Here is a 115343-nt window from a genome sequence, read left to right as displayed (position 1 = left end):
TTCGTCATCGTTGCCGCGCTGGATATCGAGTTCGACTCCGGCTTCACGGTTTTTTCGGGTGAAACCGGCGCAGGCAAATCCATCTTGATCGACGCCCTTGCGCTCACGCTCGGCGCCCGCGCCGACGCGAGCGTCGTGCGCACGAGCGAAGCGCGCGCCGACATCACCGCTGAATTCACCACGCACGCGCAAGTGGCGCGCTGGCTGGACGAGCACGCGCTCTCGCAAGACAGCGACACCGTCATGCTGCGCCGCGTGATCGATTCCGGCGGCCGCTCGCGCGCGTTCATCAACGGCACGCCGGCCACGCTCACGCAACTGCGCGAAGTGGGCGAAATGCTCGTCGACATCCACGGCCAGCACGCGCATCAATTGCTGATGCGCCCCGACGCGCAACGCGAACTGTTCGACACGCACGCCGGTCTCGTCGACACAGCGAGCACCGTGAATCGCGCGTGGCGTGCGTATCGCGAGGCCCAGCAGGCCGTAGAAGCCGCGCAAAGCCGCGACCGCGAACTGCAACTGGAACGCGAGCGTCTCGCATGGCAGTTGAGCGAGTTCGATAAGCTCGCGCCGCAGCCGGGCGAATGGGAGGAAGTGAGCGCGGAGCATCATCGGCTCTCGCACTCGGCAAGTCTCATCGACGGCGTGCAAAGCGCGCTGTCCGCATTGTCCGAATCCGACGAAGCCATGATTTCCCAACTCGCAGCCATCATCACGAAGCTGCGCGATCTGGCCGATATCGATCCCGCGTTGAGCGACGTGCTCGCCTCGCTCGAACCCGCCGAGATTCAGTTGCAGGAAGCGTCGTACTCACTTTCGCACTACGCGCAGCGCCTCGAACTCGATCCTGACCGGCTCGCGCAGGTCGAGCGTCGCATGGATCAGCTTCACTCGACGGCGCGCAAGTTCCGCCTTCAGCCCGAAGCGCTGCCCGAGGAACATGAAGCGCGCCGCAGCCAGCTAGCGGAACTCGATGCCGCCGCGGACCTCGACGCGCTCAACGCCGTCGCCGAGAAAGCGAAGGACGCTTATCTCGCGGATGCAAAAGCGCTGTCGAAGGCGCGCGCGAAAGCGGCCAAGACTTTGTCGAAGGCAGTCACCGAAGGCATGCAGGAATTGTCGATGGCGGGCGGCAGCTTCGAAGTCGCGCTCGTGCCGCTCGCGGAAGGCGGCGCAAACGGGCTGGAACAGATCGAGTTTCGCGTAGCGGGCCACGCTGGCGTCGCGTTACGGCCGCTCGCGAAGGTCGCATCGGGCGGCGAACTCGCGCGCATCAGCCTCGCGCTCGCCGTGATCGCGAGCACCGCGAGCCCGACGCCCACGCTGATCTTCGACGAAGTGGATACGGGCATTGGCGGCGGCGTGGCGGAAGTGGTCGGACGGCTCTTGCATCAACTCGGACGCGACCGGCAAGTGCTGTGCGTCACGCACTTGCCGCAAGTCGCGGCGCGCGGCGATCAGCATTTCCAGGTGGCGAAAACTTCCGACGATGCCGGCGGCACGGTCAGCACGGTGACGCCGCTTGACAAGTCGAAACGCATCGAAGAAGTGGCGCGGATGCTTGGAGGAATCGAAATCACGGCGACGACACGCAAGCATGCAAAGGAGATGCTCGCGGCTTGAGGCGCGGGCGAACGAGGCGGCGCAAAAACGCTGCGCCGCCTTCCACCTTACTCGGCAATCGAAAACACGCGTCTCCACAACGCCGTCACCGCTTCCCTTTCGCCCTTTACCGCATCCGGCGCGACGCGCGCCTTCTCCATTCCATCGAGCCGCAGCGTGTGCTGCAGCTTGCGGTAGTGCCGGTACACCGCGCCAATCGTTTCCGCTTCGTCCGCGCTGATCAACCCGCTCTGCGCCGCGATCTTGAGCAAGGTGATATTGCCCGCATTGCGCACGAACTCGCGATGCTCGCGCGAGTGCAGCAACACCCAGTACTGCACGATGAACTCGATATCCACCATCCCGCCGCGATCGTGCTTCAGATCGAACAATTCGCTGCGATTGGGATGCCCCGCCGCCACACGCTCGCGCATCGCGACGATCTCGCGGGCAAGCAATGCCGCATCGCGCTCCATCACCAGCACGTCCGCGCGAATGGCTTCGAATTGCGCGCCGATCTCGGCGTCGGCGGCGCTGTAGCGAGCGCGCGAAAGCGCCTGATGCTCCCAGACCCACGCGGTATTCGCGGCATCGCCTTCACGAATCTGATAGCGGCGAAACGACTCCAGACTCGTCACCAGCAAACCCGATTCGCCGTTCGGCCGTAGACGCAAGTCCACATCGAACAGCGTGCCCGCGCCGGTCGCCGCCGTGAGCCACGTGATGAGACGGCGCGCGAACATCGCGTAAATGTCGGCGGCGCTGTCGTTCGAATCGTCGGGATCGTCGTAGAGAAAGATCAGATCGAGATCGGACGCATAACCCAGTTCCTTGCCGCCGAGCTTTCCATACGCGATGACGGAGAAGCGCGGCGTATCGCGATGCCGCTTCGGAAACTGCCGCCAAACCGTCTGCACGGTTACGTCGAGCACGGCATCGGCGAGTTCGGACAGACGGTCGCTCACATGTTCCACCGACAGATGTCCCGCCAGATCGATCAGCAGGATGCGGAACACTTCGGCCTGATGCGCGTGACGCAGCAAGTCCATCTGATGCTCCGCGTCCTCCGCTGCCGCAAGCCGGGCGAGCAGCGAACGCTTGAACCCGTCCCAGTCGAAGGGGCTGGCAATGGCTTCGTCATCGAGCAATTCGTCCAGCAATTGCGGATGGCGAATGAGATAACCCGCCGCCCAGCGCGAGCCGGACAACACGGACAGCACGCGTTCGAGCGCCGCCGGATATTCAGTCAGAAGCGCGAGATACGCGCCGCGTTTGCCGATGGCTTCGAGCAAGTCGAAAAGCCGCGCGATCACATCGCCGCGACGCGCGGCATCGATCGACTGCACGACTTCGAGCGCGCGCTGCGCGACCACGTCGAAGCGCTCGCGGCTGTGCTCGTTCAGGCTCGCGTAACGCGTGGAGTTCCACACGCCCGTTAGACGCGCGAGCACCGGCGCCGGGTCCGCGAAGCCGAGTTCGGACAGACGGCCGGCGAGTTCTTCCTGCGCGGAATCGTCGGCGAGCGCGCTGCTCCAGATCCACGATGCAGCCGAATCGTCCGACACGCCGCAGCCGTTTTCACCGCCGATCTTGTCGGCGAAGATGGCATCGAACTGTTGTTCGACGAATTCGCGATGTGCATCGAGCTTGTCCATCAACGCGGCGTAGTTCGCAAATCCGAGCGATGACGCGAGCAACGCGCGCTCGTCGTCGGCAACCGGCATGGCATGCGTCTGCGCGTCGTTGCGATACTGCAGCCGATGCTCCACCGTGCGCAGAAACAGATACGCGTCGGTGAGCGAGTCGCACACGTTCTGCGCGATCAGCCCGTGCGCGGCGGCGCGTTCGAGCACCTTGAGCGTCGGACGAATGCGAAAATCCGCCGCCTGTCCGCCGCGAATCAACTGGAAAACCTGCGCGCTGAACTCGATCTCGCGGATACCGCCGCGTCCGAGCTTGATGTCGTCGGCCTTGTCGGGGCGCATGGACGCGCGCCGCCGCGCTTCCTGCCGAATCTGCAGATGCAGCGAGCGAATCGCGGCGATCACGCCGTAGTCGAGGTATCGCCGATAGATGAACGGCGTCGCAATGGCTTCGAGTTGTTTGACGAGACGGCGCGCGGCATCGCTCTTCGTCTCCGAGACGACGCGCCCCTTGATCCACGCGTAGCGTTCCCATTCCCGCCCTTGCACATAGAAATACTCTTCGAGCATGCCGAGACTGCACACGAGCGGACCCGAATCGCCGTTGGGACGCAACCGCATGTCGACGCGAAACACGTAGCCGTCTTGCGTCATCTCCGCGAGCGCGCCGATCACGCGCCGCCCGAGCCGTGTGAAGAATTCCTGCACCGAGAGCGGCGAGCGCTTGCCGCCGGCGGTTTCGCCATCGTCTTCATAAACGAAGATCAGATCGATATCCGACGACGCGTTCAGTTCGCGCCCGCCAAGCTTGCCCATGCCGACGACGCCGAGCGTAAGCCGTTCGCCTTCGGGTGAGCGCGGCTCGCCGAAGAGCGCTTCGAGGTCGGCCGCGAGTACCGCGATGGCGCGCTGGATCGTTACTTCCGCGAGATCCGTCATTGCGCCGGTGACTTCGGCGACATCCGCCGTGCCCGCTAGATCGCGCTCCATCGCCGTGCAGAAAACCTCCATGCGCAAGCGGCGCAACGCCGTCTTGAGCGCGGCTTCATCGAGCGTGCCGGTCTCGACGCACGGCACGCAATGAGCATCGAGGCGCGCTTCGATCCATTGCCGCGTGATCGGCGTCCTTGCCCATTGGGCGACATCGGAGGCTAGTTCCGGACGCGCCGAATAAGCGCGCGACGCGTAGTTGGAATAGCTGGAACTGAGGAGTGTCGCGTCGGTCATGAAAGGGTAGGCTCGCTCGTTGCTTGGTACAGATGCTGATCGTACACGGGCAGCGAAGCGGTTTGAACCGATGGTCCGCGAGGCTTGTCCGAAGCGGCTCCGAGAGACTTTTCCAGAGCGGCGCGGCCAAGCCTTGCCCGCTTTTCCCTGTGTTACATTGCAGCGTCAAACACGCAAAACTACCATATCGCCGACTAGCCGCAGCATGTCCGACAGCAGACGATCCGTCGACCCGACCGAAGTTGGACAAGCCCAGCCCAGCGGCAACGCCGAGCGCGTGCTTTCACGCGTCTTCAAAATCGTTCTCGTGTTCGCGGCCGTGGTGTACTTCGCGGTTGCGGGCATCTATCTCGCGTTGCGCTATATCGTGTTGCCGCAGGTCGATTCGTTCCGGCCGCGCATCGAGCAACTCGTCTCCTCGCGCATTCACGCGCAGCTACATATCGGCCGGATCACGGCGGTCATGGCGGGTTCGCAACCCACCTTTCTGATCGACAATCTGCGTATCGACGCCGCCGACGGATCGCCCGGCGTGGCGGTGCCGCATGCGCGCGCGAGCATTGCGTGGGGCTCGCTGCTGCATCTTCGGCCGAAGCTTGCCGATCTCACCGTCGATGGTCCCGATGTCATCGTCGCGCGCAATGCCAAGGGTGAACTGACCGTGGCGGGCGTGCCTGTTCCCACGCATCGCACGGGTTCTGGCGCGTTCACGAACTGGCTGCTCGGACAAGACCGCATTCGTCTGCGCGACGGCACGCTGCGTTGGCGCGATGCCGAACGCGACGCGCCCGAGGTGGCGTTCAAGCGCCTGCAACTGACCATCCTCAACGACGGCTTGAGGCATCGGCTCGCACTCGATGCACCCGCCGACGGCGACGTGCTGCACGGCCCGCTCGATGTGCGCGCGGACTTTCGCCACGAGCCGTTCACCGCGATGGGCGCGCCCGCGAACTGGACCGGACGTCTCTACGTTTCCACCGGGCCGCTCGACCTGCCGACGCTCGGCCGCTACGTGAAGCTGCCTTTTCAGATCTACGATGGCCGCGTCGAAAACCGTATCTGGGTGGACTTCGCGCGCGGCCAGTTGCAAAAGGCAGGCGGCGATCTGAACGGCGGCAACGTCGCGCTGCGCGTGCGCGCCACCCAGCCGCGCCTCGAATTGCCGATTGCGCGCTTCGACTGGACCATCGACAAGAACGACACGGCCTACACGCTGAATCTGTCCGACATCCATGCCGAACTCGGTCAGCCCGCGCTCTCGGACGGCACGCCGGTCGCGCGTCTTCTGGCGGCGCATACGCTCACGGGCACGTACCGGCCGGCATCGGTTGGCAAGGGATTGATGTTTCGCGTCGCGGGCGATCACGTCGATCTCGGCATCCTCGCGGACTTCGTGCGGGCGCTGCCCGTGCCGCCGCGCGTGCTCAACGAACTCGTGCGCTTCAATCCGCGCGGGCAGATTGCGAACTACTCGATCTACACGGAGCGCGCGGCGCCGCGCAATGAAGAAGAGGTAAAGCAGCAGCACGAAAAAGGCGACGCCAAGCTCTTGCACTTCACGCTCAAGGCCGACTTGCAGGGCATCAGCGTGCAGGCGCAGGAACCGCCGCCGGGACTTACCGTGAACAACCATCCGCGTGCGGGCATTCCGGGCATCGAAAACCTGTGGGGTCATGTCGATGCCAACGAGGCGCAAGGCGCTATCGACATCGATACGAAAAATGCGGCCATCACCATTCCCGGCGCGTTCGATGATCCGCGTCTGACCTTCGATACGCTGCAAGGCCACGCAACCTGGACCGTCGCCGATGAAATCGCGCCCGGCGAATTGCGCCGCGCATTCACCATTCACCTCGACACGCTGCGTGTGAAGAACGCCGATGCCGAAGGCGACGTCACCGCTTCATATTGGAATCAAGGCCACGGGCGCGGCAATCTCGATCTCAAGGCGAAAATCGCGCACATGCAGGTCACAAGGCTCGTGCGCTATCTGCCGACGAGTCTCAACGAACGCGTGCGCGTCTATCTCGGGCATGCGCTGCAAGCGGGCGTGGCGCGCAACAGCGTGCTCGAAGTGCATGGCGACCTCACCAAGTTCCCGTATGCAAAGGCGCCGGACGCGGGCGTGTTTCGCATCGAGGCGCCGTTCACCGGCGGCCGTTTCGATCCGACGCCGTTCCCGCCGCGCAAACTCGCCAACGGCATGCCGAGCATCTGGCCGGGTTTTGACGGGATCGACGGCACGTTCAAGCTCGCGCAAAACAAACTGCGCTTCGATGTCGAGCGCGGACATTATCGTGGCGTGAAGGTATCGAATCTGAGCGGGCGAATCGACGATACCGGCGACCGCGAATCGAAACTGTGGATTGACGGGCAAGCACGCGGACCGCTCTCGGACATGCTTCAGTATGTCGACGACAGTTCGCTCGGCCTGATGGCCAAGCACGCCACGCGCAAGCTGCAAGCTAAAGGCGATGCCGCGCTCGCGCTTACGCTCGGCATTCCGCGATTCCGGCCGCCGCCGCCCGCGCCGCCGCTTCGCACCGAATACAAAGGCTCGCTCACGTTCGCGGACAACGAAGTCGCTTATGGCAATCTGCCGCCGCTCGAACATCTTCGCGGCAAGGCGAATTTCGCGGCGAAGACCGTGACGCTCGACGGACTGAACGCGCAACTGCTCGGCGGCGACGTGCGCGCGAAAGGCGGCGTGCAACCGGACGGCAGCTACACGTTCGATGTGAACGGGCGCATCGGCGCGGACGCGGCACAGCGTCTGAACACGCGCATCACGCCGCAGGTCGCGCAGTTCCTGAAGCGCATCGACGGTTCCGCGCCGTATCAGGCGCACGTGCATGGCGTGAAGAACGCGTTGCCCGTCGTGCAGGCGAGTTCGGATCTGACGGGCATCGGCTTCGATCTGCCCGCGCCGTTCGGCAAGGCAAAGGGCACGCCCATGCCGTTCGCGTTCACCTTTCAGCCCGCGCCTGGCGGGCCTTCGGATCTGCATGACGCGCAACTCACGTTCGGGCCCGTGCAGGCGCATTACTCGCTGCAGCAAATCGGCCGCGCGCAGGTCACGGTCGATCCGCAGAACCCCGCCGAGCCGATGAACATGCGCGCCCGGCTGAAGGTTGCGCGCGGCGCCATCGCCGTGAACAAGCCGGCGGCGTTGCCCGCCGAAGGCGTGTCGGCATCCGTCGATATGGACACGCTCGATGCCGACGCGTGGCGCAAATTCATCGCCGATATCAACGCATCCGCGAGCGCTTTACCCGTGGACGATACAGCCGCGCCCGCCTCGCCACCGATGAACGATATGGTCAGGCAGTTCATCCCGACGCGTGCCGACATCCACTTCACCACGCTCAAGCTGCTCGACCGCCGCTGGGACAACGTGCGGATCGGCGCGAACGAAGAGCCGGCGAATCGCAAATGGCAGGCGAACGTGGCGTCGAATCAGGTGACGGGCACGCTCGCGTTCACGCCGGGCGCGCTCAAGGGAAATCCGGGCGCATTGCAGGCGCGCCTCGACAAAGTGGTCATTCCCGAGAAGATAGCGGCGACGAACGCGCCGGACGAACGCATCGTGAGCAAGCCGCCGCGCAACATGCCCGCGATCGATCTCATCGTGAACGAGCTCGTATATCGCGAGCACGATCTCGGCCGGCTTCAGGTCGATGCGCATAACGAAGTCGTCGCCGATCAACCCGTCTGGACGCTCGACAAGCTCGAACTCGCGAACCCCGACGCCACGCTCACCGCAAACGCGACGTGGCGCACGCTGCCGGGCGGCGTGGTCTCGACCGCTGTGAAACCCGCGAACGACGACACCCTTCCGCGCCGCACGGCACTCGACTTCAAGCTCGACGTGGACGACGCCGGTCAGTTGATCGACCGCTTCGGTCTGCCGCGCACGGTCAATCACGGCGCGGGCACGGTGTCCGGTCACGCGGCGTGGAACGGCGGCCCGACGACAGTCGATCCAAATTCGCTCGATGGCAACGTCGCTGTCGATTTGCGTCACGGCCAAATTCTGCGCGCGCCCGGCGCCGCGAAATGGCTCGGCATCTTCAGCTTGCGCAGCCTTGCGAATCTGCTCACGCTGCATTTTCAGGATGTCGTCGGCAAGGGACTGCCGTTCGAGAAAGTCACGGGCGACGCGCATATCGAACAGGGCATCGCGAGGACGGACGATCTGGTGATGATCACATCGCCCGCGCGCGTGCAGATGCAAGGGCTCGTCGACCTGCCGCAACGCACGCAGGATTTGCACGTTAAGGTCATACCGACCGTCGGCGCGGGCGCGGTCGCAATCGGCGCGGCGGTCATCAATCCGCTGCTCGGTCTGGGCGCGCTGGCCGCCGATCTCGCATTGTCGAAGTCCATTCAGAAGGCGTTCGAACTCGACTATTCGATCACCGGTCCCTGGTCCAAACCCGTCGTTCAGCGCCTGCGGGGCGATCAGGGTAAGATCGAAACACCTGCCGCCGCCGCTGTCCCTGCTGCCGTACCAGCAGTCGCTCCGTGAAGGCGGCACGGTTCCGCCCTATTTTCGTCACCTTTTTTGGCAAACGCGCACAAAAATATGAACGATAAATCGAGCGAAAGCGCGACTTTCCGCGTCGCCGCGCTGCAGATGGTCAGCGCGCCGGACCGCGATCGCAACCTGACCGAGGCCGGCCGGCTGATCGCGGAAGCCGCGCGTGAAGGCGCCCAACTCGTGCTCCTGCCCGAATACTTCTGCTACATGGGCTTCAAGGACACCGACAAACTCGCCATTCGCGAGACGCCGGGCGCGGGTCCGATCCAGCAATTCTTGTCCGATGCAGCGCGCGAGCATCGCGTGTGGGTGATCGGCGGGACTTTGCCGTTGCAGTCGGCGGAGCCGGATCGCGTGCTGAACACCACGCTCGTGTTCGACCCCGCCGGCAAGCAGGTTGGGCGCTACGACAAGATTCACCTCTTCAATTTCGAGAAAGGCGAGGAATCGTTCGACGAAGCGCGCACCATCTGCCCCGGCAGTGAAGTGCGGACTTTTGACGCGCCATTCGGACGAGTCGGCCTTTCGGTGTGCTACGACCTGCGATTCCCGGAGCTGTATCGAAAAATGGGCGACTGCGCGTTGATGGTCGTCCCCTCCGCGTTCACCTACACGACCGGCAAGGCACATTGGGAAATCTTGCTACGCGCCCGCGCCATTGAAAACCAGTGCTACGTCCTCGCCGCGGCACAAGGCGGCAAACATGAAAACGGCCGGCGCACTTTCGGCCACAGCATCCTGATCGACCCTTGGGGCGAAATCATCGACGTGCGCGACGAAGGCGCGGGCGTCGTGGCCGGCCAGATCGATCCGGCGCGCATCGCGTCAGTGCGACAGAGCTTGCCGGCGTATCGGCATCGCGTGATCGGCTGAGACGCGCGCGCCAAGTATCTTGAAAATAGGTTTTCCGACGGTCTTGAAAGCGCGATTTTTTCTCCGCACATGACCGAACCCCGTCAGCCATTAGAATGGTCTGAAATATCACCGAACTCGCAACAGGCACCGCATGAACATCATCGAACCCGGCATTAGGAATCTGGTCACGGCGAAGGACGTTTTGCTTACGCCGTATGGCCTCGACGAGGGGCTTATCACGCGTACGCTTGCGGAAATTTTCACGCATCGCGTCGATTACGCCGACCTCTATTTCCAGTCCACGCGCAGCGAAGCGTGGAGTCTGGAAGAAGGCATCGTCAAATCGGGCAGCTTCAGCATCGATCAGGGCGTCGGCGTGCGCGCCGTTTCGGGCGAGCGCACGGCTTTCGCCTATTCCGACGATCTCTCGCCCGAATCGATTCGCCAGGCGGCGCACGCAACACGCGCGATCGCCAAGGCGGGCGGCGGCAAGCACAAAATCAAGTCGGCGAGCACGCTCACGGGCGTGTCGGGGCGCGATCTGTATTTGCCCGCCGATCCGCTGCATTCGCTCGATTCTGACGCGAAGGTGAAGCTGCTGGAGCGCGTCGAGCAGATGGCGCGCGGCCGCGATCCGCGCATCACGCAAGTCATGGCCGGGCTCGCCGGTGAATACGACGTCGTGCTGGTGGCGCGCAGCGACGGCGCGCTCGCCGCCGACGTGCGACCGCTCGTGCGCGTATCGGTCACGGTGATCGCCGAGCAAAACGGACGCCGCGAGATCGGCACGGGCGGCGGTGGCGGACGCTTCGACTACGGCTATTTCACCGACGACATCCTGAACCGCTACGTCGACGACGCGGTGCACGCGGCGCTGGTGAACCTGGAAGCGCGTCCGGCTCCCGCAGGCGCCATGACCGTCGTGCTCGGGCCGGGCTGGCCGGGCGTGCTCTTGCACGAAGCGATCGGGCACGGGCTGGAAGGCGACTTCAACCGTAAGGGATCGTCGGCGTTCGCGGGTCGTATCGGCGAACAGGTCGCGGCGAAGGGCGTGACCGTGGTCGATGACGGCACGCTGCCGAATCGGCGCGGCTCGCTCAACATCGACGACGAAGGCAATCCGACGCAGTGCACGACGCTGATCGAGGACGGCATTCTCAAGGGCTACATTCAGGATTCGCTCAACGCGCGTTTGATGAAGATGCCCGTAACGGGCAACGCGCGCCGCGAATCCTACGCCGCCCTGCCGATGCCGCGCATGACCAACACGTACATGCTCAACGGCGACAAGGACCCGAAGGAGATTCTGGCTTCGGTGAAGAAAGGCTTGTACGCGGTGAATTTCGGCGGCGGTCAGGTAGATATCACCAACGGCAAGTTCGTGTTTTCGGCGTCCGAGGCGTACATGATCGAGGACGGCAAGATCACGTATCCGGTGAAGGGCGCGACCTTGATCGGCAGCGGACCGGAATCGCTCAAATACGTGACGATGATCGGTAACGACATGTCGCTGGATACGGGCGTCGGCGTGTGCGGCAAGGAAGGCCAGAGCGTGCCGGTGGGCGTTGGGCAACCGACGTTGCGCATCGAAAAAATGACGGTGGGCGGCACGGTTTAATGTTTTCGATGCGGGCTTTCCGCGTCGCTTCGGGCTGGGTTTGCGATTGCACGGGCCGGCGATGCGGGAATCCCGCGTTCTTCGATTGGAAGGCTTGCCAGCGCCGCGTGTTTGCGGTTATAAAAGCAGCTACCTGATTTTTTGCGACAGACTTTTCTCTCTTAAGCCATGACCGCCAAGTTTTATTTTTATTTCTTTTGGCATCTCAAGCCGCTGGCGGATGGAGAGGGGTCGTTGCAAGTACGGTAAGTACGCAAAACCAAATTCCCGAAAAACCGCCAGCGAGTCTGGCGGTTTTTTTTCGCCCTTCACACGTTGGTTTTGATTGAAAGAGACGCAGGAGAAAAGAAATGCCCCCGCACAATACCGACGATGTCCGCATTCGTGAGCTGAAAGAACTGACGCCTCCCGCGCATCTAATCCGCGAATTCCCTTGCGCCGAACCCGTGTCGGAACTGATCTACAACGCGCGCAAGTCGATGCATCGCATACTGCACGGAATGGATGATCGCTTGATCGTGATCGTCGGACCGTGCTCCATTCACGATCCCAAGGCGGCGATGGAATATGCGGGACGACTGATCGAGCAGCGTAAGCGCTTCGCGGGCGAATTGGAAATCGTGATGCGCGTGTACTTCGAAAAGCCGCGTACCACGGTGGGCTGGAAGGGGCTGATCAACGATCCGTACATGGATAACAGCTTCAAGATCAATGATGGATTGCGGGCTGCGCGAGAATTGCTCATGCATATCAACGAGCTTGGTTTGCCGGCCGGCACCGAGTATCTGGATATGATTAGTCCGCAGTACATTGCGGACCTGATTTCGTGGGGCGCGATTGGGGCGCGGACTACCGAATCTCAGGTTCACCGTGAGCTTGCATCGGGATTGTCTTGTCCGGTGGGCTTTAAAAATGGCACGGATGGAAACGTCAAGATTGCCGTCGATGCTATCAAGGCCGCTTCGCAGCCGCATCATTTCCTGTCGGTCACGAAGGGCGGACATTCGGCGATCGTTTCCACCGCCGGCAACGAGGATTGCCATATCATTTTACGCGGCGGTAAATCGCCGAATTTCGATGCCGCTAGTGTCGATGCGGCTTGCAGCGATATCGGCAAGGCGGGATTAGCGGCGCGCTTGATGATCGATGCCAGTCACGCGAATAGCTCGAAGAAACACGAGAATCAGATTCCGGTTTGCGAGGATATTGGCAAGCAACTCGCTTCCGGCGATGAGCGAATTATCGGCGTGATGATTGAATCGCATCTGGTTGGCGGCCGGCAAGACCTCAAGCCGGGATGCGAGCTGACTTACGGACAAAGCGTGACGGATGCTTGCATCGGCTGGGATGAGAGCGTGACTGTACTCGAAGGATTGGCAGCGTCGGTTAAGCAGCGGCGCATTGCGCGAGGCGGCGGTAATTAAGATATAGACAGCGGCCGCTAATTCAGCGGCCGCTGTCTATTCGTTCACGGTTAATCAGTTGCCGCGTCGCGCTGATGCTTCCACAAAATATCGTTCTGGCCATCCGCGCGATTCAAAACCCGCGCCAGTACAAAAAGCAAATCCGACAGCCGATTGACATACCGCCTCGGCGCTTCATTTACTCCGGCTTCATCGATTTTCCCCAGCGCCACGATCGACCGCTCCGCTCTTCGGCATACCGTCCGCGCCACATGCGCCACTGCCGCCGCTCTCGATCCGCCAGGCAGAATGAATTCAGCCAACGGCGGCAACGTCCCGTTGTATTCCGCGAGCCAGTCATCGAGCTGCGCCAAATGCGATTCCTCGATCATCGAATGCCCGGGAATCGATAACTCGCCGCCTAAATCGAAGAGATCGTGCTGAATCGTCGTCAACGCATCGCGCACGTCCGTTGGCAGCGGTTCGCATAGCAATACGCCCAAAGTCGAATTCAATTCATCGACATCGCCGATTGCGGCAATCCGCGCATCGTCCTTGGAAACGCGACGGCCGTCGCCGAGCCCAGTGGTGCCATCGTCGCCGGTACGGGTGGCGATCTTGCTCAGACGGTTGCCCATCGTTTTCTCCTTGCTCGTTGATTCATCGCTCGAAACGCGCGTTCACGCTTTGAACCGCGCCGAAACTCCGACCCATTATAGGCACGCGGTCCCACGGTTTTACCCGCCTGCCGCCCTCCATCTCATCGGCGTAAAATGAGATGGAAGTCGTGAAGCAAGCACTCGACCACGCCGAGCGCGGCAGCCCAACGAGCGCGACGATTAAGCACCGGCGCGCAAAACGCAACGTGCTCGATCCGTCGCCTGAAGCGTTTAGTGGCACGAGTAAGCAACACGCGACGAATCCGCCGCGAAAATCGACCGAACAATCGCAGCGCCCAAGCTGCCCCGGAGACACCGTGAACCACCCCGCCGAAGCCGCACGAACCGCCTTCCGCCGCCCGTTCCCCGCCGCCCTGCTCGATGCGCTGCGCTCAAGATTCGCGGAGCGTGTCTCCACCGCCCAGGCGGTGCGCGAGCACCACGGCCGCGACGAATCCCCGTTCGACCCGCAACTGCCCGACGCCGTCGTCTTCGCGCGCAGCACAGATGACGTGCAGGCCATCGTCAGACTTTGCGCCGAACACGACACGCCGATCATCCCTTACGGCAACGGCTCGTCGCTCGAAGGGCATCTGCTGGCAGTGCAAGGCGGCGTTTCCATCGACTTGTCGGAGATGAAAAACGTCATCTCGATCAACGCCGAAGACCTCACGGTCACCGTCGAACCCGGCATTTCGCGCAAGCAACTGAACGAAGCGCTGAAAGACACCGGCCTCTTCTTCCCGATCGATCCCGGCGCGGACGCGAGCATCGGCGGCATGTCGGCAACGCGCGCTTCCGGCACCAACGCCGTGCGCTACGGCACGATGCGCGAAAACGTGCTCGGCCTCACGGTGGTTACCGCCGATGGCCGAGTCATCAAAACCGGCACGCGCGCGCGCAAATCGTCGGCGGGATACGACCTGACGCGTCTTTTCGTCGGCTCGGAAGGCACGCTCGGCGTCATCACCGAAATCACCGTGCGGCTTTATCCGCAGCCCGAAGCCATTTCCGCCGCCATCTGCGCTTTCCCGTCGATGGGCGATGCGGTACGCGCCGTCATCGAAACCATTCAGATGGGCGTGCCGATTGCGCGCGTCGAATTCGTCGATTCGCTCGCCGTGCGCGCAATCAATCGTCATTCGAATCTGACGCTCGCCGAATCGCCGACGCTGTTCTTCGAATTTCACGGCACGGAAGCGGGCGTCAAGGAGCAAGCACAAACGGTGCAGGACATCGCCGCCGAGAACGCCGGCACCGGTTTCGAATGGGCGACCCGTCCCGAAGACCGCAGCCGTCTTTGGAACGCGCGCCACAACGCCTACTTCGCGATGCTGCAACTGAAACCCGGCTGCCGCGCCGTCACCACGGATGTCTGCGTGCCGATCTCGCGTCTCGCGGAATGCGTCGAGGAAACGGAAAAAGACCTGGTGGATTCGCCGCTTCCCTGCCCAATCGTCGGCCATGTCGGCGACGGCAACTTCCACGTCGCCATGCTGCTCGATCCGGCCAAGCCCGAGGAACTAGCGGAAGCCGAACGGCTGAATCACCGCATCGTCGAACGCGCGCTGATGGTCGGCGGCACCTGCACGGGCGAACACGGCGTCGGCTTGCACAAGATGGGCTTCATGATCGAGGAGCACGGCGAGGACGCCATCGCCGTGATGCGCTCGATCAAACACGCGCTCGACCCGAAAAACCTCATGAATCCGGGCAAGATCTTCGCGTTCGAGCAGTAATCGCGCGGTTTGCGCTTCATTTTGCGCACACGGCGACGGCAATGGACGCTGTCGCCGCAAGCGGGCAAGATGGACCGCGGTAACCCAATCATTCGTCGACGAAGAGCATCTGCGTCGATCAAACCGAACGAAGCGCCGCCGAGCGCCCGGAGGAGACATGAACGCACCCGACGAGCTCAAGACCGCACTCGTGACCGACACTTCGCCGAATCTGCCGCATGCGGACGCGCCGCGGTTCTCCGAGGAACAACTCGCGGCGCGTCAGCGCGATGTCGTGCAGGCGCTGATGGCCGTGCTGCCCACGCATTGCCTCCTGTTTCGCGAGGAAGACACGGCGCCATACGAGTGCGACGGTCTCGCGGCGTATCGCCGTCTGCCGCTTGCGGTCGCATTGCCGGAAACCGAAGCGCAGGTGCAGCGCGTCGTGCAGATCTGCGCGCGCCTCGACGTGCCGATCGTGCCGCGCGGCGCGGGCACGGGGCTCTCGGGCGGCGCGATGCCGATCCGTCATGGCATCGTGTTGTCGCTTGCGCGCTTTCGCAAGATCATCGAAGTCGATCCGTACGCGCGCACCGCGACGGTTCAGCCGGGCGTGCGCAATCTCGCCATATCGGAGGCCGCCGCCCCTTACGGGCTCTACTACGCGCCGGACCCTTCGTCGCAGATCGCGTGCACTATCGGCGGCAACGTCTCCGAAAATTCGGGCGGCGTGCATTGCCTGAAATACGGCCTTACCGTGCATAACGTGCTGCGCGTGCGCGCCGTCACCATGGACGGCGATGCCGTCGAATTCGGCTCGCTCGGACCCGACGCGCCCGGCCTCGATCTGCTCGCCGTGCTGATCGGCAGCGAAGGCATGTTCGCCATCGTCACCGAGATCACCGTCAAGCTGATCCCGAAGCCGCAGACGGCGCAAGTCATCATGGCGAGTTTCGACGACGTGGTCAAAGGCGGCAACGCGGTCGCGGCGATCATCGCGGCAGGCATCATCCCGGCCGGCCTCGAAATGATGGACAAGCCCGCGACGCGCGCCGTCGAGCAATTCGTCAACGCTGGCTACGACCTGGACGCCGCCGCCATCCTGCTGTGCGAATCCGATGGCACGCACGACGAAGTCGCCGAGGAAATCGTCCGCATGACGGCGGTGCTGCGCGAGTTCGGCGCATCGCGCATCCAGATTTCGCGCACGGAAAGCGAGCGGCTCAAGTTCTGGTCGGGCCGCAAGAACGCCTTTCCCGCCGCCGGCCGCATGTCGCCCGACTATTACTGCATGGACGGCACGGTGCCGCGCCGCTCCATCGGGCCGCTGCTCAAGCGGATCGAAGAGATGGAACAGAAGTACGCGCTTCGCTGCATCAACGTGTTCCATGCGGGCGACGGCAACATGCACCCGCTCATTCTCTTCAATGGCAACGATCTCGACGAATGGCATCGCGCGGAGGCGTTCGGCAGCGATATCCTCGAAACCTGCGTGGAACTGGGCGGCACGGTGACGGGCGAACACGGCGTGGGCATCGAGAAGATCAATTCGATGTGCGTGCAGTTCTCGCCCGAGGAGCGCGACGCCTTTCACGCGGTCAAGCGCGCGTTCGATCCGCCCGGCCTGCTCAATCCCGACAAGGGCATTCCCACGCGCGCGCGCTGCGCCGAATACGGGAAGATGCACATTCGCGGCGGGCTTTTGCCGCACCCGGAGATTCCGCGCTTTTGACGAGTGCGCGATCCCGCTATCCACGTTTGTCCGACTGTGGCTGCGTTAAGCGCCCGGTACAATCGACCGGACGAGACGGAATAGAAAAAGCATCAATCAAGCGGGACACCCATGGAACAGGACGACATCGTCGCCGGCTGGTCGGAGCGGATCGCGCACGCCACCGAGACCGGCACGCCGCTGCGCATTCGCGGCGGCGGGACGAAGGACTGGTACGGACAGACGCTCCAAGGGGAGATTCTCGACACGCGCGCGCATCGCGGCATCGTCGAATACGATCCGGCGGAACTCGTGATCACCGCGAAGAGCGGCACGCCGCTCGCGGAAATCGAAGCTGCGCTCAGGGAGCACGGGCAGATGCTGCCCTTCGAGCCGCCGCACTTCGGCCGCAACGCGACCTTCGGCGGCTGCATCGCGGCGGGACTTGCCGGCCCGCGTCGCGCATGGACCGGCGCGCCGCGCGATTTCGTGCTCGGCGCGGTGGTGATGAACGGGCACGGAAAAGTGCTGCACTTCGGCGGCCAAGTGGTGAAAAACGTGGCGGGCTATGACGTCGCGCGCTTGCTCGCGGGCTCGCTCGGCACGCTCGGCCTCATGCTGCAACTGTCGATCAAGGTGCTGCCCCGCCCCGTCGCCGAAGCCACGCTCAAATTCGACATGCATGCAACGGACGGCGTGCGCAAGCTCAACGAATGGGGCGGTCATCCCTTGCCGATCACCGGCAGCGCGTGGCGCGACGGCACGCTCGCGCTACGTCTCGCGGGCGCGGAAGCTGCTGTTAAATCCGCGCGCAACACGCTCGGCGGCGAGGTGGTCGACGCCGTCGAAGCCGACCGTTTCTGGATCGGCATGCGCGAGCAGACCGATCCGTTCTTCGCGGTCATTCAGCCGCGCTCGGCGCTTTGGCGGCTCGCGTTGCCGTCCATTGCGGAGCCGCTGCATTTGCCGGGCGCGCAACTCATGGAATGGGGCGGTGCGCAGCGCTGGTGGATCACGGACACCGACCCGCAGACCGTGCGTATCAGCGCGAAGCAAGCCGGCGGGCACGCGACCATCTTCCGCGCCGGTTCCGCGTATGACCGCAATGCGGGCGTGTTCACGCCGTTGCCCGCGCCGCTGATGAAAATCCATCGCGGGCTGAAGGCGGCGTTCGATCCGGCGCGCGTGTTCAATCGCGCCCGGCTGTACCCCGATTTCTAGGCGCCTCGATGCAAACCAATCTCGCCGATTTCATCCGCGGCACGGCCGATGGCGACGAAGCCGACGCCATCCTGCGCAAATGCGTCCATTGCGGCTTTTGCACGGCGACTTGCCCGACCTATCAAATTCTCGGCGACGAACTCGACGGACCGCGCGGGCGCATCTATTTGATGAAGCAGATGTTCGAAGGCGCGCCGGTCACGCGCAGCACGCAACTGCATCTGGATCGCTGCCTCACCTGCCGCAATTGCGAGAGCACGTGTCCGTCGGGCGTGCAGTACGGACGGCTCGTGGAGATCGGCCGCAAGGTGGTCGAAGAGAAAGTCGAGCGCCCCATGCGCCAGCGTTTGCAGCGGCGCTTGCTGGCGAGCTTTCTGCCGAACAGCACGCTCTTCACGCCGGCGATGAAACTCGGCCAGCAGTTTCGCGGCATCCTGCCACGCAATCTGCGCGCGAAGATTCCCGTCCCGGAGAAGCCGCTCGCCGCGCCCACGCGCAAACACGAGCGCAAGATGCTGATGCTTTCCGGCTGCGTGCAACCGGCCATGATGCCCAACGTCAACACGGCGACCGCACGCGTATTCGACGCGCTCGGCATCGAGATCGTCACCGCGCCGGATGCGGGCTGCTGCGGCGCGATCCGCCTGCATCTCGGCTACAACGACGAAGCGCTCGACGACGTGCGCAACAATATCGACGCATGGTGGCCGTATGTGGAGAACGGCGTCGAGGCAATCGTGATGAACGCGTCGGGTTGCGGCGCGACGGTTAAGGAATACGCGCACCTCTTGCGCGACGATCCGGTCTACGCGGACAAGGCGGCGCGCATCGTCGAGCTTACGCGCGACCTCGCCGAAATCCTGCCGATGTACGAGGAAGAACTCATCGCGCTGGCAAGACGCCGCAGCGTGCATACGGTCGCCTACCATCCGCCGTGTACCTTGCAGCACGGGCAGCAGATTCGCGGACGCGTCGAGCATCTGCTGACCGCGCTCGGGCTCGAAGTGCGTTTGCCCGCGGATAGCCATCTCTGCTGCGGATCGGCGGGCACGTATTCGGTGCTGCAGCCAAAGCTTTCGTACACGCTGCGCAATCAAAAGCTCGACCGGCTGGAAAAGACCGAGCCGCAGATGATCGTGTCGGCGAATGTCGGGTGTATCGCGCATCTGCAAAGCGGCACGTCCACGCCCGTCGCGCACTGGATTCAGTTGCTCGAGCATCTGCTTTACGGTTGAGCGCTTCGTATAATGGCTGGATTGCTTTTCAGGCGGCCAGCATGTCTATCGCTCAACATCTAAAAGAAGTCCGGCAGCGTATTGCGAAGGCCGCGGCGGACGCCTCGCGCGACGCCGCGTCCGTGCAGCTTCTCGCCGTCTCCAAGACCTTTCCCGCCGAAGACGTGCGCGCCGCGTTCATTGCCGGCCAGCGCGCGTTCGGCGAAAACTACGTGCAGGAAGGCATCGCGAAGATTGCCACGCTCGCCGACTTACGCAGCGACATCGAGTGGCACTTCATCGGGCCGCTGCAATCGAACAAGACCAAGCTCGTCGCCGAGCAGTTCGACTGGGTGCATTCCATCGACCGGCTGAAGATTGCCGAGCGGCTGTCCGCGCAACGGCCCGAAGGCACGCCCGCGCTCAATGTCTGCGTGCAGGTCAACGTGAGCGGCGAGGCTTCGAAGAGCGGCGTGGAACCGGCAGAAGCCGCCGCGCTCGCGCATGCGGTCGCGGCGCTCCCCGCCCTGCGCTTGCGTGGCCTGATGGCCGTTCCCGAAGCCGCCGACACACTCGACGCGCAACGCGAGCCGCACGCGCGCCTTCGCGAACTCATGAACAAGCTTCGCGCAGACGGTCTCGATCTCGACACGCTTTCCATGGGCATGTCCGCCGACCTCGAAGCCGCCGTGCTCGAAGGCGCGACCATGGTGCGCATTGGCACCGCGATCTTCGGCGCGCGCGACTATTCGCATTGATTTCACTCTCGACTACTTCACCATGAAAATTGCATTCATCGGCGGCGGCAACATGGCTGCCGCGCTCATCGGCGGTCTGGTCAAGCGCGGCGTCGCGCCGGCGGATATCTATGCCGTCGATATCAACGACGAAGCGCGCGAACGCACCGCGAAGCAGTTCGGCATTGCGACGGGCGCGGCCATCGACGAGAAACTCGCGGCCTACGACGCGATCCTGCTGGCCGTGAAGCCGCAAGTGCTCAAGAGCGTGGCCGAATCGCTCGCGCCGCATCTGTCGAAGCAAACCATCATCAGCATCGCGGCGGGCATTCGCGCGACGGATCTATCGCGCTGGCTGAACGGCTATACGCAGATCGTGCGGACCATGCCGAATACGCCCGCGCTGATCGGCATGGGCGTGACCGGACTCGCCGCGCTGCCGGGCGTGAGCGACGACGCGAAGGCGCTGGCATCGCAAGTTCTGGAAGCGGTGGGCTCCTCCGTCTGGTTCGACGACGAAGCGAAACTCGATGCCGTCACCGCTATTTCCGGCAGCGGTCCGGCCTACGTGTTCTACTTCATCGAAGCGATGCAGGAAGCCGCGCGCGCACTCGGCCTTGACGAAGCCCAGGGCCGCGAACTCGCGGTGGCGACCTTCACCGGCGCGGCACAGCTTGCCGCGCAATCGGGCGAAGCGGCGAGCGTGCTGCGCGAACGGGTGACATCGAAAGGCGGCACGACGGCGGCGGCGCTGGCATCGTTCGAGGCTGAAGGTGTGAAGGACGCCATCGTGCGTGGCGCGCTTGCGGCGCAGGCGCGCGCGAAGGAGATGGGTGACGAGTTGGGCGGCTTGTGAAAACGTGAATCGTGCGCGGTGCGCTGGCAACTCGCATGCGCACAAAAGGAACTGGCGGCACGGCAACACGTGAATCGTGCGCGGCGCGCGGGCTTCGCACCCGCGCATTGAAGGATTCGCTCGCGCTCACCGCCGCCGCGCGAGCTCGCTCAACCGATATTGAGCACGCCATCGCGCTCGTTCAAATGAGCATGCAGCGGATCACCCTTGGCGATGGCAAGCACATTCGGTTCGACCGAATAAAACGTCTCGTAGCCAACGCCTCTCAGATAGTCGCGAATATCGTTCTCGCTGCCCTTGATCCATTCGACCAAAAGCGCAGGCTTGCATCGAAGCAAGGTCTCGCGCGCGCCTCTCAACACATCCATTTCCATGCCTTCGACGTCGATCTTCAGAAGATCGACGCGTTCGAGCTTCAGGGAATCGATACTGATCATCGGCACCGTCGTGCTTGCGGCGGCATCGTAAGAGATAGCCTGGCCGATGAACTCGGTGTGCTCACGCGGCCTGATTTCCAGACTGCCGAAGCTCGCCGAAGAGAAGTAATCCGGTTGCGGAATGCCGATCTCGCCCACGGACTCACCCAATGCAGCCAGCCTGGCCCGCGCATTGAGGCAGTTGTTGAGCGCGAGATTGCCGGCCAGCGCGTAGTAGATGATCTCCTGCGCCTCGAAACTCAGCACGCGTCCCCAGCCGTTCATGTGACGCGCCCATTCCACGGAATGCACGCCGATATTCGCGCCGCCGTCTATGGCGAATACGCCGTCACCGAAATAACGACGACGCAGCGCGAGAAGAGAGAGCACGAACTGCACTTCTTGCGGATCGAAGCTGGACTTGCTGAGGATCTGATGCCCGACGCCGTAGGTGTAGTTCGATACGGTGTTCTGCACGGCGTTGAAGTCGTTGCGATTGACGATCAGCGTGCCATGGTTTGACGCGGCCAGAATGAAGGCGATGGGGCGCTCGATGTGACTCATGCGGTTTTAAGCGTGTAAGTAAATCCGCAAGAGTCTAGCCATTGGACGGCTTCGCGCAATCAGTCGATGGCCCGAAAACTGTCATAAAGATGCGTCGGCAAGATTAACGGCGCATCAAGCCAGCGCGTAATGCAGCGCAATTCCCACGAACAACATGCCGCCGAGCCAGTTGTTATGTTTGAACGCAGCGAAACATCCCATGCGGTCGCGCTCGCGAATCAGCGCGTAGTGATAGACGGCGCATGCCGCGGCGGCAAGCCAGCCGAGCCAGTACGCCCAGCCAAAGCCAAGCGCCACGCCTATGCCCACATAGATGGCGAGCGTCACGGCATAGCAAAGCATGACGGCGAACACGTCGTATCGCCCGAAAGTGAGCGCCGATGTACGGATGCCTATCTTGATGTCGTCGTCGCGATCGACCATGGCGTATTCGGTGTCGTAGGCCACCGACCAGAACACGTTGGCCGCGAGCATGATCCACGCGAGCGTGGGCACGTGATTCTGCACGGCGGCAAACGCCATGGGAATGCCGAAGCCGAACGCAATGCCGAGATACGCCTGCGGTATGGCGAAGAATCGCTTGGTGAAGGGATAGCTGCCCGCGACGAACAGCGCGAACACCGACAGTTCTTTCGTGAGTGTGTTGAGCGGCAGTATCAGCAAAAACGCAAGGAGCGATAAAGCCGCCGCGAGCGCCACCGCTTCCCATGCCTTGATCTTGCCCGACGTGATCGGACGCTCGGCCGTACGCTTCACGTAGCGGTCGAAATCGCGGTCGGCGTAGTCGTTGATGGCGCAGCCCGCCGAGCGCATGAGAATGGTGCCGATCACGAAGATGACGAGCAGCATGGGCGAAGGATGCCCGTTGGACGCGATCCACAATGCGTTGAGCGTCGGCCACAACAGCAGCAGGCTGCCGATGGGTTTATCCAGGCGCACGAGGCGCATATACAGCGGAAGGCGGGCGAGCATGGCGAGGCAGCGAAAGTTCGATGGCCTATTTTAGACCAGCGTGCTGGCGCAAGCCCGCGCATTGCGCCCACAAAAAAACCCCGCGCACGGGGTTTTCATCGAAGCGTTTGAAGCTTTCCAAGCGTTTGAAGCCGAGACGTCAGGCCAGCATGGCGCGCAACATCCACGCGGTCTTCTCATGCGTCTGCATGCGCTGCGTGAGCAAGTCGGCGGTCGGCTCGTCGTTGGCGGCGTCCGTCGCGGGGAAGATTTCGCGCGCCGTGCGCACCACCGCTTCCTGACCCTGTACCAACTGGCGAATCATCTCTTCGGCCGAGGGCACGCCATCCGCTTCCGGAATGGTCGACAGCCGCGCGAAGTCTTTGTAGCTGCCCGGTGCATGCACGCCCAGCGCGCGAATACGTTCGGCGATGGCATCCACGGCGAGTGCGAGTTCGTTGTACTGCGTCTCGAACATCAGATGGAGCGTGTTGAACATCGGCCCCGTGACGTTCCAGTGAAAATTATGCGTCTTCAGGTATAGCGTGTACGTGTCGGCCAGCAGACGGGACAGCCCGTCGGCGATCTTCTTGCGATCCTCGTCGTTGATGCCGATGTTGACGGGAGGTGCAGCGTCTTTGTTCGCCATATTGACTCCGTGAAAGTGTGATTCGAACGTTGAGTGCGCCTATTGCTCAAGCGAGGCGCGAAGCTACAGACCGTCCGCTAGTTTATCGTAGAAACAAGGTCACTTTTTTATATGGCGCGGCTTTGCATGCATGGACGACAGGCCGCCGCGTCGTGCTGACAGAGCGGCCTGTCTTCGTGTCGATAGACGTCCTGCCTCAGGCAAAAACGCCCGCGCCCGCGCCATGCAATGCACTGGCAACGACGAGCCCGTAACCCATCGCGACGGCGCCAAACGCAAGCGTCACGCGCACTTTGCGGCTAGTTGCTTCGATATGTTTCATGGCCTGCTCGATGGTGTTGAATGCCTGATTCATGGTCGTTTCTCCCTGGCCGATCACGCGGCCGCGGTATCTTCCTCGTCCTGCTTCACGGTTACTTTCTGTCCGAGCTTGATAAGAGCATCTATCACGCCTGCCGCATAAGCCGGGTCCGCGCGGCGGAAGTGTTCGATCTGACGCGCGACGATCTCATCCGGTACGCCGAAGATATGCCGCGCGATATTGCCGAAGAACCGCTCGCGCTGCGCTTCGTCGAAGAGACGGAAAAGCGCGCCTGCCTGGCTGTAGTAGTCGTCGTCCTCACGGTGATCGAAGCGATACACCGTCCCCGCCGCGAGCGGCGGCTCGTTCACGCTCGCGTCCTGCGCGAATTCGCCAAAGCGGTTCGGCTCGTAATTGACGCGCGATCCGAGATTGCCGTCGACGCGCATTCCGCCATCGCGATGAAATGCATTCGCCACCGGCACGCGCGGCGCATTCACCGGAATCTGATGATGATTGATGCCGAGCCGATAGCGCTGCGTGTCGCCATAAGAGAAGAGACGCCCTTGCAGCAAGCGGTCCGGCGAGAAGCCGATGCCCGGCACCACGTTGGCGGGCGTGAACGCGGCCTGCTCGACTTCCGCGAAATAGTTCTGCGCGTTGCGGTTTAATTCGATCACGCCGACATCGATCAGCGGATGGTCCTTGTGCGGCCACACCTTGGTGACATCGAACGGATTGATGCGATAGCGCGCCGCTTCCTCCTCGCTCATCACCTGAATGCGGAAATTCCAGCGCGGAAACTCGCCACGATCGATGTTGTCGACCAGATCGCGCTGCGCGCTTTCCCGATCGTTCGCGATCACGGCGCCGGCTTCGGCATCCGTGTAGTTTTCGAGCGGCTGCTGCGACTTGAAATGGAACTTCACGTAGAAGCGCTCGTTATCGGCGTTGACGAACGAGAACGTGTGCGAGCCGAAGCCATGCATCTGCCGATAATTCTTCGGAATACCGCGATCGCTCATGAGAATCGTCACCTGATGCAGCGATTCTGGATGACGCGACCAGAAATCCCAAGCGGCGACATTGCTGCGCATGTTCGTGTATGGGTCGCGCTTCTGCGTGTGGATGAAGTCGGGGAATTTCAGCGGATCGCGGATGAAGAACACCGGCGTGTTGTTGCCGACCACGTCCCAGTTGCCTTCCTCGGTGTAGAACTTGATGGAGAAGCCGCGCACGTCGCGTTCGGCATCGGCGGCGCCGCGTTCGCCTGCCACCGTCGAGAAGCGCATGAAAATCGGCGTTTCCTTGCCGATCTCCGAGAAAATCTTGGCTTTCGTATAGCGCGAGATGTCGTGCGTGACGCGGAACGTACCGAAGGCGCCCGAACCCTTTGCATGCACGCGGCGCTCGGGAATCACTTCGCGGTCGAAATGCGCGAGTTTTTCGATCAGCCAAAAATCCTGCAAGGTCACGGGACCGCGCGGACCGGCGGTTTGCGAATTCTGATTGTCGCCGACGGGTGCGCCAGCGGCAGTCGTGAGGCGTTCGTTGGTCATCGTGATACTCCTATTTTTGCGTTGGCTTGAGATGAGTGATGCGACGGTTCGCCGAGATTCAGGCGACGCGCGCGAAGTCCGCAAGAACGCGCACGGCGACGTGGCGCAGTTCGTTCCATGATTTGGCGATGGCGGCGTGGCGGTGCATGACGTTCCTCCGTGGGCTTGGCCGGAGTGGCCAAGCGCTGTCGATGGAAGAATCTTATAGAAAACTATCGAAAACAAAAATTTGATTGAATTTATCTATTCGATAGCTGGCAGCGCCACCCTAAATGAAAAAGCCGTGACTTCGATGAAGGCACGGCTTTGCGATGAGACGTCAAGGTTCCGGCGGACTCAGTTCACCGCCACTGGTATATCCAGCTTTCTCACGCCAGGCAAATCACAGGCAGCGATGGCATCGCTGATCGCGTCGATAGCAGGCACGCGCGTGAAGCTCTTGCGCCACGCCAGCACGACGCGCCGGTCCGGGACGGGGTCATCGAACGCGACGTAACTAAGCAGGCCGGAATCGATGCCCGCCGCGTGCGGCTTCACTTCATGCACCGACATACGCGGCAGGACCGTGATGCCGACGCCGCTTGCCACCATATGCCGGATGGTTTCCAGCGACGAGCCTTCGAAGGTCTTCTGAATGCCGTCCGCATTCTGCGAGAAGCGCATCAGCTCCGGACACACGCCGAGAACGTGATCGCGGAAGCAATGGCCGCTGCCGAGCAGCAGCATGGTTTCCTGCTTCAAATCGTCCGGATCGATCTTCGCGCGGTTTTCCCACGCATGACCGGAAGGCATGGCGACGACGAACGGCTCGTCGTACAGCGCGCGCACCATGAGGCCCGTTTCGGGAAACGGCAGCGCCATGATCGCCACATCGATCTCGCCCTGCTTCAGCAGTTCGATCAGCTTGAGCGTGTAGTTTTCCTGGAGCATTAGCGGCATCTGCGGCACCGCCTTGATCATCTGCTTGACGAGCGTCGGCAGCAGATACGGCCCGATCGTATAAATGACGCCCAACCGCAGCGGTCCGACAAGCGGGTCCTTGCCCTGTTTGGCGATTTCCTTGATGGCTAGCGTCTGCTCGAGCACGCGCTGCGCCTGCGTGACGATCTGCTCGCCGATGGGCGTCACGCTGACTTCGCTCGTGCCGCGCTCGAAGATCTGCACGTTGAGTTCGTCTTCGAGCTTCTTGATTGCCACCGACAGCGTCGGCTGGCTGACGAAGCACGCTTCGGCGGCGCGGCCAAAGTGCCGCTCGCGCGCAACCGCAACGATGTACTTCAGTTCAGTGAGCGTCATTGGAGGCCAATGGAATACATTGATTCGATAGGTTTATCTTATACACCCGCCAAGCGCAATTCGACAACTCTCGCGGCTATTGCAAACGCGGCTGTGTATTTAGCAAATAGGGACCGACGACGCCCGCTCAAGTTCATCCATCACGCTTTTAAATACTGTTCGCGCACGCCCAGCCAGCGGGTGAGATGGCGCGTAACGGCGTCCGGGAATGCTTCGAGCATGCGATCCGCAGCCGCGCGCGCGGGTTCGATCAGCCAGCCGTCGTTTTCGAGGCTGGCAAAACGCAGCATCGCCTCACCGGACTGGCGCGCGCCGAGAAACTCGCCGGGACCGCGAATTTCAAGATCGCGGCGGGCGATCTCGAAGCCATCGGTCGTTTCGCGCATCGTTTGCAACCGGGAGCGCGCGGTTTGCGAGAGCGGATTCGCGTACATCAGCACGCACACGGAAGCGGCGCTGCCGCGCCCCACGCGTCCACGCAACTGATGCAGCTGCGCGAGCCCGAAACGCTCCGCATGCTCGATCACCATCAGCGACGCATTCGGCACGTCCACGCCCACTTCGATCACCGTGGTCGCGACCAGCAATTGCACTTCGTTGCGCGAGAAGGCGTCCATGACCGCCGCCTTTTCAGCGGGCGCAAGCCGACCGTGAACCAGCCCGACGCGCAGTTCGGGCAGCGCCGCGACGAGCGTTTCGTAAGTCTCGACGGCGGTTTGCAATTGCAGCGTCTCGCTTTCCTCGATCAACGGACACACCCAATAAACTTGCCGGCCAGTCAGCGCCGCCTCGCGCACGCGGCCGATGATCTCGTCGCGGCGGCTGTCGGAGACGATTCTCGTGAGAATCGGCGTGCGGCCAGGCGGCAGTTCGTCGATGGTCGAGACATCGAGATCGGCATAATAGGTCATGGCGAGCGTTCGGGGAATCGGCGTCGCGGACATCATCAGCTGATGCGGCTGGAAGTCCTTCGCCCCGTTCGATGCTTTCTGCGCCTTCGCCCGCAGCGCAAGCCGCTGCGCGACACCGAAGCGATGCTGCTCATCCACGATCACGAGGCCCAAACGCGCGAACTCGACCGAGTCCTGAATGATCGCGTGCGTGCCGATGACGAGGTGCGCGGTGCCGAGCGCGGCGGCCTCGCTTGCGCTGCGTTTGTCCCGGGCTTTGAGACTGCCGGCGAGCCACGCGACCGACACGCCAAGCGGTTCGAGCCAGCCGCGCAGCTTGCGCGCGTGCTGTTCCGCGAGAATTTCGGTCGGCGCCATGAGCGCGGCCTGATAACCGGCGTCGATGGCCTGCGCCGCCGCGAGCGCCGCGACGATGGTCTTGCCGCTGCCGACATCGCCTTGCAAAAGACGTTGCATCGGATGCGCGAGCGTCAGTTCGTGCGCGATTTCCGCGCTGACGCGCTGCTGCGCGCCGGTCAGCGAAAACGGCAGCGCTTTCAGGAGACGCACGACGAGCGAGGCGGAATCGCCGGCGGCACGGCGCGGCATGGCGGGCGCGGCGCGAGTGCGGCGTTCGGCGTGCGCGCGCTTGAGCGACAACTGCTGCGCGAGCAGTTCCTCGAACTTGATGCGCGTCCACGCCGGATGCGTGCCGTCGATGAGCGCGGTTTCGTCGGAATCCGCGCGCGGATGATGCAGCGTGCGCACCGCGTCGAGCAGGCCGGGCACGTTGAGCGGGGCGAGATGCGCGCGCGCGATCGGCTCGGGCAGCAACTCCGGCAGAAACACGCGGGAGAGCGCGCTGTCGATCGCCTTGCGCAGATACGCCTGCGAGACGCCCGCGGTCGCCGGATAGACGGGCGTGAGCGCTTGCGGCAGCGGCGTGTCGTCATCGACGGGGCGCACGACCGGGTGCACCATCTCCAAGCCGAAAAAGCCGCCGCGCACGTCGCCGCGCACGCGCAGGCGCACGCCGACGGACATCTGCTTGACTTGCGAACCGTAGAAGTTGAGAAAGCGCAGCGTCAGGTCGTCGCCGGCATCGTCGCGAATCTTCACGAGCAATTGCCGCTTCGGCCGATACGCGATCTCGTTATCGAACACGACGCCTTCCGTCTGCGCGATGTCGCCGGGAATGAGTTCGGCGATTGGCGTGAGCGACGTTTCGTCTTCATAGCGCATCGGCAGATGCAAGACGAGGTCGATGTCGGTCTTCAAACCGAGCTTGGCGAGCTTGTCGGCGGGTTTGACGAGCTTGGGCGCGGTTTTGCCGGCGCTAGTCGGACCGGCGTTCCCAGTTTTCGCGGCCGACGCGGGTTGGGCGGCGCGAGTGGAGTGCGCATCCGCCACGCTCGGCTCCTCGAAGGTTTCGGCGGCGCTGTCGAAACCCGCGTCTTGAGCCTTCGCCGCCAAAGCAGTCGGCTGCGAATCACCGTCGTCGAGCGCGGACGCCCGCACCTCGCCTTCCGGCTGGATCGTGCCCGTCATGACCGGCTTCGGCGCTTTCTTCCGCGTGCGCGCGGCCTTCCCTTCGACACGCGCGCCGCTGTCTTCGGCGCTCGGAAACGCTTCGTCGGGAGAAGTCACGCGGCGGTCGGACAAGGGCATCTGCTCTCTTCGCAAGTACAATATGGGGTTTTGGTCGGCGCGCCTGTGCCGCCCTCAAGCAACATCGGGCAACTATCAAACGCCATGTTCACGCTTTCCGATTTCGATTTTAATCTGCCGCCCGAGCTGATCGCGCAGAGTGCGCTCACCGAGCGCAGCGCGAGCCGTCTGCTCGAAGTGGATAATCGCGTTTCGCCGGCCACGCTCATCGACCGGCGTTTCTCCGATCTGCCGAACCGGCTCGACGCCGGCGATCTGCTCGTCTTCAACGATACCAAAGTACTCAAGGCGCGCTTCCTCGGCCAGAAGGCCAGTGGCGGACGCGTAGAAGTGTTGGTAGAGCGTCTGACGGGCGCAACCACCGCGCTTGCGCAGGTTCGCGCGAGCAAGAGTCCCGGGCCGGGCACGACCATTCGCCTCGCCGATGCATTCGATGTCACCGTCGGTGAGCGCGTCGAACCGTTCTATACGCTGCATTTTCCGGCCGAGTGCCTGACGCTCATCGAGCAATACGGGCGCTTGCCGCTTCCGCCGTATATCGAGCACGACCCCGACGCCTACGACGAAACGCGTTATCAGACCGTCTACGCAGCGAATCCCGGCGCGGTGGCGGCGCCGACAGCGGGCCTCCATTTCGACGATGCCCTCTTCGCCCGGCTCGACGCGCGTGGAGTCGAACGCGCCACGCTCACGCTGCACGTCGGCGCGGGCACGTTTCAGCCGGTACGCGTGGACAATATCGCCGAGCACAAGATGCACAGCGAGTGGTACGAGTTGCCGCAGTCGCTCGTCGATAAAATCGCGGCGGTGAAGGCGCGCGGCAATCGCGTGATCGCCGTGGGCACGACGTCCATGCGCGCGCTGGAAGCCGCCGCCCGCGACGCCGCCGAAGCCGGCCGCCCGCTTGCCGCAACGAGCGCCGAGACGGATATCTTCATCACGCCGGGTTACACCTTCCGCGTAGTCGACCGGCTCGTCACCAATTTCCATTTGCCGAAGTCGACGCTCCTGATGCTCGTGTCCGCCTTCGCCGGCATGGACGCGATCCGCGCGGCTTACCAGCACGCCATCGACGAGAAATACCGCTTCTTCAGTTATGGCGATGCCATGCTTTTGACTCGCCATTCCCAAACTTAACCATCTACGCGCCGGACGTATCGACCGAAGCTGACGGCTTGACTTCCATGGCCAGCGACAGCGCTTACCATGGCGACAATCTCTGCGCTCCCCGGCGGCCCAGGAACCACAATGACCGAGAATCACACTCCGCCCGACAACGGCCTCAAGTTCGAACTGCTCGCCACCGACGGACAGGCGCGTCGCGGCCGTCTGACGCTGAATCACGGCGTCGTCGAAACGCCGATCTTCATGCCGGTCGGTACCTACGGCACCGTCAAGGCAATCCAGCCGCGCGAACTCGAAGAGATTCGCGCGCAGATCATCCTCGGCAACACGTTTCATCTTTGGCTGCGTCCGGGTCTCGAGACCATCGGCGCGCATGGCGGGCTGCACAGGTTCATGGGATGGAACCGTCCCATTCTCACGGACTCGGGCGGCTTTCAGGTGTTTTCGCTGGGCGAACTGCGCAAGATCACGGAAGAAGGCGTGACGTTCGCTTCGCCGATCAATGGCGACAAACTCTTTCTCTCGCCCGAAGTGTCGATGCAGATCCAGAAGGTGCTGAATTCAGACATCGTCATGCAGTTCGACGAGTGCACGCCTTACGCCACGAACGGCGTACCGACGACGCACCAGGAAGCCGCCGACTCCATGCGCATGTCCATGCGCTGGGCGAAGCGCTCCATCGACGAGTTCAACGGGCTCGGCAATCCGAACGCGCTGTTCGGCATCGTGCAGGGCGGCATGTTCGAGGACTTGCGCGACGAGTCGCTCGCGGGTCTCTCGGAAATCGGCTTCCATGGGCTCGCCATAGGCGGCCTTTCGGTCGGCGAGCCGAAGGAGGACATGATGCGCGTGCTCGATCACATCGGCCCAAAGCTGCCCGCCGACAAGCCGCATTATTTGATGGGCGTCGGCACGCCGGAAGATCTGGTCGCGGGCGTGGCCGCAGGCGTCGACATGTTCGATTGCGTGATGCCCACGCGCAACGCGCGCAACGGCTGGCTCTTCACGCGCTTCGGCGACCTCAAGATCAAGAACGCGACGCACAAGAACTCGCAAAAGCCGCTCGACGAAAGCTGCGGTTGTTATACGTGCCGCAATTTCACGCGCGCTTATCTGCACCATCTGCATCGCGTGGGGGAAATTCTGGGCGCGCAGCTGAACACCATTCACAACTTGCATTACTACCTGGAACTTATCGGCGAAGTGCGCCAATCGATCGAAACGCACACGTTCGAGGCATTTCGCAAGACGTTCGCGGAGAATCGGGCGCGCGGCGTCGACTAAGGCGGGACGGATATCGTCCGGACAGGCATTACAATCGCCTTTCCGTCGCTCGCAACGGACTCTCGAAAGTCGCGGTAACGGCTTGATGCCAAAGCGCATTCCAGCCATTTGAGGGGCGCGGCGAGTGGTAGAATATCGGGCTAATTTCTGGCCCAGGTTTTCAAACGCATTTGCGAACGTCATTTCGAACGCAATTCTGAACGTATTAACGGAGAGACCAACGTGTCGTTCATTTCCAATGCCTTTGCACAAGGCACCGCCAGCAGCGCGGAATCGAGCCTGATGAGCTTCCTGCCGCTGATCCTGATGTTCGCCGTGTTGTACTTCATCATGATCCGTCCGCAGATGAAGCGTCAGAAAGAACATCGCAACATGCTGTCGGCCATGGCCAAGGGCGATGAAGTCGTCACGAACGGCGGCATCGTCGGCAAGGTCACGAAGGTGTCGGAAGCTTACGTTGGCGTGGAAATCGCCGAAGGCACGGAAATCACCGTGCAGAAGGCTGCCGTCACGACCATTCTCCCGAAGGGCACCATCAAAGCGCTGTAAGGCCACGTTCCTTCGCGTCCGGCGCGGCCTCGCCACCGAGCCACCGGGTCTTCCCATGCGGTTCGCAGCGCATGACGCCGGACGCCCCCTCCCCCGCAGCCAACTTTCCGTTCGGCCATCCCCATGAATCGTTATCCCCTCTGGAAGTATGTCGTGATGCTGGTGGCGCTCGTCATCGGTCTCGTCTACACGCTTCCCAATTTCTTCGGCGAAGCGCCTGCCGTGCAGGTATCGAGCGGCAAGGCAACCGTGAAGCTCGACTCCGCCACGCTTTCGACTGTCGAGAGCGCGCTCGCCGCGGCAAAGATCCAGTCCGACGAAGTCACGTTCGACAACTCGTCGGCGAGTGCGAACATTCGTGTGCGTCTGAAAGACACGGACACGCAATTGCATGCGAAAGACATCATCACGAAGGCGCTGAACAGCGACCCGACCGACCCGCAGTACATCGTCGCGCTGAACCTGCAGAGCGCATCGCCGCGCTGGCTCTCCGCGCTGCATGCATTGCCGATGTACCTCGGTCTCGACTTGCGCGGCGGTGTGCACTTCCTGCTGCAAGTGGACATGGCCGGCGCGCTCAACAAGAAACTCGATTCCGACGCCGCCGACGCGCGCACTTACCTGCGCGACCGCAATATCCGCGATGGCGGCGTGAATCGCGTGGGGCAATCGGTGGTGGTGAATTTCGCCGATGCGGCCGCGGCCGACAACGCGCGCACGTTGCTCACGACGGGCGTCGCCGAATTGCAATGGACCACGCGTCAGGGCGGCGACGGCTACCAGGTGGTCGGCACCTTCACGCCGGGCACGCAGCGCACGGTGGAAGACGGCGCGCTCAAGCAAAACATCACGACGCTGCATAACCGCGTCAACGAACTCGGCGTGGCCGAGCCCGTGATTCAGCAACAGGGTTCGGACCGGATCGTCGTCGAGCTGCCGGGCGTGCAGGACACGGCGAAGGCAAAGGACATCATCGGCCGCACGGCGACGCTCGAAGCACGTCTCGCCGATCCCGTGAACACCTACGGAAACGCAACCGACCCGGTGCCGCCGGGCGACGAAGCGTTCAAGCAGGGCGACCGCACCGTGTTCCTGCGCAAGCAGATCATCTTCACGGGCGACCGCATCATCGACGCGTCCACGGGCTTCGACGATCATCAGCGTCCGTCCGTGAATCTTCGCCTCGACTCGGCCGGCGGCCGCGCGGTGTCGAGCGTGTCGCGCGACAACATCGGCAAGCCGATGGCCATGGTTCTGTTCGAAAAGGGCAAGGGCGAAGTGCTGACGGTCGCGACCATCCAGTCCGAACTCGGCGACCGCTTCCAGATTACCGGCCAGCCGACGCCGCAAGCCGCCACGGATCTCGCGCTGCTCTTGCGCGCCGGTTCACTCGCAGCGCCAATGGACATCATCGAGGAACGAACGGTCGGGCCGAGCCTTGGCGCCGACAACATCAAGAAGGGCTTCGATTCGGTGCAGTACGGTTTTGCCGCGATCGCCATCTTCATGATCGTGTACTACATGCTGTTCGGCCTGATCTCCATGTTGTCGCTGTCGGTCAACCTGCTGCTGCTCGTCGCGATCCTCTCCATGCTGCAGGCCACGCTGACCTTGCCGGGTATCGCGGCTATTGCGCTTGCGCTCGGCATGGCGATCGACGCGAACGTGCTGATCAACGAACGTATCCGCGAAGAACTGCGTAACGGCGCGCCGCCGCAAACGGCGATACAGGAAGGTTTCAAGCACGCCTGGGCGACCATTCTCGACTCGAATGTCACCACGCTGATCGCCGGTCTCGCGCTGCTCGCGTTCGGCTCGGGTCCGGTACGCGGCTTCGCGGTCGTGCACTGTATCGGCATTCTGACCTCGATGTTCTCGGCGGTGTTCTTCTCGCGCGGCCTCGTGAACCTGTGGTACGGCGGCAAGAAGAAGCTGAAGTCGCTGGCTATCGGTCAGGTGTGGCGCCCGGAAGGCGGCAACACCGAAGCTGCGGCGGCCGCGTATCTCGCCGCCCAACGCGGTGACGATTCGCCCGTCGACGAAATCATCAAGACGGCGAAAGGCAAGACCAAGACGGCTGTTCCCGTCGCGGCGCCGCGTGCTCAGGTTCAGACGCCTGCGCGCGGCGGCAAGCCGAGCGTGCGCCGCCGTTCTGGTCCTGGCATCGATGAGGAAAAACCGGGTTCGCCCCGCTGATTGACTGAACCCCGGAGAAACGAAACATGGAATTCTTCCGCATTCGCCGCGACTTGCCGTTGATGCAGCGCGCGTTGATCTTCAACGCGATCTCGCTCATCACGTTCCTCGCGGCTGTTTTTTTCCTCGTGCATCGAGGCCTGCATCTGTCGGTGGAGTTCACGGGCGGAACGGTCATCGAGGTGCAGTATCCGCAAGCCGTGCCGCTCGAACCCGTGCGCGGCACCATGGCCAGGCTCGGTTACGCCGATGCGCAAGTGCAGAACTTCGGCACATCGCGCGACGTGCTCATCCGTTTGCCGATCAAGCAAGGCCTCACGTCGGCGCAGCAGAGCGATCAGGTGATCACCGCGCTCAAGGTCAACGACCCGCAAGTCACACTGCAACGTGTCGAGTTCGTCGGGCCCCAGGTGGGCAAGGAACTCGTGACCAACGGGCTGTTGGCGCTGGCTTGCGTGGTGATCGGCATCGTGATCTATCTGTCGTTCCGCTTCGAGTGGAAGTATGCGGTGGCGGGCGTTATCGCCAACTTGCACGACGTGGTGATCATTCTCGGCTTCTTCGCTTACTTCCAGTGGGAGTTCTCGCTGTCCGTGCTGGCGGCGATTCTCGCGGTGCTCGGCTATTCGGTGAACGAGTCGGTGGTTATCTTCGACCGGATTCGTGAAACCTTCCGCAAGCAGCGCAAGATGACGGTGATCGAGGTCATCAACCACGCGATCACGAGCACGATGTCGCGAACCATCATCACTCACGGCTGTACGGAAATGATGGTGCTCTCGATGTTCTTCTTCGGCGGTCCGACGCTGCATTACTTCGCGCTGGCGCTGACGGTGGGTATTCTGTTCGGTATCTACTCGTCGGTGTTCGTGGCTGCCGCGCTCGCGATGTGGCTGGGCGTGAAGCGCGAAGATCTCGTCAAGGACAAGAAGGACAGGTTCGATCCGAACGATCCGAACGCGGGCGCTCAGGTTTAAGGCGCGTCGTAACGATGGACAAGCAAAGGGCCGGTCTTCGAAAGGAGACCGGCCCTTTGCATTTGGCGCGGGCGCAAAAAAACCGCCTCACGTACAGCACGCGAGGCGGTTTCATCCCACACTCGATGAAACTTACTGCTTCACCCCTTCGGCCTGGATATGCAGCGTCGTCTTCAGGCTGAAGCCGTACGACTTGCCGTAGTCCATGCCGAAGTCGCCGCGATCGAACGTCGCCGACGCTTCCGTGCCGCACACTTCCTTCTTCATCATCGGATTGACGAAGCACTTGAAGGTGTCGAGCTTCAGGTTGAGCGGCTTGGTCACGCCGTGCATGGTCAGCGTGCCGATGACTTCAACCGGCGTGTCGCCGTCGAAGCGGATCGACGTGCCCTTGTACACCGCGGTCGGGTACTTGGCGACATCGAAAAATTCGGCTTTTTGCAGATGCTCGTCGAGCTTCGCGTTGCCGGTGTTGATCGATGCAATGTCGATCGTCACTTCAGCCGTGCCGGTCTTCGCCGCGCGATCGAGCACGACGGTGCCGCTGCTCTTGTTGAACTTGCCGCGCCACGTGGACACGCCGCCGAAGTGATCGGATTCGAAGCTCGGATACGTGTGGTTCGGATCGAGCTGGTAGGTGTCAGCGGCCATTGCGCTGAACGAAAGGCTTGCTGCAAGCGCGCCTGCGGCGAAAACGGAAAGTTTGTTCAAGTGCTTCTCCTGGTTGAATCGTTGCGATGCAATGAGTTGGCTTTGATTTGCTTGAGTCGGCCGCTTACTTCTTCGCGGCGACGATATGAAACTTGATGACGACATCGTCGGCGACCACCGACGTGTCTTTCCATTCACCCGTTCCAATGTCGAACTGGTTGCGCTTGATCGGCAGCGAGCCGTCGAACGTTTCCGTTGCGCCCTGCTGCGTGATGGTCACGGGCACCGTGACCGTCTGCGACTTGCCCTTGATGGTGATTTTGCCCGTCACCTTGTATTGATTGCCGCCCGCCGGCGCAATGGCGCTCGAAACGAACGTGGCGGTCGGATAGGTCGCGGCATCGAACCATTCCTTGCCGCGCACCTGCTTGTTGTAGTCGTCGTCGCCGAGATCGTAGCTGCCGGTATCGATCGTGATATTCGCGCTGCCGGCGGCGGGCTTGGCCGGATCGAACGAAATCTGCGCCGTGAACTTGTTGAACTTGCCGTCCGTGGGCACGTTCATCTGCTTCGATGTCGCGGTCACGCTGCTCTTGCTCACGTCCACTTGCGCATGTGCGCCGATGGCGAGCGCAAGCGAGCTCGCCGATACGGCGGCCAGCATCCAACGATTGAGTTTCACTTTCATGTGTACCTTTTCCTGATCGGGTCCGACGAACATCCGGTATTGGAAATCAAAAGAATGCTGGAAAAAACAGCAGGCGGGAAACGCCTTGCCAACGCACAGGAAACAATCGCATCGGCGGCTTAGCGCAGAAACGGAAGCATGCGGCCGAGCAAGCCATCGCGATCGACGAAATGATGCTTGAGTGCCGCGAGCACGTGCATCACGACGAAGAAGAGCAACGTGTAGTTCAGCGCAATATGCACGATTCTCAACGTCGCCTTCAAAGCCTTGTCCGGCCCGATGATGGTTGGCAACGGCAACACGCCGAGATAAACCACCTGCAAGCCGGCCGCGGAACTATAAAGATAACCCGATGCGGGAATCACCAGCATGAGTGCGTAAAGGAGGAAATGCGTGAGATGCGCCGCGCCCTTCTGCCAGCCCGGCATGTCTACGGGCATCGGCGGCGCGCGATGCGTGGCGCGCCACACGAGCCGCAGAACGGCAAGCGCGAACACGGTCACGCCAATCCACTTGTGCCACGAAAAATACTTGAGCTTGGTCGGCGTGAAACCCGGGATGTCCGTCATGATCCAGCCGAGATAAAAGCCGCATACGATCAGCAACGCAATCAGCCAGTGCAGGCCGATTGCCGTGGCGCTGTATCGTCCGGTCGACTGAGCCGACGCGATGCGAACGCTGCTTTCCATATTGCTTCACCCTGATATTCATCGTTATGCGGCTGGCCGTCCGGAACGACGGGCCTTCAAGGCCGCAATCCTACATCAACAATACGGAATTGCCAGCGCGTGCGAGGTGTCTGCCCAATAGCCGCAAAGCCCCGCCGCCATTGACGCTGCGCGCTCTTTTGCTGCTACGTCGCACTGTTGCAACGAACTATTCCGCCCATGCAACGGTCGATTGATTCATTCGGCTTCAGTCGCCCGCGCGCCCTGCAAGACGCCTATTACACGCCCGACCGACGCCCGACCGACGCCCAATGAGGAATAACGATGGAGCATGCGCCAATATTCCCGCGCTCGTTTCACCGCGTCCACCACCTGTCCGCGCCGCCAGATAAGCGTCAGTCCCGCGACGTTTGTTACCATGCTGCTTCCGATCGCGCTGGCTCGTAATTTGCTGTGCTCGCTCCGAGCCGATCTTCGCGGCGCCAGATCAACCCGCATCAGAAGGCTCGGCTTCAGACCATGAACGAGAACGAACCGGATGAACTCATTGCGTGCCACGAGTGTGACGCGCTTTTCAAGAAGCGCGCGTTGCCCCGGCATACGTCGGCGCGCTGTCCGCGTTGCGGTGCGCTGCTCTATCGCAGTATCGCGGACAATCTCGATCGCATCAGCGCCATGACGCTCGCCGCGCTGATCACCTTCGTGATCGCGCAGGCGTTTCCCATCGTCGAACTGGACGCCAACGGCATCACTTCGCAGACCACGCTGATCGGTGCAATCGTTTCCTTGTGGAACGAGCAGATGGAGATCATCGCGGTGCTGGTGTTCTTCGCCACCATCTTCGCGCCGCTCGCCGAACTGCTCGCGCTGCTCTACGTGCTCGTGCCGCTGCGCGCGGGTTACGTGCCGCCGGGCTTCAATGCCACGTTACGCACCATTCAGTTCGTGCGTCCGTGGGGAATGATCGAGGTGTTCATGCTCGGCGTGCTCGTCACGCTCGTGAAGATGGTGAGTCTCGCGCGCGTGATTCCCGAAGCCGCGCTGTTCGCTTTCGGCGCGCTGACGCTGATGGTCGCCGTGGTCGTGAGCTTCGATCCGCAACGGCTGTGGGATATCGCCGAAAAGCTGCCCAAGCGCGCGGAACGCAGACAACGCATCGCACCGACGGTGAGGCAGAAATCATGAATCCGGATCAAACCAGCGCGGCCGTCGATGAACCCGAAGCGCCTCCGCCTACGCTCTACACCACGGCATCGCGCCAGAACGTCGTGGCGTGCCACGCATGCGGTCTGGTGCAGCCGCTCGCGCATACCATCGAAAGACAGCGCTGCACGCGCTGCGACGCGGTCGTGCACCGGCGGCACCCGGATGCCATCGCGCGCACGTGGGCACTTCTTATCAGCGCGGCGATTTTGTACATTCCGGCGAACCTGTTTCCGGTCATGCACACGTCGTCCATTCTCGGCTCCGAGGACGACACCATCATGTCGGGCGTCGCGCTCTTCTGGAACGATGGCGACTATCCGCTCGCGGCAATCATCTTCATCGCCAGCATTCTCGTACCGATGATGAAGCTCGCCACGCTCGGCTTCCTGCTCATTAGCGTACAGCGACGCTCGGTGTGGCGACCGCGCCAGCGGACCACGCTCTTTAGAATCGTCGAAGGCATCGGACGATGGTCGATGCTCGACGTCTTCGTGGTCACGCTCACCGTCGCGCTGGTGCGTTTCAAGTCGCTCGCGGTCATCACGGCGGGACCGGGAACCATCGCCTTCGCTTCGGTGGTCGTGCTTACCATGCTCGCATCCATGCAATTCGACCCGCGCCTCATATGGGACAACATAGAACCGTCAGGAAAGAAACATGACTAGTGGCCAGGGGCCGAACGGGCCGAACGAATCCACGCGTGGTGACGAGCCGTCGAAACAAGGCGGCGGACTGCCGCCCAATCTGCCGGAACCGGTGATCGAGCCACGCAGCCGCTGGCTGCCTTCGCTCGTGTGGGTCATTCCGCTCGTGGCGGCGTTGATCGGCATCTTTCTGGTGGTCAAGACGGTGACGAGCCGTGGACCGACGGTGACCATCAGCTTCGTCAGCGCGGAAGGGCTCGAGACCGGCAAGACCAAGGTGAAGTACAAGGACGTGGATATCGGCACGGTCAAGTCGATCACGTTGTCGAAAGACCATTCACGCGTACTCGTCGATGTGCAACTCACCAAGGAAGCCACCGATTTCGCCGTGAAGGACACGCGCTTCTGGGTCGTGCGCCCGCGCGTGGCGGCAAGCGGGGTGACGGGGTTGTCCACCTTGCTCTCGGGTGCGTATATCGGTGTCGATGCGGGCAAGTCCTCCGAGGATCAGAGCTATTTCGTCGGGCTGGAGACGCCGCCCGCCGTCACGGCGGATCAGAAAGGCCACACTTTCACGCTGCACGGAGAATCTCTCGGTTCGCTCGATATCGGCTCGCCGGTCTATTACCGGCGCGTGCAGGTCGGTCAGGTGACGGCGTTTTCGCTCGACAAGGACGGCACCGGCGTCACCATGCAAGTGTTCGTCAATTCGCCCTACGATCAATACGTAGGCGGCAATTCGCGCTGGTGGCATGCGAGCGGCGTGGATCTGCGCCTGGATTCGAGCGGCTTCACGCTGAACACGCAGTCGCTCGCGACGGTGATTCTCGGCGGCATTGCGTTTCAGACGCCGCCGAACCAGCAGTCGGGCGCGCAGGCAAAGGACAACTCCACGTTCCGCCTCGCCGCCGACCAGGCCGATGCCATGCGCGATCCGGACGGCGAACCCGTGCACGTGGTGATGAACTTCAATCAGTCGCTGCGCGGCTTGTCGGTCGGCGCGCCGGTCGATTTCCGCGGCATCGTGCTCGGTCAGGTGACGGGTATCGGCGTGCGCTACGACCAGGAATCGCATTCCTTTATGATGCCGGTGACGATCGACCTCTATCCGGACCGCCTCGGCCGGCGCGCGAAGGAAGCGCTCCCCGACAAGGGGTCGCCGGCGAGCCAGGACATGCTCAATCTGCTCGTCAAGCGCGGTCTGCGCGGCCAGTTGCGCACGGGCAATTTGCTGACGAGCCAGCTTTACGTCGCGCTCGACTTCTTCCCGAAGGCGCCGGCCGCGAAGGTGCTCGCCAACACAGACCCGATCGAGTTGCCGACCGTGCCGAACACGCTCGACGAATTGCAATTGCAGATCGCCGACATCGCCCGCAAGCTCGACAAGATTCCGTTCGACGAGATCGGCACGAATCTGAACGGCTCGCTCAAGCAGGCCAATGCGCTCTTCAAGCAACTCGATACGGAAGTCGTGCCGGAAATGCGCAGCACGCTGACCGAGGCGCAGAAAACCTTCGGCGCGGCGCAATCGACGCTTTCGCAAGATTCGCCGGTCCAGTCCGACGTGCGTCAGGCCATGCAGGAACTCACGCGGACGCTGCAATCGCTCAATGCGCTCGCCGATTATCTGGAACGCCATCCGGAATCGCTGTTGCGCGGGAAAACGGGAGAAAAGCCATGAGGTTCGTCGCGTCGTTGTTGACTCTGGGCGCGGCAGGCGTGCTCGCCGCCTGCGCCTCGTCGCCGTCGAGCCGCTTCTACACGCTCACCGGAACGGACGCGCCGGGCGCGGCGCCCGCGCAGCCGGCCTCGCTCTATTTCGAACTCGCGCCGGTGGACATGCCGCAGCAGGTCACGCGCAACCAGTTGGTCGTGCAGACGAGCCCCGCGCAGGTCAAGGTGCTCGAAACGGAACGCTGGGCCTCGCTGCCGTCCGACGAAATGCGGCGCGCGCTGTCCGCGGATCTGACACGCCAGCTCGGGGCAATCGATGTCTCGGGCACGGCGCGGCCGGAAGGAACGCCGCTGTATCGCGTGAAGGTGAACGTGCAGCGCTTCGAATCGTGGCCGGGCTCGCGGGCCGTGATCGACGCCGTGTGGAGCGTGCAGACATCGGCGGGAGCGCAGACGACGCTCACGTGCCGGACCGTGGCGCAGGAACGCGTCGGCGATGGTTTCGATGCGCTCGTCGACGGGCATCGGCAGGCGGTGAGCGAGATTGCATCGGCGATTTCGAGCGGCGTGCGAAGTGTCGCCGCGCTGCCGCCCGCGCCCGCCGTGTCGTCGTCCGCGAAGGGCAAGACGGCCGCCAGCACGCCGAGTGCGCCGCTCTTGCCGTGCCCGGCGGGGAATCTGGCGGCGTTGTCACCAGACGACACCCACGCGCGGCGTCCCCTGTAATTTGCCGATGGCTTGCGTGCGTCCGTTAAGATCATTCTCGACTGCATTAAGAAATGATCGCGAAGATAGATAATGAAACTGATCGGTTCGCACACAAGTCCATACGTCCGCAAGGTTCGGATCGTGATGGCAGAGAAGAAGATAGATTGCGAACTGGTGCTCGAGGACGTATGGGCATCCGATTCCAAGATCCACGACTACAACCCGCTCGGCAAGGTGCCCTGCCTGATTCTGGACGACGGCGAAGCGGTGTTCGACTCGCGCGTGATCTGCGAATTCGTGGATACGCTCACGCCTGTCGGCAAGCTTCTGCCGCAGGAACGCCGCGAGCGCACCGAAGTGCGCTGCTGGGAAGCGCTCGCCGACGGCATGCTCGACGCCGCCGTGCTGATTCGCCTGGAAGGCGTGCTGCGTGAGGAAGGACAGCGCAGCGAGGCGTGGATCAAGCGGCAGCGTTTGAAGATCGACGACGGCATTCGCGCAATGGCGCGCGGTCTTGGCTCGAAGCAATGGTGCTCGGCGAACCGTTTCACACTTGCCGATATCGCCTGTGGCTGCGCGCTCAGTTATCTGGATTTCCGCCTGCCGGACTTGAATTGGCGCGATGCGCACCCGGCGCTCGATAAGTTTTACGCGCGGCTTGCGCAACGGCAGTCGTTCGTGGATACGGCGCCGGCTTGAACGCGAGTGGACGCTTCGCTTCCCGGATTGACGCGGCCTCGACGGCCGCGTTTGCTTTATTGAACGCTGCGCGTCGCCCATTCAGCATTCGCAAATCGATCTTGTCACGATAATCGCGGCAAATTTCCGATTGTTTTGCGGCTTGCTTCATACGACGACTGCTGCACGAAATCGTCACTAATCCGCAATTCAAATTGAATCTACTCCTAGATAGATTTTCGTAACGTTTAAGCCGTTGCAAATAATTAATATGCGACGGAATTCAAGCCGCAAGCTTTAAACGGCGGCTACTGTCGCTCAATTGGCCGCACCGACACCATTCGAAGGCAAAGTAAAACACCTCCCGTCAAAATCTATCTACCTAAAGATAGGTTACACAACGCGAAAACCCATGAAATCCACATAGTTATCCACAGGGTTATCTACCGTCTGACAGCGTCGACAACTTCGTCCAGTCTGGCGCGCGTTTGAAAAAGCCGGCAAGCAAGCAAACTGCCTTGAAATGCGGCATATAAGGCGCGCGCCGCCGCTTCCGGCTTGCCACCCGCATCGAGCGTGTCTTGCGCTTCACCTTCCGCGAGCACTTTCGCCAGCCAATTCTCGTTCGCCTTGAAAAAACCCTGCACGGCTTGACGAACCTTTTCGGGTAACGAATCGAAATCCGCCGAAAGCATGCCGCACAGGCACACTTGCTTCCCGTCGCCGAGAATGCGCCCAAACAGCTTCGTGTATCGATCGAGTTTTTTGTCGGCCGCCGCGGAACTATCGATGGCGTAGACCGACGACATGACATCCGCGCTGTAGGCGTTCACGGCTTCCAGCGCCAAATCTTCCTTGGCGGGAAAGTAGTAATGGATGCTCGACGTCTTCACGCCGACCAACTCGGACAAGTCGCGATAGCTAAAGCCGTTGTACCCGCGCGTCATGATGAGCGTCTGTGCATGTTCCAGCAGTGCTTCGCGTACGGTGTTCTTGTCCATTGCGCAGTCTCCGGATTTTCTGACACTGATGATAGTTATCGCATCACACGTCGGAGAATTTATCTATCGCTAGATAGACAGTCAAGCACTTGTATCAAAAAAGCTTTATTGCGTCGGTGGAAGTCGGCGAGTTTCGATGATCCGGAAAACTCGCCGATAAGCGTCAAAGCGCCTGCGTGGCCAACTGCTCCGCGCTCATCGCGGAAGTCTGCCCCGAAGCCGCCTGTTCGATGATGCCGCCACCAAGACACACATCGCCCTGATACAGCACCGCCGATTGCCCCGGCGTCACCGCCCATTGCGCGTCGTCGAAATGGAGCGCGAAGCGGGCATCGTCGGCGCGCGAGAAATGGCATGCGGCATCCTGTTGCCGGTAGCGCGTCTTCGCGCCACAAGCCGCGCCTTCTTCCGGCGCGAATCCGGCGACCCAACTCGTGTTTCCCGCTTCCAGCGTGTTCGACAAGAGCCACGAATGGTCATGCCCCTGCACGACATAAAGCGTGTTGCTCGCCATGTCCTTGCCCGCGACGAACCACGGCTCGCCGCTGCCGTCCTTCGCGCCGCCGATACCAATGCCCTTTCGCTGCCCAAAGGTATAGAACGCCAGTCCGATATGCTCGCCGACGACCTTGCCGTCCGGCGTCTTCATCGGACCGGGCTTGGTCGGCAAATAGCGATTCAGGAATTCGCGAAACGGCCGTTCGCCGATAAAACAGATACCGGTCGAATCCTTCTTCTTCGCGTTCGGCAAAGCGATCCGGGCCGCGATCTCGCGGACCTGCGTCTTCGGAATTTCTCCGAGCGGAAACAGCGTCTTCGATAACTGCTGCTGATTCAACCGATGCAGAAAGTACGACTGATCTTTCGTGGAGTCGGTCGCCTTGAGCAACTGGAACAGGCCGTCCTGCTCGCGCACGCGCGCGTAGTGCCCGGTCGCGATGGTTTGCGCGCCAAGCGACATCGCGTGATCCAGGAACGCCTTGAACTTGATCTCGGCATTGCACAGCACGTCCGGATTCGGCGTGCGGCCGGCCGAGTACTCGCGCAGGAACTCCGCGAACACGCGGTCCTTATATTCGGCGGCGAAGTTCACGGCTTCCACGTCGATGCCGAGCAGATCCGCCACCGACACCACGTCGATCCAGTCCTGACGCGTCGAGCAATATTCGCCGTCGTCGTCGTCTTCCCAGTTCTTCATGAAGAGGCCGACGACGTCGTAACCCTGCTCTTTCAGAAGCCATGCCGTGACCGACGAATCCACGCCGCCCGACATGCCCACCACTACTCTGCGCTTGCTCATAGGAATACCGCGGCTCAAGTCTGCTTAAGAGGCGCGACCGGCGCGACCGAATGCGTATGAATGAAATCGAGCGGCACGCGCCGCCCGGATAAATAATCGTCGACCCGCTGCATGACGAGCGGCGTCCGATGCCGCTCGCTGATCGCGCGGAGCTCGTCGGCGGTCAACCACATCGCGCGGACAATGCCTTCGTCCAGCGCCCGCCCCGCCGTCTCGCCGAGCGACTTGCCGCAAAACGTAAAGCTCAGATACGTGACATCGCCGCTCGCCCGCGTGAAGTGCGTCATGTACGCGCCGACGAGGGCCTCGGGTTCGAAGCGATGCGCCGTTTCCTCCAGCGTCTCGCGGATAGCTGCCTGAACCAGCGATTCGCCTGCTTCCAGATGACCGGCAGGCTGGTTGATTTTCAGGCCGCCGGATGTGTGCTCCTCGACGACGAGGAAGCGTCCATCGGCTTCGATGACCGAAGCCACCGTGACGTGAGGAGCCCAAGTATCTGATTTCATGTTCGATATTTTATCGTGCCGACGCTCATCGCGCCCGGCGCCTTCGAAGCTCGCTCGTGAGAACGAGTGACAACCCTCGGCGGGAAAGAACGAGTGCCGGATCGGCTCATTCTTCGGTTACAGTGGAGACAGCCGTTGATTCCAGCATTTGAAACGAAACTCAGCCCCGAGTTTCCTGACGCCAGCCCCGGCGCGGAAGCGAGAAGACAGGAGGATTCGAATATGCACATCGGAGTGCCTGCTGAAACGGGGGCGAACGAGGCGCGCGTCGCCGCCACGCCCGAAACGGTCAAGAAACTCGTCACTCAGGGGCATCGTGTTTCGGTGCAAAGCGGCGCGGGCTTGCGAGCAAGTTATGTCGACGACGCCTTCGCGCAATCGGGCGCCGATCTCGTCGATGCCGCCACCGCTTTTTCCGCCGAACTCGTTCTGAAAGTTCAGTCTCCGGGCATCGACGAACTCGCGTGGCTCACGCCGGGCGCCGTGGTCATCGGCATGCTCGATCCCTTCAATACCGAAAACACCGCGCGGCTCGCCGCCACCGGCGTGACCGCGTTCGCACTCGAAGCCGCGCCGCGCACGACGCGCGCGCAGAGTCTCGACGTGCTGTCGTCGCAGGCGAACATCGCGGGATACAAGGCGGTACTCGTCGCCTGCCAGTATTACCAGCGCTTCATGCCGATGCTGATGACCGCCGCCGGCACCGTGAAAGCCGCGCGCGTGCTCGTGCTGGGCGCGGGCGTCGCGGGACTGCAGGCGATTGCGACGGCCAAGCGCTTGGGCGCCGTGGTCGAAGCGTCGGATGTGCGGCCAGCCGTGAAAGAGCAGATCGAATCCCTGGGCGCGAAGTTCGTCGATGTCCCCTTCGAAACCGACGAGGAACGCGCGGCGGCGGAAGGCGTGGGCGGCTACGCGCGGCCCATGCCGCCGAGCTGGCTCGCGCGTCAGTCGGCGCAGGTGCATGAACGCGCGAAGGCGGCGGATATCGTCATCTCGACCGCGCTGATTCCCGGCCGTCCCGCGCCGACCTTGCTGTCCGTGGAAACGGTCAAGCATATGAAACCGGGCTCGGTGATCGTCGATCTCGCGGCGGGACGCGGACCCGAATTCGACGGCCGCAAAGGCGGCAACTGTCCGCTCACCGAAGTCGATCAGGTGGTGATGAAGCATGACGTGCATATCGTAGGCTTCACGAATCTGGCGTCGATGGTCGCCACCGACGCCTCCGCGCTCTACGCGCGCAACCTGCTCGACTTCCTGAAGCTGATCATCACGAAGGAAGGCACGCTCAACATCGACCTTGCGGACGATATCGTCGCGGCCACGCTTCAGTGCCGCGACGGGCAAGTCACGCGCCCGGCGGCTTAAAAGCACACGGAGATCAGCATGGACGTCATCAATCACACGGTGATCAATCTCATCATCTTCGTGCTGGCGATTTACGTCGGCTACCACGTGGTCTGGAACGTCACGCCCGCGCTGCACACACCCTTGATGGCGGTGACGAATGCAATCTCGGCAATCGTCATCGTCGGCGCGATGCTCGCGGTCGGTCTGACAATCGGCGGCGCTGGCAAGTTCTTCGGCACGCTCGCGGTGCTGCTTGCGGCGGTGAACGTGTTCGGCGGCTTTCTCGTGACCCGGCGAATGCTTGAAATGTTCAAGCGCAAAGAGCCGAGAAAACTCATCAAGAAGGAGGGCGCGTAAATGAGCATGAACGTCGTCACTCTTCTGTATCTCGTCGCTTCGGTATGCTTCATTCAGGCGCTGAAGGGCTTGTCCAATCCGAAGACCGCGCGCATCGGCAATACGTTCGGCATGGCGGGGATGGCGATCGCCATCGTCACCACGCTCGCGCTCATTGCGAAGCAGGCTTCCTATCTCGGTTCCAATCTCTCGCTCGGACTCACGCTCTTGTTCGCGGCGCTTCTGATCGGCGGCGCGGCGGGCGCCTATATCGCGGCGAAAGTCGAGATGACGAAGATGCCCGAACTCGTCGCCGCGATGCACTCGCTGATCGGGCTCGCGGCGGTCTGCATTGCGTATGCCGTGGTGTCGGAACCTTCGGCGTTCGGCCTTGCGCCGCCGGGCTATTACATGCCGTATGGCAATCGCGTCGAGTTGTTCATCGGCACGTTCGTCGGGGCGATCACGTTTTCCGGTTCGGTGATCGCGTTCGGCAAGCTGTCGGGCAAGTACAAGTTCCGGCTCTTTCAGGGCGCGCCCGTTACGTACTCGGGACAGCATCTCATCAACTTGCTCCTTGCCGTGGCGATGATTGGCTTCGGCGTGATTTTCATGCTGACGCAATCGTGGTTGCCGTTCATCGTGATGACGTTGATCGCGTTCGCGCTGGGCGTGCTCATCATCATTCCGATTGGCGGCGCGGATATGCCGGTGGTCGTGTCCATGCTCAATTCGTATTCGGGCTGGGCGGCGGCGGGCATTGGTTTCTCGCTCAACAATCCGATGCTGATCATCGCGGGTTCGCTGGTGGGATCGTCGGGCGCGATTCTGTCCTACATCATGTGCCGGGCGATGAACCGCTCCTTTTTCAACGTGATTCTCGGCGGCTTCGGCGGCGAAGCGGGCGGCCCGTCGGTGGGCGGCGCGCAGGAACAGCGCCCGGTGAAATCCGGTTCCGCCGATGACGCGGCCTTCATGCTCGGCAATGCGGAAAGCGTGGTGATCGTGCCGGGTTACGGGCTTGCGGTGGCGCGCGCGCAGCATGCGCTGAAGGAACTGACGGACAAGCTCGTGGAGAAAGGCATCGACGTGCGCTATGCGATTCACCCGGTCGCGGGGCGCATGCCGGGGCACATGAACGTACTGCTCGCCGAAGCGGAAGTGCCCTACGAAATGGTGCAGGAGATGGACGACATCAACAGCGAGTTCGGGCAGGTGGATGTGGTGCTCGTGCTCGGCGCCAACGACGTGGTGAATCCTGCGGCGAAGACCGACCCGAAATCGGCGATTGCAGGCATGCCGATTCTTGAAGCGTACAAGGCGCGCACGATCATCGTGAACAAGCGGTCGATGGCGGCGGGCTACGCCGGGCTCGATAACGAACTGTTCTACATGGACAAGACGATGATGGTTTTCGGGGACGCGAAGAAGGTGGTGGAGGATATGATGAAGGCGGTGGATTGATCGCATGAAGCCGCCGCGGCGACAGCGATAAACGCGCCAGCTTCGCTCGAAGAACGCTGGCGCAGCCGGCTTTACGGGTTCACGCGCACGAACGGTGCGCGACCTTCGGATGGCCCCGCGTACAATACCGCCTTTACGCCATCCAGAATCCCCCTCATGTCCTCCCCCCTCTTCGACTGGTTTGTCCCCTGCCCGCGCGGTCTCGAAGCGCCGCTTGCCGCCGAGCTCGCCGAGATCGGGGAGCGCCATGTCGCAAGCGCGCCGTTATCCGGCGGCGGAACGCTTGCCGTCGGCGCACAGGTTCCCGGTGGCGTGCACTTCCGGGGCGGCTGGGTCGCGGGCATGGCGGCGAATCTGCATTCGCGTATTGCGAGCCGCGTGCTCTTGAAGATCGCGCATGGCCCGTATCGCAACGAACACGATATCTACGAACTCACGCACCAGCAGCGCTGGGAGCAATGGTTCACGCCGAGCCAGACAATGCGCGTCGATCTCACCGCCATCAAGTCGCCGGTGAAGAGCCTCGAATTCACGACGCTGCGTGTCAAAGATGCCGTCTGCGACCGCCTGCGAGATGTTGCCGGCGCGCGCCCGAGCATCGACACCGCGCAGCCGGACGTGCGCGTGTTTGCGTTCCTCACGGTGAACGAATGCACGCTCTATCTCGATACCTCCGGCGAGCCGCTCTTCAAGCGCGGCTGGCGTCTGGACAAGGGCGCGGCGCCCCTGCGCGAAAATCTTGCAGCCGGCATCCTGCGTCTCACGGGATGGACGCCCGGCACGCCGCTCTTCGATCCGATGTGCGGCAGCGGCACCTTCCTCGCCGAAGCCGCGCAGACCGCGCTCGATATTGCGCCGGGTAGCGAACGGCGCTTTGGCTTCGAGAAGCTCAAGCCGTTTCATCCGGGCATGTGGCAGAAGCTCAAGTCGGCCGCTGGCGAAGCGAAGCGCGCCGCGCGCTCGGCGCGCTCGGAGTTGAACATCTTCGGCAGCGACATCTCCGGCGACATGCTGGAAAAGGCGCGCGCCAATCTGAGCCGCGCCGGTGTATCGAACCTGCAGCTCAAACAGGTCGATGCCCGCAACATGATGCCGCCCACGGAAGCGCCCGGCATTCTCGTGGCGAATCCGCCGTATGGCGAGCGGATCGAAGTGCGTGGACGCGGCCCGCGCGGCGAGATTCGCGACACGCCGCGCTCGCGTCGCGAGGATCGTGACGACGAAGAAGCCTTCGCGCGCGCTCAACCCGATCCCGCCGATACCGAATTCTTCATCTCCTTCGGCAACGCGCTCAAGCAACGCTTCCCGGGCTGGCGCGCCTACGTGCTGACCTCGGACCGCAAGCTGCCGGGCATGTTGCGGTTGCGCGAATCGACCAAGACGCCGCTCTTCAATGGCGCGCTCGAATGCCGTTTGTTCCGCTTCGATCTGATCGCGGGCAGCGTGCGGAATCGGACGAGCGAAGAGTAAGCAGCTTGGTTTGCGAGTAGGCGACACGTCGCAGTGCGGCGTTCGCCGCTTCGCTTCGGTGACTCGACTGCCGACAGTGCGCACCACGGAGGTCGAAGACATGCGACGAATCAATCCGTGATGCTGCGTAGATCCATCGGGCCTGAGACCCTGCGCATCGCCGCAAATCGATATTCCGCGCGCCGATTCGTCCGCGATGCAAGCACATACGCCCCGCGCGCTCCACTCGGCCGCACATTCCGCCCTACCCTCACCGCACTCACCGCACTCACCACTAGGCCGAATGGCCGAGTCCCCCTGCATCGAAGCCCGGCGCTACAATCGGCGAATGAACTCACTCACCGAACTTGCCAGCCCCATCGCCGTCGACGTCTATCGCGGCCGCCGCGAACGCGTGCTCGCCGCGATGCGCGCCCAAGGCGGGGGCATCGCCGTCGTGGCTACCGCGCCGGAAGTCTTGCGTAACCGCGACGCCGACTATCCCTTTCGCCACGACAGCTATTTCTACTATCTGACAGGCTTCACCGAGCCCGAGGCGACGCTCGTGCTGAACGCGAGCGCGCAAGACGGCGAGCCTGCATCCATCCTCTTTTGTCGCGAAAAGAACGCCGAGCGCGAAACCTGGGAAGGCTTTCGGTTTGGCCCCGAAGCCGCGCGCGATGCCTTCGGTTTCGATGCCGCCTTCGCCATCGATTCGCTCGACGAGGAGATGCCGCGTCTCATCGCGGATAGACCCGCGTTGTACTACGCGCTCGGGGCATCGGCGGAAGTGGACGCGCAAGTGCGCGGCTGGCTCGCCGCCGTGCGCGCGCAAGGCCGCAGCGGTGTTCGCGCGCCGGAAGAGGCACGCAATCTCCTGCCGCTGCTCGACGAGATGCGGCTCGTGAAAGACGCGCACGAAATCGCGATCATGCGACGCGCCGGGTCGATTTCAGCCGAAGCGCATCGGCGCGCCATGCGTGCGTGTCGTCCCGGCATGCACGAATACGAGATCGAAGCCGAACTGCTCTATACGTTCCGCCGACGCGGCGCGCAGGCGCCCGCTTACGGTTCCATCGTCGCGGCGGGGGCGAATGCCTGCGTGCTGCACTATCCGGCGGGCAATGCCATCGCGCGGGATGGCGACCTGATCCTCATCGACGCCGCCTGCGAACTCGACGGCTACGCCTCCGACATCACACGCACTTTCCCGGCAAGCGGTCTGTTCACGCCGCCGCAGCGCGAGCTTTACGACATCGTGCTGGCCGCGCAAAGCGCCGCCATCGAAGCGACCCGCGCCGGCGTCAGTTTCGACGCGCCGCATCAGGCCGCGGTGAAAGTGCTGTCGCAAGGTTTGCTCGATACCGGCATCCTCGATAAAGCGAAGTTCGGCACTATCGATGACGTGATCGGCGAACGCGCCTTCGCGCGCTTCTACATGCATCGCACGGGGCACTGGCTCGGCATGGACGTGCATGACGCGGGCGACTATCGCAACGCCGACGGCCCGCGCGATGCGCAGGGCGCGCGCGAGTGGCGCACGCTCGCCGCGGGCAACGCGCTCACCATCGAACCAGGCCTTTACGTGCGCGCCGCCGAAGACGTGCCCGAGCGCTACTGGAACATCGGCATTCGTATCGAGGACGACGCCATCGTCACGCCCGATGGCTGCGAGCTACTCACCCGCGAAGTGCCCGTCGATGCCGACGAAATCGAAGCGCTGATGCGCGAATCGAACCAAGACTGATATGAACGACACGACCAGGCCCGTGCACGACGAAGGGCATTTCGACCATGACATCGCCATTGTCGGCGCGGGGCCGGTCGGGCTCGCGCTCGCGGGCTGGCTTGCGCGGCGCAGCGCCACGCAACGCTTGTCGATCGCGTTGATCGACGCGCGCACGCCTGAAGCCGCCGCGAGCGATCCGCGTTCGCTCGCGCTCTCGCATGGCAGCCGCGTGATGCTTCAGCCGCTCGGCTTTCCCGCCGATGCCACGCCGATCCGACGCATCCACGTGTCGCAGCGCGGGCACTTTGGCCGCACGCTGATCGAGCACGACGAACACGAGTTGCCCGAGCTGGGCTACGTGGTGCGCTACGGTTCGCTCGTCAGTGCGCTTGCCAGCGGGGTGCGCGCAACGAACGTGGACTGGCTCACCGAGACCTCCGCGCTGCCGCCGCTGCAGGACGACGAGGGCGTCACCTTGCCGCTCAAGTCGTCGGCGGGCGAACGCACGATCCGCGTGCGCGTGCTGGTGAACGCGGAAGGCGGGCTGTATCAGCAGACTTCGGGCGAGAGCGCCGTCTCGAACGAACGGCACGCGCGCGATTACGCGCAAACGGCGATCGTTGGTACGGTGAGCGTATCGGAGCCTCAGGCGAACGTGGCATGGGAGCGCTTCACGCGCGAAGGTCCGATTGCGTTGCTGCCCTGCGGCGGCGCGCGTCACGCGGACTATTCGCTCGTCTGGTGCGGTTCGCCCGATGAAGCCGCGCGGCGCATGCAGCTCGACGACTCGGCGTTTCTCGCCGAACTCGGCGATGCCTTCGGTACGCGCATGGGCCGCTTCACGCGCATCGCGTCGCGGGCGGCGTTTCCGCTCGGGCTCACCGCGCTCCACGCGCTGGTGGATCGCCGCACGGTCGCAATCGGCAACGCGGCGCAGACCTTGCACCCGGTCGCGGGTCAAGGCCTGAACCTGGGCTTGCGCGATGCACGCGCGCTGTCGGATGCCTTGTCCGCCGATGGCGCGCGTCCGCTTGCGCTTCTGCACTTCGCTCAACGCCGCGCGCTCGACCGGCGTCTGACGATCGGCGCCACCGATACGCTCGCGCGCATCTTCACGGTGGACTTCGCTCCGCTTGCCGCGATGCGCGGGCTTGCCTTGACGGCGCTCGAGTTCCTGCCGCCATTGAAGACGGCGCTCGCCCGTCAGATGATGTTCGGGCAAAGACGCTGATCCGCTTTCTATCTGTATTCGGCGGCCCGTCGCACGACGCGACGCCGCCTCATTCGTCAGCACAAAGCCCGACTTATCCTCTATGAGCTCGTCCGCTTTCATAGAAGATTTAAAGACTTGCGCGCGATTGCTCTTAATTTCAGCACCCGCTTCGCGTTAAAATACGCGTTTCCCTTCAGCACTAGCAAACGCTCGACGCAGCGCGGCGCTTTTCATGGCGCCTTGCTTTATGTCGTCGGCGCCACGCCCAAGCCTTCATGCCAAGCATTGGTTCACACGTTCTGCGCAACAACCTGTTCGTCGCCCCGATGGCAGGCGTCACCGACCGTCCGTTCCGTCAGCTCTGCAAGCGCATGGGCGCGGGCTACGCGGTGTCGGAGATGGTCGCTTCGAACGCGCAGTTGTGGAAGAGCGAAAAGACCATGCGGCGCGCCAACCACGCGGGCGAAGTCGAGCCGATCTCCGTTCAGATCGCGGGCGCCGACCCGCAGATGCTGGCCGAAGCCGCGCGCCACAACGTCGCGAACGGCGCGCAGGTCATCGACATCAACATGGGATGTCCCGCCAAGAAGGTCTGCAACGTCGCGGCGGGTTCCGCGCTCTTGCAGAACGAAGAACTCGTGGCGCGTATCGTCGAGACGGTGGTGCAGGCCGTCGGCGTAGGGCCGGATGCCGTGCCCGTCACGCTCAAGATTCGCACGGGGTGGAATCGCGAGAACAAGAACGCGCTGAATATCGCGCGGATCGCGGAAGATGCCGGCATCTCCATGCTCACCGTGCATGGCCGCACGCGCGCGGACCTTTATAAGGGCGACGCCGAATACGAAACCATCGCGGCCGTCAAGAACGCGGTGAAGATTCCGGTGGTCGCGAACGGCGACATCACGACGCCCGAGAAGGCGCGGCACGTGCTGACGGTGACGGGCGCGGACGCGATCATGATTGGCCGCGCGGCGCAGGGTCGACCGTGGCTCTTTCGCGAGATCGAACATTTTCTGACGACGGGCGAACGGCTGCCGCCGCCGCTCATCGAAGAGATCCAGCAGGTGATGAACGAGCACCTCGAAGATCACTACGCTTTCTACGGGGAATTCACGGGCGTACGGACTGCGCGCAAGCACATCGGCTGGTACACTCGCGGCCTTTCCGGCGCCAACACCTTCCGGCACCGGATGAATACGCTGGACACGACCAAAGAACAATTGCTCGCGGTCAACGAATTCTTCGACGCGCAAAAAGCGTTGTCCGACCGTCTGGTCTATGTCGACGAGAGCGGCGACGACTGCGACGCGGCTGCCGAAGAATCGTGCGGCGGGCATCACGACATAGACCGACAAAAAGCCGCATGAGCAGACATAACATCGAACAATGCGTCCGCCAGAGCCTGGACAATTATTTTCAGGATCTGGACGGCTCCAACCCGCACGACGTCTACGACATGGTGATTTCGTGCGTGGAAAAACCGCTGCTCGAAGTGGTGCTCGAGCAGGCAGGCGGCAACCAGTCGCTTGCGGCCGAGTATCTCGGCATCAACCGCAACACCTTACGCAAGAAGCTTCAGCAGCACGGACTGATTTGATTCATCGGACCGGGGCGTCCGCCCTGGTCTGGCCTGGCTATCCTTTTTGGTTTCAGTGTTCACCATGATCAAGCAAGCGCTCATTTCCGTTTCCGACAAATCCGGCATCATCGACTTCGCCAAATCGCTGGCGGAGCTTGGCGTCAAGCTCCTCTCGACCGGCGGCACGGCGAAACTGCTGGCCGACGCGGGCTTGCCCGTCACGGAGGTCGCCGACTACACCGGCTTTCCGGAAATGCTCGATGGGCGCGTGAAGACGCTGCATCCCAAGGTTCACGGCGGCATTCTCGCGCGCCGCGATCTGCCGGAGCACATGGCGGCGCTGGAGAAGCACGACATTCCGACCATCGATCTGCTGGTGGTGAATCTGTATCCGTTTGTGCAGACCGTGGCGAAGGAAGAGTGCTCGCTGGAAGACGCCATCGAGAACATCGATATCGGCGGGCCGACCATGCTGCGCTCGGCGGCGAAGAATCATCGCGATGTCACCGTGATCGTCGATCCGGCCGATTACGCCACCGTGCTCGACGAAATGCGCGCGAATCACAACAGCGTGGCCTACAAGACGAACTTCCGTCTCGCCACGAAAGTGTTCGCGCATACCGCGCAATACGATGGCGCGATCACGAACTATCTGACGAGTCTGACCGAAGAGCTTCAACACGCAACTCGCAATACGTATCCGGCAACCTTCAACGTCGCTTTCGAGAAGGTGCAGGATCTGCGTTACGGCGAGAATCCGCATCAGAGCGCGGCGTTCTATCGCGATCTCGCGGTGCCCGCTGGCGCGCTCGCTAACTACGAGCAGTTGCAGGGCAAGGAACTCTCGTACAACAACATCGCTGATTCCGACGCGGCATGGGAATGCGTGAAGACCTTCGACGCGCCCGCCTGCGTCATCATCAAGCATGCGAATCCGTGTGGCGTGGCGCTCGGCGCAAACGCGCACGAAGCCTACTCGAAGGCGTTCAAGACCGATCCTACGTCGGCGTTCGGCGGCATCATCGCGTTCAATCGCGAAGTGGACGAAGCGGCGGCGCAGGCCGTAGCCAAGCAGTTCGTCGAAGTGCTGATCGCGCCTTCGTTCAGCGATGCCGCGCGCGCGGTGTTCGCGGCCAAGCAGAACGTGCGTCTCTTGCAGATCGCGCTCGGCGACGGTCATAACGCGTTCGACCTGAAGCGCGTGGGCGGCGGGCTGCTGGTGCAATCGCTCGATTCGAAGAACGTGCAATCGCATGAACTGCGCGTGGTGACGAAGCGCCACCCCACGCCCAAGGAAATGGACGACCTCATGTTTGCGTGGCGCGTGGCGAAGTTCGTGAAGTCGAACGCCATCGTGTTCTGCGGCGGCGGCATGACGCTTGGCGTCGGCGCGGGGCAGATGAGCCGCGTGGATTCGGCGCGCATTGCGGGCATCAAGGCGCAGAACGCGGGTCTCACGCTGACCGGCTCGGCCGTGGCTTCGGACGCGTTCTTCCCGTTCCGCGACGGGCTCGACGTGGTGGTCAATGCAGGCGCGACCTGCGTGATCCAGCCAGGCGGCTCCATGCGCGACGACGAAGTGGTCGCCGCCGCCGACGAGCACAATGTTGCGATGATTCTCACCGGCACGCGTCATTTCCGCCATTAATCGCTGCGGCATCCTTTATTATTGGCCTGTTTGCGCTGCCTGCTGATTGGCGGCACAAATAGGCCAATTTCATTTCGAACGACCGCCACGCCGGAGCGCATTTCCGCAAACATGAGAATTCTAGGCATCGATCCGGGCTTGCGCGTGACCGGCTTCGGCATCATCGACAAGTCCGGGCACTCGCTCACCTACGTGACGAGCGGCGTGATCAAGACAGCCGACGCAGACTTGCCTTCGCGTCTGAACACCATCTTCGAGGGCATTTCCACGCTCATCGGGCAGCACAATCCAGATCAGGCGGCGATCGAAAAAGTCTTCGTGAACGTGAATCCGCAGTCCACGCTGCTGCTCGGGCAGGCGCGCGGCGCGGCCATCTGCGGCATGGTGGCGAGCGGCCTGCCGGTCGCGGAATACACCGCGCTGCAATTGAAGCAAGCCGTGGTCGGCTATGGCCGCGCCACCAAGGAGCAAATGCAGCAGATGGTCGTGCGTCTGCTCGGCCTGACAGGCGTACCCAGCACCGACGCAGCGGATGCGCTCGGCATGGCGATCTGCCATGCGCATGGCGGCACCGGCCTCGCGGCGCTCGGCACCATCGCGCCGTCGCTGGCGAAAAAAGGCTTGCGCGTCAGGCGCGGTCGTCTCATCGGCTAATCAACCTCGATACTTACTGCAAATATGATCGGTCGCATTGCCGGCGTCCTGCTGGAAAAAAATCCGCCGCATCTGCTCGTCGATTGCGGCGGCGTTGGCTACGAAATCGACGTGCCGATGAGCACCTTCTACAACCTGCCGCATGCCGGCGAGAAGGTCGTCCTGCTCACGCAGATGATCGTGCGTGAGGACGCGCATCTGCTGTACGGATTTCTCACCGCGCAGGAGCGTTCGACGTTTCGCGAGTTGTTAAAGATCAGCGGCATCGGCGCGCGCATGGCGCTGGCCGTGCTCTCCGGCATGAGCGTGCAGGAGCTCTCGCAAACGGTGACGACGCAGGACGCCGCGCGCCTCACGCGCGTCCCGGGCATCGGCAAGAAGACGGCCGAGCGTCTGCTGCTCGAACTCAAGGGCAAGCTCGGCGCCGATCTCGGCGCAATGGCAAGCGCGGCTTCGCAGTCCGATCACGCCTCCGACATCCTCAATGCCCTGCTTGCGCTCGGCTATTCCGAGAAAGAAGCGCTCACCGCGATCAAGAACGTGCCTGCCGGAACCGGCGTCTCCGAGGGCATCAAGCTCGCGCTCAAGGCGCTCTCGAAAGGCTGATTCTGCGGGCGTTTCGTGTGTTGCGCCATTAGGCCGTTCGGCCAGGTTCATCGCGGGAAAGCTCGCTGTACAATCGACGGATGATCGAAACCGACAAACTTGCCGCTGAGCGCATCATCGCGGCCACGCCCGTCTCGCCGAACGAAGAAGCCTTCGAGCGCGCGTTGCGACCGCGCCAGCTCGACGAATACGTCGGCCAGGAAAAGGTGCGCGGCCAGCTCGAGATTTTCATCGAGGCGGCCAAGCGCCGTTCGGAAGCGCTCGATCATGTACTGCTGTTCGGGCCGCCGGGTCTCGGCAAGACGACACTCGCGCACATCATCGCGCGGGAAATGGGCGTTAATTTGCGACAGACCTCAGGGCCGGTGCTGGAGCGCGCGGGCGACCTCGCTGCCCTCCTCACCAATCTCGAAGCGAATGACGTGTTGTTCATCGACGAGATTCATCGGCTCTCGCCGGTCGTCGAGGAAATTCTTTATCCGGCACTGGAGGATTATCAGATCGACATCATGATCGGCGAAGGCCCGGCCGCGCGTAGCGTGAAACTGGATCTGCAGCCGTTCACGCTCGTCGGCGCGACCACGCGCGCGGGCATGTTGACCAATCCTCTGCGCGACCGCTTCGGCATTGTGTCGCGGCTCGAGTTTTATAACGCGAGCGAACTGGCGCGTATTGTGTCGCGTTCGGCTTCGTTGCTGAAGGCGGAGATCGTGCCCGAGGGCGCGCTCGAGATTGCGCGGCGTTCGCGTGGCACGCCGCGTATCGCGAACCGGCTGCTGCGCCGCGTGCGCGATTTCGCCGAGGTGAAAGCGGACGGCAACATTACCGCCGAAGTCGCGGATGCCGCGCTGAAGATGCTCGATGTCGATCCCGTCGGCTTCGACCTGATGGACCGCAAGCTGCTCGAAGCCATCCTGCAGAAGTTCGATGGCGGCCCGGTGGGCGTGGACAATCTCGCGGCGGCTATCGGCGAAGAGCGCGATACCATCGAAGACGTGCTGGAGCCGTATCTGATTCAGCAAGGGTATTTGCAACGCACGCCGCGCGGGCGCGTGGCGACGTTGCTGACTTATCGGCACTTCGGGCTGGCTGCGCCCGATGCAGGGCCGATTCGCGAGCTTTGGGATGCGAAGGGGTGAGGGTTAGGCTTGCTTTCGCAACCCATCGTCGTCCGTATCCGTCGCCAGATGCGAAACGTCGCCCCACAAAACCACCCTCGCCGCATCCCCGTCGTAATCCACGACATTGACGCTGCAATTCAACAACGGCCAGTCGCGAGCGTCCTGCAACGACAGCTTCTTAGCAAACCGATAGATGCAGTCCAGCACGCCGCCATGCGCCACGCACGCAATGCGCCCGCCCGGATGCGCGGCTAGGATAGGCTCCATTGCATGCACGACACGGTGATAAAACACCCGCTGTGATTCGCCACCCGGCGGCGTAAAACCCGGGTCCCGCGTTTGCCACTCGACGAACTCCGCAGGAAACTTCTCGCTGATCTCGTCGCTGTCATGACCTTGAAACGCGCCGTACAAGCGCTCGCGCAGTCCCTTCGAAAGACACAGTTCGAGCCCGAGCGCATCCGCGAAAGGACGCGCCGTTTGCTGCGCGCGTTGCAGGTCACTCGAATAGACCGCATCGAGCCCGCCCTCGCGCGCCAAGCGCCGGCCCAGTTGCTCGGCCTGCAGACGCCCGTGCTCGGAGAGCGGAATGTCGATATGCCCTTGTATGCGCTTGATGCGATTCCAGTCGGTTTCGCCGTGGCGAATGAAAAGGACCTGAGTGGTCATGGCGTTTCCGGTTGCGGCCGCACTTGCAGCCAGAATGTGACCGGCCCGTCGTTCACGAGCGATACCTGCATGTCCGCACCGAATTCGCCGGTCTCGACCACCGGATGCTTCTTGCGCGCCTCGCGCACGAAGTGGTCGAAGAGGCGCTTGCCTTCGTCGGGCGGCGCGGCGGGCGTGAAGCTCGGACGCAAGCCGCTCGACGTATCGGCGGCAAGCGTGAATTGCGACACCAGCAAGACGCCGCCCGCGCGCCCCGCGCCATCCATGTTCTGCACGGAAAGATTCAACTTGCCGGCAGCGTCGCTGAAGACTCGATACGCAAGCATCTTCGCCAGCAGCTTGTCGGCGGTTGCTTCGTTGTCGCCGCGCTCGGCGCAGACCAGCGCGAGCAAGCCTGCGCCGATGGCGCCCGTGACACGCTCGCCCACGCGCACGTCGGCGCGCGCCACGCGCTGGATGAGCGCAATCATGCGGTCAACGTGATCCGCGCAAAACGGCGCTTGCCGACTTGCACGACGAACTCGCCCGCTTCGACTTTCAAGCCTTTGTCGGTGATGGTCACGCCATCGATCTTCACGCCGTTCTGCTCGATGTTACGCAGCGCTTCGCTCGTCGATGGCGCGAGTCCCGCCTGCTTGAGCAACTGACCGATCGCGAGCGGCGCACCCGCGAGCGTGACGCTCGGGATATCGTCCGGCACGCCGCCCTTCGCGCGATGATTGAAGTCTTCGAGCGCGCGCTCGGCATCCGGCGCCGAATGAAAGCGCGTGACGATCTCCTGCGCCAGCAACACCTTGAAGTCGCGCGGATTGCGGCCGCCTTCCGCTTCCTTCTTGAAGCCCGCGATTTCCTCGATGCTGCGGAAAGACAGCAGTTCGAAATATCGCCACATGAGCACGTCGGAGATGCTCATCAGCTTGCCGAACATCTCCGTCGGCTTCTCGCTGATCCCAACGTAATTGTGCTTCGACTTCGACATCTTCTCGACGCCATCGAGACCTTCGAGCAGCGGCATCGTCAGAATACATTGCTGCTCTTGACCGTATTGCTTTTGCAATTCGCGGCCGACAAGCAGATTGAATTTTTGGTCCGTGCCGCCGAGTTCGAGGTCCGCGTTCAGCGCGACGGAGTCGTAGCCTTGCATCAGCGGGTAAAGCAACTCGTGGATGGAAATGGGCACGCCGCCCTGAAAGCGCTTGGTGAAATCCTCGCGTTCCAGAATTCGCGCGACCGTGTAGCGCGATGCCAGCTTGATCATGCCGTCGGCGCCGAGCGGCATCGACCATTCGCTGTTGTAGCGAATCTCGGTCTTCTCGCGGTCGAGCACGAGCGCGGCCTGTTCGAAATACGTCTTTGCGTTGTTTTCGATCTGCTCGCGTGTGAGCGGCGGGCGGGTGGCGTTGCGGCCGGAGGGATCGCCGATCAGCGAAGTGAAATCGCCGATCAGAAAAATGACCTGATGCCCGAGGTCCTGCAACTGGCGCATCTTGTTCAGCACGACCGTATGGCCGATATGAATGTCCGGCGCCGTCGGATCGAGGCCGAGCTTGATGCGCAGCGGCTTGCCCGTGGCCGCGCTTTTGGCGAGCTTCAGCGCGAATTCATCTTCGATCAGCAGTTCGTCGCAACCGCGCTTGGCGATGGCGAGCGCGTTGCGCACTTCGTCGGTAATCGGAAAGGCTTGCGCGGCAGGTGCGTTGGATTCAGTGGTCATGCTTTGCGGCTTGTGAGGTCAAAATGAGCGGTCGCGGGCGGCACTAACGCCGATGACGAAGCCGTCCGAACAACGCGGCGACATTCGCGAAAATGAGTGCAATTGCAGGTTCGAGCCGACGATTTTACGCGATGACGTGCCCTTTCGCGCCCTTTCGGCCAGCAATCGCGCCCGAATTGCAGAGCGAGGCTTTTGACGCCGCTTAACGATTCGGCCAGTTACGCGGATAATCGCGGCTTAGCGGACTCGAGCGAATCGAAGGAGAGCAGCGTGGGTAAAAAGACCGAGGTAATCGAAAGCGGCGCGGCGGACGGCGTGTACTTCGGTTTGATGTCCGGCACGAGCATGGATGGCGTCGATGGCGTCGCGGTGCAGTTCGCGACCGGCAAGACGCCCGTTGTTCTTGGCGAGGCTCACGTCTCGTTCTCGAAGGGTTTGCGCGACGCGCTTTTCGAACTCCAAGCGCCCGGCGCCAACGAGCTTGAACGCGAGGCGCTCGCCGCCAACGCGCTCGCCACGCGCTACGCCGTTTGCTGCCACGAATTGCAGAGCATGAGCGGCTATTCGTCCACAAAGGTGCGCGCAATCGGCGTGCATGGCCAGACGGTGCGGCATCGGCCGGAAAAGGGTTACACGCGCCAGATCAACAATCCCGCGTTGCTGGCGGAAATGACGAACATCGACGTAATAGCAGATTTCCGCAGCCGCGATGTCGCCGCCGGCGGCCAGGGCGCGCCGCTCGTGCCGGCGTTTCACGCGACGCTCTTCGGCGCGAAAAACGAAACGCGCGTGGTCTGCAATCTCGGCGGTATCAGCAACATCACGATTCTCTCGTCGAGCGGCGCGGTACGCGGCTTCGACTGCGGCCCGGCAAATGCGCTGCTCGACGAATGGGCGCTTCGTCATCTGCAAAGACCCTATGACGATGGCGGACAATTCGCGGCATCGGGTCAAGTCGATCAGGCTCTCTTGAACGCGTTTCTCGACGAACCGTTCTTTCAGGAAGCACCGCCCAAGAGTACCGGGCGCGACTTGTTCAATCCCGCATGGCTCGACGCCAAACTCGCGGCGTTCACGGGCCTCGCTCCCGCCGATGTACAAGCCACGCTCGCCGCGCTGACGGCGACTTCGGTGGCGCGCGAGATCGAGCGTCACGCATCCGACGCCCGCGCGGTCTACGTTTGCGGCGGCGGCGCGCGTAATCCGGTGCTGCTCAGGATGCTTCAACAGGCGCTGGAAGAAAGCGGCGTGGCGGGCGTTCCCGTCATGACGACCGACGCGCTCGGCGTGCCGCCGCAACAGGTCGAGGCTTTTGCCTTCGCGTGGCTCGCAATGCGCTGCGTCGCGCGCAAGCCCGGCAATCTGGCAGCCGTGACGGGCGCAGCGGGCGAACGCGTGCTCGGCGCAATCTATCCGCACTGAGCCCACTAAAACCTGAAACGAAAACGGAGCCCGAAGGCTCCGTTTTTCATTCGACCGCTAAACCGAACTCAGACCGAGAACGACGATCCGCAACCGCAAGTGGTCGTGGCGTTCGGATTCTTGATCACGAACTGCGCGCCATTGAGGTCGTCCTTATAGTCGATCTCCGCGCCGACGAGATATTGATAGCTCATCGAATCGACGAGCAATTGCACGCCCGCCTTGTCCATCACGGTGTCGTCTTCGTTGACGGCTTCGTCGAACGTAAAACCATACTGGAAGCCCGAGCATCCGCCGCCCTGCACGAACACGCGCAGCTTCAGTTCCGGATTGCCTTCTTCATCGATCAATTGCTTGACCTTGTCCGCGGCCGCGTCGGTGAAGACGAAGGGCAAAGGCATCTCGGTCGTGGGGGTGTCGCTCACAGTGCTCATTCGAATTCTCCAATTAAGCTTCTAACCGCTATTGTAGGGCTCTTCCTAACATCGTGCTCGATGTCCATGAAATCAATGGGCTAAAGCAAATTCGACACAATTTGGCGCAGCGCGCGTCAGAACAAAAAAAGCCGCCGGCACGTGCGGTGCGGGCGGCTTTTTCGGGCAACTTCGCGTCCAGTAAGACGGAGGCGAAGCGCCAAAGCGCTTAACGCTTCGAGAACTGCTTCCGGCGGCGTGCCTTGTGGAAACCGACCTTCTTACGTTCCACTTCACGCGCGTCGCGGGTGACGAAGCCAGCGTTCGACAGTTGCGACTTGAGCGTTGCGTCGTAGTCCATCAGCGCGCGGGTGATGCCGTGGCGAACCGCGCCTGCCTGACCCGTTTCACCGCCGCCCGACACGTTGACCTTGATGTCGAACGTGCTTGCGTGATTCGTGAGTTCCAGCGGCTGACGCACGATCATCAGCGAGGTTTCGCGCGAGAAGTAGTCGGCGATGGGCTTGCCATTGACGACGATATCGCCCTTGCCCGACTTGATGAAGACGCGAGCGACGGCGCTCTTGCGGCGGCCCGTACCGTAGTTCCAGTTACCGATCATGTGGGCTCCCCTTAGATCTCGAGCGCTTTAGGCTGTTGAGCCGTATGCGGATGCGTTGCTTCGGCGTAGACCTTCAGCTTCTTGATCATTGCGTAGCCGAGCGGACCCTTCGGCAGCATGCCCTTCACGGCCTTCTCGAGCGCGCGGCCCGGGAAACGCTCTTGCATTTTGCCAAACGTCGTTTCATAGATGCCGCCCGGGTAGCCCGAGTGACGATAGTACTTCTTGTCCGTAGCTTTATTGCCCGTGACCTTCAGCTTGCCGGCGTTGATGATGATTATGAAATCACCAGTGTCGACGTGCGGGGTGAATTCAGGCTTGTGCTTGCCGCGAAGACGGCGTGCCACTTCGCTGGCGACACGGCCGAGAACCTTATCCGTCGCGTCAATCACGTACCATTCACGCGTCACCTCATGGGCTTTTGCGGAAAACGTCTTCATGATCGATCCAAAAATTTAAATCTGCCCTTGGCTGTTTTCAGCCTTTACCTTTGTTCGGTCCTGCTTATATGAGCGTTCAAGAACTTGCGTTCAGGACGCGCTGCAGGCTCTCCCTGACTTCTCTTCGCGGGCGTGGAACGAAGAGAACTTTGGATTATAAAGGGAAATAGTCGCGGAGGTCAAAAGGATGACGCTATTGGCCCGCCGCATGGGCGCTGTGGGCGAAAAAAAGCCCGAGCGCTGAGGGCTCGGGCTTAATCCACCAAAGGAGGAGGTGGAGGAGACGCGGTAGATGTGTCTAACTGCGACAACCAATGAGACGAGTATAGGCACGGTCATGCGGGGAGGCAAGAAGATTTGCATCGTGAAAGATGAGTTCATAATGTGAAATTTCGGTTACTGTGCAGTGTGCGCAACTTCATCTTTTAAATCATCGCGATAGAACGGATTTCAGCGGTCATCCAGAGCGATTTACCCCGCTAGAGTCCTTCCTCCACTTCGCGAATCTGTTATCCGGCGGCAATACCCTCACGTAAAGGTTTGCTCGTCAACCGGTAGATGCGCGCATGCGCAGCCATCCCGACGACCGCGAGCCGCTACAATGAAACCCCCGTAAACGTAGAACGCTGGAGCCTGAGCATGGAAAGCAAAGTGAGCTGGATGGGACCGGACGGCATGGCGTTCGCGGCCGAAACGGGCAGCGGTCATATCGTCACGATGGACGGAGCGCCCGAAGGCGGCGGACGCAATCTCGCGCCGCGTCCGATGGAAATGGTGCTGCTTGGCACCGGCGGCTGCACCGCCTACGACGTGGTGATGATCCTGAAAAAGAGCCGCCAGGAGATTCAAGGCTGCTCCGTCACGCTCAAGGCCGATCGCGCGAGCGAAGATCCCAAGGTCTTCACGAAGATTCACTTTCACTTTACGGTCACGGGCAAGAATCTGAACCCGGCGACCGTCGAGCGCGCGATCAACCTGTCGCATGACAAGTATTGCTCGGCGTCGATCATGCTGGCGAAAACCGCGGAACTGACGCATTCGTTCGATATCGTCGAAGTCTGAGCGAGCGCGCAAGCAAAAAAGAGCCGGCGTCACGCGCGTGACGCCGGCTCTTTCTTTTGGAATACGACAAAGCGGGCCGATAAGCCGGATTCTGTGCACGCAATACGCCCGAAAGCGATCGCGCGTGGCAGTCATTCCTCTAGGCGCGTCATTGCTGACGCGCTCAAGCTTCCTACCCGCAGACGAACGGGGGCACCGTCCTGCATCTCGAAGATGCGCGCCTGCCTATTTGGAATTGCTCCGGGTGGAGGTTACCGTGCCGGCCAGTCTCACGATGGCCGCGGTGCGCTCTTACCGCACCGTTTCACCCTTACCTGATCTCCCGACTTGCGCCAGGAGCCATCGGCGGTTTGCTTTCTGTTGCCCTGTTCCGCGTGTTGCCACGGATGGCCGTTAGCCATCACCCTGCCCTGTGGAGTCCGGACTTTCCTCGCCCTCGACGCACGAAACGTCGAAGCCGCGACTGCCTGGCCTGCTTTGCGGGGTCGATTCTAGCATCGGGTGTCTACCGCATCTCGAGGAATAGCTTTTTGCCTGGCGAATCGTGCGCGCTGCGTTGGCCGCGACGTCTCACGCGCTGCTTCTGCCCGAACGAAACACTGTCGTATCGTCGTAAAACTCGGGGGATTCGTTTGCTTGCCACCAGCCCGGCACGCCAAGCACAGGTATCGGCGAGAAGGCGCGGCTTTCGATCGTCCCGGCATTCAGGCTTGCCGTTACGCGTTCATCGAGCAAGTCGCGGCGGGCGGTATCGTCAAGAGAGAAGTAGTCAGCGGGCACCGGCACGAGCCACGCGTGACCCGTGCACGCCTTGTACGGCGCAACGAGTTTCTCCAGCAACGCGTGTCCGAAGATGAGCGCCTCACAGCGCGTACCCCACGCCGCACGGCCCTCGATGAAGAGCGCACGCCAGTCGAAGCGGCGCAAGGCATCGGCGAGCATTGCGTCCGAGTAAGCGAAAAACACCGCGTTTTCGTCGAAAAGCGTAAGTGCATCGCGCACGCCGCCGCGCGTCGGACCGATACCGCGCGTCTCGATCTGCTCGGCCTGTCGCGCATTGAGCGCCGCCTTGACACGCGGATACGCAAACCACATCAGGCCGTTGAAAAAATCGTGGAGGTTATGGCGCGTGGGCACGCATCCCGTTTCGGCGATATGCCCTTCATACGACGCCCCGTCCGGCAAGGCTTCCTGCGCGATAAACGCGAGCGGCCGAGCGCGCCCCGTGACATGCGCGGCGGTATGGGCGTCGTCGTTCAGGACGGACAAATAGCGCGCCGGGCTATCGAGCGCGGCGGCTTGCCAGCGCCTGCCGCGCGTTTCGATCGATGGTAACCACGGGCGCGTCCAGTCGATTGCCGCGAAACGGCCAACGCCGTTTTCAGCCGCCCCCGACGCGCCGCTCACTCAACTTGCCTCCACGAAGCGCCATCCGATCGATTCCCCGCCACGCAGCGGCACGACCTCTTCGTCGCCGACGGAAAACTCGGCGGGCAGCGTCCACGATGCGCGCTCGAGCGTCACTTTCTCGGCACTGCGCGGCAGGCCGTAGAAATCCGCGCCATGAAAGCTCGCGAAACCTTCCAGTTTGTCGAGCGCGCCGGCTTTATCGAAGGCTTCCGTATAGAGTTCAAGCGCGTGGAGCGCCGTGTAGCAGCCCGCGCAACCGCACGCGTGCTCTTTCAAGCCTTTCGGATGCGGCGCGCTGTCCGTGCCGAGGAAAAAGCGCGCGTTGCCGGAAGTCGCCGCCTCGACCAGCGCCACGCGATGCGTCTCGCGCTTCAACACCGGCAGGCAGTAGTAATGCGGCCGGATGCCGCCCACGAGAATGGCATTACGGTTGAACAGCAGGTGATGCGCGGTGATGGTCGCGCCGATCGTGCCATCCGGACCTTCGGCGTCGCGCACGTAGTCGGCGGCGTCCTTCGTCGTAATGTGCTCGAACACGACCTTGAGCGCGGGGAAATCGCGGCGCAGCGGCAGCAGCACGCGGTCGATGAACACCTTCTCGCGATCGAAGATATCGATATCGCCATCGGTCACTTCGCCGTGGATGAGCAGCGGCATGCCCGTTTCCTGCATGACTTCGAGCGTCTTCGCGCATTTGCCGAGGCTCGTCACGCCCGCGTCCGAATTGGTCGTCGCGCCCGCCGGATAGAGCTTCACACCGTGCACGAAGCCGCTTTCGCGCGCCCGGCGGATCTCGTCAGGCGGCGTGTTGTCGGTGAGATAGAGCGTCATCAGCGGCTCGAAACGCGCGGCGGCGCCGTCTTTCGGCAGCGCGGACAGGATGCGCTCGCGATAAGCCGCGGCCATTTCCGTAGTCGTCACGGGCGGCTTCAGGTTCGGCATGATGATCGCGCGACCGAACTGGCGCGCCGTATGCGGCAGGACGGCGGCGAGCATCGCGCCGTCGCGCACGTGCAGATGCCAGTCGTCGGGACGCGCAATCGTGAGTGTCGTGAGCGAATCGGGCGAGGCGGAATTGGACATGGCGTGATGGCGGCGGAAACGTTGGAGTCGGGAGATCTAAAGACCTGGCAAAAACATCCGTGGAAAATTGACAACGCCGCGTTTTGCCCGACGCCGTTCGAATTTTGGATGACTGCCCCGGTGATATGCTTGTCGGATGTATTGTAACAACGGGCTCAATGCCCTTACCGGCTCTCGCTTTCAGCAACATGTGCCAACTTCTCGGAATGAACTGCGCCGAACCGACCGATGTGACGTTCTCGTTCACCGGGTTCGCCGCGCGTGGCGGGGTCACGGATCACCACGCGGACGGCTGGGGTATCGCGTTCTTCGAGGACAAGGCGTGCCGGCTTTTCATTGACCATGAATCGTCCGCCAAGTCGCCGCTCGCGGAGATGGTGAAGCGCTATCCGATCAAATCGAAGAACACCATCGCGCATATTCGCAAGGCGACGCAAGGGCATATCCTGCTGGAAAACTGCCATCCGTTCCTGCGTGAGTTGTGGGGACGGCACTGGATCTTCGCGCACAACGGCGATCTCAAAGACTACGCGCCCGAACTGAACGGCCTGTATCAACCCGTCGGCAACACGGACAGCGAGCTTGCCTTTTGCACGCTGCTGGAAGGTTTGCGCAAGGCGTTTCCGCGCTCGCAGCCGCCGCTGGAAGAATTGTTCGACGCGCTCGCCTCACTCACAGGCGAGATCACGAAGCACGGCGTGTTCAATTTCCTGATGTCCAACGGCCAGGCGCTCTTCTCGCACTGCTCGACGCATTTGTACTATTTGGTTCGCAGTTGGCCGTTTTCGACCGCGCATCTGATCGACGCGGACATGTCGATCGATTTCGCCAAGTACACGACGCCGGAAGATCGCGTGGCGGTCATCGCCACCTCGCCGCTCACCGATAACGAAGTCTGGACGCGTTTTGCGCCCGGCGATCTCGCCATGTTCCAGAAAGGCGCGCTCTCGCGCACGGTGAACATTCCGGTGCCGGATGAAGTCGCGAAGAAGGCCGCCGAGCCGCTTGCCAAAGCGTGCGTGGGATCGGCGCTGAAGATCGAGGAAATTCAGTCGACGGCGTCGGTGGAAACCGAACTCGGGATCGAATAAAACGAATCGAACGCTGAATAAAAACGGCCTTCCTCACGGAAGGCCGTTTTGCATGACGCCGCTAAAACGCGTCAGTGCAGGATTTTCGCCAGAAAGTCCTTCGCGCGATCCGACTTCGGATTCGCAAAGAACGCTTCCTTCTGGTCGTCCTCGACGATCAATCCCTTGTCCATGAAGATCACGCGATGCGCGACCTTCTTCGCGAAGCCCATTTCGTGCGTCACGCACATCATGGTCATGCCTTCCTGCGCGAGTTCGACCATCACGTCGAGCACTTCGTTGATCATCTCGGGATCGAGCGCGGAGGTCGGTTCGTCGAAGAGCATGGCAATCGGGTCCATCGACAGCGCGCGGGCAATCGCCACGCGTTGCTGCTGACCGCCCGACAACTGGCCCGGAAACTTGTCCGCGTGCGCGCGCAGGCCCACGCGATCGAGCAGTTTGAGACCCTTCGTCGTCGCTTCGTCGTTCGAACGGCCCAGCACCTTGATCTGCGCGAGCGTCAGGTTCTGCACGATCGACAGATGCGGAAACAGCTCGAAATGCTGGAACACCATGCCGACCTTCGAACGCAGCTTCGAGAGATTGGTCTTCTTGTCCGTGAGCGATTGACCGTTGATGGTGATCTCGCCCTTCTGAAACGGTTCGAGCCCGTTCACGGTCTTGATGAGCGTCGACTTCCCCGAACCCGACGGGCCGCACACCACGACGACCTCGCCTTTCTTCACTTCGGTCGTGCAGTCCGTCAGCACCTGGAACTGCCCATACCACTTGGAAACATTCTTGATAGAGATCATCTTGCGACCTTTTTCTGAAGACTTTTTACGAGTGCCGATGCCAACACGCAAACCACGAAATAGCACGCGCCGGCGAACAGCACCATCTCGACGGTCGTGCCGTCGCGGTCGCCGATGTTCGTCGCCGTGCGGAAGAAGTCCGCGAGACTGATCACGTAGACGAGCGACGTATCCTGGAACAGGACGATTGCCTGCGTGAGCAACAGCGGCACCATTGCGCGGAAAGCCTGCGGCAGCACGACGAGTTTCATCGCCTGGCCGTAGGTCATGCCGAGTGCGAACGCCGCGTTCACCTGACCGCGCGCCACCGCCTGAATGCCCGCGCGAATGATCTCCGAATAGTACGCAGCTTCGAAGAGCGAGAACGCGACCATCGCGGAAGCAAGGCGAATGTCGATATCGGCGGATAAGCCGAGCACATTCTGCAGCAACTGCGGCACGATCAGGAAAAACCACAGCAACACCATCACGAGCGGAATCGAGCGGAACACCGTGACGTAAGCGCTCGCGAACCACTGCAAGGGCTTCACACCCGACAGACGAAACAGCGCGAGCACCGTGCCCCAGACAATGCCGATCACGATGGCGAGCACCGTGATCTGCAGCGTGATGATGGCGCCCGTCCACAGCGTGGGCCACGCGCCCACAATGCCGCTCCAGTTGAATTGATGCATTACTTGCCTCCGATGTAGCCAGGCAACCGGGTCTTCGCTTCTACCCAGCGCATCAGGTTCATCACGACGAGGTTGATGAGCATGTAAGCGAGCGTCACCGCGATGAACGACTCATACGTCTGCGCCGTGTAGTCGACGAGTTGCCGCGCCTGTGCCGAAAGGTCGAGCAGACCGATGGTCGACGCGACCGCCGAATTCTTGAACACGTTGAGGAATTCCGACGTGAGCGGCGGCACGATGATGCGATAAGCGACCGGCATCAACACATAGCGATACGTCTGCCATTGCGTGAAGCCCATCGCGAGACCCGCGTTGCGTTGACCAGGAGGCAGCGCGCTGATGCCCGAGCGCACCTGTTCGCACACGCGCGCGCCGGTGAAGAGTCCGAGACAGATGATCGACGAGGAAAAGAACTGCGCCGATGGCGGCAGTTGCTTGAACCAGTTGCCGATGGAAGGCGGCAGCAACTCGGGTATCACCAGATACCAGACGAAGAACTGCACGATCAATGGAATATTACGAAAGATCGCGACATAGACAGTGCCGATGGCCGCCAGGAAGCGATTCGGGACCGTGCGCAAGATGCCGAACAACGAGCCGACCACAAGCGCGATCACCCAAGCCGCGAGCGACACGGTAATCGTCACCCAGAAGCCGGAAATCAGCCAGCCGAGATACGTGGTGGGCTCGCCGGTCGAAACCGGACTCAGCAGAATGCCCCAGTTCCAGTGGTAAGACATGGACCTCACTCCAAAAAGAAACGGAAGAAGCAAGCTCCTTCCGTCTCGTTCGCTCGATAGTCGAACCGGTTAGTCGATTACTTTGTCATTCGGGCTCTTGAAGAGAGCCTTGATGTCGTCGCTTTCCGGGAAGTTGAGGTTGAGGCCCTTCGGCGGAATCGGGCTTTCGAACCACTTCTTGTAGACCTTGTCGGCGTCGCCCGAGGTTTCCACCTTGGCGATGGCGTCGTCCACGACCTTCTTGAACTCGGGGTCGTTCTTGCGCATCATGCAGCCGTACGCTTCATGCGATTGCGGCGCGCCGACGATCACGAAATCGTTCGGCGTGTTGGACTTGGCGCGTTCGCCCGCGAGCAGCGCATCGTCCATCATGAACGCGACGGCGCGGCCGGTCGACAGCGTGAGAAACGACTCGCCGTGATCCTTCGCGCTGATGATGTTCATGCCCATGCTCTTGTCCTGATTCATCTTGCGAAGCAGGCGCTCGGAAGTCGTGCCGGCGGTCGTCACGACCGTCTTGCCCTTCAGGTCCGCCCAGTCCTTCACGCCGGAATCCTTCTTGGTCATGAGGCGCGTGCCGATCACGAAAATCGTGTTCGAGAAGGCCACTTGCTGCTGACGTTCCGCGTTGTTCGTGGTCGAGCCGCACTCGAGGTCCACCGTGCCGTTCTGCACGAGCGGAATACGGTTTTGCGAAGTGACCGGCGTGAGCTTCACCTTCAGATTCGGCATGTTGAGCTTCTGCTTGACCGCTTCCACGACCTGCAGCGCGAACTCATGCGAATAGCCGACGACGTTCTGCTTGTCGTCGTAGTACGAGAAAGGAATGGACGACTCGCGATGCCCCAGCGAGATCACACCCGTGTCCTTGATTTTCTTGAGCGTCCCGGCGTCTTGCGCGTGAGCGCTAGCCGCGATGAATCCGAGCGCGGCGATGAGCAGCGCAGCTTTTTTAATCTTCATGTGTTCGATCTCCTGTGGCAAAAATCGGGGCAAGTTTAGCAGGGTAATTATTCTGAAAGAATGATTGTTAACCCACTCTGTCTTATTTTCGGGATGTCGGCGGAAAGGTCACCGGCATTGGCGCTTGAGCACTTACTTCAGTCGAGCCGTGTCGCGACAGAAAACCGCGATGTTATAGCAATCCTCATGCAAATGCGGGCGACGTCCCGAAGGAGCGTCGCCCGCAAATTTCATCGATCGTTCATGCGACACGCGTCATGCGAGCCGCTTGCCTCATGCCACATCCGACACGAGCGCGTGGCCATGCGATCAGGGATACAGGCCGCGCATTTCACGCGCCATGAGAATGCGCGTACAGGCCACGATGAAGGCCGCCGTGCGCACCGAAACCTTATGCTCGCTCGCCACTTGCCAAACCGCCGCAAACGCTTCACGCATGACACGTTCGAGCCGCTGGTTGATCTCGTCCTCGGTCCAGAAGAAGCTGGAGAAGTCCTGCACCCATTCGAAATATGACACCGTCACACCGCCCGCATTCGCCACCACGTCGGGGATCACGAGCACGCCCTTGTCGTGGAGGATGTCGTCGGCGGCCGTCGTGGTCGGGCCGTTCGCGCCTTCCACGACGATCTTCGTTCTGATCTTCGGTGCGTTCTTCTCGGTGATCTGGCCTTCCAGCGCGGCTGGAATGAGGATGTCGGTCTCGATGGTCCAGAACTCGTCCGGCGATACCGGATCGGCGCCAGCAAAGCCGCCTACGCCGCCGTTCTGCGCGACGTGCTCGGCGAGCGCGAGCGTGTCGATACCCTTCGAGTTGTACAGCGTGCCCGTGTGATCCTGCACGGCGATGACCCGCGCGCCCGCTTCCTGGAACAGCCGCGCCGCGATTCCGCCGACGTTGCCGAAACCCTGCACCGCGATACGCGCGCCTTCGATCTCGAGCCCCATGCGACGCGCCGCTTCCGAGCCGACGACGAACACGCCGCGCCCTGTCGCTTCCTTGCGGCCGAGCGAGCCGCCAAGCGCGATCGGCTTGCCGGTCACGACGCCCGTAGCCGTTTGCCCCTGGTTCATGGAGTACGTGTCCATCATCCAAGCCATGATCTGCTCGTTCGTGTTCACGTCCGGCGCGGGAATGTCCGTGTTCGGCCCGATGATGATGCCGATCTCGCTCGTGTACCGGCGCGTCAGGCGTTCGAGCTCGCCACGCGAGAGCATGCGCGGATCGACGCGAATACCGCCTTTCGCGCCGCCGTACGGCACGTTCACTGCCGCGTTCTTTACCGACATCCACGCGGACAAAGCCATCACTTCGGAAAGCGTCACGTCCTGGTGATAACGCACGCCGCCCTTGCCGGGACCGCGCGACGTGTTGTGCTGCACGCGATAGCCTTCGAAATGCGCGACGGTGCCGTTGTCGAGTTCGATCGGGCAATCGACTATGAGAATGCGCTTCGGGCGCTTGAGGGTTTCAAGCCAACGGGAGAGAGAACCGAGATACGGTGCGACGCGATCGACCTGCTGCAAGTAGTTGCCCCAGGGGCCGAGATCGTCGGCATGGAGGTACGACGGGATCGCGTGTTTGGCGTCCGGCGCTTGCAGCGAGTGCTTCGAAGAGGACAATTGATGCTCCAGCGGTGAAGGAATGCGCCCATTGTCGAAAAACAGCGTGCGCAATGCCAATGCCGTTTGCTCATTCGATCATGCGTTTCTTGCATAACGTCGCAAACGCTTATCCACCGGGCTTTTGCGCCGATGCATCGAGCACTTCTTCGCCTACTGCATCCCATAGCGCGCGGATCAACGCCTGACGCGGTTCCTCTCCTTGAGCGGCCAGTTTGTCGCGGTAGAGGCGGATCTCCATCGTCAGCGTGAACTGACCGGCGCTCGTGCCGCGTGTTCCCCTGTCGAGCCGGATCAGCTTGCCTTCTTCCACTGCGTCTTCGACCGCGCTGTGCGGCAGGAACGCGACACCGTGACCGGCAAGCGCCATTGCCTTTAGGCCTTCGGCCATGTCGGTCTCGTAGACCTTGTCGAGATAGAGGCGCGTGGGCGCCGTCGCGATGATCACCTCCGTCATGCGGCCGAGATACGCGTTCTGCGTGTAGGACAGATACGGCGCGGGCGCATCCGCGCTTGCGGGCAGCGTGTAGCGCGCGCGTCCGCCCTTGTTGGGCGCGGAGAACGGACTGATCGGCTCGCTACCGAGCGTGAGCATGTCGTAACGCGCGGGATCGAGCGCGACGGGATGACTCGGATGGTGATAGCCCATCACGAGATCGCAGCCGCCTTCGACGAGCGACAGCACCGCGTCGTGCACGTTGAGCGCGCGCAAGCGTGTACGGATGCGCCCGAGCCGCGCTTCGACGTGTTCGAGCCAGCGCGGGAAATAAGTCAGCGACAACGTGTGCGGCACCGCGAACTCGATGGTCGCCGCGGGCACGCCGCCTTGACCGCGCAGCAGCATGCGGGCTTCGTGAAACTGCGAAAGCATGGCGAGCGCTTGCTCGTAGAAGACCTGACCGGCTTGCGTGAGACGCGTCGGATACACCGAACGGTCGATGAGCTCGGTGCCGAGCCACGCTTCGAGCGCCTGGATGCGCCGCGAAAACGCGGGCTGCGTGATATGCCGAAGTTCTGCCGAGCGGCTAAAGCTGCGCGTCTCCGCGAGCGAGACGAAGTCTTCGAGCCATTTGAGTTCCATCGTGGATGAGCGCCTTGCGCGCGCTATGCGGCGAAGAAAGCATTTTATAGGGATGCGCCCTGCACGCCCCATGAACCTCACGCAAGCGCGACGCACCATACCCATGCGGCTCGCGCACGAACGCGGTGCCGCAGCGCGCGCCTCGTCGCGTGGACATAAGGCGGGCAAGCGGCTCGCAAGCGTAAGCGGCACATGCCCTCAAGCCTCGCCGATAAGGGCGTCGCGCAGCCAGCCGATTGCGCACACATTTCTTTGGCATGGTGCTTGCAAATTTTCCTGGTCCCGCTCAAGCCGATTGCTCGCCTATGCGCTGCATGCTGATCGGTCAACCAGGCAGAAGCACTTCGCCACACGCCTACATCTGGAATTCGCAATGTCCAATCTGATCGCATCGCTCAAGAGCGGCAACTGGCGCTCGCTGCTCGCCTGTTTCCTGTACTTCGATACGGGCTTCACCGTCTGGGTGCTGTATGGACCGCTCGCGCCGTTCATCGGCCGGGACATCGCGATGACAGCGGCGCAGCAGGGCTTTCTCGTCGCGGTGCCGGTGCTCGCGGCGGCGATTCTGCGCGTGACGCTCGGCAACCTCTATCAATCGACCGATGGCCGTGGCGTCTCGCTGATGGGCGTCGTGCTCTCGTCGATTCCGTCGATCGTGCTGCCGTTGTTGCCCGGCGCGCCGTCGTATGCGCTCTTGCTCGTGCTCGGCGTGTTCCTCGGCATGGGCGGCGCGAGCTTCGCCGTCGCGTTGCCGATGGCCGGCAGCAACTATCCGCCGAAGGTCCAGGGGCTCGTGCTGGGTCTCGCGGCTGCGGGCAACATCGGCGCGGTGCTCGACGGCTTCCTGTTCCCGCATCTCGCCGATGCCTTCGGCTGGCAGCTCGCCACCGCCGCAGCGCTGCCGTTGCTCGCGCTGACCGCCATCGCGCTGTACGCGTGGGCATCGGATCTCGGCGAGAAAAGCGGCAGCACAGGGCGCGCGCTGTCGAGTTTCGCGGTGACGCTCGTGAGCCTCATCGTGCTGGTGCTGGCGGTGAGCGGCGGCGTCTTCGGTGCAGGACGCACAGGCGTGTTGCTGCTGCCGGTGATGGGCGCGATCATCGCCATCGCGGTGTTGCCGGGGCGGTATCGCACCGTGCTGCGCGAGCGCGATACGTGGGTCATCATGCTCATCTACAGCATCACGTTCGGCGGCTTCGTCGGCATGTCGTCGTATGTGACGCTACTGCTTACTTCGCTCTATCAGATGCCCAAGCTCGAAGCCGGGCTTTTCATGTCGCTGCTCGCGTTTCTCGGCGCGATCGTGCGGCCCTTTGGCGGCTATGTCGCGGATCGCGTGACCGGTGTGCGTGCGCTGCTCGTGCTGCTTGCCGTGATCGCCGTGGGCGACTTTGCCTTCGCCATCTGGATGCCGCCTGTCGCCGGCGGTCTGGCATTGCTGATCTGCCTGTATATCGCGTTCGGGCTTGGCAACGGCTCGACGTTTCAGCTCGTGCCGCATCGCTGGAAGGGCAAGACGGGCTTGCTGTCGGGGATCGTAGGCGCGGCGGGCGGTATCGGCGGATTCTATCTGCCGGTGGTGATGGGCATTGCGAAGGAAAGCACCGGCAGCTATCAGATGGGCTTCGCGACTTTCGGCGTGATCGCTACGTGCGCGTTCGGTGCGCTGTTCGTGCTGCGCGCGCAGTGGCTGCGTTGGTCATCGACGGCGGCGCTCGGGGCCGAAGGCATGGCGATGAACGGCGCGCATGCGATGGAGTAGCGCGTATTCCGAGGCGAGGGCGATCAAACCCCCGCCGTATCCCGCTGCCCCATCGCGGCGACATCATCGCTGCCGCGCTGCTGCTGAAGCGCCCACATTTGCGCGAAGAGACCACCCGCACGCAGCAGTTCCGCGTGCGTGCCGCGCTCCACGATGCGCCCGTGATCCATCACGATGATCTGCTGCGCATGCACCACCGTCGAAAGCCGGTGCGCGATGATAAGCGTGGTCCGCTCGCGAGCGATGTTATCGAGTTCATGCTGGATTGCGCGCTCCGACTTCGAATCGAGCGCGGAAGTGGCTTCGTCGAAGATGAGGATCGGCGGATTTTTCAAAAGCGTGCGCGCGATGGCCACGCGCTGCTTCTCGCCGCCCGACAACTTGAGGCCGCGTTCGCCGACCGGCGTGTCGTAACCCGCGGGCAGCGTTTCGATGAAGTCATGGATATGCGCCGCGCGCGCCGCCGCGATCACTTCGTCGCGCGATGCAGTGGGCTTTCCGTAAGCAATGTTGTAGTAGATCGAGTCGTTGAAAAGCACGGTGTCTTGCGGCACGATTCCAATTGCCGCGCGCAACGAATCCTGCGTCACGTCGCGAATGTCCTGACCATCGATCAGAATGCGGCCGCCCGCCGCGCGGTCGAGATCGTAGAAGCGAAACAGCAGCCGTCCCAGCGTCGATTTACCGGAGCCGCTATGACCCACCACCGCCGTCGTCGTGCCAGCGGGAATGGCGAAGTCGATGCCATGCAGGATGGGCCGCGCCGCCTCGTAGGCAAAGTTCACGTTCTCGAAGCGCACCGCCGCGCCCTTCACCGCAAGCGGCCGCGCATCGGGCGCGTCCGGCACTTCGCGGCCCGCGCCGAGCAGCGTGAACATGCGGTCGGTATCGGTCAAAGCCTGCTTCAATTCCCTGTACACCACGCCGAGAAAGTTCAGCGGAATATACAACTGCAGCATGAAGGTGTTGATGAGCACGAGGTCGCCGAGCGTGAGCCGTCCGGCCATGACGCCCTGTGTCGCGCGCCAGAGAATGAACACGAGCCCCGTGCCGATGATCGTCTGCTGCCCGAAGTTGAGCATCGACAAGGAACGCTGCGACTGGATCGCCGCCGTTCTATAGCGCTGCAGGTTCTCGTCGTAGCGGCGCGCTTCCCACTCTTCGTTGCCGAAGTACTTCACCGTTTCGTAGTTGAGCAGGGAATCTATCGCGCGGGCGTTCGCCTTCGAGTCGAGATCGTTCATCGTGCGGCGAAAATGCGTTCGCCATTCCGTCACCTTCACGGTGAACACGATATACGTCACTAACGCGATGAACGTGACGATGGCGTAATACGCTTCGTACTTCGTCGCGAAGAAGGTGAGCACGAGCCCCACTTCGACGAGCGTCGGCAGAATGCTGTAGAGCGAATACGACACGAGTTGCTGAATGCCGCGCGTGCCGCGTTCGATATCGCGCGACATGCCGCCCGTTTGCCGCTCCAGATGAAAGCGCAGCGACAGCGCGTGCAGATGCCGAAACACCTTGAGCGCAAGCTGGCGCACCGCGCTCTCCGTGACCTTCGCAAAGAGCAGTTCGCGCAGTTCGGTGAAGATCGAAGTCGACAGCCGCACGAGCGCATAAGCGATGACCAGCAACCCGATTCCGCTAATCAGCACGAGCCCCGGCGCGTCCTGCGCGCGGCCAAGCGCGGTGAGATGCTGCACGGACGAGAGGCTATCGACGATATGCTTCATCACGATAGGCACGCCAAGGTTCGTCACCTTCGCACCGATGAGACACGCAAGCGCGAACGCCACGCGCATCTTGTACGTGGCGAGGTAAGGCAACAGCGAGCGGATCGTCTGCCAGTCGCGGCGCGAGCCCTTGGCAGGCGCGTCCGTCTCTCTCGTGGGGATGCGGCGCATGAGTCGTATTTTTCGGGCGCCTTCGGGCGCGTTGCGCGGGGGCGGCGTTTCAGACGCTTGGGGGTTCTTGCGGGAGCGCGATCTACGCGTGCTATCCCGGTACAATTCGCGAGACTCGCTGGCTTGCTGCTCGCGAGTCATCTATACATATGCATTGTCGCAGAAGGTTCAAGGCCCCGCTCATGGCCGCTGCGACGCAACACCGGACCCTTTCCATGCCCCAAGAATCCAGTCTTCCCCAAAAGCCGGTCGCCCTGCGTGTCGTCCCGCAGCCCGCCGACGCCAACGTGCACGGCGATGTCTTCGGCGGCTGGATCATGGCGCAGGTGGATATCGCGGGTTCCATTCCCGCGAGCCGGCGTGCGAACGGACGCGTGGCGACCGTCGCCGTGAACTCGTTTCTGTTCAAGCATCCGGTATTCGTCGGCGATCTGCTGAGCTTCTACGCGGACATCGTCAAGACGGGCAACACGTCGGTGACGATATCCGTCGAGGTCTATGCGCAGCGCATGAGTCTCGCGGAAGAAGTGGTCAAGGTGACGGAGGCGACACTGACCTATGTCGCCACGGATCGCGATCGTCGCCCGCGCGTGTTGCCCGCGCTCGATTGACCTTCTCGCAGACGTCTATTCGGTCAGGCCGAATTCGCGCATGGCCGGCAAGAAGTCGTGATTGAGTTTGTCTGCGTTGCGCGAGAGCTTGGCTAGCGCGTAACGCTGGAAGCGATCGAGCTTGCCCCAGCGCGACAAGCTTGGCGCGCTCACACCAGCTAGACTGCTCTGACGAATCACGGATTCAGGCACGGCATCGGCATGTGCCCAGACGGGATCGGTGTCGCGCTCGATTTGTTCCGGCGTGGCATTGGCATGTGTTTTCAGCATCTCCTCGAGCGCGAGATCGAAGTTCTTTTCGAGTTCCGCATCGTCTTCCACGGGAAAGCGTGCAAGCAACGCGCGATCTTCATACGGAAGCTGTTGCCATTCCTCGAGCGCGATACGCATGCCAAAGCGATCCAGATTGAAGCGCACGGCAAGCGGAATGAAACGCAAGTTGTCCGAGGATTCAACCTCGAAGCCGAAGAGACGAGCGGCGTCGTAAAGTCCCATGACGTTAGCCTCGTTGGATTGAGGGGCGCGCGCGGCGCGCATCGCCCGCTTAAGTTATTGTAGGGCTCTGAATCTGGCTGGAACCGTTGCAAATGAACCGCTGGCGCGCGCTTTTGAAAACGCGGACAGCATGACATGGCAGCAAGCGTCATACCCACACTTTACTTGAACGCGGCGGCCATGCGGTAAAGAAGGAGCAGCAAGTGAGTCGACTCGATACCGACGATCAACCCGGCTATGTCGAACGCAACGTGCGCAGACATCGCAAGGGCGAGAGCGCGATCGTCACGGATAACGTGGGCCAGGAATGGCCCGTTGCGCTCGTCTACAACGGCATTTCGCACGCGGTCATGATGTGCACGCCGCGCGATCTCGAAGCCTTCGCGGTGGGCTTCTCGCTGACGGAAGGTATTGTCGAGCGGGGCAGCGACATTCACGACATCGAAGTCTATTACCGCGATGAAGCAGACGCGCTGCCTCATGCCGAAGTGCACTTGCAAGTCGTGCAGCAGGCGTTCGTTTCGCTGAAGGACAAGCGGCGCGCATTGGCGGGCCGCACGGGTTGCGGCGTGTGCGGAATCGAGAGTATCGACTTGCTGGATTTGCAGCCCGAAGCCGTGCCGGATACTGGCTTTCTCGCGAAGCTCGCGCCCGATGCCATCGAACGCGCCGCGCGCGATCTGCCCGCGCATCAGCGGCTGACGAAGCTCACCGGCGGCCTGCACGCCGCTGCATGGTGCGACGAAACAGGCGCGGTGCTGCACGCGTTCGAGGATGTCGGCCGCCATAACGCGCTCGACAAACTCATCGGCCATCTCGTGCTGCAGCGTGTGGACACGACGCAAGGCTTCGTGTTTCTGTCGAGCCGCGCAAGCTACGAACTCGTGCGCAAGTCGGCGCGCGTCGGCGTGCCGATGATCGCGACTATCTCCGCGCCGACTTCGCTTGCCATCGCCATCGCGAAGAAAGCGAGCCTGAGGCTCGTCAGCTTCGCGCGCGAAAACAGCTTCGTCGAGTACGACGCGGATTGAACGCGCTTCAGGCGTTTTGCGCAGGCTTTATTCGAACGCGCTGAAGTTCGGTTTGCGTTTCTCGAAGAACGCCTGAAACGCTTCACGTGCTTCCGGCGCGGCGAGCATGCGCGCAAAGTGCCCCGCTTCCTCGCCCATGCGCGCGGTGACTTCCGCCGCCTGTGCGCCCTTCAGCAAGGACTTGGTCGTGCGCAGCGACGACGCCGGCAACGCGGCCAGCTTCCTCGCCTTGCCAAGAGCGTAGGCATCGAGTTCGGTGGCAGCGAGCACGCCGTTGACAAAGCCCATTTCGGTGGCTTCCTTGACATCGAATGCTTCGCCGAGCAGCAGCTTTTCCGCCGCACGCTGGTATCCGGCGATACGCGGCAACAATAGACTCGATGCCGCTTCCGGACACAAGCCGAGCTGCACGAAGGGCAGCGAGAACTTCGCGCCCTCGGCCGCGTAGACGAGATCGCAATGCAGAAGCATCGTCGTGCCGATACCCACCGCCACGCCCGATACCGCCGCAACCACCGGCTTCGGCATCGCGCTCAGGCGGCGCAGGAATTGAAACACGGGCGCGTCCTGGTCTTTGGGCGGATCGTTGAGAAAGTCTTCGAGGTCGTTGCCCGCGCTAAAAGCGCCGCCGTTGCCGCGAATCAGCACGGCGCGCACGGAAGGATCTTTCTCGGCTTCGTAAAGACCGTCCGCCATCTCCTGATACATCGCAGCCGTGATCGCGTTCTTCTTCTCGGGGCGATTCAGCACGATGCAGAGCACGCCATCCGCGCGTTCGATGAGAATCTCCATCTTCCGTCTCCTGTCGTATGGTCCGCCAACGCTCGACGCGCTGGCGGACCACGTCATCACAGCCGCTCGATGATGCCCGCAGCGCCCATTCCGGTGCCGACGCACATCGTCACCATGCCGTACTTCAGATTGCGGCGGCGCAGGCCATGTACGACGGTCGCCGCGCGAATCGCGCCGGTCGCGCCGAGCGGATGCCCGAGCGCAATCGCACCGCCGAGCGGATTGACCTTCGAAGGATCGAGCCCGAGGTCCTGAATCACCGCGAGCGACTGCGCCGCGAATGCCTCGTTGAGTTCGATCCAATCGATGTCATCCTGCTTGAGACCGGCGGCCTTCAATGCAGCGGGAATCGCTTCCTTCGGCCCGATGCCCATGATCTCCGGCGGCACGCCGCGCACTGCAAAGCTCACGAAGCGCGCGAGCGGCGTGAGGTTGAATTGCTTCAACACTTTCTCCGACACGACGATCAATGCGCCCGCGCCATCGGAAGTTTGCGAACTGTTGCCCGCCGTCACCGAGCCCTTGTTCGCGAACACCGCGCGCAGCTTCGCGAGACCTTCGACGCTCGTATCGGCGCGCGGACCTTCGTCGAGCGCGATCTCGCGGGCATTCACGCGCACTTCGCCCGAAGCGAGATCGGGGAAGCGTTCGTTGAGCGTGTAAGCCGCGATTTCATCGGCGAATTCGCCCGCCTTTTGCGCCGCCAACGCACGCCGATGCGACTCCGCCGCGAACGCGTCCTGCGCCTCGCGGCTCACCTTCCAGCGCTCGGCCACGCGCTCGGCGGTCAGCCCCATGCCGTACGCAATGCCGACGTCCTCATTGCGATCGAAGATATGCGGCGACAGCGACGGCTTGTTGCCCATCATCGGCACCATGCTCATGGACTCGCAGCCGCCTGCGATCATCGCGTCGGATTCGCCCACGCGGATGCGGTCCGCGGCCATCGCGAGCGCCGTCAGACCCGATGCGCAGAAGCGGTTCACCGTCACGCCGCCGACCGTGTTCGGCAGACCCGCGAGCAAGGCGCCCATGCGCGCGACGTTCAGCCCTTGCTCGGCTTCGGGAATGGCGCAGCCGACGATCGCGTCTTCGATCACGCTCGTGTCGAGTCCGGGCACTTGCGCCACAGCCGAGCGGATGGCGTGAACCAGCAATTCATCCGGGCGCGTGTTCTTGAACACGCCGCGCGGCGCCTTGCCAATAGGCGTGCGGCTCGCGGCGACGATATATGCGTCTTGCAATTGCTTGCTCATTATTTGCAGCTCCAATAGGTCGCGTGTTCAGTTGCGAACCGGCTTGCCGGTCTGCAGCATGCCCATGATCCGTTCCTGCGTTTTCTGCGTGCCGAGCAACTCGACGAACGCGCGGCGTTCGAGCGCGAGCAGCCATTCTTCATCGACGAGACTGCCGGCTTCGACATCGCCGCCGCACATGGCTTCCGCTATGCGGCTCGCGATCAGATAGTCGTGCTCGCTGATGAAGCGGCCATCGCGCATGTTGACGAGCGACGCCTTGATGGTCGAAATCGCCGAGCGGCCCGCCACCGGCACCTGTTTCAAGCGCAAGGGCGGGCGGTAGCCGGTATCGGCGAGCGCGCGCGCTTCCTTCTTCGCGATGTCGAGCAACTCGAGCACGTTGAAGACGATGGTGTCCGTGGGCTTGAGATAACCCATCGCGCGGGCATCGAAAGCGGAGATGGAAACCTTCGCCATCGCGGCGTTCTCGAACGACTTCTGCAGGAACTTGAGCAGATCGGTCGTTGCGTTGACGGCGTTCGCGGCATCGGCGGCGCGCAACGCGGCTTCCTTCAGGCCACCGCCCGCAGGCACGAGACCCACGCCTACTTCGACGAGACCGATATAGCTTTCGACGTGCGCCACGCGCTTGGCCGAATGCAGCAGCAACTCGCAACCGCCGCCAAGCGCGATGCCCGACACGGCCGCGATAACCGGCACATTCGCGTACTTCACGCGCAACATGCCTTGCTGGAACTTCTTCACGAACGGGTCGATGCCCTTCGCGCCGCCCATCATGAACGCGGGCATGGCTTCCTCGAGATTCGCCCCCGCCGAGAACGGACCGCCCGGCGTGCCGAGCGCAAGTGAAGTCGGCTGCCAGATCACCACGCCGCGATACGCTTTCTCGGCGAGTTCGATGGCTTGCGTGAGACCGTCGATCACGCCCGGGCCAATGGTGTTCAGCTTCGTCTTGAACGACACGATGACGACATCGCTTTGCTCGTCATCGAGCCAGGCGCGCACGCTTTGGGTTTCGAAGAGCGTCTTGCCGAAGGTCTTGGGATCGGCGCCGGTCTCGCCGACGAGCGGCGCGCGAAATACTTGCTTCTCGTACACGGACAAGCTCGAGCGCGGCACGAAGCGGCGTTCCTGCGGCGACCACGAACCTTCGCTCGTATGCACGCCGCCTTTTTCCGCGACGGGACCGTCGAGCACCCACGCGGGCAGCGGCGCTTTCGAGAGCGCCTTGCCTGCATCGATATCTTCCTGCACCCACTTCGCGATCTGCTGCCAGCCCGCGGCTTGCCAGCTTTCGAACGGCCCTTGATTCCAGCCGAAGCCCCAGCGAATGGCGAGATCGACGTCGCGCGCGTTATCCGCGATCGATTCGAGATGCACCGCGATGTAGTGGAACACGTCACGGAAAATGGCCCAGAGGAACTGTGCCTGCGGATTGTCCGTCTCGCGCAGCAGCTTGAAGCGCTCGGCGGGCGGACGCTTCAGAATGCGGCCGACGAGTTCATCGGCCTTCGCGCCGCCATCGACGTATTGCGCGGTCTTCGGATCGAGCACCTTGATCGCGCGCCCTTCCTTGCGATAGAAACCGGCGCCCGTCTTCTGGCCGAGTGCGCCGTTTTCCACCAGTTTCGCGAGCACGGGCGGCGTGGCGTAGATGGGCAGGAAGGGATCGTCCGGCAGGTTGTCCTGCATCGTCTTGATGACATGCGCCATCGTGTCGAGACCGACGACATCCGCGGTGCGGAAGGTGGCGGACTTGGCGCGACCGAGACGCGAACCCGTGAGGTCATCGACCTGATCGAAGCGCAGACCGAACTTTTCCGCTTCGGCGATCACGGCGAGAATCGAGAACACGCCGACACGATTCGCGATGAAGTTCGGCGTGTCTTTCGCGCGCACCACACCCTTGCCGACCACGCTCGTCAGGAACGTTTCGAGTTGATCGAGGATATGCGGTTGCGTGGTTGCGGTCGGAATGAGTTCGACCAGATGCATGTAGCGCGGCGGATTGAAGAAATGCACGCCGCAGAAGCGCGCCTTGAGTTCATCCGAAAAGCCGTTCGACAGTTCCGTGATCGAGAGGCCGGACGTATTGCTTGCGAAGATGGCATGCGGCGCGATGTGCGGCGAGACCTTCTTGTAGAGGTCGTGCTTCCAGTCCATGCGTTCGGCGATGGCTTCGATGACGAGATCGCACTCGGCGAGTTTGGCGACATCGTCTTCGTAGTTAGCCGGCTCGATGAAGTTCGCGTCGTTCTTGATACCGAGCGGCGCGGGCGAGAGCTTCTTGAGATTGTCGATGGCTTTGAGCGCGATGCCGTTCTTGGGACCTTCCTTGGCTGGCAGATCGAATAGCAGCACGGGTACGCGAGCGTTGATCAGATGCGCGGCGATTTGCGCGCCCATTACGCCGGCGCCGAGCACGGCGACTTTGCGAATGTTGAGAGTGCCCACGAATAAGCCTCCAAAAAAAGGGGTTGTGCGCGACTTGTATCGAATGGCTGCGCGCTACCCAATGAGCGCCAAAACTAATGAACAAAACACGTTAGTCATTGGAAGTGCTCAATGGGCCTGTGATAAATAGCGGGAAACCGGTTGTTCTTCAGAAGGCGGGCTCGCCCTGAGATGAACCTGAGGCGTTGGACATTGGGAGCGCTCAAAGGGTTTGTGGTGAATAGCGGGGAACCAGTTGTGCTTCAGAAGCGGGTTCAGAAGCTGCTTTCTTTGGTAACTTTCTTTGCTGCTGCAAAGAAAGTTACCCCTCCGCCGGGGAGGCGGCTACTGCATGTAACCGCACGAAAGCAGCACAGGCTCCCCTAAAACAAATCAAAACAAAGCCTCGTCGTAATCCATCATAGGCTTGGCCCCCGCGCGAGCAGCACGAATAGTAGAGGCTGTCTCGGGCAGCAGCTTGGCGAAGTAAAACCGTGCAGTAGCGAGCTTGGCTTTATAAAAAGCATCGTCAGAAGAAGCGTTATCGAGCGCCACCCGAGCCATCCGCGCCCAAAAATAAGAAAACACCAAATGCCCGACCGTACGCAGATATGGCACCGCAGCCGCGCCCACTTCATCGGGATTCTGCATGGCTTTCATGCCGATCTCCATGGTGAGCTTCTGCACCTTGTCGCCGATATCCGCGAGCGGATTGATGAACTCCTGCATCTCCGGCTTGACGCCCTCTTCCTCGACGAAATCCGCGACCAGCTTGCCGAAGCGCTTCAACTTCGCGCCCATGTCGCCGAGAATCTTGCGGCCGAGCAGATCGAGCGCCTGAATGGAATTCGTGCCTTCGTAGATCATGTTGATGCGCGCATCGCGCACGTACTGCTCCATGCCCCATTCGGAGATGAAGCCATGACCGCCGTAAATCTGCATGGCCATGTTCGTGCCTTCGAACGCGTTATCGGTGAGAAACGCCTTGATGACGGGCGTGAGCAACGCGACTAAATCCGCCGCCTCGCGACGCGCCGCTTCATCCGCGTGCGAAAGTTCCTTGTCGATATTGAGCGCCGCCCAATAAGCAAACGCGCGCCCCGCTTCGGCATAGGCTTTTTGCGTGAGCAGCATGCGCCGCACGTCCGGATGCACGATGATCGGATCGGCCGCCTTCTCCGGCGCCTTCGGACCGGTGAGCGAGCGCATCTGCAAGCGCTCTTTTGCATAGACGAGCGAGTTCTGATACGCGACCTCGGTGAGACCAAGACCCTGCATGCCGACACCCAGGCGTGCCGCGTTCATCATCACGAACATGGCGTTCAAGCCCTTGCTCTCTTCGCCGACGAGCCAGCCCTTCGCGCCATCGAGATTGATCACGCAGGTGGCGTTGCCGTGGATGCCCATCTTGTGTTCGATCGATCCACACTTGACGCCATTGCGTTCGCCCAGTGCGCCGTTCGCGTCCGGCACGAACTTCGGCACGATGAAAAGCGAAATGCCCTTGGTGCCGGCAGGTGCGCCCGGCAGACGCGCCAACACGAGATGGACGATGTTCTCCGCCATGTCGTGCTCGCCGCTCGAAATGAAGATCTTCGTGCCGGTGAGCGCAAAGGAACCGTCGCCGTTCGGCTCGGCCTTCGTGCGCAGAATGCCGAGGTCGGTGCCGCAATGCGGCTCGGTCAGACACATCGTTCCGGTCCATTCGCCCGAAACGAGCTTCGACAGATACGTGCTCTTTTGCTCCGGCGTGCCATGCGCGTGCAGACATTCATACGCGCCATGCGAGAGGCCGGGGTACATCGTCCAGGCCTGATTCGCGGAGTTGAGCATTTCGTAGAGCGCGTTGTTCACGAACGCGGGCAAGCCCTGTCCGCCAAACTCGGGATCGCAGCCGAGCGCGGGCCAGCCCGCCTCGACATACTGGCGATACGCCTCCTTGAAACCGGCGGGCGTGCGCACGACGCCATCGCCTTCATACGTGCAGCCCTCGCGGTCGCCACTCTGGTTGAGCGGAAAGACGACTTCGGCGCAGAACTTGCCGGCTTCTTCGAGCACCTGATTGATGGTGTCCGCGTCGAGATCGGCGTGCTTCGGCATGTTCTTCAGTTCTGCTTCGACATCGAGCAATTCGTGCAACACGAACTGCATGTCGCGCAACGGGGCGGCGTACTGTCCCATGAGTCTCTCCAGTTTCTTCGGGCTTCTCGTCAGGCGCCGCCAAATCGTTGTGCGATTCGTGCGGCGCCGCTAACGGCTATCGGGTTGTGGTGAAGCTAAAGTCGCCGTGGCGCCCACGCTTGCCGCGATACTGCTGTGCACGCGCGCGGTCGATTCCGGCGACTGATACGAATCGATCGTTTTTTCCAGCGCATCCCGCGTCAGTTGCACGGCTTCCGGCAAGTGAAGGAAGCGCGCGTCGTGATGCAGGCCGAGCGTGAAACTGTACAACTCGAAGAGCATCAGTTGCGGATCGGTATCCGGCTTCAAATGCCCCTCGTCCTTCGACTGGCGTATTGCGCGCAAGAGCGCCTCTCGCCAAGTCGTCACGCTGCTTACCAGTTGCTCTCGCACGGCGCTCGCCGCGCGGTCGTCGTATTCCACCGCGCCGCTGATATAGATGCAGCCCGTGGTCACCTCCTGGATGCGCTTTTCCATCCAGCGATCCATCATGGCGCGCAGCCTCGGCAATCCGCGCGGCTCTCGCAGGCTCGGGAAGAACACTTCGTCCTCGAAGCGGCGGTGGTACTCGCGTACCACTTCGACCTGCAAATCTTCGCGCGATCCGAAATGCGCAAACACTCCGCTCTTGCTCATTTGCATCCGCTCGGCCAGCAACCCGATGGTCAGCCCTTCCAGCCCGTCCCGGCTCGCCAATTCAAGCGCTGCGTCGAGAATCGCGGCCCGCGTCTGTTCGCCTTTTCGCATGATGTCTCTACCGTCCTCTCGTGACCCGATTTAAAACGAACGGCCGTTCTATTATTATGGCCAGTCGCCAATGAAACAAGAAAATTATTAGAAAACCGTTTCTAACCCGCCGCCAACGTCAATAGGATAAGTCTCAACATTAGCCGCTCGATTGTCCCTTTTTAATTGATAACTGCATGCTAGTGACTGCCCGAGTTCCCATTTTCTGAACCGGGCATGTTGCAGCGCATGAAGGAACAATTTGCTGCTGGTCAGCAGCAATCTACACGAATCAGGAGCCGAAATCGTAGTGATCAGTCGTATTGACCGATCGTGATGACTTTCATCATCAGACGATACGTGTTGTAGGCAAACCAGCTCAGCATGCGCTCGGTGACGGGGCGCGCGGCGTAATGCTTCTGGTCGATAGGACGGCCTTCGTCGAAGGCGTTGAGGATGGCGTCGTGCAAACCGGCGATTTCCGGGTGATTCACGAGCACCATGTTGGCCTCGTTGTTCAAGACGAGACTGAGCGCGTCTAAATTGGAGGAGCCGATGGTTGCCCAGTCGGAATCCACGACGGCGACCTTGCCGTGAAGCATGGTTTTCTCATATTCGGCGATACGCACGCCGTGCTTGAGCAGGTTGCCATAGAGAAACGGCGTGGCGTAGTCGAGCGCCACGAATTCCTTGCGGCCAATCAGCAGTGAAACGCGCACGCCGCGCCGTGCCGCATACACAAGCGCACGCCGCAGTTTGCGTCCAGGCATGAAGTAAGGATTCGCGAGCAGCACTTCGCTTTCCGCATGCGAGATGGCACGCAGATACGCCTTCTCGATGGCTCGCCGGTTCAATAAATTATCGCGCGCGACGAAAGCGACGCACGGCTGATCGACCGCGTGGATTTCGCCGAGCTGGGCGCGTTTGCGCGCGCGCATCGAACGGCGCGCGCTCCAGCGGCTTTGCTGCGGCTCGGGCTCGCATCCCGGCTGGCGCGGCTGACGCGGTTTCACGCCAAGACGAATACGTTGCCATTGCAAATCGATCGCTTCGCCTACGTCCTTCACCACCGGACCTTGCGCTTCCATCGCGAAGTCCCAGCGTGGTTGTTCGAGGCGCGTGCCGTTCTGATCGTAATCGTCGACGATATTGATGCCGCCGCAAAACGCGTAAGTCTCGTCGACGATCGCGAGCTTGCGATGCGTGCGCGACCATCCTTGCGGCCCGAACAAAAGATGCGGATTGTAAATGCGATGCTCGACGCCGCTTTTCTTCCAGAGCGTGAACATCGGCAGTTTGCTGTCGGTGCCGATGCCATCGGTGATCACGCGCACCGTCACGCCGCGTTGGGCCGCGCGCACGAGCGCATCGGAGACGGCGCGGCCGATGTCGTCGTTGGCGAAGATATACGTTTCCAGCGACACCGACGTGCGCGCATTGTCGATGCGCTCTATCAACGCCGGGAAGAACTGCACGCCGCACTTGAAGATACGAACGTGATTGCCCGACGTGAAGCACAGACGCGACGGCCGACGGCCCGAGAAAAGCGCCTCGCGCAGCCGCTTGAATTTGCGTCGCGGGCGAATGTCCATCACCGGCTATGCGCCGCGAGGCGCTCGGGCAATTGCAGAATGGCTTCGCGGTTCGACCACGAGAAGCAGCGATCCGCGGCTTCGCGCAGAGGCAGCCACAAGTGTGAAGTGTGTTCGCGCGGCGCGAGTGTCACTTCGAGACAGTGCGGCACGAGCAGGCTGAACTGGTGTTCGGTATTGTGCGTGACGCCTTCGGCATAGCGATGCCGCCACCGCGGATAGATCTCGTACTGAATGCTGTGATTCCAGTCGAGCAACGCGTTCTCCGGCACGAGCGGACTGCCGATCACGATCCCCGTTTCCTCTTGCACTTCGCGCGCGGCGGTCTCGGCAAGCGGCTCGTCGATACGGTCCTTCGAACCCGTCACGGACTGCCAGAAGCCCTCGTGATCCGCGCGTTCGATGATGAGCACATCGAGCATTGGCGTGTGGATGACGACGAGTACGGATTCAGGGATTTTCGGCGGCTTGAGCATGACGGTTTATGCGCGCGTTTCATTGTGTGCCTCTATGGCGAATGACTGTAACGCAAAAACAGAAAAAGGCGCACTTGGCGCCTTCTTCATCGTGCTGTAGCGAACGCGGGTTACTGCGCCTTCTGCTCCGGCTGACGCAAGCGAATATGCAACTCGCGCAACTGGCGCTCGTCCACTTCGCTCGGCGCTTGCGTGAGCAAGTCCTGCGCACGCTGCGTCTTCGGGAACGCAATCACGTCGCGGATGGAATCGGCGCCGGACATCAGCGTGACGATGCGATCCAGACCGAACGCAATGCCACCATGCGGCGGCGCGCCGTACTGCAACGCGTCGAGCAGGAAGCCGAACTTCAGGCGCGCTTCTTCAGCGCCGATCTTGAGCGCGCGGAACACCTTGCTCTGCACGTCTTCTTGGAAGATCCGCACCGAGCCGCCGCCGATTTCCCAGCCGTTTAGAACCATGTCGTACGCCTTCGCGAGACAGCGGCCCGGATCGGTTTCGAGATATTCGAGATGCTCGTCCTTCGGGCTCGTGAACGGATGATGCGCGGCCACGTAACGGTTCTCGCCTTCGTCGTATTCGAACATCGGGAAGTCGATCACCCACAGGGGCTTCCAGCCCGTTTCCAGCAGACCCGTGGACTTGCCGAATTCCGAATGACCGATCTTCAGGCGCAGCGCGCCGAGGCTGTCGTTCACGACCTTCGCGCGATCCGCCGCGAAGAAAACGATGTCGCCGTCTTGCGCGCCGGTACGCTCGAGAATGGCTGCGAGCGCTGCGTCATGCAGGTTCTTGACGATCGGGCTCTGCAGGCCGTCACGACCACGCGCCTTGTCGTTGACCTTGATCCACGCAAGACCCTTCGCGCCGTAGATACGCACGAATTCCGTGTAGCCGTCGATATCGCCACGCGAAAGTTCGCTGCCCTTCGGCACGCGCAAGGCGGCCACGCGGCCGTCTTTCGAGTTGGCGGGCATGCTGAACACCTTGAAGTCGACGTCCTTCACCGCGTCGGTGAGATCCGCGAATTCCAGCTTTACGCGCAGGTCGGGCTTGTCGGAGCCGAAACGACGCATGGCTTCCGAGTACAGCATGACCGGGAATTTCTCGGGCAGCGCGACGTCCATCGTCTCCTTGAAGACGTGGCGAATCATGTTCTCGAACAGATCGCGAATTTCCTGTTCCGTCAGGAACGAGGTTTCACAGTCGATCTGCGTGAATTCCGGCTGACGGTCGGCGCGCAGGTCTTCGTCGCGGAAACACTTGGTGATCTGGTAGTAACGGTCGAAGTTCGCGACCATCAGCAATTGCTTGAACAATTGCGGCGATTGCGGCAGCGCGAAGAACTGGCCCGCGTTCACGCGCGACGGCACCAGGTAATCGCGCGCGCCTTCGGGCGTGCTCTTGGTCAACATCGGCGTTTCGATGTCGATGAAACCTTGTGCATCGAGATACTTGCGCACTTCGATCGCGACGCGATAACGCAAACGCAGGTTCTTCTGCATCTGCGGACGACGCAGGTCGAGCACGCGATGCGTGAGGCGCGTGGTTTCGGAGAGGTTGTCGTCGTCGAGCTGGAACGGCGGCGTGACCGATGCGTTCAGCACGGTCAGCTCGTGGCACAGCACTTCGATCTTGCCGCTCGTCAGATTGGTGTTGATCGTGCCTTCCGGACGGTTGCGCACCACGCCCTGAACGCGCACACAGAACTCGTTGCGCACGCCTTCGGCCACCTTGAACATATCGGCGCGGTCCGGGTCGCAGACGACCTGAACGAGCCCTTCGCGATCGCGCAAGTCGATGAAGATAACGCCGCCGTGATCGCGGCGGCGATGCACCCAGCCACACAGCGAAACGGTTTGGCCCAGCAGGGCCTCGGTCACCAGACCGCAGTATTCAGATCGCATCGACATGATGTTTGTGTCTTTCGTTGTTCGTTGATCAACGGCTCGCGCGCTGTGGTCATGTTCTTGATTGACTGACTGACTCACGTTTGGCGCGCGTGCCGGCATTACATCGGCGGCTCGGTGGGGCGGCGGGCAGGCGCGACCGGGATCGGTGCGCTCGGCGCCGGGGCTACCACGCCCATCGAGACGATGTACTTCAGTGCGGCGTCGACGGTCATATCCAGTTCGACGACTTCGCTTTTCGGCATCATCAGAAAAAAGCCGGAGGTCGGATTCGGCGTGGTCGGCACATAGACGCTCACGTGATCGCCCTCCAGATGATTCAGGACGTCGCCACCCGGAATGCCCGTCAGGAACCCGATGGTGTAGGAGCCCTTGCGCGGATATTCGATGAGCAACGCCTTGCGAAACGCATTGCCGCTCGACGAAAGCAGCGTGTCCGACACTTGCTTCACGCTCGTGTACAGCGGCCCAACCACCGGAATGTGGCGCACGATGGCGTCCCACCACAATACGAGTTTCTGCCCGATGAAGTTCTGCGTCAGCAAGCCGACGATAAAAATGAACGCGATGGTCAGTACCGCGCCCAGTCCGGGCAAATGGAAACCGAAGATGCGCTCGGGCTGCCATGATTCGGGCAACAGGAGCAGCGTCTGATCCATGGTTCCGATGACGAGGCCGAGCACCCACAGCGTGATGGCCAAAGGCACCAGCACGAGCAGGCCAGTCAGAAACACGGATTTCAGCGTAGTCTTTTTTGTCGTCACGTTGTAGTCGCTAAGGTCTTAGCCGAAGGTTGCACCGTTTCAGTTGGAAACGGCTGGCGGATGCCCGAATCGACGAGCGCGACAGCGATATTCGCCCGGAGATGCCGGACGGCATGCATATCGCGCAATGGCCGCGCTCTTGCGTTCAGCCGCTCAGGCCGCGCCCGACGTGGATGTGCCGGAAGAAGGCGTACTGCTTGCGGGCTTCGACGCTTCCGAGGACGACGCCTTCGCGCCGGCGTCATTCGAGGCGTTTGCATTACCTGAACTGCCAGCTTCCGACGAAGCCGCGGGCGCATCCGAAGAGCCGTTTTCCGATTTGGCGGGCGCCGCCGCGTCCTTGGCCTTGCCGCCGTTATTGCCGCCGCGAAAATCGGTGACATACCAGCCCGAACCCTTCAACTGGAATCCGGCGGCAGTGACCTGTTTCGAAAACGTGGCCTGTCCGCAAGCGGGACATTGCGTGAGCGGTGCGTCGCTCATTTTCTGAAGCACGTCTTTTTCATGGCCGCAGGAGGCGCAGCGGTACGCGTAAATCGGCATGGTGCTATCCCTACAATGATCTGTCGACGCTTGCAAAGCCTTGAATTATAGCCGCAAACGGATTTTGACCCGCGATTTTCGGGGGTTTTCCGGCTACGACTTCCTGCCGCTAAATGGAGGCGTCGATGCCGAATTTCAAGCGCGCCGCCAGGTCATCCAGCGTTCGCGTCCGGCAAATACGGGAATGGAGTCTCGAACTTCCCGCTCGTCGATGAGTTCGAAGCGCGGCGTAAGAAGCGCGTGAAGTTCATCGCGTTCGATGCCGAACGGCGGACCTTTCGGCGTCGCGCCAAGGAAATAAAAGCCCGCGAGCAGCGCGCCGGGTTCGAGCAAATCGGCCATGCGCTGCGCGTAATCGGCCCAGCGGTTTTTCGGCAGCGCGCAAAGAAACGCGCGCTCGTAGATCCACGCGGGCGAAAACGGCGGCTGATAAGCGAAGAAATCCGCCTCTTCGACGTTTTTCCCATACGCGCCCAGTTGCGCGCGTGCCGTCGCGACGGCGACCGGCGAGAAGTCGATCGCGCGCACCGTCCAGCTTCGCTCGGCCAGATAAAGCGCTTCATACGCGCTGCCGCAACCGGGAATCAGCACGTTGTGCGTAGCGCGCGACGCCGCAAACGCCTTGAACGCCTCCTGAACGCCTGCCTGATCCCACGGCATGAAACGCCGGTCGAAGCGCTCGTCCCAGAAATCAGGCGAATTGGGATCGCGATGATCGAAAGTTGGGACGTTGGGATCGCTCATCCGCCGTGCCCCAGCCACAACTGGGCGATAACTACGCCCGCACCCGCCATGGCTACGAGTCCGACCGCGAGCAGCGTAATCAGCAAGCGGTTCGTGCGCTTTTGCTCCGCGAGCAAGAGGCGCATGGTTTCGTCGCTGCTGCCTTTGGGCGCGTCGTGATGCTCGGCCAGAAGGTGATGAATCAGGCGCGGCAACTGCGGAATAGTCTTGCTCCATTGCGGCGCTTCTAACTGCAGACGTTCGTACCAGCCGCGCCAGCCGATCTGTTCGTTCATCCAGCGTTCGAGATACGGCTTCGCGGTCTTCCACAGATCGAGTTCAGGATCGAGCGAACGGCCCAGGCCTTCGACGTTCAGCATCGTCTTCTGCAAGAGCACGAGTTGCGGCTGAATCTCGACGTTGAAACGACGCGACGTCGAGAAAAGCCGCATCAACACCTGACCGAGGGAAATATCCTTGAGCGCGCGATCGAAGTACGGCTCGCACACGGCGCGGATCGCGCTTTCCAGTTCCTCGACGCGCGTGCTCGGTGGCACCCAGCCGGATTCCAGATGCAGCGTGGCGACGCGATGATAGTCGCGCTTGAAGAACGCCAGAAAGTTCTGCGCGAGATAGTTCTTGTCGAAGTCCGACAGCGCCCCGACGATGCCGAAGTCCAGCGCGATATAGCGCCCGAAGGTTGCCGGATCGAGGCTCACCTGGATATTGCCGGGGTGCATGTCGGCGTGAAAGAAGCCATCGCGGAACACTTGCGTGAAGAAAATCTCCACGCCTTCGCGCGCCAGCTTCGGAATATCGACGCCCGCCGCGCGCAGCGTTTCAACCTGGCTGATCGGCACGCCGACCATGCGCTCCATCACGAGCACCGTGGGCGCGGACAAATCCCAGTACATTTCCGGCACGAGCAGCAGATCGAGCCCCGCGAAATTGCGCCGCAACTGACTGCCGTTGGCGGCTTCGCGCATGAGGTCGAGTTCGTCGTGCAGATACTTGTCGAATTCGGCGACGACTTCGCGCGGCTTCAGCCGCCGTCCGTCCGGCCACAGGCGTTCGGCCCACGTCGCGGCATCGCGCAGCAAGCCGAGATCCGAATCGATCACCGGCAGCATGCCGGGGCGCAACACCTTCACGGCGACCGACTTGCCCGCGTGCTCGCCATGCTTGATTTTCGCGAAATGCACTTGCGCGATGGAAGCCGACGCCACCGGCACGCGCTCGAAATCGTCGAACAACACGTCGATAGGCGCGCCCAGCGATTTCTCGATGATCTCCATTGCCACGGCCGAATCGAAGGGCGGAACCTGATCCTGCAGCTTGGCGAGTTCATCCGCGATATCGACGGGCAGCAGATCGCGCCGCGTCGACAACACCTGACCGAACTTGACGAAGATCGGGCCGAGACTTTCCAGTGCGAGGCGCAGCCGGATGCCACGCGCCACTTCGAATTTGCGGCCGAACGTCGTGATGCGCATGAGATAGCGCACGCGACGATCGTTGATGCCGCTCATCACCAGCTCGTCGAGCCCGAAGCGGACAATCGTGAAGAATATTTTGAGGAAACGCAGAAAACGCATATTCGGTTTCGCTTCAGCTCGTTATTCGCGCGAGTCGCGCACGGACTCGCCACCGGGCCGCGCTGAGGCGCCGCGTTCCGGTTGTCGTCTTTCCAGTCTTTCGATGCGCTTTTCGAGGCGCGCCAGGGCGTCGCGCGTCGCGGAAAGCTCGGCGTTGAAACCGTCGAGCGCGCTTTTGCGTACGAGTTGCGGACGTTCGTCGAGCAGATATTCGGCGACCGTATCCAGCAGATTGCGGGCGGTGCGTTGCGCCTGCTCCTGAACCGTCCGCGCGATTCGCCCGACGCGATGCGCGGGCGCGTCGCCGATCACGCGCGCCAGATCCTCTTCCGGGTCCCAGCGCAAGTTTTCGGCGAGTTTGGCGAGCGTCGTGGCGAATTCGGCATCGCCTTCGATTCGAACGTGCTTCATCACGGCCGCCTGGCCGCTTTGCAGGAACGCGGGCAACGCGTCGAGCGGAACCGCGATGGTGACATCGAAACGCCCGGCTTCACCTTCGCTCGTCGCGGCAAAGAGACCGCCCGGTTGCACCACGAGCGCGATGGGAACAGGTCCGCAAGTCAGCTTGACGCACTTGCCGGCGTAAGGCTTGACGCGTTCGAGCGCCCACGGCTCGCGCACGAGCAGATGGTTCACCACGGCCGAGAAGGCACCGGATGCGGTCTTGAAGGCAGGATTTACTGCGAAACGGGCGGATTCGTCTGCGTTCGTCATCGGCTCTGAGATGAAAAAACCCGCGCCAGCGGTGACCGGCGCGGGTTTCTATTCTACCTTCGCAACCGGCGTGATACCGGCCGCCGCCCCCGGTCTTTCGACCGGGCGCAATTGGATCGACAACTCAACTGACTTGCTGAATACCTGCCAGCAGCCAGCCTTCGTTGCCCGTCTTCTGCTTCGAGAGATTCCACACTTCGACGAACGGTTCGGCCGCTGAACCCTCGGACTCGCGAATGAGGCCGTGGAAACGCACGCTTGCCAGATACTCGTTCGCGCGGTCTTCGACGCCGAGCAGATCGGCATTGAGTTGCACGACGTCTGTACGGTTCGGTGTGCTGCCGCGCGCATCGACGTCGAGTTTCACTTCGGCGAACATTTCGGGCGTTGTGAACTCGCGGATGTCGTTGACATTGCCGCGATCCCACGCGTCCTGCAGGCGCACGAAGTAGACCTTTGCGTTGCGCACGAACGCTTCCGTGTCAAAGCCGGCCGGCACGTTCGGGTTTGTCACCGGCGGCTGGTTAGGCGAATCGATATAAGTCGCGCCGAGGCTCGTGGAACGCGGCGTTTGCGGCGGCTCCTGGTTCAAGTCGGTACGCGCCATTGCGCCGTAAGGCGACGCCGCGCCCGAAGCGCCGGCGTATGCGGGCGTGTTGCCCTGATTCGCTTGACGGCGGCGCATGAAAAAGCGGAACAGCATGACGGCCGCGAGCACGATCAAGCCGATGATGATCATATTGGCCATGGCGCCGGCGAAGGCTTCGCCCAAGCCGAAGTGCGACAACAGCGCCGCGATGCCGAGACCCGCCGCCAAACCTGCGAGCGGTCCGAGCCAGCGGTTACGTGCCGGTTGCGCGGCCGCCGCCGCGGCGGGCGCGGCCGGTGCGCGCTGAGCTTGCGCGGCCTGGCCTTGCTGCATGGACTGTGACGGCGGCGTCGCCTGATGCTGCTGCGTGGCCGTTGCCGACTGACGGCCCATGCTGCGGCCGCCGCCCATGCGACGGGCATCTGCATCTTCAGTGTAGATTGCGCCAACCGTGATAACGCCAGCGAGCGCCAAGATTCCGGCCTTCCTGAACATGCTGCTCAGGAAACCCCGGGATTGGGGTATGCGCGAATCGGACATTTCGAATCCTATTAAGAGTGGAACACTAAAATTTGGTCCCGACGTGTAACGCTACCACGCCACCTGACAAATTGTAATATTCGACTCGATCCAAGCCAGCTTGTTCCATCATTGTTTTTAAAGTTTCCTGGTCGGGATGCATGCGGATGGATTCGGCAAGGTAGCGATAGCTGTCCGCATCCTTCGCGACTTTCTCTCCAAGCCACGGCAAAATCTTGAAACTGTAGATATCGTACGGCTTCTTCAGCGGCTCCCAAACCTTCGAGAACTCCAGAACGAGCAAACGGCCACCGGGCTTCAGCACACGCTGCATTTCTGCAAGCGCGCGCTCTTTGTGGGTCATGTTGCGTAGACCGAAGGCGACTGTAACCACATTGAAATAATTGTCCGGGAAAGGAATCTTCTCGGCGTCGCACAGGAGCGCGGGCGTAATCACGCCTTTGTCGACCAAGCGGTCGCGCCCGACGCGCAACATCGATTCATTGATGTCTGTGTGCCAGACTTCGCCGCTTTCGCCCGCTTGCCTTGCGAAAGCCATCGCCAGATCGCCCGTGCCGCCTGCCAGATCCAGCACCTTGTAGCCCGGCCGCACTCGCGCCTGCCCGATCGTGAAATGCTTCCAGATCCGATGCAGTCCGCCGGACATCAGGTCGTTCATCAAGTCGTAGTTGCCCGCGACGGAGTGGAACACGCCCGCCACTTTCTTCGCCTTGTCCTGCTCGTCGACCGTTTCGTATCCGAAGTGGGTCTTGCTCATCGCGCTGATTCCTCGCCTGTCGTTTGTCGTGTACCCGCGCAAGCATCGCGCCGGGTCCGCGGCGTTATGCCGCGTATTTGGATTGAGTTCGAGTTTAGTGGCAATGCCCGCCGGACGCCTTCGCCGTCATGGGCGCGTCGCGGTCGAGGCCGGCAGCTTCCAGTTTCGCCAGATACTCGCGCCACAAATCGTCCTGCCGCGTTGCCAGCTTGTGAAGAATGTCCCAGGAATAGATGCCGGTATTGTGCCCGTCCGAAAAGTTCAGCTGCAGCGCGTAGTGACCGACCGCATCGACGCCGATCAGCGTGACATCGCGCTTGCCGGTCTGTAGCGTTTCCTGGCCGGGACCGTGGCCCTGAACCTCGGCGGAAGGCGAATAAACGCGCAGCAGTTCGAATGGCACGCGATACGACGTGTCGTCCGCATATCGCAGTTCGAGCACGCGGGATTTCGAATGCACGACGACGCCGGTGGGAATCGGCGTCGTGGAAGTGAGTCCGCTCATGGGGAGCCCTGGCTTTTGATGATGTTGTCTTATAGAGAGCCGAAGACCTGATTCAGCTCATGGCGCACGGCTTCGCGCAGCAAGGTGGCCTGCGCGCGGCGCTTCGAAAGCTGCGCTTCGGAAACGGTGCGCTGACGCGGCGCCCAAATGGGCAGAGGAAAGCGGGAATCGTTGGAAAAGCGCGGAATGACGTGCCAATGCACGTGCGGCACCTGATTGCCGAGACTCGCCAGATTGACCTTCTCCGGCACGAGAATGCACCGCATGGCGCGCTCGACGCAGTTGACGGCGGTCATCAAGCGCGCGCGGTCGGCGTCTTGCAGATCCGACATCTCGGCGACATGCGCGCCCCAGATCACGCGGCACAAGCCGGGCCAGTCAGCCTCATCGGCGAGGACGACGCGCAATGCGTCGTCCGCCCACAGTACCTCGCCGCCGTCTTCACGGCAAAACACACAGTCCATCTCAAACCTCTAGCGAATCGAAACCCGATTTCGCTATTACACCAGTACGCGCTCGATACCGCCATTGTTCGCGCGCTCGACGTACTGTTCCATCCAGTTCTCGCCGAGCACCTTGCGCGCCATTTCCACGACGATGTAATCCGCCTCGGTGTTGGCGTCCTCGTTGTAGCGCGACAAACCCTGCAGGCAGGACGGGCAGCTCGTGAGGATCTTGACGTCGGTGACGGCATTGTCCGGCTGCGGACCATCGCCCGCTTTCAGCACCGAACCCGGCTGCGCGCCCGCCGCACCGGCCGAGGCGTTCGCCATGTTGATGGCGTTCGCGCCCGCCTCCGCGACGAGCGGAATGCCGCGCAACTTCGCCGCGCCCTTGCGCATTTCCTCTTCCTTGCGAAAGCGCACTTGCGTGGAGATGTCCGGCCGCGTCACCGCGAGCGTGCCCGACTCGCCGCAGCAGCGATCATTTTTTTCGATCTTGTAGCCGTCCTGCTGCGAACCCATCAGCTCGTTGACGAGTTTGACCGGATCCATCGTCTTGATCGGCGAATGACACGGGTCGTGGTACATGTAGCGCGTGCCCTTCACGCCGTCGAGCTTGATGTTCTTTTCGAGCAGGAACTCGTGGATGTCGATGATCCTGCATCCCGGGAAGATCTTCTCGAATTCATAGCCCGCGAGCTGGTCGTAACAGGTGCCGCACGACACGACCACGGTCTTGATATCCAGATAGTTCAGCGTATTGGCCACGCGATGGAACAACACGCGGTTGTCCGTGACGATCTTCTCGGCCTTGTCGAACTGTCCCGCGCCGCGCTGCGGATAGCCGCAGCACAGATAGCCCGGCGGCAGCACGGTCTGCACGCCCGCTTCCCACAACATGGCTTGCGTGGCGAGCCCGACCTGCGAGAACAGACGCTCGGAACCGCAACCGGGGAAATAAAACACGGCTTCCGAATCCACCGTGGTTTTCTGCGGATTGCGGATGATCGGAACGATCTTGTTGTCCTCGATATCCAGCAGCGCGCGCGCCGTCTTTTTAGGCAGATTGCCCGGCATCTTCTTGTTCATGAAGTGGATCACTTGCGTGACCACCGGCGGCTTGCCGACCGTCGCGGGCGGTTTGGCCGTCTGCTTCTTCGCGAACTTCTTGAGGATGTCGTTGCCCAGACGCTGCGCCTTGTAGCCCACGCCCATCATCGCGGTGCGCGCGACGTTGATCGTCTGCGGATTCGTCGCGTTGAGGAAGAACATGCCCGCCGCGTTGCCCGCGTTGAACTTCTTTTTGCCCATCTTGCGCAGCAGATTGCGCATGTTCATGGTGACATCGCCGAAATCGATCTTCACCGGGCACGGCGTCACGCACTTATGGCAGACCGTGCAGTGATCGGCGACATCGTTGAATTCGTCCCAATGCTTGATCGACACGCCGCGGCGCGTCTGCTCTTCGTACAGGAACGCCTCGATGAGCAGCGAAGTCGCGAGAATCTTGTTGCGCGGGCTGTAGAGCAGGTTCGCGCGCGGCACGTGCGTCGCGCACACGGGCTTGCACTTGCCGCAGCGCAGGCAGTCCTTGATCGATTCGGAAATCGCGCCGATATCCGACTGCTGCATGATGAGCGACTCATAGCCCATCAGGCCGAAGCTCGGCGTGTACGCGTTGCGCAAGTCCGCGCCTTCGAGCAATTTGCCCGCGTTGAAGCGCCCCTGCGGATCGACGCGCTTCTTGTAATCGCGGAAATCGCGGATTTCGTCATCGGTCAGGTACTCCAGCTTCGTGATGCCGATGCCGTGCTCGCCCGAGATCACGCCGTCCAGCGAACGCGCGAGCTTCATGATGCGCGCCACCGCGTGATGCGCGTCCTGCAGCATCGCGTAGTTGTCGGAGTTGACCGGAATGTTGGTGTGCACGTTGCCGTCGCCCGCGTGCATGTGCAACGCGACGAACACGCGGCCGCGCAGCACTTGCTTGTGGATGGCCTGCGCTTCGTCGAGGATCGGCTTGAATTCGCCGCCGTTGAAGATTTGGCGCAATTCACCGCGAATCTCCGTCTTCCATGAGATGCGCACGGTGCGGTCTTGCGCGACATGGAACACGCTCGCATCCGGCTGGGTATCGACGCGATCCGCGAACTTCTCGGCGAGCCCTTCGTAGCCGAGATTCACGAGATAGTGCTGCGCCTCGCGCAAGGACATGTCGAGCTTGTCGCCGACGAAAGTCCAGCGCTCACGCACGCGCTTCATCAAATCGAGCGCCTGTTGCACGCGATCTTCGAGCAATTCGGCGGACGGAATCTCGTTCGCGTCGTCGCTCTTTCCGAGCGGCAGCTTGCCGGTCTTGAAGAACGCCTCGAGCGCGTCGACCAGTTGCAGCTTGTTCTTGATCGACAGCTCGATATTGATGCGCTCGATGCCGTCCGTGTACTCTCCCATGCGATTGAGCGGGATCACCACGTCTTCGTTGATCTTGAACGCGTTGGTGTGCTTCGCGATGGCGGCCGTGCGCGAACGGTCGAGCCAGAAGCGCTTGCGCGCCTCGGCGTTCACCGCGACGAAGCCTTCGCCGCTCTTGCCATTCGCCATGCGGACGACTTCGGAGGCGGCTTGCGCGACGGCATCGGCGTCGTTGCCGACGATATCGCCGATCAGCACCATCTTCGGAAACGCGTTGCGCTTGCTCTTGGTCGCATAGCCGACCGCGCGCAGATAGCGCTCGTCCAGATGTTCGAGTCCCGCGAGAATCGCGCCGCCCTCCTTCGACGTCTCGAACAGATAATCCTTGATCTCGACGATGCTCGGAATGGCATCGCGCGCCTGTCCGAAAAATTCGAGACAGACGGTGCGCGTGTGCGCGGGCATCTTGTGCAGAATCCAGCGCGCCGACGTGATGAGCCCGTCGCAACCTTCCTTCTGCACGCCCGGCAAGCCCGCGAGGAACTTGTCGGTGACGTCCTTGCCGAGCCCTTCCTTGCGGAACGTGCGGCCGGCGATATCGAGCGCCTCGGTTTTCAGGAGCTTTTCGCCGGGCGCGCGCGTGCCGTCGAACCAGTCGAGCCGGAAGCGCGCCACCGGAATGTCGTGGATCTTGCCGCAGTTATGTTCGAGGCGCGTGACTTCGAGCCAGTTGCCTTCCGGGTCCACCATGCGCCACCAAGCGAGATTGTCGAGCGCCGTGCCCCACAGCACTGCCTTCTTGCCGCCCGCGTTCATCGCGACATTGCCGCCGACGCACGATGCATCGAGCGATGTCGGATCGACGGCGAACACGAAGCCCGCCTGCTCCGCCGCTTCCGTGACGCGTCGCGTGACCACGCCCGCGCCGGAGAAAATGGTCGCGACCTTGTGATCGACGCCCGGAAGATCGGTCATCTCCACCGGCCCGAGTTGTTCGAGCTTTTCCGTGTTGATGACCGCGGAAAACGGCGTGAGCGGAATCGCGCCGCCGGTATAGCCCGTGCCGCCTCCACGCGGAATCACGGTGAGGCCGAGCTCGAAACACGCCTTGATGAGACCCGCGATCTCCGCCTCGGTGTCCGGCGTGAGCACGACGAACGGATATTCGACACGCCAGTCGGTGGCGTCGGTGACGTGCGAAACGCGCGACAGGCCGTCGAACTTGATGTTGTCCTTCTGCGTCTGTTTGCCCAGCACGCGCGACGCGCGGCGGCGCAATTCGGCCATGCGGCCGAATTCGGCGGAGAAGTCGTCCACGGCGCGGCGCGCGGCCGCGACCAGTAGTTGCACGCGTGCGGCGCGTTCCTGGCCTGCGTCGTCGCCGTGTTGCGATAGATCGGCGTTACGGCGCTTTTCGATTTCAGCCAGCCGATGATTCAGCGCTTCGACGAGCAATACGCGACGCTTCGGGTTGTCGAGCAAATCGTCCTGCAGATACGGATTGCGGCGTACGACCCAGATGTCGCCGAGCACTTCGTACAGCATGCGCGCCGAGCGGCCGGTGCGTCTTTCGCCGCGCAGTTCGTCGAGTGCGGCCCAGGCTTCGTCGCCGAGCAGCCGCATGACGATCTCGCGATCGGAAAACGACGTGTAGTTATAGGGAATTTCGCGCAGACGGGGCTCGACGTCGAGCGGCAAGGCGGCATGGGCGCCGTTCGGATCGAAGGCTTGAGGTGCGTTCATGTTCGACGGTTCGGTGAGCCGGCGAGCGCGTCAGGAAGCGCAAAGTCACCGGCGATGCGCGTGGGGGCGCAGATTTTTGGATGAGACTGTTCTGTAGGAAGGCCGCCGCATCGCGCAAATCCGGCAATGACACGGATGTAATGACGAGCCAGATGCGACACGGCGCCTTCAATGTGTCCGGATCAACGCCACGATCGCGCATGGCGCGCATGCCGCTCCGCCGCAGCGTGAAGCTCGCGGGGGACATACGCCAGTAAATCGATCCGAAGCTGCCAGTGCATCTGCCGATCCTGATTTGTAAAACGAAATTCTAACCCATCGCGAAAAAGGCCGTTCGTGACGGCTAGCAGGCAGAAGGGGCATTTGCGTGCCCGTTCGCGACATGTTTCGGGCATTTTCCGCGCTTTTACTCCCGGCCGGTCGGTCGGCGATAAGGCGTCGTAGCCGGAATGCTGCTTCTTCCGCGCTATCATTCATGCTTTCGCCCTCAAAAAGCAGCGCGCAGCCGGCCTGCGCGACGATTTCGACGCATGACACATCCAGACTACCTGAAGAAAGTGCTGACCGCGCGAGTCTATGACGTCGCGCGCGAGAGCGAGCTCGAACCCGCGCGCAGTTTGTCCGCGCGCCTGCATAACGCCGTCTACCTCAAGCGCGAGGACAACCAGCCGGTGTTCTCCTTCAAGATTCGGGGCGCTTACAACAAGATGGCCAACCTGCCCGCCGACGTTCTGGCGCGCGGGGTCATTACGGCGTCGGCGGGCAATCATGCGCAGGGCGTGGCTTTGTCGGCGGCGCGGCTCGGCTGTCGCGCGGTGATCGCCGTGCCCACGACCACGCCGCAAGTGAAAATCGACGCGATCCGCGCGCATGGCGGCTCGACTGTCGAAGTGGTGCTGGCGGGCGAATCGTATAGCGACGCCTACGCGCGCGCCGTGCAGCTCCAGGAAGAACGCGGCCTCACCTTCGTCCATCCGTTCGACGATCCCGACGTGATCGCCGGACAAGGCACCGTCGCCATGGAAATCCTGCGCCAGCATCAAGGTCCGATTCACGCGATCTTCGTGCCGATCGGCGGCGGCGGCTTGGCGGCGGGCGTGTCGGCGTACGTCAAGGCGATCAGGCCGGAGATCAAGGTCATCGGCGTGCAGACCGAGGATTCCTGCGCGATGGCGCAATCCATCGAGGCGGGCGAGCGCGTTACCTTGAGCGAAGTCGGCCTGTTTTCGGACGGCACGGCGGTGAAGCTCGTCGGCGAGGAAACCTTCCGCCTGTGCAGCGAGTTGCTCGATGAAGTCATCACCGTCGATACCGACGCGCTTTGCGCCGCCATCAAGGACGTCTTCCAGGACACGCGCAGCGTGCTCGAACCGGCGGGCTCGCTCGCGGTGGCGGGCGCGAAGGTCTATGCGGAACGCGAAGGTATCGAAGGAAAGACGTTGATCGCGGTGACTTCCGGCGCGAACATGAATTTCGACCGCATGCGCTTCGTGGCGGAACGCGCGGAAGTGGGCGAGGCGCGCGAGGCCGTGTTCGCGGTGACGATTCCCGAGGAACGCGGCAGCTTCAAACGCTTTTGCGAACTCGTCGGCGATCGCAGCGTGACCGAGTTCAACTACCGTATCGCGGATGCGGCGGCCGCGCATATCTTCGTCGGCGTGCAGATCAAGTCGCGCAACGAGACGGTGCAGATGCGCTCGGCGTTCATCGAGCACGGGTTCGCGACGGTCGATCTGTCGCACGACGAACTCTCGAAGCAGCACATTCGCTACATGGTCGGCGGCCATTCGCCGCTCGCGCATGACGAACGCCTGCTGCGTTTCGAATTTCCCGAGCGGCCGGGCGCGCTCATGCGCTTCCTTTCGTCGATGGCGCCGGACTGGAACATCAGCCTGTTCCACTACCGGAATCAAGGCGCGGACTATAGCTCGATTCTCGTCGGCATTCAGGTGCCGAGGGCGGATAACGCCGAGTTCGAGCGCTTTCTCGCGACGCTCGGTTATCCGTGGTGGGACGAGCAGCAGAACCCCGTCTACAAGCTGTTCCTGGCGTAAGTCGAGACTTCATGTCCAAGTTCACGCTCGAAGACAAACTCGTCGTCGCGATTTCGTCGCGCGCGCTCTTCGACTTCGAGGAAGAAAACAGCGTGTTCGAGGCGGGCGATCTGGCGCGTTACGAAGCACTGCAACGCTCGCGGCTGGACAATCCCGCGAAACCGGGCGTGGCGTTCGGGCTCATCCGCAAACTGCTCGCGCTCAATGCGGGCGAGCAGCGCGTGGAAGTAGTGATCCTTTCGCGCAGCGATCCTATCAGCGGCCTGCGCGCGTTCCATTCGTGCCGTGAGCATGGACTGGCAATCGAACGCGGCGTGTTCACGCGCGGCCGTTCGCCCTTCAGCTACTTGAAACCGCTGCGTGCGTCGCTATTTTTATCGGCGAATCCCGACGATGTACGCGACGCGCTCGCCGCCGGTTTTCCCGCCGCGCGCGTGCTGCCGGAAACGCCGCGCGCAGCGAGCCGTTACGCGGATGAAATTCGCATTGCGTTCGATGGCGACGCCGTTCTCTTCTCCGATGAAGCCGAGCGCGTGTTTCAGGCCGACGGTTTGCTGGCCTTCGTCGGCCATGAAACGAACAAGAAAGATCTGCCGCTGCCGGGCGGACCGTTGAAGCCGCTGCTCGAAGCGCTGAACAAGCTGCAACGCATTGCCGCCGCGAATGAAGGCGAGCAGGCGGCCATGCATATCCGCACCGCGCTCGTCACCGCGCGTTCCGCTCCCGCGCACGAGCGCGCGATCCGGACGTTGATGGCGTGGGACATCGAAATCGACGAAGCGATGTTCCTGGGCGGTCTGGACAAGGGCGAATTCCTGCGTGAATTCGAGCCCGACTTTTTCTTCGACGATCAAATTCGCCATTGCGAATCGGCCCGCGGCGTGAGTCCGACCGGGCATGTTCTCAGCGGCATAGCGAACGCAACATGACACCCGAACAATCTCCGCTCGGCAAGCCTGTCCACTACACCGAACAGTACGATGCGTCGCTGCTGTTTCCGATAGAGCGCAAGAGCGCGCGCGATGCCATCGGCGTCGGCGCGCGGCTGCCGTTCTTCGGCACCGACATCTGGAACGCTTACGAGCTTTCGTGGCTGAACGCGCGCGGCAAGCCGCAGATCGCGGTGGCGACGTTCTTCGTGCCGGCGGATTCGCCGAATATCGTCGAATCGAAGTCGTTCAAGCTTTACCTTGGCTCGTTCGCGCAGACGAAGTTCGACTCCATCGACGACGTGCGCGCGGCCATCAAGCGCGACGTATCGGCGATCTGCGGAGCGACCGTATCGGTGCAACTTGCCGCGCCGGCAGATTTCGGCAAGCTCGCGATGGAAGAGTTCGATGGCTTGTCGCTCGACAGGCTCGATCTGGATACGGACATCTATATGCCCGATCCTTCACTGTTGAGCGCGACGCATGGCGAAGCACCCGTCGACGAGACGCTGTATTCGAATCTGCTGAAGTCGAATTGCCCGGTGACGGGACAGCCGGATTGGGGCAGCGTGCAGATTCGCTACTACGGCGGGCAGATCGATCACGCGGGTTTGCTGCGCTATCTGATTTCGTTTCGCGGACATACCGGTTTTCACGAGCAATGCGTCGAGCGCATTTTCATGGACGTGATGCGGGAATGTCAGCCGGAAAGGCTCGCGGTGTACGCGCGTTACACGCGGCGCGGCGGGCTGGATATCAATCCGTTCCGGACGAATTTCAATTTGCCGATGCCGGATAATGCGCGGTTGGCGCGGCAGTGAAGCTCGTCAATGCGGCTCCGACTTCCCGGAGCCGCATTGACGTTCAAGCCGACGCCTTCTTATAAGCCACGCAATCCACCTCGACCTTGCAATCGATCACCATCGACGACACCACGCAAGCTCTCGCCGGCGGATTCGCGCCGAGGTACTCCTTGAAGATCTTGTTGAAAGAAGCGAAATCGCGCGGATCGTCCAGCCAGACGCCGCAGCGCACGACATGCTCCGTGCCATATCCCGCTTCCGTCAGAATGGCGATCACGTTTTGAATTGCCTTGTGCGTCTGCTCGACGATTCCGCCGTTGATCACTTCGCCGTTCTCCATCGGCGTCTGGCCCGACACGAAGAGCCAGCCATCGGCCTCCACCGCGCGTGCAAACGGCATATGCGCGCCGCCTTGTCCCTTGCCGCCTTCAACGCCATATCGCTTCATCGTTCAACTCCTTGATTCAATCGTAAAGAATTCAAAACGCACCCTGCGCATCCAGCTTGAATGCCGCGCCGCGCGCCACGAAACGTCCCGCGCGCGCGCCGGTCACGGCGGCATCGCGATACGTCAAAACCCCATTCACCCACACCGCGTCGATGCCGTCCGCCGCCTGCTGCGGCTTCGCGAAGGTAGCGGCATCGCGCACACGCTCGGGATCGAACACGACCAGATCGGCGTGATAACCCACTTTCACTTCGCCACGCTCGGGCAGGCTGAAACGCCGCGCCGTCAGGCTCGTCATCTTGCGCACCGCTTCTTCGAGCGGCATCAGCGCCGTATCGCGCGCGTAGTGGCCAAGCACGCGCGGAAACGCGCCCCACAAGCGCGGATGCGGCAGCGGATCGTTCGGCAAGCCATCCGAGCCAACCATCGTCGCGGGATGCGCGAGAATGCGCCGCACATCGTCTTCCGACATGTTGTGATACACCGCGCCCGCCGGCTGCAAGCGTTTCGCCGCATCCTGCTGGCTCACGTTCCAGTCGGCCGCTGCCTCGCGAATCAGCTTGCCCGCCATCTCCGGATGCGGCTCCGACCACGTGATGGTGATGTCGATATCCCCCGTCACCTGCTTCAGATCCAGCGTCGACGAACTGCGGTTATACGGATAACAATCGCAACCGAGCGGCTGACCCTCGCGCACCGTTTCGAGCGACTTCAGCACTTCCACGCTGCGTCCCCAGTTCGACGGTCCCGCGCACTTCAAATGCGAAATCACCACCGGCACACGCGCATGGCGACCGACGCGATACGCCTCTTCCATTGCATCGAGAATTGCATCGAACTCGGTGCGCATGTGCGTCGTGTATAGCGCGCCTGCCTTGGCAAGCGGCTCGGCAAGCGCCTCCACTTCCTCTGGCGGCGCGTTGAACGCCGAACCGTAAGCCAGCCCGCTCGATAACCCCAGCGCGCCGTTATCCAGCGCTTCTTCGAGTTGCGCTCGCATGCCATCCACTTCAGCGCCGTTCGCCGCGCGATCCAGCCGGTCCATGTGATTGTTGCGCAGCGCCGTATGGCCGATCAGCGCGCCGACATTCACGGCGGGACGCGCTTCGTTGACGGCATCGACATAAGCGGCGAAGGTCGGATATTTGAACGCGTCGGCGTCGCCGAGCAGATTCATCGGATCGGGCGGGTTGCCCTTCAACGTCACCGGCGACGCGCTGATCCCGCAATTGCCGACGATCACCGTGGTCACGCCTTGCGTGATCTTCGGCATCATCTGCGGCGAGCGGATCACGTGCGTGTCGTCGTGCGTATGGACGTCGATGAAACCGGGCGCCAGCACCTTGCCCTGCGCGTCGAACACTTCATCGGCGTTCCAGTTGGCGAGTGCGCCGGGCGCCACGATGGCGACGATGCGGCCATCGCGCACCGCGACATCGCGCTCGACGGCGGGCGCACCCGTGCCGTCGATCACACGCGCACCGATGATCAACGTATCGGCCTTCTGCTTCGAGGGCGATTCCATGTCAGTCTCCCAAAGGTTGCCGCTCGCCGCCGCCACGATGCGCATCGAGCGCGTGCTTCATGCGGCGCAGCAGTTCACGGCTGTGATCGGCCTGCTTCACCGCGAGTTCGGTGACGAGCAGATCGAGCGCCATCATCATTGCGTAACGCGACGACGAAGGCTTGTAGATGAAATCCGTTTCTATCGCGATGACCGGAATGAGCCAGTCGGCGAGCTTCGCCAGCGGCGACGCCGGCGCGGTCAACGCGATCACGCACGCGCCGTATTCACGCGCGATCCGGCAGCTTTCGAGCATCTCCGGCGTCTGCCCCGTCACGGACAGCGCGACAACGACGTGTTCGCTCGATAACGTCGATGCCACCATGCGCTGCAGCAGTCCGTCCTGATACGACGCCACCGGCCGCCCGAGCCGCACGAGACGAAAGCGCATCTCGTCGGCGAGCGCGGTCGAGCCGCCGCCCATGCCGAACACGTAGATCATCGACGCAGCCGCGAGTGCATCGGCGGCTTGCGCGATAGGCGCGGCACGCAGCGCACCCTGATTCTGTGCGAGCGTGGCCTGCACTTCCTCGAAGATGCGCGCGGCGAGTGTTTCAGGCACGGCGTCCGGTTCGGGCTTTAGAAAGCGTTGCCCGACGCCCGCCGCCTGCGCGAGCCGCAGCTTGAGTTCGCGCACGTCCTGACAGCCGACCGCTTTCGCAAAGCGCGTGACCGTGGCGATACTTACTTCCGCCTTGTCCGCAAGCGCGCCGATGCTTGCCCGCGACGCGCCCGTGAGATCGTCGAGGATCAGCGCGGCGACCTTGCGCTCGGCGCTGCGCAATTCGGGCGCGCGTTGCGCGATGCGCGCGACGATATCGAAGGTGAGCGAATCGGCGTGGCCGTTCATAGTGCTGACAGGGTTAACCCACAGTGTATGTTACTAAATAACATTTCAACGAGAATGCTACTTTGGGTAACATGATGCCGTCAACCGCGACGCCATTTTAAGTACCGACAGAATCTATTCATCCGGACGATGGAGTAGCAGCACATGAAAGTTACAAACTATCAGAACGCGACAATCGACCCGTTTGGCAAGGGTCTCGGCATGGTGCCGGGCACGGGCATCAATCTGACGGACGCGGCGCGTCTGCAATGGAACCTGCTTGAAGAGGACGTGAGCTTGCCTGCCGCCGTGCTGTATGCAGAGCGCATCGAACACAATTTGAAGTGGATGCAAGCGTTCGTCGAAGAGTACGGCGTGAAGCTCGCGCCGCACGGCAAGACCACCATGGCGCCGCAACTCTTTCGCCGCCAACTCGACACCGGTGCGTGGGGCATCACGCTCGCCACGGCGCATCAGGTGCGCGCGGCGTATCGCGGCGGCGTGTATCGCATCCTGCTGGCGAATCAGCTCGTCGGCAAACGCAACATGGGCATGATCGCCGAGTTGCTGACGGACCCGAACTTCGAGTTCTTCTGTCTCGTCGATTCAGCGGATGGCGTCGATCAACTGGGCGCATTCTTCAGCGACGTGCACAAGAAGCTGAACGTGCTGATCGAACTCGGCGTGCCGGGCGGACGCACGGGCGTGCGCGACGACGCGCAGCGCGAAGCCGTGCTCGCGGCCATCGCGCGCTGGCCGGGCACGATCGAACTGGCGGGAATCGAACTATACGAAGGCGTCTTGCAGGACGAATCGAAGGTACGCGACTTTTTGAAGAGCGCCGTCGACACCACCCGCGCTCTGATCGATGCTGGCAAGATCGCGCGCAAGCCGGCGATTCTCTCGGGCGCGGGATCGGCATGGTACGACGTCGTCGCCGACGCATTCGCCAAGGCGAACAGCGACGCCATTGAAGTCGTACTGCGTCCCGGCTGCTATCTGACGCACGACGTCGGCATCTACAAGAAAGCGCAGAACGAAATCTTCGCGCGCAATCCCATCGCGAAGAAGATGGGGCAAGGGCTTAAACCCGCGCTGCAATTGTGGGCGTACGTGCAGTCCATTCCCGAGCCGGACCGCGCGATCATCGGGCTCGGTAAGCGCGATTCCGCATTCGACGCGGGCTTGCCGGAACCGGCGAAGCATTTTCGTCCGGGCATGGAAGCGCCACGCGATATCTCGACGGATGAAGGCTGGGAAATTTTCGGCCTGATGGACCAGCACGCTTACTTGCGCATCAAGCCCGGCGATGATCTCAAGGTCGGCGACATGATCGCCTTCGACATCTCGCACCCGTGTCTCACTTTCGACAAGTGGCGTCAGGTGCTCGTGGTCGATCCTAAATACCGCGTCACCGAAGTGATCGAAACGTTCTTTTGACGCGTCAGGCTTTTTCGGCGGCGGTATCGACGAGTGCGGCGTTCGCTGCATTTTGCACCGCGACTTCCTGAATGCGCGCTTCGAGCATATGAAGCGCGCCCGACAGCGCCTCGATGGCGTCGTCCGGCAACGATGCCATGGTGTCGTGCAGAAACGCCGTGCGGCGCGGCATGCCCTCTTCCGCCGCCGCGCGGCCTTGCGCTGTCAGCGCGACATTCGACACGCGATTGTCGCGAACATCCACGCTGCGCACGACCCAGCCGAGACCTTCCAGCGTCTTCAACTGACGAGTCAGCGCGCCCGGGTCCACGCGCAGGCGTTCGACGAGTTTCTTCTGCGACACCTCGCCCTCGTGCTCATGCAAGGCGAACAGAATGCGCCAGCGCGGCATCGGCTGGCCGACGGCTGCTTCGAACGCCGACATGAAAGCGCGATACGTCCGCCCGAACTGCTGCACCACCGCGATACGTTCCTGTTCGTTCATGCTCTCGATTCCGTTGTAATTCATTCGGCGAGGATGACCGGTTCGTGCGTTCGTTTCAAGCGCACGGGCGGCACGCGGCGCGACTGCCAGAGCGAAACGACCGCGACGACGGCCGCGACCGCCAGGCCGATGTGGATTGCCGCCACCAGCGATTCGCGCGCGGATTCGAGCAGCATCGCGCCGTTATGACCCGCAGCCGCAAGCTGCGCGAGCAGCGTGTCCTGTCCTTCGCGATTGATGAGGATTTGCGGATCGGAAAGATCGCCGAGCCAGTGCATTGCGTGATCTCGTTCAAGCGCGAGGCTCACGCCGCTCGCGTACAGATGGCTCACGAGCGTGCCGGTCAATGCCGTGCCGATCATCCCGCCGATCATGCGTAGCGATTGCAACAATGCCGTCGCAATTCCCAGATGCTGACGTCCCGCGGTCTGTTGCGCGAACACGGTGAGGTTCGGCATGACGAAGCCCAGGCCGAGCCCGCCCATCAGCATGACGACGAGCAGCATGGAACGCGGCATCGTATGCGTGGCGATCACCACGCCGAAACACGACGCGGCGAGAAACGCGAAACCCACGTACAGCATGAGATTCGCGTTCTTCAAACGCGTCACGATTCGTCCGTTCACGATACTGCCAATGGTAATGAACACGACGAGCGGCGTGATCATCATGCCCGCGTCTTTCGGCGACATGCCGAAGCCGCCTTGGAACAGCAGCGGCGCGTAAAACAGCAGCGAGAACATGGTGAAGCCGCCGAGAATCGCCAGCGTGAACAGCGCGGCGAGGCTCTTGTTGCGGAACATGTCGACGGGAAGAATCGCGTAGCTGCAACGCAGTTCCCACTTCCACAGGCTGTAGGACGCCACGATGGCCACCGCCAACAGCATCGCCGTCTCGACACTGATGCCGTGCTTCGGCAACATCTCGACGAACAATTGCAGCGCGCCGAGCGCAACCGCGATCAGCGCGGCGCCGGGCCAGTCGAGCCGCATCTTGCCTTCGTGCGCGACATGCCGCAGATGCGGCAAAAAGCGCCAGACGAAGAACAGCGACAGCACGCCGACGGGCAGATTCACGTAGAACACCGAGCGCCAGCCGTAATACTGCGTGAGAATCCCGCCGAGCGAAGGGCCGACCGCATTGGCGATGCCGAAAGCGGAACTCATCAGCACCTGCCAGCGCAGGCGCACGACCGAATCCGGGAACAGATCCGCGATGCACGCGAACGCGGTGCCAACCAGCATCCCGCCGCCGATGCCCTGCAAACCGCGCGCGAGCACCAAAAACATCATGCTGTTGGCGAGTCCGCACAACACGGACGCCACCGTGAACACGATAATCGAAGCGATCACGAAGGGTTTGCGACCGTAGTAGTCACCGAGCCGCCCGAAAATAGGCACGGTGATGACGGAGGTCAGCAAATAGGAGGTCGCGACCCAGGCGTAGAGATCGAAGCCTTTGAGTTCGGCCACGATAGTAGGCAGCGCGGTGCCCACGACGGTCTGGTCCAGCGCGACGAGCATGGTGACGAAAGAGATGCCCAACATCGCCATGAGCGATTCGCGGAAGGGCAAGACCTGTCCGCTGGAGTGATGCGCGGCTGTGTGAACGGCCATTTTTGTGGACGCAATTATTGACGAGTCAAAGAATGGGGAATCATAGCACGCTCGCGTGCTCTAAGCCGTGTGGCCCACCGCTCTCTTCATGCACGTTCCCGGACATTTTTCGTATGCAACCGACGCCCATCATCACTTCGCCGCTTACTGCCGAAGATTTCACCGCTCTGTCCCGCGCGAAGGAGGCGCTCGAAAGCCCTTCGCTCACGATGAAACTGGCGAGCGTGGTCGGCGCGCCGATCGAAAAACTCATGGGACGGCTTCCAGCCTCGGCCCAGGGGAAAGTCGACGAAGCCACGCAAGTCGCGCTCAAGAAATGCCTGCAGCTTGCGCTGCGCACGCTCGGCAACAGCGCGCCGTCCGACTCGCTGCTCGCGCCGCCGCCGGACAAACCGCGCAATCTGATGCACAAACTCGCCGTCGCGACGACGGGTGCGGCGGGCGGCGCATTCGGCTTGTTTGCGTTGCCCGTCGAGTTGCCCGTCACGACCACGTTGATGTTTCGCTCGATTTGCGACATCGCGCGCAGCGAAGGCGAGGACGTGCATCGCGTGGAGACGCAGTTGCAATGCATGATGGTGCTCGGCATGGGCGGCACCCACAAAGACGACGATAACGCCGACATCGGCTATTTCATCGTTCGCGGCGCGCTCGCGCAGTCCATCTCGCGCGCGACCAACGAAATCGCGGCCAAGGGATTGAGCAGTCATGGCTCGACCGCGTTGCTCAAATTCTTGCAGACCATCGCGTCGCGCTTCTCGGTGCAGGTCAGCGAGCAGGTCGCGGCCAAGTCGATTCCGGCCATCGGCGCGGTTCTCGGCGCCATGGTCAACACCGTGTTCATCGACCATTTTCAGCAGATGGCGCTCGGACACTTCACTGTGCGCAGACTCGAACGGCAATACGGAACGGCGGCGGTCGAGCGCGCGTATCAGACCATCGAGGTGATCGGCGGGCGCTGAGCGTTGCCGGCGCTCGTCGTGGTCGATATGAAACGCGCGGCTTGCGTGAGCGCATCGCGCGCTTCGGGCATGAATGGCGCCCAGATCTGGAAAATATGCGGGACGTTGCGCCAGATTTGCAATTGCACGTCCACGTTGGTTTCACGCGCTATCTTCGCGACGCGTGTGGCATCGTCTAGAAGCAATTCCGTGTCGCTTGCTTGAATCAGGAGCGGCGGCAGGCCTCGATAATCGCCGAAAAGCGGTGATGCGTAGGGATCACGCGAATCGGCATCGCCGAGATAGAGCGCGGCCACGCGCGGGAAGACCGATGCGTGGAACATCGGGTCACGGCCTTCGTTTGCTTGCATCGACGCGCCGCCGCAGGTCAGGTCGGTCCACGGCGAAAACAGAACCGCGCTGGCGGGCAATTGAACCCGTGCATCGCGAAGCGCGAGCAATGTGGCGAGCGCGAGGCCACCGCCGGCCGAATCGCCCGCAATGACGATCGATTTTGCATCGATGCCCGACGCGAGCAGGCGGCGGTAAGCGGCAACGGCGTCGTCGAGCGCGGCCGGAAAGCGATGCTCGGGAGCCAGCCGGTAATCGAGCGAAAACACGTCGGCATCCGCACGCGTCGCAAGACCGAACGTGATCGCTCGATGACTGCGCGGCGAGCAAAAGTAATAGCCGCCGCCGTGGAGATAAAACACCGTTCGTCGATCACGCGCGGCGCTCTCGCGGTGCAACCATTCGCCATCCGGCTCGATATCGAGTCGCCATCCCTTCGGTACACGCGGCAACCAGATTCGGCGCGATGCGTAGGTCCGCGCGCGCTCGACATCGAGTGTCGGCTTCGCCGTTTCCGGCCGCATTTGCCGCTTGAGCAGCCAGCATGCGAACGCGCTTTGCCAACTCATCGTAGCGGGCTCAGGCTTTGAGTCGAGCCGATCAGTTCGATGGCATCACCTGACCGCGAATCTCGCCGGTCGGGTTTTCCTGTGTGTGAATGTTGAAATACCATTGCCCGGCCATGAGGTCCGTGACCTGCTGCTCGGTGAGCGTGGCCCGACCTTTCATCGGGCTGGCGAGCGCATGTTTGTCGGCGGGTACTTGCGGCTTCGCGTTCTGGCCGACGGGCGCGGGACCGTGGAAGTGGGCCATCGTGACCGGGCCGGAAAGCTCGGCGTAAGTCGCGGTCCAGGTGATGACCTTGGTGTCGGTGTCGAACGTGGCGTCGAGCATGCCGTGGCCTTTGCTGACGCGTGGCGGGACTTCGCTCGATGGCTGTAGATTCGCCTTCAGCGCGATGGTATCGGCGAATGCCGCCGAGGATGCGAGCAACGTGAACATCATGGCTGCGATGCAGCGGACATGTGGTCTGCATGTCGGGATCATTCTGGCTCTCCTTGGTGACGGCCAAGCGCTTCGCTTTCATATTGTTGATGCGCTTACGGCATCGCCATGGTAGAGCATTCGGATGATCGATGTTTTCCAGCGTACGCCGTTCGCGCGCGCGAATGCAAAAAGGGGGGCGCGGGTGCTCGGGGTTTTTTTTCATGGGTCTTATTTATTTGTTATGATATCCAGGTGGCAGTAGTCGTTGAGCGGTGCAGGTGTTTT

At 62.1% G+C, this 115343-nt stretch carries 100 protein-coding genes and 1 other RNA gene (1 of these 101 running past the window's edge); 44 read left to right on the top strand and 57 right to left on the bottom strand.

What is annotated here, in order from left to right; all coding sequences use genetic code 11:
• Positions 1 to 1626, top strand: partial view of a DNA repair protein RecN gene (recN, locus tag NCR98_RS02095; RefSeq protein WP_250525396.1) — the 3' portion only. 27 nt of this gene lie to the left of the window's left edge; the window shows 1626 of its 1653 coding nt (coding positions 28-1653); the start codon falls outside the window, past its left edge; it ends in the stop codon at positions 1624 to 1626.
• Positions 1627 to 1673: 47 nt separating this feature from the next.
• Here recN and glnE read toward each other — a convergent pair whose 3' ends face one another.
• The gene (gene glnE / locus NCR98_RS02090; RefSeq protein ID WP_250525395.1) at positions 1674 to 4475 is read right to left on the bottom strand and encodes a bifunctional [glutamate--ammonia ligase]-adenylyl-L-tyrosine phosphorylase/[glutamate--ammonia-ligase] adenylyltransferase; all 2802 of its coding nucleotides are present in this window, start codon (positions 4473 to 4475) and stop codon (positions 1674 to 1676) included.
• 205 nt (positions 4476 to 4680) lie between these two features.
• Here glnE and NCR98_RS02085 point away from each other — a divergent pair, with 205 nt between their 5' ends.
• From NCR98_RS02085 to aroG, 4 genes are all read left to right on the top strand, one after another.
• Positions 4681 to 9003, top strand: a complete 4323-nt coding sequence (locus tag NCR98_RS02085; protein WP_250525394.1) for a YhdP family protein — start codon at positions 4681 to 4683, stop codon at positions 9001 to 9003.
• Positions 9004 to 9060: 57 nt separating this feature from the next.
• Positions 9061 to 9888, top strand: coding sequence for a carbon-nitrogen hydrolase family protein (locus tag NCR98_RS02080; RefSeq protein WP_250525393.1), 828 nt, complete (start codon positions 9061 to 9063; stop codon positions 9886 to 9888).
• 133 nt (positions 9889 to 10021) lie between these two features.
• The gene (tldD, locus tag NCR98_RS02075; RefSeq protein ID WP_244827035.1) at positions 10022 to 11488 is read left to right on the top strand and encodes a metalloprotease TldD; all 1467 of its coding nucleotides are present in this window, start codon (positions 10022 to 10024) and stop codon (positions 11486 to 11488) included.
• A gap of 350 nt (positions 11489 to 11838) precedes the next feature.
• Positions 11839 to 12912, top strand: coding sequence for a 3-deoxy-7-phosphoheptulonate synthase AroG (aroG, locus tag NCR98_RS02070; protein ID WP_250463084.1), 1074 nt, complete (start codon positions 11839 to 11841; stop codon positions 12910 to 12912).
• Between the two features lie 50 nt (positions 12913 to 12962).
• Here aroG and NCR98_RS02065 read toward each other — a convergent pair whose 3' ends face one another.
• Positions 12963 to 13529 carry a cob(I)yrinic acid a,c-diamide adenosyltransferase gene (locus NCR98_RS02065; protein WP_250525392.1) on the bottom strand — a complete coding sequence of 189 codons (567 nt, stop codon included), beginning with the start codon at positions 13527 to 13529 and terminating at the stop codon, positions 12963 to 12965.
• Positions 13530 to 13867: 338 nt separating this feature from the next.
• Between NCR98_RS02065 and NCR98_RS02060 the strand changes: the two genes are divergently transcribed.
• The 6 genes from NCR98_RS02060 (at position 13868) to proC (ending at position 21007) form a co-directional block, all read left to right on the top strand.
• Positions 13868 to 15289 (top strand): FAD-binding oxidoreductase, encoded by a 1422-nt coding sequence (locus NCR98_RS02060; protein ID WP_250491797.1) that lies wholly within the window; start codon positions 13868 to 13870, stop codon positions 15287 to 15289.
• A gap of 157 nt (positions 15290 to 15446) precedes the next feature.
• Entirely contained in the window at positions 15447 to 17000 is a 1554-nt protein-coding gene (locus NCR98_RS02055; RefSeq protein WP_244827031.1) for an FAD-linked oxidase C-terminal domain-containing protein, read from the top strand.
• Between the two features lie 111 nt (positions 17001 to 17111).
• Positions 17112 to 18200, top strand: a complete 1089-nt coding sequence (gene glcE, locus NCR98_RS02050; protein WP_244827030.1) for a glycolate oxidase subunit GlcE — start codon at positions 17112 to 17114, stop codon at positions 18198 to 18200.
• 8 nt (positions 18201 to 18208) lie between these two features.
• Positions 18209 to 19435, top strand: a complete 1227-nt coding sequence (gene glcF, locus NCR98_RS02045; RefSeq protein ID WP_244827029.1) for a glycolate oxidase subunit GlcF — start codon at positions 18209 to 18211, stop codon at positions 19433 to 19435.
• A 41-nt stretch (positions 19436 to 19476) separates the two neighbouring features.
• Positions 19477 to 20172 carry a YggS family pyridoxal phosphate-dependent enzyme gene (locus NCR98_RS02040; RefSeq protein ID WP_250525391.1) on the top strand — a complete coding sequence of 232 codons (696 nt, stop codon included), beginning with the start codon at positions 19477 to 19479 and terminating at the stop codon, positions 20170 to 20172.
• Between the two features lie 22 nt (positions 20173 to 20194).
• Entirely contained in the window at positions 20195 to 21007 is an 813-nt protein-coding gene (gene proC, locus NCR98_RS02035) for a pyrroline-5-carboxylate reductase (protein ID WP_250491795.1), read from the top strand.
• Positions 21008 to 21156: 149 nt separating this feature from the next.
• On the opposite strand, the gene NCR98_RS02030 is transcribed toward proC, so the two are convergent.
• From NCR98_RS02030 to recG, 7 genes are all read right to left on the bottom strand, one after another.
• A complete protein-coding gene (locus tag NCR98_RS02030) occupies positions 21157 to 21987 on the bottom strand; it encodes an FkbM family methyltransferase (protein WP_250525390.1) in 831 nt (276 codons plus the stop codon).
• A gap of 114 nt (positions 21988 to 22101) precedes the next feature.
• The gene (ubiA, locus tag NCR98_RS02025; protein WP_250525389.1) at positions 22102 to 22959 is read right to left on the bottom strand and encodes a 4-hydroxybenzoate octaprenyltransferase; all 858 of its coding nucleotides are present in this window, start codon (positions 22957 to 22959) and stop codon (positions 22102 to 22104) included.
• A gap of 139 nt (positions 22960 to 23098) precedes the next feature.
• A complete protein-coding gene (locus NCR98_RS02020) occupies positions 23099 to 23587 on the bottom strand; it encodes a Dps family protein (RefSeq protein ID WP_244827024.1) in 489 nt (162 codons plus the stop codon).
• Positions 23588 to 23783: 196 nt separating this feature from the next.
• Complete coding sequence (locus NCR98_RS02015; protein WP_244827023.1) at positions 23784 to 23942, bottom strand: hypothetical protein; 159 nt, start codon at positions 23940 to 23942, stop codon at positions 23784 to 23786.
• 20 nt (positions 23943 to 23962) lie between these two features.
• A complete protein-coding gene (locus NCR98_RS02010; protein WP_250525388.1) occupies positions 23963 to 25447 on the bottom strand; it encodes a catalase in 1485 nt (494 codons plus the stop codon).
• Between the two features lie 336 nt (positions 25448 to 25783).
• On the bottom strand, positions 25784 to 26743 hold the full coding sequence (locus NCR98_RS02005) for a hydrogen peroxide-inducible genes activator (RefSeq protein ID WP_244827021.1): 960 nt from the start codon (positions 26741 to 26743) through the stop codon (positions 25784 to 25786).
• A 140-nt stretch (positions 26744 to 26883) separates the two neighbouring features.
• The gene (gene recG, locus NCR98_RS02000; RefSeq protein WP_250525387.1) at positions 26884 to 29301 is read right to left on the bottom strand and encodes an ATP-dependent DNA helicase RecG; all 2418 of its coding nucleotides are present in this window, start codon (positions 29299 to 29301) and stop codon (positions 26884 to 26886) included.
• A gap of 84 nt (positions 29302 to 29385) precedes the next feature.
• Here recG and queA point away from each other — a divergent pair, with 84 nt between their 5' ends.
• The 5 genes from queA (at position 29386) to secF (ending at position 35432) form a co-directional block, all read left to right on the top strand.
• Positions 29386 to 30438, top strand: a complete 1053-nt coding sequence (gene queA, locus NCR98_RS01995; protein ID WP_250525386.1) for a tRNA preQ1(34) S-adenosylmethionine ribosyltransferase-isomerase QueA — start codon at positions 29386 to 29388, stop codon at positions 30436 to 30438.
• A 111-nt stretch (positions 30439 to 30549) separates the two neighbouring features.
• The gene (gene tgt, locus NCR98_RS01990) at positions 30550 to 31710 is read left to right on the top strand and encodes a tRNA guanosine(34) transglycosylase Tgt (protein WP_250491790.1); all 1161 of its coding nucleotides are present in this window, start codon (positions 30550 to 30552) and stop codon (positions 31708 to 31710) included.
• A gap of 222 nt (positions 31711 to 31932) precedes the next feature.
• On the top strand, positions 31933 to 32259 hold the full coding sequence (gene yajC, locus NCR98_RS01985; RefSeq protein ID WP_244827017.1) for a preprotein translocase subunit YajC: 327 nt from the start codon (positions 31933 to 31935) through the stop codon (positions 32257 to 32259).
• A 123-nt stretch (positions 32260 to 32382) separates the two neighbouring features.
• On the top strand, positions 32383 to 34455 hold the full coding sequence (gene secD, locus NCR98_RS01980; protein WP_244827016.1) for a protein translocase subunit SecD: 2073 nt from the start codon (positions 32383 to 32385) through the stop codon (positions 34453 to 34455).
• A 26-nt stretch (positions 34456 to 34481) separates the two neighbouring features.
• A complete protein-coding gene (gene secF, locus NCR98_RS01975) occupies positions 34482 to 35432 on the top strand; it encodes a protein translocase subunit SecF (RefSeq protein ID WP_250463062.1) in 951 nt (316 codons plus the stop codon).
• A 132-nt stretch (positions 35433 to 35564) separates the two neighbouring features.
• Here the strand turns inward: secF and NCR98_RS01970 are convergent, their stop codons facing one another.
• From NCR98_RS01970 to NCR98_RS01960, 3 genes are all read right to left on the bottom strand, one after another.
• Positions 35565 to 36083, bottom strand: coding sequence for a YceI family protein (locus tag NCR98_RS01970; protein WP_250525399.1), 519 nt, complete (start codon positions 36081 to 36083; stop codon positions 35565 to 35567).
• A 124-nt stretch (positions 36084 to 36207) separates the two neighbouring features.
• Entirely contained in the window at positions 36208 to 36771 is a 564-nt protein-coding gene (locus tag NCR98_RS01965; protein ID WP_244827014.1) for a YceI family protein, read from the bottom strand.
• Positions 36772 to 36890: 119 nt separating this feature from the next.
• Positions 36891 to 37460, bottom strand: a complete 570-nt coding sequence (locus NCR98_RS01960) for a cytochrome b (RefSeq protein ID WP_244827013.1) — start codon at positions 37458 to 37460, stop codon at positions 36891 to 36893.
• A gap of 498 nt (positions 37461 to 37958) precedes the next feature.
• On the opposite strand from NCR98_RS01960, the gene NCR98_RS01955 reads away from it, so the two are divergent.
• The 5 genes from NCR98_RS01955 (at position 37959) to NCR98_RS01935 (ending at position 42370) form a co-directional block, all read left to right on the top strand.
• The gene (locus tag NCR98_RS01955) at positions 37959 to 38624 is read left to right on the top strand and encodes a paraquat-inducible protein A (RefSeq protein ID WP_250525385.1); all 666 of its coding nucleotides are present in this window, start codon (positions 37959 to 37961) and stop codon (positions 38622 to 38624) included.
• Positions 38621 to 39310 (top strand): paraquat-inducible protein A, encoded by a 690-nt coding sequence (locus NCR98_RS01950; RefSeq protein WP_250463056.1) that lies wholly within the window; start codon positions 38621 to 38623, stop codon positions 39308 to 39310. The genes NCR98_RS01955 and NCR98_RS01950 overlap by 4 nt, the downstream gene beginning before the upstream one ends.
• A complete protein-coding gene (locus tag NCR98_RS01945) occupies positions 39303 to 40970 on the top strand; it encodes a PqiB family protein (protein WP_250463054.1) in 1668 nt (555 codons plus the stop codon). The genes NCR98_RS01950 and NCR98_RS01945 overlap by 8 nt, the downstream gene beginning before the upstream one ends.
• Positions 40967 to 41689, top strand: coding sequence for a PqiC family protein (locus NCR98_RS01940; protein WP_250463051.1), 723 nt, complete (start codon positions 40967 to 40969; stop codon positions 41687 to 41689). The genes NCR98_RS01945 and NCR98_RS01940 overlap by 4 nt, the downstream gene beginning before the upstream one ends.
• A gap of 72 nt (positions 41690 to 41761) precedes the next feature.
• Positions 41762 to 42370: a glutathione S-transferase N-terminal domain-containing protein gene (locus NCR98_RS01935; protein WP_250525384.1), complete on the top strand. Its 609-nt coding sequence runs from the start codon at positions 41762 to 41764 to the stop codon at positions 42368 to 42370.
• A 422-nt stretch (positions 42371 to 42792) separates the two neighbouring features.
• On the opposite strand, the gene NCR98_RS01930 is transcribed toward NCR98_RS01935, so the two are convergent.
• The 3 genes from NCR98_RS01930 to NCR98_RS01920 form a co-directional block, all read right to left on the bottom strand.
• Entirely contained in the window at positions 42793 to 43350 is a 558-nt protein-coding gene (locus NCR98_RS01930; RefSeq protein ID WP_244827007.1) for a TetR/AcrR family transcriptional regulator, read from the bottom strand.
• Between the two features lie 163 nt (positions 43351 to 43513).
• Positions 43514 to 44650 carry a tRNA 2-thiouridine(34) synthase MnmA gene (gene mnmA / locus NCR98_RS01925; RefSeq protein WP_250525383.1) on the bottom strand — a complete coding sequence of 379 codons (1137 nt, stop codon included), beginning with the start codon at positions 44648 to 44650 and terminating at the stop codon, positions 43514 to 43516.
• 14 nt (positions 44651 to 44664) lie between these two features.
• A complete protein-coding gene (locus tag NCR98_RS01920) occupies positions 44665 to 45156 on the bottom strand; it encodes an NUDIX hydrolase (protein ID WP_250525382.1) in 492 nt (163 codons plus the stop codon).
• A gap of 222 nt (positions 45157 to 45378) precedes the next feature.
• Here NCR98_RS01920 and NCR98_RS01915 point away from each other — a divergent pair, with 222 nt between their 5' ends.
• From NCR98_RS01915 to ruvB, 12 genes are all read left to right on the top strand, one after another.
• Entirely contained in the window at positions 45379 to 46524 is a 1146-nt protein-coding gene (locus NCR98_RS01915) for a Re/Si-specific NAD(P)(+) transhydrogenase subunit alpha (RefSeq protein ID WP_250463040.1), read from the top strand.
• Positions 46525 to 46542: 18 nt separating this feature from the next.
• Complete coding sequence (locus NCR98_RS01910) at positions 46543 to 46863, top strand: NAD(P) transhydrogenase subunit alpha part 2 (protein ID WP_244827003.1); 321 nt, start codon at positions 46543 to 46545, stop codon at positions 46861 to 46863.
• The gene (locus NCR98_RS01905) at positions 46864 to 48306 is read left to right on the top strand and encodes an NAD(P)(+) transhydrogenase (Re/Si-specific) subunit beta (protein WP_250463036.1); all 1443 of its coding nucleotides are present in this window, start codon (positions 46864 to 46866) and stop codon (positions 48304 to 48306) included.
• Between the two features lie 156 nt (positions 48307 to 48462).
• A complete protein-coding gene (locus NCR98_RS01900; RefSeq protein WP_250525381.1) occupies positions 48463 to 49776 on the top strand; it encodes a THUMP domain-containing class I SAM-dependent RNA methyltransferase in 1314 nt (437 codons plus the stop codon).
• Positions 49777 to 50104: 328 nt separating this feature from the next.
• Positions 50105 to 51502: an aminopeptidase P N-terminal domain-containing protein gene (locus NCR98_RS01895; RefSeq protein ID WP_250508558.1), complete on the top strand. Its 1398-nt coding sequence runs from the start codon at positions 50105 to 50107 to the stop codon at positions 51500 to 51502.
• A gap of 1 nt (position 51503) precedes the next feature.
• On the top strand, positions 51504 to 52715 hold the full coding sequence (locus tag NCR98_RS01890) for a UbiH/UbiF/VisC/COQ6 family ubiquinone biosynthesis hydroxylase (RefSeq protein ID WP_250525379.1): 1212 nt from the start codon (positions 51504 to 51506) through the stop codon (positions 52713 to 52715).
• A 257-nt stretch (positions 52716 to 52972) separates the two neighbouring features.
• Complete coding sequence (dusB, locus tag NCR98_RS01885) at positions 52973 to 54064, top strand: tRNA dihydrouridine synthase DusB (protein ID WP_250491781.1); 1092 nt, start codon at positions 52973 to 52975, stop codon at positions 54062 to 54064.
• Complete coding sequence (locus NCR98_RS01880) at positions 54061 to 54294, top strand: Fis family transcriptional regulator (protein ID WP_040052966.1); 234 nt, start codon at positions 54061 to 54063, stop codon at positions 54292 to 54294. Before dusB ends, NCR98_RS01880 begins: the two co-directional genes overlap by 4 nt.
• Positions 54295 to 54358: 64 nt before the next feature.
• Positions 54359 to 55924 carry a bifunctional phosphoribosylaminoimidazolecarboxamide formyltransferase/IMP cyclohydrolase gene (gene purH, locus NCR98_RS01875; RefSeq protein WP_250525378.1) on the top strand — a complete coding sequence of 522 codons (1566 nt, stop codon included), beginning with the start codon at positions 54359 to 54361 and terminating at the stop codon, positions 55922 to 55924.
• Positions 55925 to 56035: 111 nt separating this feature from the next.
• A complete protein-coding gene (ruvC, locus tag NCR98_RS01870; protein ID WP_244826996.1) occupies positions 56036 to 56578 on the top strand; it encodes a crossover junction endodeoxyribonuclease RuvC in 543 nt (180 codons plus the stop codon).
• A gap of 24 nt (positions 56579 to 56602) precedes the next feature.
• Positions 56603 to 57184: a Holliday junction branch migration protein RuvA gene (gene ruvA, locus NCR98_RS01865; RefSeq protein ID WP_244826995.1), complete on the top strand. Its 582-nt coding sequence runs from the start codon at positions 56603 to 56605 to the stop codon at positions 57182 to 57184.
• An 80-nt stretch (positions 57185 to 57264) separates the two neighbouring features.
• Positions 57265 to 58323 carry a Holliday junction branch migration DNA helicase RuvB gene (gene ruvB / locus NCR98_RS01860; protein ID WP_244826994.1) on the top strand — a complete coding sequence of 353 codons (1059 nt, stop codon included), beginning with the start codon at positions 57265 to 57267 and terminating at the stop codon, positions 58321 to 58323.
• A 3-nt stretch (positions 58324 to 58326) separates the two neighbouring features.
• Here ruvB and NCR98_RS01855 read toward each other — a convergent pair whose 3' ends face one another.
• From NCR98_RS01855 to tyrS, 3 genes are read right to left on the bottom strand one after another with little or no spacing between them, the layout of a single operon-like run.
• Positions 58327 to 58974, bottom strand: coding sequence for a histidine phosphatase family protein (locus NCR98_RS01855; protein WP_250508556.1), 648 nt, complete (start codon positions 58972 to 58974; stop codon positions 58327 to 58329).
• The gene (dtd, locus tag NCR98_RS01850; protein WP_250525377.1) at positions 58971 to 59444 is read right to left on the bottom strand and encodes a D-aminoacyl-tRNA deacylase; all 474 of its coding nucleotides are present in this window, start codon (positions 59442 to 59444) and stop codon (positions 58971 to 58973) included. Before dtd ends, NCR98_RS01855 begins: the two co-directional genes overlap by 4 nt.
• Positions 59441 to 60688, bottom strand: coding sequence for a tyrosine--tRNA ligase (gene tyrS / locus NCR98_RS01845; RefSeq protein ID WP_250525376.1), 1248 nt, complete (start codon positions 60686 to 60688; stop codon positions 59441 to 59443). Before tyrS ends, dtd begins: the two co-directional genes overlap by 4 nt.
• Positions 60689 to 60979: 291 nt before the next feature.
• Here tyrS and NCR98_RS01840 point away from each other — a divergent pair, with 291 nt between their 5' ends.
• Positions 60980 to 62110 carry an anhydro-N-acetylmuramic acid kinase gene (locus tag NCR98_RS01840; protein ID WP_309964158.1) on the top strand — a complete coding sequence of 377 codons (1131 nt, stop codon included), beginning with the start codon at positions 60980 to 60982 and terminating at the stop codon, positions 62108 to 62110.
• Positions 62111 to 62178: 68 nt separating this feature from the next.
• On the opposite strand, the gene erpA is transcribed toward NCR98_RS01840, so the two are convergent.
• The 3 genes from erpA to rplM form a co-directional block, all read right to left on the bottom strand.
• Positions 62179 to 62544 carry an iron-sulfur cluster insertion protein ErpA gene (gene erpA, locus NCR98_RS01835; protein WP_244826990.1) on the bottom strand — a complete coding sequence of 122 codons (366 nt, stop codon included), beginning with the start codon at positions 62542 to 62544 and terminating at the stop codon, positions 62179 to 62181.
• Between the two features lie 208 nt (positions 62545 to 62752).
• On the bottom strand, positions 62753 to 63145 hold the full coding sequence (gene rpsI, locus NCR98_RS01830; protein WP_244826989.1) for a 30S ribosomal protein S9: 393 nt from the start codon (positions 63143 to 63145) through the stop codon (positions 62753 to 62755).
• Between the two features lie 11 nt (positions 63146 to 63156).
• The gene (rplM, locus tag NCR98_RS01825; protein ID WP_244826988.1) at positions 63157 to 63585 is read right to left on the bottom strand and encodes a 50S ribosomal protein L13; all 429 of its coding nucleotides are present in this window, start codon (positions 63583 to 63585) and stop codon (positions 63157 to 63159) included.
• Between the two features lie 639 nt (positions 63586 to 64224).
• Between rplM and NCR98_RS01820 the strand changes: the two genes are divergently transcribed.
• A complete protein-coding gene (locus NCR98_RS01820) occupies positions 64225 to 64647 on the top strand; it encodes an OsmC family protein (RefSeq protein WP_244826987.1) in 423 nt (140 codons plus the stop codon).
• A gap of 64 nt (positions 64648 to 64711) precedes the next feature.
• Here NCR98_RS01820 and rnpB read toward each other — a convergent pair.
• The 3 genes from rnpB to pyrC all read right to left on the bottom strand — a co-directional run bounded on the left by rnpB (position 64712) and on the right by pyrC (position 67140).
• Positions 64712 to 65126, bottom strand: an RNA gene (rnpB, locus tag NCR98_RS01815) — RNase P RNA component class A.
• A 91-nt stretch (positions 65127 to 65217) separates the two neighbouring features.
• Complete coding sequence (locus NCR98_RS01810) at positions 65218 to 66054, bottom strand: DUF3025 domain-containing protein (protein ID WP_250525375.1); 837 nt, start codon at positions 66052 to 66054, stop codon at positions 65218 to 65220.
• Positions 66055 to 67140: a dihydroorotase gene (gene pyrC, locus NCR98_RS01805; protein WP_250462998.1), complete on the bottom strand. Its 1086-nt coding sequence runs from the start codon at positions 67138 to 67140 to the stop codon at positions 66055 to 66057. It abuts the gene before it with no gap.
• 188 nt (positions 67141 to 67328) lie between these two features.
• Between pyrC and NCR98_RS01800 the strand changes: the two genes are divergently transcribed.
• The gene (locus NCR98_RS01800; protein WP_250462994.1) at positions 67329 to 68231 is read left to right on the top strand and encodes a class II glutamine amidotransferase; all 903 of its coding nucleotides are present in this window, start codon (positions 67329 to 67331) and stop codon (positions 68229 to 68231) included.
• A gap of 71 nt (positions 68232 to 68302) precedes the next feature.
• Here NCR98_RS01800 and NCR98_RS01795 read toward each other — a convergent pair whose 3' ends face one another.
• The 6 genes from NCR98_RS01795 to NCR98_RS01770 all read right to left on the bottom strand — a co-directional run bounded on the left by NCR98_RS01795 (position 68303) and on the right by NCR98_RS01770 (position 74109).
• Positions 68303 to 69028 (bottom strand): amino acid ABC transporter ATP-binding protein, encoded by a 726-nt coding sequence (locus tag NCR98_RS01795; RefSeq protein ID WP_244826983.1) that lies wholly within the window; start codon positions 69026 to 69028, stop codon positions 68303 to 68305.
• Positions 69025 to 69702 carry a glutamate/aspartate ABC transporter permease GltK gene (gltK, locus tag NCR98_RS01790; protein ID WP_244826982.1) on the bottom strand — a complete coding sequence of 226 codons (678 nt, stop codon included), beginning with the start codon at positions 69700 to 69702 and terminating at the stop codon, positions 69025 to 69027. Before gltK ends, NCR98_RS01795 begins: the two co-directional genes overlap by 4 nt.
• The gene (locus tag NCR98_RS01785; RefSeq protein ID WP_250462988.1) at positions 69702 to 70442 is read right to left on the bottom strand and encodes an amino acid ABC transporter permease; all 741 of its coding nucleotides are present in this window, start codon (positions 70440 to 70442) and stop codon (positions 69702 to 69704) included. Before NCR98_RS01785 ends, gltK begins: the two co-directional genes overlap by 1 nt.
• Positions 70443 to 70511: 69 nt before the next feature.
• A complete protein-coding gene (locus NCR98_RS01780) occupies positions 70512 to 71405 on the bottom strand; it encodes a glutamate/aspartate ABC transporter substrate-binding protein (RefSeq protein ID WP_250525374.1) in 894 nt (297 codons plus the stop codon).
• Between the two features lie 309 nt (positions 71406 to 71714).
• Positions 71715 to 73028, bottom strand: a complete 1314-nt coding sequence (locus NCR98_RS01775) for a Glu/Leu/Phe/Val family dehydrogenase (RefSeq protein WP_250525373.1) — start codon at positions 73026 to 73028, stop codon at positions 71715 to 71717.
• Between the two features lie 109 nt (positions 73029 to 73137).
• A complete protein-coding gene (locus NCR98_RS01770) occupies positions 73138 to 74109 on the bottom strand; it encodes a LysR family transcriptional regulator (protein ID WP_244826978.1) in 972 nt (323 codons plus the stop codon).
• A gap of 373 nt (positions 74110 to 74482) precedes the next feature.
• Between NCR98_RS01770 and NCR98_RS01765 the strand changes: the two genes are divergently transcribed.
• The gene (locus tag NCR98_RS01765; RefSeq protein ID WP_250525372.1) at positions 74483 to 75871 is read left to right on the top strand and encodes an MFS transporter; all 1389 of its coding nucleotides are present in this window, start codon (positions 74483 to 74485) and stop codon (positions 75869 to 75871) included.
• A gap of 23 nt (positions 75872 to 75894) precedes the next feature.
• On the opposite strand, the gene NCR98_RS01760 is transcribed toward NCR98_RS01765, so the two are convergent.
• Positions 75895 to 77778 carry an ABCB family ABC transporter ATP-binding protein/permease gene (locus NCR98_RS01760; RefSeq protein WP_250508551.1) on the bottom strand — a complete coding sequence of 628 codons (1884 nt, stop codon included), beginning with the start codon at positions 77776 to 77778 and terminating at the stop codon, positions 75895 to 75897.
• Positions 77779 to 77993: 215 nt separating this feature from the next.
• On the opposite strand from NCR98_RS01760, the gene NCR98_RS01755 reads away from it, so the two are divergent.
• Positions 77994 to 78389, top strand: a complete 396-nt coding sequence (locus NCR98_RS01755; RefSeq protein WP_244826974.1) for an acyl-CoA thioesterase — start codon at positions 77994 to 77996, stop codon at positions 78387 to 78389.
• Between the two features lie 15 nt (positions 78390 to 78404).
• Here NCR98_RS01755 and NCR98_RS01750 read toward each other — a convergent pair whose 3' ends face one another.
• Positions 78405 to 78884 carry a nitrate reductase associated protein gene (locus NCR98_RS01750; RefSeq protein ID WP_244826973.1) on the bottom strand — a complete coding sequence of 160 codons (480 nt, stop codon included), beginning with the start codon at positions 78882 to 78884 and terminating at the stop codon, positions 78405 to 78407.
• A 203-nt stretch (positions 78885 to 79087) separates the two neighbouring features.
• Between NCR98_RS01750 and fdhD the strand changes: the two genes are divergently transcribed.
• Positions 79088 to 79915: a formate dehydrogenase accessory sulfurtransferase FdhD gene (fdhD, locus tag NCR98_RS01745; protein ID WP_250491770.1), complete on the top strand. Its 828-nt coding sequence runs from the start codon at positions 79088 to 79090 to the stop codon at positions 79913 to 79915.
• Positions 79916 to 79942: 27 nt separating this feature from the next.
• Here fdhD and NCR98_RS01740 read toward each other — a convergent pair whose 3' ends face one another.
• The 18 genes from NCR98_RS01740 to NCR98_RS01655 form a co-directional block, all read right to left on the bottom strand.
• Positions 79943 to 80707: an enoyl-CoA hydratase gene (locus NCR98_RS01740; protein ID WP_244826971.1), complete on the bottom strand. Its 765-nt coding sequence runs from the start codon at positions 80705 to 80707 to the stop codon at positions 79943 to 79945.
• Between the two features lie 56 nt (positions 80708 to 80763).
• Positions 80764 to 81963, bottom strand: a complete 1200-nt coding sequence (locus NCR98_RS01735) for an acetyl-CoA C-acyltransferase (RefSeq protein ID WP_250508742.1) — start codon at positions 81961 to 81963, stop codon at positions 80764 to 80766.
• 27 nt (positions 81964 to 81990) lie between these two features.
• A complete protein-coding gene (locus NCR98_RS01730) occupies positions 81991 to 84420 on the bottom strand; it encodes a 3-hydroxyacyl-CoA dehydrogenase/enoyl-CoA hydratase family protein (protein WP_250525371.1) in 2430 nt (809 codons plus the stop codon).
• Positions 84421 to 84792: 372 nt separating this feature from the next.
• Positions 84793 to 86580 carry an acyl-CoA dehydrogenase C-terminal domain-containing protein gene (locus tag NCR98_RS01725; protein ID WP_250525370.1) on the bottom strand — a complete coding sequence of 596 codons (1788 nt, stop codon included), beginning with the start codon at positions 86578 to 86580 and terminating at the stop codon, positions 84793 to 84795.
• A gap of 69 nt (positions 86581 to 86649) precedes the next feature.
• On the bottom strand, positions 86650 to 87327 hold the full coding sequence (locus NCR98_RS01720; protein WP_244826967.1) for a TetR/AcrR family transcriptional regulator: 678 nt from the start codon (positions 87325 to 87327) through the stop codon (positions 86650 to 86652).
• Positions 87328 to 87620: 293 nt separating this feature from the next.
• The gene (locus tag NCR98_RS01715) at positions 87621 to 88898 is read right to left on the bottom strand and encodes a phospholipase D-like domain-containing protein (RefSeq protein ID WP_250525398.1); all 1278 of its coding nucleotides are present in this window, start codon (positions 88896 to 88898) and stop codon (positions 87621 to 87623) included.
• Positions 88898 to 89374 (bottom strand): dihydroneopterin triphosphate diphosphatase, encoded by a 477-nt coding sequence (gene nudB / locus NCR98_RS01710; protein ID WP_244826966.1) that lies wholly within the window; start codon positions 89372 to 89374, stop codon positions 88898 to 88900. The genes NCR98_RS01715 and nudB overlap by 1 nt, the downstream gene beginning before the upstream one ends.
• A 110-nt stretch (positions 89375 to 89484) precedes the next feature.
• Positions 89485 to 91287, bottom strand: coding sequence for an aspartate--tRNA ligase (gene aspS / locus NCR98_RS01705; RefSeq protein WP_250491765.1), 1803 nt, complete (start codon positions 91285 to 91287; stop codon positions 89485 to 89487).
• 98 nt (positions 91288 to 91385) lie between these two features.
• Positions 91386 to 92048: a DUF502 domain-containing protein gene (locus NCR98_RS01700; protein WP_244826964.1), complete on the bottom strand. Its 663-nt coding sequence runs from the start codon at positions 92046 to 92048 to the stop codon at positions 91386 to 91388.
• Between the two features lie 153 nt (positions 92049 to 92201).
• A complete protein-coding gene (locus NCR98_RS01695; protein WP_250491764.1) occupies positions 92202 to 92591 on the bottom strand; it encodes an FmdB family zinc ribbon protein in 390 nt (129 codons plus the stop codon).
• A 135-nt stretch (positions 92592 to 92726) separates the two neighbouring features.
• The gene (locus NCR98_RS01690) at positions 92727 to 93335 is read right to left on the bottom strand and encodes a methyltransferase domain-containing protein (protein ID WP_250525369.1); all 609 of its coding nucleotides are present in this window, start codon (positions 93333 to 93335) and stop codon (positions 92727 to 92729) included.
• Positions 93332 to 94909, bottom strand: a complete 1578-nt coding sequence (gene ubiB / locus NCR98_RS01685) for a ubiquinone biosynthesis regulatory protein kinase UbiB (RefSeq protein ID WP_250491762.1) — start codon at positions 94907 to 94909, stop codon at positions 93332 to 93334. The genes NCR98_RS01690 and ubiB overlap by 4 nt, the downstream gene beginning before the upstream one ends.
• Before the next feature lie 21 nt (positions 94910 to 94930).
• Complete coding sequence (locus tag NCR98_RS01680; RefSeq protein ID WP_250525368.1) at positions 94931 to 95623, bottom strand: ubiquinone biosynthesis accessory factor UbiJ; 693 nt, start codon at positions 95621 to 95623, stop codon at positions 94931 to 94933.
• Positions 95624 to 95747: 124 nt separating this feature from the next.
• Entirely contained in the window at positions 95748 to 96752 is a 1005-nt protein-coding gene (locus NCR98_RS01675) for a Tim44 domain-containing protein (protein ID WP_244826959.1), read from the bottom strand.
• 25 nt (positions 96753 to 96777) lie between these two features.
• Positions 96778 to 97509: a bifunctional demethylmenaquinone methyltransferase/2-methoxy-6-polyprenyl-1,4-benzoquinol methylase UbiE gene (gene ubiE, locus NCR98_RS01670; RefSeq protein WP_244826958.1), complete on the bottom strand. Its 732-nt coding sequence runs from the start codon at positions 97507 to 97509 to the stop codon at positions 96778 to 96780.
• A 94-nt stretch (positions 97510 to 97603) separates the two neighbouring features.
• Positions 97604 to 98014 carry a gamma-butyrobetaine hydroxylase family protein gene (locus NCR98_RS01665; protein ID WP_250525367.1) on the bottom strand — a complete coding sequence of 137 codons (411 nt, stop codon included), beginning with the start codon at positions 98012 to 98014 and terminating at the stop codon, positions 97604 to 97606.
• A gap of 29 nt (positions 98015 to 98043) precedes the next feature.
• A complete protein-coding gene (locus tag NCR98_RS01660; protein ID WP_250525366.1) occupies positions 98044 to 98478 on the bottom strand; it encodes an HIT family protein in 435 nt (144 codons plus the stop codon).
• 36 nt (positions 98479 to 98514) lie between these two features.
• Positions 98515 to 102612, bottom strand: coding sequence for a DUF3683 domain-containing protein (locus NCR98_RS01655; RefSeq protein WP_250525365.1), 4098 nt, complete (start codon positions 102610 to 102612; stop codon positions 98515 to 98517).
• A gap of 449 nt (positions 102613 to 103061) precedes the next feature.
• Here NCR98_RS01655 and ilvA point away from each other — a divergent pair, with 449 nt between their 5' ends.
• Genes ilvA through queF form a run of 3 tightly spaced genes read left to right on the top strand, consistent with a single transcriptional unit; the run spans position 103062 to position 106416 of the window.
• Positions 103062 to 104666 carry a threonine ammonia-lyase, biosynthetic gene (gene ilvA, locus NCR98_RS01650; RefSeq protein WP_284503748.1) on the top strand — a complete coding sequence of 535 codons (1605 nt, stop codon included), beginning with the start codon at positions 103062 to 103064 and terminating at the stop codon, positions 104664 to 104666.
• 11 nt (positions 104667 to 104677) lie between these two features.
• The gene (locus NCR98_RS01645) at positions 104678 to 105595 is read left to right on the top strand and encodes a 5'-nucleotidase (protein WP_250462936.1); all 918 of its coding nucleotides are present in this window, start codon (positions 104678 to 104680) and stop codon (positions 105593 to 105595) included.
• The gene (queF, locus tag NCR98_RS01640) at positions 105592 to 106416 is read left to right on the top strand and encodes an NADPH-dependent 7-cyano-7-deazaguanine reductase QueF (RefSeq protein WP_244826952.1); all 825 of its coding nucleotides are present in this window, start codon (positions 105592 to 105594) and stop codon (positions 106414 to 106416) included. The genes NCR98_RS01645 and queF overlap by 4 nt, the downstream gene beginning before the upstream one ends.
• A gap of 43 nt (positions 106417 to 106459) precedes the next feature.
• Here queF and NCR98_RS01635 read toward each other — a convergent pair whose 3' ends face one another.
• From NCR98_RS01635 to NCR98_RS01625, 3 genes are read right to left on the bottom strand one after another with little or no spacing between them, the layout of a single operon-like run.
• Positions 106460 to 106846: a RidA family protein gene (locus NCR98_RS01635; RefSeq protein WP_250525364.1), complete on the bottom strand. Its 387-nt coding sequence runs from the start codon at positions 106844 to 106846 to the stop codon at positions 106460 to 106462.
• Positions 106847 to 106877: 31 nt separating this feature from the next.
• A complete protein-coding gene (locus NCR98_RS01630; protein WP_250525363.1) occupies positions 106878 to 108371 on the bottom strand; it encodes an N-acyl-D-amino-acid deacylase family protein in 1494 nt (497 codons plus the stop codon).
• Position 108372: 1 nt separating this feature from the next.
• Positions 108373 to 109260 (bottom strand): MurR/RpiR family transcriptional regulator, encoded by an 888-nt coding sequence (locus NCR98_RS01625; protein WP_250462928.1) that lies wholly within the window; start codon positions 109258 to 109260, stop codon positions 108373 to 108375.
• A gap of 144 nt (positions 109261 to 109404) precedes the next feature.
• Between NCR98_RS01625 and NCR98_RS01620 the strand changes: the two genes are divergently transcribed.
• The gene (locus tag NCR98_RS01620) at positions 109405 to 110679 is read left to right on the top strand and encodes an amino acid deaminase (RefSeq protein WP_250525362.1); all 1275 of its coding nucleotides are present in this window, start codon (positions 109405 to 109407) and stop codon (positions 110677 to 110679) included.
• A gap of 4 nt (positions 110680 to 110683) precedes the next feature.
• Here the strand turns inward: NCR98_RS01620 and NCR98_RS01615 are convergent, their stop codons facing one another.
• The gene (locus NCR98_RS01615) at positions 110684 to 111163 is read right to left on the bottom strand and encodes a MarR family winged helix-turn-helix transcriptional regulator (RefSeq protein ID WP_250462921.1); all 480 of its coding nucleotides are present in this window, start codon (positions 111161 to 111163) and stop codon (positions 110684 to 110686) included.
• Between the two features lie 20 nt (positions 111164 to 111183).
• Positions 111184 to 112779: an MDR family MFS transporter gene (locus NCR98_RS01610; protein WP_244826945.1), complete on the bottom strand. Its 1596-nt coding sequence runs from the start codon at positions 112777 to 112779 to the stop codon at positions 111184 to 111186.
• A gap of 113 nt (positions 112780 to 112892) precedes the next feature.
• Between NCR98_RS01610 and NCR98_RS01605 the strand changes: the two genes are divergently transcribed.
• Positions 112893 to 113741 (top strand): EcsC family protein, encoded by an 849-nt coding sequence (locus NCR98_RS01605; RefSeq protein WP_244826944.1) that lies wholly within the window; start codon positions 112893 to 112895, stop codon positions 113739 to 113741.
• Here the strand turns inward: NCR98_RS01605 and NCR98_RS01600 are convergent.
• Positions 113711 to 114640, bottom strand: a complete 930-nt coding sequence (locus NCR98_RS01600; protein ID WP_250525361.1) for an alpha/beta hydrolase — start codon at positions 114638 to 114640, stop codon at positions 113711 to 113713. The two genes, NCR98_RS01605 and NCR98_RS01600, sit on opposite strands and share 31 nt — an antisense overlap.
• 31 nt (positions 114641 to 114671) lie before the next feature.
• A complete protein-coding gene (locus NCR98_RS01595) occupies positions 114672 to 115076 on the bottom strand; it encodes a CHRD domain-containing protein (RefSeq protein WP_250491751.1) in 405 nt (134 codons plus the stop codon).
• Between the last annotated feature and the right edge of the window lie 267 nt (positions 115077 to 115343).

It is taken from the genome of Caballeronia sp. GAWG2-1 (assembly GCF_023631405.1).
Lineage (GTDB): Bacteria > Pseudomonadota > Gammaproteobacteria > Burkholderiales > Burkholderiaceae > Caballeronia.
The sequence above is the reverse complement of the archived record's forward strand: the minus strand, read 5'-3'. Positions and strand labels throughout refer to the sequence as shown.

What these genes read in the sequence shown, in the direction of transcription:
- glnE (WP_250525395.1), bottom strand. Translation starts at nt 4,475, where the DNA reads ATGACCGACGCGACACTCCTCAGTTCCAGCTATTCCAACTACGCGTCG.
- NCR98_RS02085 (WP_250525394.1), top strand. Translation starts at nt 4,681, where the DNA reads ATGTCCGACAGCAGACGATCCGTCGACCCGACCGAAGTTGGACAAGCC.
- NCR98_RS02080 (WP_250525393.1), top strand. Translation starts at nt 9,061, where the DNA reads ATGAACGATAAATCGAGCGAAAGCGCGACTTTCCGCGTCGCCGCGCTG.
- tldD (WP_244827035.1), top strand. Translation starts at nt 10,022, where the DNA reads ATGAACATCATCGAACCCGGCATTAGGAATCTGGTCACGGCGAAGGAC.
- aroG (WP_250463084.1), top strand. Translation starts at nt 11,839, where the DNA reads ATGCCCCCGCACAATACCGACGATGTCCGCATTCGTGAGCTGAAAGAA.
- NCR98_RS02065 (WP_250525392.1), bottom strand. Translation starts at nt 13,529, where the DNA reads ATGGGCAACCGTCTGAGCAAGATCGCCACCCGTACCGGCGACGATGGC.
- NCR98_RS02055 (WP_244827031.1), top strand. Translation starts at nt 15,447, where the DNA reads ATGAACGCACCCGACGAGCTCAAGACCGCACTCGTGACCGACACTTCG.
- glcE (WP_244827030.1), top strand. Translation starts at nt 17,112, where the DNA reads ATGGAACAGGACGACATCGTCGCCGGCTGGTCGGAGCGGATCGCGCAC.
- glcF (WP_244827029.1), top strand. Translation starts at nt 18,209, where the DNA reads ATGCAAACCAATCTCGCCGATTTCATCCGCGGCACGGCCGATGGCGAC.
- NCR98_RS02040 (WP_250525391.1), top strand. Translation starts at nt 19,477, where the DNA reads ATGTCTATCGCTCAACATCTAAAAGAAGTCCGGCAGCGTATTGCGAAG.
- proC (WP_250491795.1), top strand. Translation starts at nt 20,195, where the DNA reads ATGAAAATTGCATTCATCGGCGGCGGCAACATGGCTGCCGCGCTCATC.
- NCR98_RS02030 (WP_250525390.1), bottom strand. Translation starts at nt 21,987, where the DNA reads ATGAGTCACATCGAGCGCCCCATCGCCTTCATTCTGGCCGCGTCAAAC.
- ubiA (WP_250525389.1), bottom strand. Translation starts at nt 22,959, where the DNA reads ATGCTCGCCCGCCTTCCGCTGTATATGCGCCTCGTGCGCCTGGATAAA.
- NCR98_RS02020 (WP_244827024.1), bottom strand. Translation starts at nt 23,587, where the DNA reads ATGGCGAACAAAGACGCTGCACCTCCCGTCAACATCGGCATCAACGAC.
- NCR98_RS02015 (WP_244827023.1), bottom strand. Translation starts at nt 23,942, where the DNA reads ATGAATCAGGCATTCAACACCATCGAGCAGGCCATGAAACATATCGAA.
- NCR98_RS02010 (WP_250525388.1), bottom strand. Translation starts at nt 25,447, where the DNA reads ATGACCAACGAACGCCTCACGACTGCCGCTGGCGCACCCGTCGGCGAC.
- NCR98_RS02005 (WP_244827021.1), bottom strand. Translation starts at nt 26,743, where the DNA reads ATGACGCTCACTGAACTGAAGTACATCGTTGCGGTTGCGCGCGAGCGG.
- recG (WP_250525387.1), bottom strand. Translation starts at nt 29,301, where the DNA reads ATGCCCTTGTCCGACCGCCGCGTGACTTCTCCCGACGAAGCGTTTCCG.
- queA (WP_250525386.1), top strand. Translation starts at nt 29,386, where the DNA reads ATGTTCACGCTTTCCGATTTCGATTTTAATCTGCCGCCCGAGCTGATC.
- tgt (WP_250491790.1), top strand. Translation starts at nt 30,550, where the DNA reads ATGACCGAGAATCACACTCCGCCCGACAACGGCCTCAAGTTCGAACTG.
- secD (WP_244827016.1), top strand. Translation starts at nt 32,383, where the DNA reads ATGAATCGTTATCCCCTCTGGAAGTATGTCGTGATGCTGGTGGCGCTC.
- secF (WP_250463062.1), top strand. Translation starts at nt 34,482, where the DNA reads ATGGAATTCTTCCGCATTCGCCGCGACTTGCCGTTGATGCAGCGCGCG.
- NCR98_RS01970 (WP_250525399.1), bottom strand. Translation starts at nt 36,083, where the DNA reads ATGGCCGCTGACACCTACCAGCTCGATCCGAACCACACGTATCCGAGC.
- NCR98_RS01965 (WP_244827014.1), bottom strand. Translation starts at nt 36,771, where the DNA reads ATGAAAGTGAAACTCAATCGTTGGATGCTGGCCGCCGTATCGGCGAGC.
- NCR98_RS01960 (WP_244827013.1), bottom strand. Translation starts at nt 37,460, where the DNA reads ATGGAAAGCAGCGTTCGCATCGCGTCGGCTCAGTCGACCGGACGATAC.
- NCR98_RS01955 (WP_250525385.1), top strand. Translation starts at nt 37,959, where the DNA reads ATGAACGAGAACGAACCGGATGAACTCATTGCGTGCCACGAGTGTGAC.
- NCR98_RS01950 (WP_250463056.1), top strand. Translation starts at nt 38,621, where the DNA reads ATGAATCCGGATCAAACCAGCGCGGCCGTCGATGAACCCGAAGCGCCT.
- NCR98_RS01945 (WP_250463054.1), top strand. Translation starts at nt 39,303, where the DNA reads ATGACTAGTGGCCAGGGGCCGAACGGGCCGAACGAATCCACGCGTGGT.
- NCR98_RS01940 (WP_250463051.1), top strand. Translation starts at nt 40,967, where the DNA reads ATGAGGTTCGTCGCGTCGTTGTTGACTCTGGGCGCGGCAGGCGTGCTC.
- NCR98_RS01935 (WP_250525384.1), top strand. Translation starts at nt 41,762, where the DNA reads ATGAAACTGATCGGTTCGCACACAAGTCCATACGTCCGCAAGGTTCGG.
- NCR98_RS01930 (WP_244827007.1), bottom strand. Translation starts at nt 43,350, where the DNA reads ATGGACAAGAACACCGTACGCGAAGCACTGCTGGAACATGCACAGACG.
- mnmA (WP_250525383.1), bottom strand. Translation starts at nt 44,650, where the DNA reads ATGAGCAAGCGCAGAGTAGTGGTGGGCATGTCGGGCGGCGTGGATTCG.
- NCR98_RS01920 (WP_250525382.1), bottom strand. Translation starts at nt 45,156, where the DNA reads ATGAAATCAGATACTTGGGCTCCTCACGTCACGGTGGCTTCGGTCATC.
- NCR98_RS01915 (WP_250463040.1), top strand. Translation starts at nt 45,379, where the DNA reads ATGCACATCGGAGTGCCTGCTGAAACGGGGGCGAACGAGGCGCGCGTC.
- NCR98_RS01910 (WP_244827003.1), top strand. Translation starts at nt 46,543, where the DNA reads ATGGACGTCATCAATCACACGGTGATCAATCTCATCATCTTCGTGCTG.
- NCR98_RS01905 (WP_250463036.1), top strand. Translation starts at nt 46,864, where the DNA reads ATGAGCATGAACGTCGTCACTCTTCTGTATCTCGTCGCTTCGGTATGC.
- NCR98_RS01900 (WP_250525381.1), top strand. Translation starts at nt 48,463, where the DNA reads ATGTCCTCCCCCCTCTTCGACTGGTTTGTCCCCTGCCCGCGCGGTCTC.
- NCR98_RS01895 (WP_250508558.1), top strand. Translation starts at nt 50,105, where the DNA reads ATGAACTCACTCACCGAACTTGCCAGCCCCATCGCCGTCGACGTCTAT.
- NCR98_RS01890 (WP_250525379.1), top strand. Translation starts at nt 51,504, where the DNA reads ATGAACGACACGACCAGGCCCGTGCACGACGAAGGGCATTTCGACCAT.
- dusB (WP_250491781.1), top strand. Translation starts at nt 52,973, where the DNA reads ATGCCAAGCATTGGTTCACACGTTCTGCGCAACAACCTGTTCGTCGCC.
- NCR98_RS01880 (WP_040052966.1), top strand. Translation starts at nt 54,061, where the DNA reads ATGAGCAGACATAACATCGAACAATGCGTCCGCCAGAGCCTGGACAAT.
- purH (WP_250525378.1), top strand. Translation starts at nt 54,359, where the DNA reads ATGATCAAGCAAGCGCTCATTTCCGTTTCCGACAAATCCGGCATCATC.
- ruvC (WP_244826996.1), top strand. Translation starts at nt 56,036, where the DNA reads ATGAGAATTCTAGGCATCGATCCGGGCTTGCGCGTGACCGGCTTCGGC.
- ruvA (WP_244826995.1), top strand. Translation starts at nt 56,603, where the DNA reads ATGATCGGTCGCATTGCCGGCGTCCTGCTGGAAAAAAATCCGCCGCAT.
- ruvB (WP_244826994.1), top strand. Translation starts at nt 57,265, where the DNA reads ATGATCGAAACCGACAAACTTGCCGCTGAGCGCATCATCGCGGCCACG.
- NCR98_RS01855 (WP_250508556.1), bottom strand. Translation starts at nt 58,974, where the DNA reads ATGACCACTCAGGTCCTTTTCATTCGCCACGGCGAAACCGACTGGAAT.
- dtd (WP_250525377.1), bottom strand. Translation starts at nt 59,444, where the DNA reads ATGATTGCGCTCATCCAGCGCGTGGCGCGCGCCGACGTGCGCGTGGGC.
- tyrS (WP_250525376.1), bottom strand. Translation starts at nt 60,688, where the DNA reads ATGACCACTGAATCCAACGCACCTGCCGCGCAAGCCTTTCCGATTACC.
- erpA (WP_244826990.1), bottom strand. Translation starts at nt 62,544, where the DNA reads ATGAGCACTGTGAGCGACACCCCCACGACCGAGATGCCTTTGCCCTTC.
- rpsI (WP_244826989.1), bottom strand. Translation starts at nt 63,145, where the DNA reads ATGATCGGTAACTGGAACTACGGTACGGGCCGCCGCAAGAGCGCCGTC.
- rplM (WP_244826988.1), bottom strand. Translation starts at nt 63,585, where the DNA reads ATGAAGACGTTTTCCGCAAAAGCCCATGAGGTGACGCGTGAATGGTAC.
- NCR98_RS01820 (WP_244826987.1), top strand. Translation starts at nt 64,225, where the DNA reads ATGGAAAGCAAAGTGAGCTGGATGGGACCGGACGGCATGGCGTTCGCG.
- pyrC (WP_250462998.1), bottom strand. Translation starts at nt 67,140, where the DNA reads ATGTCCAATTCCGCCTCGCCCGATTCGCTCACGACACTCACGATTGCG.
- NCR98_RS01800 (WP_250462994.1), top strand. Translation starts at nt 67,329, where the DNA reads ATGTGCCAACTTCTCGGAATGAACTGCGCCGAACCGACCGATGTGACG.
- NCR98_RS01795 (WP_244826983.1), bottom strand. Translation starts at nt 69,028, where the DNA reads ATGATCTCTATCAAGAATGTTTCCAAGTGGTATGGGCAGTTCCAGGTG.
- gltK (WP_244826982.1), bottom strand. Translation starts at nt 69,702, where the DNA reads ATGCATCAATTCAACTGGAGCGGCATTGTGGGCGCGTGGCCCACGCTG.
- NCR98_RS01785 (WP_250462988.1), bottom strand. Translation starts at nt 70,442, where the DNA reads ATGTCTTACCACTGGAACTGGGGCATTCTGCTGAGTCCGGTTTCGACC.
- NCR98_RS01780 (WP_250525374.1), bottom strand. Translation starts at nt 71,405, where the DNA reads ATGAAGATTAAAAAAGCTGCGCTGCTCATCGCCGCGCTCGGATTCATC.
- NCR98_RS01770 (WP_244826978.1), bottom strand. Translation starts at nt 74,109, where the DNA reads ATGGAACTCAAATGGCTCGAAGACTTCGTCTCGCTCGCGGAGACGCGC.
- NCR98_RS01765 (WP_250525372.1), top strand. Translation starts at nt 74,483, where the DNA reads ATGTCCAATCTGATCGCATCGCTCAAGAGCGGCAACTGGCGCTCGCTG.
- NCR98_RS01760 (WP_250508551.1), bottom strand. Translation starts at nt 77,778, where the DNA reads ATGCGCCGCATCCCCACGAGAGAGACGGACGCGCCTGCCAAGGGCTCG.
- NCR98_RS01755 (WP_244826974.1), top strand. Translation starts at nt 77,994, where the DNA reads ATGCCCCAAGAATCCAGTCTTCCCCAAAAGCCGGTCGCCCTGCGTGTC.
- NCR98_RS01750 (WP_244826973.1), bottom strand. Translation starts at nt 78,884, where the DNA reads ATGGGACTTTACGACGCCGCTCGTCTCTTCGGCTTCGAGGTTGAATCC.
- NCR98_RS01740 (WP_244826971.1), bottom strand. Translation starts at nt 80,707, where the DNA reads ATGGAGATTCTCATCGAACGCGCGGATGGCGTGCTCTGCATCGTGCTG.
- NCR98_RS01735 (WP_250508742.1), bottom strand. Translation starts at nt 81,963, where the DNA reads ATGAGCAAGCAATTGCAAGACGCATATATCGTCGCCGCGAGCCGCACG.
- NCR98_RS01725 (WP_250525370.1), bottom strand. Translation starts at nt 86,580, where the DNA reads ATGGGACAGTACGCCGCCCCGTTGCGCGACATGCAGTTCGTGTTGCAC.
- NCR98_RS01720 (WP_244826967.1), bottom strand. Translation starts at nt 87,327, where the DNA reads ATGCGAAAAGGCGAACAGACGCGGGCCGCGATTCTCGACGCAGCGCTT.
- NCR98_RS01715 (WP_250525398.1), bottom strand. Translation starts at nt 88,898, where the DNA reads ATGGACATTCGCCCGCGACGCAAATTCAAGCGGCTGCGCGAGGCGCTT.
- nudB (WP_244826966.1), bottom strand. Translation starts at nt 89,374, where the DNA reads ATGCTCAAGCCGCCGAAAATCCCTGAATCCGTACTCGTCGTCATCCAC.
- aspS (WP_250491765.1), bottom strand. Translation starts at nt 91,287, where the DNA reads ATGTCGATGCGATCTGAATACTGCGGTCTGGTGACCGAGGCCCTGCTG.
- NCR98_RS01695 (WP_250491764.1), bottom strand. Translation starts at nt 92,591, where the DNA reads ATGCCGATTTACGCGTACCGCTGCGCCTCCTGCGGCCATGAAAAAGAC.
- NCR98_RS01690 (WP_250525369.1), bottom strand. Translation starts at nt 93,335, where the DNA reads ATGAGCGATCCCAACGTCCCAACTTTCGATCATCGCGATCCCAATTCG.
- ubiB (WP_250491762.1), bottom strand. Translation starts at nt 94,909, where the DNA reads ATGCGTTTTCTGCGTTTCCTCAAAATATTCTTCACGATTGTCCGCTTC.
- NCR98_RS01680 (WP_250525368.1), bottom strand. Translation starts at nt 95,623, where the DNA reads ATGACGAACGCAGACGAATCCGCCCGTTTCGCAGTAAATCCTGCCTTC.
- NCR98_RS01675 (WP_244826959.1), bottom strand. Translation starts at nt 96,752, where the DNA reads ATGTCCGATTCGCGCATACCCCAATCCCGGGGTTTCCTGAGCAGCATG.
- ubiE (WP_244826958.1), bottom strand. Translation starts at nt 97,509, where the DNA reads ATGAGCAAGACCCACTTCGGATACGAAACGGTCGACGAGCAGGACAAG.
- NCR98_RS01665 (WP_250525367.1), bottom strand. Translation starts at nt 98,014, where the DNA reads ATGAGCGGACTCACTTCCACGACGCCGATTCCCACCGGCGTCGTCGTG.
- NCR98_RS01660 (WP_250525366.1), bottom strand. Translation starts at nt 98,478, where the DNA reads ATGGACTGTGTGTTTTGCCGTGAAGACGGCGGCGAGGTACTGTGGGCG.
- NCR98_RS01655 (WP_250525365.1), bottom strand. Translation starts at nt 102,612, where the DNA reads ATGAACGCACCTCAAGCCTTCGATCCGAACGGCGCCCATGCCGCCTTG.
- ilvA (WP_284503748.1), top strand. Translation starts at nt 103,062, where the DNA reads ATGCTGCTTCTTCCGCGCTATCATTCATGCTTTCGCCCTCAAAAAGCA.
- NCR98_RS01645 (WP_250462936.1), top strand. Translation starts at nt 104,678, where the DNA reads ATGTCCAAGTTCACGCTCGAAGACAAACTCGTCGTCGCGATTTCGTCG.
- queF (WP_244826952.1), top strand. Translation starts at nt 105,592, where the DNA reads ATGACACCCGAACAATCTCCGCTCGGCAAGCCTGTCCACTACACCGAA.
- NCR98_RS01635 (WP_250525364.1), bottom strand. Translation starts at nt 106,846, where the DNA reads ATGAAGCGATATGGCGTTGAAGGCGGCAAGGGACAAGGCGGCGCGCAT.
- NCR98_RS01630 (WP_250525363.1), bottom strand. Translation starts at nt 108,371, where the DNA reads ATGGAATCGCCCTCGAAGCAGAAGGCCGATACGTTGATCATCGGTGCG.
- NCR98_RS01625 (WP_250462928.1), bottom strand. Translation starts at nt 109,260, where the DNA reads ATGAACGGCCACGCCGATTCGCTCACCTTCGATATCGTCGCGCGCATC.
- NCR98_RS01620 (WP_250525362.1), top strand. Translation starts at nt 109,405, where the DNA reads ATGAAAGTTACAAACTATCAGAACGCGACAATCGACCCGTTTGGCAAG.
- NCR98_RS01615 (WP_250462921.1), bottom strand. Translation starts at nt 111,163, where the DNA reads ATGAACGAACAGGAACGTATCGCGGTGGTGCAGCAGTTCGGGCGGACG.
- NCR98_RS01610 (WP_244826945.1), bottom strand. Translation starts at nt 112,779, where the DNA reads ATGGCCGTTCACACAGCCGCGCATCACTCCAGCGGACAGGTCTTGCCC.
- NCR98_RS01605 (WP_244826944.1), top strand. Translation starts at nt 112,893, where the DNA reads ATGCAACCGACGCCCATCATCACTTCGCCGCTTACTGCCGAAGATTTC.
- NCR98_RS01600 (WP_250525361.1), bottom strand. Translation starts at nt 114,640, where the DNA reads ATGAGTTGGCAAAGCGCGTTCGCATGCTGGCTGCTCAAGCGGCAAATG.
- NCR98_RS01595 (WP_250491751.1), bottom strand. Translation starts at nt 115,076, where the DNA reads ATGATGTTCACGTTGCTCGCATCCTCGGCGGCATTCGCCGATACCATC.